Origin of the sequence: Shewanella holmiensis (assembly GCF_025370255.1) — a bacterium.
Classification (GTDB): Bacteria; Pseudomonadota; Gammaproteobacteria; order Enterobacterales; family Shewanellaceae; genus Shewanella; species Shewanella holmiensis.
Window position 1 is genome coordinate 1 of the sequence record NZ_JAMTCD010000013.1, and the last position, 115,343, is coordinate 115,343.

General features: G+C 42.0%; 105 protein-coding genes and 1 other RNA gene. 32 read left to right on the plus strand and 74 right to left on the minus strand.

Features of this window, described 5'->3' with window-relative positions; translation table 11 throughout:
- The first annotated feature begins 168 nt into the window (after positions 1-168).
- The 4 genes from NE535_RS10930 to NE535_RS10945 all read left to right on the plus strand — a co-directional run bounded on the left by NE535_RS10930 (position 169) and on the right by NE535_RS10945 (position 4,036).
- On the plus strand, positions 169-291 hold the full coding sequence (locus NE535_RS10930; RefSeq protein ID WP_261298677.1) for a hypothetical protein: 123 nt from the start codon (positions 169-171) through the stop codon (positions 289-291).
- A gap of 193 nt (positions 292-484) precedes the next feature.
- Positions 485-634, plus strand: a complete 150-nt coding sequence (locus NE535_RS10935; RefSeq protein WP_261298678.1) for a hypothetical protein — start codon at positions 485-487, stop codon at positions 632-634.
- A gap of 518 nt (positions 635-1,152) precedes the next feature.
- Positions 1,153-1,746, plus strand: a complete 594-nt coding sequence (locus NE535_RS10940; protein WP_261298679.1) for a hypothetical protein — start codon at positions 1,153-1,155, stop codon at positions 1,744-1,746.
- Between the two features lie 220 nt (positions 1,747-1,966).
- On the plus strand, positions 1,967-4,036 hold the full coding sequence (locus NE535_RS10945) for a M13 family metallopeptidase (protein WP_261298680.1): 2,070 nt from the start codon (positions 1,967-1,969) through the stop codon (positions 4,034-4,036).
- A 350-nt stretch (positions 4,037-4,386) separates the two neighbouring features.
- On the opposite strand, the gene acuI is transcribed toward NE535_RS10945, so the two are convergent.
- Together acuI and acuR are read right to left on the minus strand one after the other, a co-directional pair.
- Positions 4,387-5,367, minus strand: coding sequence for an acrylyl-CoA reductase (NADPH) (acuI, locus tag NE535_RS10950; protein ID WP_261298681.1), 981 nt, complete (start codon positions 5,365-5,367; stop codon positions 4,387-4,389).
- A 90-nt stretch (positions 5,368-5,457) separates the two neighbouring features.
- On the minus strand, positions 5,458-6,099 hold the full coding sequence (acuR, locus tag NE535_RS10955; protein ID WP_261298682.1) for an acrylate utilization transcriptional regulator AcuR: 642 nt from the start codon (positions 6,097-6,099) through the stop codon (positions 5,458-5,460).
- A gap of 546 nt (positions 6,100-6,645) precedes the next feature.
- Here acuR and NE535_RS10960 point away from each other — a divergent pair.
- Positions 6,646-7,851, plus strand: a complete 1,206-nt coding sequence (locus NE535_RS10960; RefSeq protein ID WP_261298683.1) for an ammonium transporter — start codon at positions 6,646-6,648, stop codon at positions 7,849-7,851.
- A gap of 106 nt (positions 7,852-7,957) precedes the next feature.
- Here NE535_RS10960 and NE535_RS10965 read toward each other — a convergent pair whose 3' ends face one another.
- On the minus strand, positions 7,958-8,617 hold the full coding sequence (locus NE535_RS10965) for a nitroreductase family protein (RefSeq protein WP_261298684.1): 660 nt from the start codon (positions 8,615-8,617) through the stop codon (positions 7,958-7,960).
- A 648-nt stretch (positions 8,618-9,265) separates the two neighbouring features.
- On the opposite strand from NE535_RS10965, the gene NE535_RS10970 reads away from it, so the two are divergent.
- The gene (locus tag NE535_RS10970) at positions 9,266-10,633 is read left to right on the plus strand and encodes an MATE family efflux transporter (RefSeq protein WP_261298685.1); all 1,368 of its coding nucleotides are present in this window, start codon (positions 9,266-9,268) and stop codon (positions 10,631-10,633) included.
- 129 nt (positions 10,634-10,762) lie between these two features.
- Here NE535_RS10970 and NE535_RS10975 read toward each other — a convergent pair whose 3' ends face one another.
- On the minus strand, positions 10,763-12,943 hold the full coding sequence (locus tag NE535_RS10975; RefSeq protein ID WP_261298686.1) for an OsmC domain/YcaO domain-containing protein: 2,181 nt from the start codon (positions 12,941-12,943) through the stop codon (positions 10,763-10,765).
- 259 nt (positions 12,944-13,202) lie between these two features.
- Between NE535_RS10975 and NE535_RS10980 the strand changes: the two genes are divergently transcribed.
- Positions 13,203-13,445: a hypothetical protein gene (locus NE535_RS10980; RefSeq protein ID WP_261298687.1), complete on the plus strand. Its 243-nt coding sequence runs from the start codon at positions 13,203-13,205 to the stop codon at positions 13,443-13,445.
- A gap of 58 nt (positions 13,446-13,503) precedes the next feature.
- Here the strand turns inward: NE535_RS10980 and NE535_RS18745 are convergent, their stop codons facing one another.
- The 4 genes from NE535_RS18745 to NE535_RS10995 all read right to left on the minus strand — a co-directional run bounded on the left by NE535_RS18745 (position 13,504) and on the right by NE535_RS10995 (position 16,705).
- Entirely contained in the window at positions 13,504-13,872 is a 369-nt protein-coding gene (locus tag NE535_RS18745; protein ID WP_371931152.1) for a deoxyribodipyrimidine photo-lyase, read from the minus strand.
- Between the two features lie 180 nt (positions 13,873-14,052).
- Complete coding sequence (rluF, locus tag NE535_RS10985) at positions 14,053-14,991, minus strand: 23S rRNA pseudouridine(2604) synthase RluF (protein WP_261298688.1); 939 nt, start codon at positions 14,989-14,991, stop codon at positions 14,053-14,055.
- Positions 14,992-15,227: 236 nt separating this feature from the next.
- Positions 15,228-15,437 carry a transcription antiterminator/RNA stability regulator CspE gene (gene cspE, locus NE535_RS10990; RefSeq protein WP_226411051.1) on the minus strand — a complete coding sequence of 70 codons (210 nt, stop codon included), beginning with the start codon at positions 15,435-15,437 and terminating at the stop codon, positions 15,228-15,230.
- Positions 15,438-16,207: 770 nt separating this feature from the next.
- Positions 16,208-16,705 carry a VF530 family protein gene (locus tag NE535_RS10995; protein WP_261298689.1) on the minus strand — a complete coding sequence of 166 codons (498 nt, stop codon included), beginning with the start codon at positions 16,703-16,705 and terminating at the stop codon, positions 16,208-16,210.
- A 360-nt stretch (positions 16,706-17,065) separates the two neighbouring features.
- Between NE535_RS10995 and NE535_RS11000 the strand changes: the two genes are divergently transcribed.
- Complete coding sequence (locus tag NE535_RS11000) at positions 17,066-17,926, plus strand: PA4780 family RIO1-like protein kinase (RefSeq protein ID WP_261298690.1); 861 nt, start codon at positions 17,066-17,068, stop codon at positions 17,924-17,926.
- Between the two features lie 187 nt (positions 17,927-18,113).
- On the opposite strand, the gene NE535_RS11005 is transcribed toward NE535_RS11000, so the two are convergent.
- Positions 18,114-18,500: a ribosome recycling factor family protein gene (locus NE535_RS11005; protein ID WP_261298691.1), complete on the minus strand. Its 387-nt coding sequence runs from the start codon at positions 18,498-18,500 to the stop codon at positions 18,114-18,116.
- Between the two features lie 467 nt (positions 18,501-18,967).
- Between NE535_RS11005 and NE535_RS11010 the strand changes: the two genes are divergently transcribed.
- The gene (locus NE535_RS11010) at positions 18,968-19,870 is read left to right on the plus strand and encodes a substrate-binding periplasmic protein (protein WP_261298692.1); all 903 of its coding nucleotides are present in this window, start codon (positions 18,968-18,970) and stop codon (positions 19,868-19,870) included.
- A gap of 28 nt (positions 19,871-19,898) precedes the next feature.
- Here NE535_RS11010 and NE535_RS11015 read toward each other — a convergent pair whose 3' ends face one another.
- Positions 19,899-20,813: a pepsin/retropepsin-like aspartic protease family protein gene (locus NE535_RS11015; protein ID WP_261298693.1), complete on the minus strand. Its 915-nt coding sequence runs from the start codon at positions 20,811-20,813 to the stop codon at positions 19,899-19,901.
- Between the two features lie 1,145 nt (positions 20,814-21,958).
- On the opposite strand from NE535_RS11015, the gene NE535_RS11020 reads away from it, so the two are divergent.
- Positions 21,959-24,922 (plus strand): M9 family metallopeptidase, encoded by a 2,964-nt coding sequence (locus tag NE535_RS11020; protein ID WP_261298694.1) that lies wholly within the window; start codon positions 21,959-21,961, stop codon positions 24,920-24,922.
- A gap of 178 nt (positions 24,923-25,100) precedes the next feature.
- Here the strand turns inward: NE535_RS11020 and NE535_RS11025 are convergent, their stop codons facing one another.
- A complete protein-coding gene (locus NE535_RS11025) occupies positions 25,101-25,625 on the minus strand; it encodes a hypothetical protein (RefSeq protein WP_261298773.1) in 525 nt (174 codons plus the stop codon).
- 238 nt (positions 25,626-25,863) lie between these two features.
- On the opposite strand from NE535_RS11025, the gene NE535_RS11030 reads away from it, so the two are divergent.
- A complete protein-coding gene (locus tag NE535_RS11030; protein WP_261298695.1) occupies positions 25,864-26,472 on the plus strand; it encodes a protein-disulfide isomerase in 609 nt (202 codons plus the stop codon).
- 233 nt (positions 26,473-26,705) lie between these two features.
- On the opposite strand, the gene NE535_RS11035 is transcribed toward NE535_RS11030, so the two are convergent.
- A complete protein-coding gene (locus NE535_RS11035; RefSeq protein WP_188840836.1) occupies positions 26,706-26,954 on the minus strand; it encodes a DUF3297 family protein in 249 nt (82 codons plus the stop codon).
- Between the two features lie 204 nt (positions 26,955-27,158).
- A complete protein-coding gene (locus NE535_RS11040) occupies positions 27,159-27,419 on the minus strand; it encodes a DUF5062 family protein (protein ID WP_188840837.1) in 261 nt (86 codons plus the stop codon).
- Between the two features lie 305 nt (positions 27,420-27,724).
- On the opposite strand from NE535_RS11040, the gene NE535_RS11045 reads away from it, so the two are divergent.
- The gene (locus tag NE535_RS11045; RefSeq protein ID WP_261298696.1) at positions 27,725-29,878 is read left to right on the plus strand and encodes a M3 family metallopeptidase; all 2,154 of its coding nucleotides are present in this window, start codon (positions 27,725-27,727) and stop codon (positions 29,876-29,878) included.
- A gap of 495 nt (positions 29,879-30,373) precedes the next feature.
- Here the strand turns inward: NE535_RS11045 and NE535_RS11050 are convergent, their stop codons facing one another.
- The gene (locus tag NE535_RS11050) at positions 30,374-30,541 is read right to left on the minus strand and encodes a hypothetical protein (protein WP_261298697.1); all 168 of its coding nucleotides are present in this window, start codon (positions 30,539-30,541) and stop codon (positions 30,374-30,376) included.
- 26 nt (positions 30,542-30,567) lie between these two features.
- Here NE535_RS11050 and NE535_RS11055 point away from each other — a divergent pair, with 26 nt between their 5' ends.
- From NE535_RS11055 to NE535_RS11085, 6 genes are all read left to right on the plus strand, one after another.
- The gene (locus tag NE535_RS11055; RefSeq protein ID WP_261298698.1) at positions 30,568-31,641 is read left to right on the plus strand and encodes a DUF2157 domain-containing protein; all 1,074 of its coding nucleotides are present in this window, start codon (positions 30,568-30,570) and stop codon (positions 31,639-31,641) included.
- The gene (locus tag NE535_RS11060; protein ID WP_261298699.1) at positions 31,634-32,812 is read left to right on the plus strand and encodes a DUF4401 domain-containing protein; all 1,179 of its coding nucleotides are present in this window, start codon (positions 31,634-31,636) and stop codon (positions 32,810-32,812) included. Before NE535_RS11055 ends, NE535_RS11060 begins: the two co-directional genes overlap by 8 nt.
- A complete protein-coding gene (locus NE535_RS11065; RefSeq protein ID WP_261298700.1) occupies positions 32,799-33,287 on the plus strand; it encodes a GDYXXLXY domain-containing protein in 489 nt (162 codons plus the stop codon). Before NE535_RS11060 ends, NE535_RS11065 begins: the two co-directional genes overlap by 14 nt.
- 99 nt (positions 33,288-33,386) lie before the next feature.
- A complete protein-coding gene (locus NE535_RS11070; protein WP_261298701.1) occupies positions 33,387-34,070 on the plus strand; it encodes a PilZ domain-containing protein in 684 nt (227 codons plus the stop codon).
- Positions 34,071-34,075: 5 nt separating this feature from the next.
- Positions 34,076-34,873 (plus strand): polysaccharide deacetylase family protein, encoded by a 798-nt coding sequence (locus tag NE535_RS11075; RefSeq protein ID WP_261298702.1) that lies wholly within the window; start codon positions 34,076-34,078, stop codon positions 34,871-34,873.
- 389 nt (positions 34,874-35,262) lie between these two features.
- Entirely contained in the window at positions 35,263-36,456 is a 1,194-nt protein-coding gene (locus NE535_RS11085; RefSeq protein WP_261298703.1) for a serine hydrolase domain-containing protein, read from the plus strand.
- 338 nt (positions 36,457-36,794) lie between these two features.
- Here NE535_RS11085 and NE535_RS11090 read toward each other — a convergent pair whose 3' ends face one another.
- Together NE535_RS11090 and trxC are read right to left on the minus strand one after the other, a co-directional pair.
- Complete coding sequence (locus tag NE535_RS11090; RefSeq protein ID WP_261298704.1) at positions 36,795-37,529, minus strand: Clp protease/crotonase-like domain-containing protein; 735 nt, start codon at positions 37,527-37,529, stop codon at positions 36,795-36,797.
- Positions 37,530-37,861: 332 nt separating this feature from the next.
- A complete protein-coding gene (trxC, locus tag NE535_RS11095) occupies positions 37,862-38,284 on the minus strand; it encodes a thioredoxin TrxC (protein ID WP_261298705.1) in 423 nt (140 codons plus the stop codon).
- Positions 38,285-38,564: 280 nt separating this feature from the next.
- On the opposite strand from trxC, the gene NE535_RS11100 reads away from it, so the two are divergent.
- The gene (locus NE535_RS11100; protein ID WP_261298706.1) at positions 38,565-39,776 is read left to right on the plus strand and encodes a porin; all 1,212 of its coding nucleotides are present in this window, start codon (positions 38,565-38,567) and stop codon (positions 39,774-39,776) included.
- A gap of 265 nt (positions 39,777-40,041) precedes the next feature.
- On the opposite strand, the gene NE535_RS11105 is transcribed toward NE535_RS11100, so the two are convergent.
- Positions 40,042-40,467, minus strand: coding sequence for a CBS domain-containing protein (locus tag NE535_RS11105; RefSeq protein ID WP_261298707.1), 426 nt, complete (start codon positions 40,465-40,467; stop codon positions 40,042-40,044).
- Between the two features lie 329 nt (positions 40,468-40,796).
- Here NE535_RS11105 and NE535_RS11110 point away from each other — a divergent pair, with 329 nt between their 5' ends.
- A complete protein-coding gene (locus tag NE535_RS11110; RefSeq protein WP_261298708.1) occupies positions 40,797-42,104 on the plus strand; it encodes a sensor domain-containing diguanylate cyclase in 1,308 nt (435 codons plus the stop codon).
- A 19-nt stretch (positions 42,105-42,123) separates the two neighbouring features.
- Here the strand turns inward: NE535_RS11110 and NE535_RS11115 are convergent, their stop codons facing one another.
- Positions 42,124-43,536 (minus strand): FUSC family protein, encoded by a 1,413-nt coding sequence (locus NE535_RS11115; RefSeq protein WP_261298709.1) that lies wholly within the window; start codon positions 43,534-43,536, stop codon positions 42,124-42,126.
- A 27-nt stretch (positions 43,537-43,563) separates the two neighbouring features.
- Positions 43,564-43,920: a hypothetical protein gene (locus tag NE535_RS11120; protein ID WP_261298710.1), complete on the minus strand. Its 357-nt coding sequence runs from the start codon at positions 43,918-43,920 to the stop codon at positions 43,564-43,566.
- Between the two features lie 487 nt (positions 43,921-44,407).
- Between NE535_RS11120 and NE535_RS11125 the strand changes: the two genes are divergently transcribed.
- The gene (locus NE535_RS11125) at positions 44,408-44,950 is read left to right on the plus strand and encodes a PH domain-containing protein (RefSeq protein WP_261298711.1); all 543 of its coding nucleotides are present in this window, start codon (positions 44,408-44,410) and stop codon (positions 44,948-44,950) included.
- Between the two features lie 196 nt (positions 44,951-45,146).
- Positions 45,147-45,950, plus strand: coding sequence for a DUF5694 domain-containing protein (locus NE535_RS11130; RefSeq protein WP_261298712.1), 804 nt, complete (start codon positions 45,147-45,149; stop codon positions 45,948-45,950).
- A gap of 567 nt (positions 45,951-46,517) precedes the next feature.
- Here the strand turns inward: NE535_RS11130 and NE535_RS11135 are convergent.
- The 7 genes from NE535_RS11135 to NE535_RS11165 all read right to left on the minus strand — a co-directional run bounded on the left by NE535_RS11135 (position 46,518) and on the right by NE535_RS11165 (position 56,084).
- The gene (locus tag NE535_RS11135) at positions 46,518-47,603 is read right to left on the minus strand and encodes a GGDEF domain-containing protein (RefSeq protein ID WP_261298713.1); all 1,086 of its coding nucleotides are present in this window, start codon (positions 47,601-47,603) and stop codon (positions 46,518-46,520) included.
- Between the two features lie 391 nt (positions 47,604-47,994).
- Positions 47,995-50,883, minus strand: coding sequence for an aminomethyl-transferring glycine dehydrogenase (gene gcvP / locus NE535_RS11140; RefSeq protein WP_261298714.1), 2,889 nt, complete (start codon positions 50,881-50,883; stop codon positions 47,995-47,997).
- Positions 50,884-51,089: 206 nt separating this feature from the next.
- Entirely contained in the window at positions 51,090-51,479 is a 390-nt protein-coding gene (gcvH, locus tag NE535_RS11145) for a glycine cleavage system protein GcvH (RefSeq protein ID WP_188840860.1), read from the minus strand.
- A gap of 88 nt (positions 51,480-51,567) precedes the next feature.
- Complete coding sequence (gene gcvT / locus NE535_RS11150) at positions 51,568-52,662, minus strand: glycine cleavage system aminomethyltransferase GcvT (protein ID WP_261298715.1); 1,095 nt, start codon at positions 52,660-52,662, stop codon at positions 51,568-51,570.
- Positions 52,663-52,893: 231 nt separating this feature from the next.
- On the minus strand, positions 52,894-54,117 hold the full coding sequence (locus NE535_RS11155) for an FAD-dependent oxidoreductase (protein ID WP_261298716.1): 1,224 nt from the start codon (positions 54,115-54,117) through the stop codon (positions 52,894-52,896).
- A gap of 74 nt (positions 54,118-54,191) precedes the next feature.
- A complete protein-coding gene (gene ubiH / locus NE535_RS11160; protein WP_261298717.1) occupies positions 54,192-55,469 on the minus strand; it encodes a 2-octaprenyl-6-methoxyphenyl hydroxylase in 1,278 nt (425 codons plus the stop codon).
- A 39-nt stretch (positions 55,470-55,508) separates the two neighbouring features.
- Positions 55,509-56,084, minus strand: coding sequence for a UPF0149 family protein (locus tag NE535_RS11165; protein WP_261298718.1), 576 nt, complete (start codon positions 56,082-56,084; stop codon positions 55,509-55,511).
- A gap of 218 nt (positions 56,085-56,302) precedes the next feature.
- Between NE535_RS11165 and NE535_RS11170 the strand changes: the two genes are divergently transcribed.
- The 3 genes from NE535_RS11170 (at position 56,303) to NE535_RS11180 (ending at position 57,646) form a co-directional block, all read left to right on the plus strand.
- A complete protein-coding gene (locus tag NE535_RS11170) occupies positions 56,303-56,611 on the plus strand; it encodes a cell division protein ZapA (protein WP_188840865.1) in 309 nt (102 codons plus the stop codon).
- Positions 56,612-56,654: 43 nt separating this feature from the next.
- Positions 56,655-56,837: non-coding RNA, 6S RNA (gene ssrS / locus NE535_RS11175), on the plus strand.
- Positions 56,838-56,845: 8 nt separating this feature from the next.
- Positions 56,846-57,646 (plus strand): 5-formyltetrahydrofolate cyclo-ligase, encoded by an 801-nt coding sequence (locus NE535_RS11180; protein ID WP_261298719.1) that lies wholly within the window; start codon positions 56,846-56,848, stop codon positions 57,644-57,646.
- A 179-nt stretch (positions 57,647-57,825) separates the two neighbouring features.
- Here the strand turns inward: NE535_RS11180 and NE535_RS11185 are convergent, their stop codons facing one another.
- The 6 genes from NE535_RS11185 to gloA2 all read right to left on the minus strand — a co-directional run bounded on the left by NE535_RS11185 (position 57,826) and on the right by gloA2 (position 62,814).
- On the minus strand, positions 57,826-59,121 hold the full coding sequence (locus tag NE535_RS11185; protein WP_261298774.1) for an O-acetylhomoserine aminocarboxypropyltransferase/cysteine synthase family protein: 1,296 nt from the start codon (positions 59,119-59,121) through the stop codon (positions 57,826-57,828).
- Between the two features lie 121 nt (positions 59,122-59,242).
- Positions 59,243-59,968 (minus strand): dihydromonapterin reductase, encoded by a 726-nt coding sequence (gene folM / locus NE535_RS11190; RefSeq protein WP_261298720.1) that lies wholly within the window; start codon positions 59,966-59,968, stop codon positions 59,243-59,245.
- A 210-nt stretch (positions 59,969-60,178) separates the two neighbouring features.
- Positions 60,179-60,478, minus strand: a complete 300-nt coding sequence (locus NE535_RS11195) for an AzlD domain-containing protein (RefSeq protein WP_261298775.1) — start codon at positions 60,476-60,478, stop codon at positions 60,179-60,181.
- The gene (locus NE535_RS11200; RefSeq protein ID WP_425347457.1) at positions 60,478-61,236 is read right to left on the minus strand and encodes an AzlC family ABC transporter permease; all 759 of its coding nucleotides are present in this window, start codon (positions 61,234-61,236) and stop codon (positions 60,478-60,480) included. The genes NE535_RS11195 and NE535_RS11200 overlap by 1 nt, the downstream gene beginning before the upstream one ends.
- Before the next feature lie 186 nt (positions 61,237-61,422).
- Positions 61,423-62,346, minus strand: a complete 924-nt coding sequence (locus tag NE535_RS11205; RefSeq protein ID WP_261298722.1) for an ion transporter — start codon at positions 62,344-62,346, stop codon at positions 61,423-61,425.
- A 78-nt stretch (positions 62,347-62,424) separates the two neighbouring features.
- Positions 62,425-62,814 (minus strand): SMU1112c/YaeR family gloxylase I-like metalloprotein, encoded by a 390-nt coding sequence (gloA2, locus tag NE535_RS11210; RefSeq protein ID WP_261298723.1) that lies wholly within the window; start codon positions 62,812-62,814, stop codon positions 62,425-62,427.
- Positions 62,815-62,993: 179 nt separating this feature from the next.
- Here gloA2 and NE535_RS11215 point away from each other — a divergent pair, with 179 nt between their 5' ends.
- Positions 62,994-63,914: a manganese-dependent inorganic pyrophosphatase gene (locus NE535_RS11215; protein WP_261298724.1), complete on the plus strand. Its 921-nt coding sequence runs from the start codon at positions 62,994-62,996 to the stop codon at positions 63,912-63,914.
- A 227-nt stretch (positions 63,915-64,141) separates the two neighbouring features.
- Here NE535_RS11215 and NE535_RS11220 read toward each other — a convergent pair whose 3' ends face one another.
- The gene (locus NE535_RS11220; protein WP_425347455.1) at positions 64,142-67,207 is read right to left on the minus strand and encodes a transglycosylase domain-containing protein; all 3,066 of its coding nucleotides are present in this window, start codon (positions 67,205-67,207) and stop codon (positions 64,142-64,144) included.
- A gap of 208 nt (positions 67,208-67,415) precedes the next feature.
- On the opposite strand from NE535_RS11220, the gene NE535_RS11225 reads away from it, so the two are divergent.
- Positions 67,416-68,291 carry a DUF72 domain-containing protein gene (locus NE535_RS11225; RefSeq protein WP_261298725.1) on the plus strand — a complete coding sequence of 292 codons (876 nt, stop codon included), beginning with the start codon at positions 67,416-67,418 and terminating at the stop codon, positions 68,289-68,291.
- Positions 68,292-68,492: 201 nt separating this feature from the next.
- On the opposite strand, the gene NE535_RS11230 is transcribed toward NE535_RS11225, so the two are convergent.
- The 9 genes from NE535_RS11230 to NE535_RS11270 all read right to left on the minus strand — a co-directional run bounded on the left by NE535_RS11230 (position 68,493) and on the right by NE535_RS11270 (position 82,228).
- The gene (locus NE535_RS11230; RefSeq protein ID WP_261298726.1) at positions 68,493-71,618 is read right to left on the minus strand and encodes an efflux RND transporter permease subunit; all 3,126 of its coding nucleotides are present in this window, start codon (positions 71,616-71,618) and stop codon (positions 68,493-68,495) included.
- Positions 71,615-72,811, minus strand: coding sequence for an efflux RND transporter periplasmic adaptor subunit (locus tag NE535_RS11235; protein ID WP_261298727.1), 1,197 nt, complete (start codon positions 72,809-72,811; stop codon positions 71,615-71,617). Before NE535_RS11235 ends, NE535_RS11230 begins: the two co-directional genes overlap by 4 nt.
- A gap of 3 nt (positions 72,812-72,814) precedes the next feature.
- Complete coding sequence (locus NE535_RS11240) at positions 72,815-74,197, minus strand: TolC family protein (RefSeq protein ID WP_261298728.1); 1,383 nt, start codon at positions 74,195-74,197, stop codon at positions 72,815-72,817.
- A gap of 336 nt (positions 74,198-74,533) precedes the next feature.
- Positions 74,534-76,144, minus strand: a complete 1,611-nt coding sequence (locus NE535_RS11245) for a bifunctional aspartate transaminase/aspartate 4-decarboxylase (RefSeq protein WP_261298729.1) — start codon at positions 76,142-76,144, stop codon at positions 74,534-74,536.
- A gap of 90 nt (positions 76,145-76,234) precedes the next feature.
- Entirely contained in the window at positions 76,235-77,938 is a 1,704-nt protein-coding gene (aspT, locus tag NE535_RS11250) for an aspartate-alanine antiporter (RefSeq protein WP_261298730.1), read from the minus strand.
- 723 nt (positions 77,939-78,661) lie between these two features.
- Positions 78,662-79,693: a dihydroorotase gene (gene pyrC, locus NE535_RS11255; protein WP_261298731.1), complete on the minus strand. Its 1,032-nt coding sequence runs from the start codon at positions 79,691-79,693 to the stop codon at positions 78,662-78,664.
- A 286-nt stretch (positions 79,694-79,979) separates the two neighbouring features.
- Entirely contained in the window at positions 79,980-80,753 is a 774-nt protein-coding gene (locus NE535_RS11260) for a TIGR04219 family outer membrane beta-barrel protein (RefSeq protein WP_261298732.1), read from the minus strand.
- A 2-nt stretch (positions 80,754-80,755) separates the two neighbouring features.
- Positions 80,756-81,727, minus strand: a complete 972-nt coding sequence (locus tag NE535_RS11265) for a DUF2333 family protein (RefSeq protein ID WP_261298733.1) — start codon at positions 81,725-81,727, stop codon at positions 80,756-80,758.
- A gap of 12 nt (positions 81,728-81,739) precedes the next feature.
- Positions 81,740-82,228 carry a copper chaperone PCu(A)C gene (locus NE535_RS11270; RefSeq protein WP_261298734.1) on the minus strand — a complete coding sequence of 163 codons (489 nt, stop codon included), beginning with the start codon at positions 82,226-82,228 and terminating at the stop codon, positions 81,740-81,742.
- A gap of 35 nt (positions 82,229-82,263) precedes the next feature.
- Between NE535_RS11270 and NE535_RS11275 the strand changes: the two genes are divergently transcribed.
- Complete coding sequence (locus NE535_RS11275) at positions 82,264-83,004, plus strand: enoyl-CoA hydratase-related protein (protein ID WP_261298735.1); 741 nt, start codon at positions 82,264-82,266, stop codon at positions 83,002-83,004.
- Between the two features lie 89 nt (positions 83,005-83,093).
- Here NE535_RS11275 and NE535_RS11280 read toward each other — a convergent pair whose 3' ends face one another.
- From NE535_RS11280 to dusA, 3 genes are all read right to left on the minus strand, one after another.
- Positions 83,094-83,294 (minus strand): PspC domain-containing protein, encoded by a 201-nt coding sequence (locus tag NE535_RS11280; RefSeq protein WP_261298736.1) that lies wholly within the window; start codon positions 83,292-83,294, stop codon positions 83,094-83,096.
- A 173-nt stretch (positions 83,295-83,467) separates the two neighbouring features.
- Positions 83,468-83,776, minus strand: coding sequence for a hypothetical protein (locus NE535_RS11285; protein ID WP_261298737.1), 309 nt, complete (start codon positions 83,774-83,776; stop codon positions 83,468-83,470).
- Between the two features lie 293 nt (positions 83,777-84,069).
- On the minus strand, positions 84,070-85,089 hold the full coding sequence (dusA, locus tag NE535_RS11290; protein ID WP_261298738.1) for a tRNA dihydrouridine(20/20a) synthase DusA: 1,020 nt from the start codon (positions 85,087-85,089) through the stop codon (positions 84,070-84,072).
- A 98-nt stretch (positions 85,090-85,187) separates the two neighbouring features.
- Between dusA and NE535_RS11295 the strand changes: the two genes are divergently transcribed.
- Both NE535_RS11295 and NE535_RS11300 read left to right on the plus strand, forming a co-directional pair.
- Positions 85,188-86,243 carry a site-specific integrase gene (locus NE535_RS11295; RefSeq protein WP_261298739.1) on the plus strand — a complete coding sequence of 352 codons (1,056 nt, stop codon included), beginning with the start codon at positions 85,188-85,190 and terminating at the stop codon, positions 86,241-86,243.
- Positions 86,243-87,379, plus strand: coding sequence for a hypothetical protein (locus NE535_RS11300; RefSeq protein WP_261298740.1), 1,137 nt, complete (start codon positions 86,243-86,245; stop codon positions 87,377-87,379). The genes NE535_RS11295 and NE535_RS11300 overlap by 1 nt, the downstream gene beginning before the upstream one ends.
- Here NE535_RS11300 and NE535_RS11305 read toward each other — a convergent pair.
- The 27 genes from NE535_RS11305 to NE535_RS11430 all read right to left on the minus strand — a co-directional run bounded on the left by NE535_RS11305 (position 87,376) and on the right by NE535_RS11430 (position 111,576).
- Positions 87,376-87,588, minus strand: a complete 213-nt coding sequence (locus tag NE535_RS11305) for a hypothetical protein (protein WP_261298741.1) — start codon at positions 87,586-87,588, stop codon at positions 87,376-87,378. The two genes, NE535_RS11300 and NE535_RS11305, sit on opposite strands and share 4 nt — an antisense overlap.
- 16 nt (positions 87,589-87,604) lie before the next feature.
- Complete coding sequence (locus tag NE535_RS11310) at positions 87,605-89,455, minus strand: hypothetical protein (protein ID WP_261298742.1); 1,851 nt, start codon at positions 89,453-89,455, stop codon at positions 87,605-87,607.
- The gene (locus NE535_RS11315) at positions 89,455-89,757 is read right to left on the minus strand and encodes a hypothetical protein (protein ID WP_261298743.1); all 303 of its coding nucleotides are present in this window, start codon (positions 89,755-89,757) and stop codon (positions 89,455-89,457) included. The genes NE535_RS11310 and NE535_RS11315 overlap by 1 nt, the downstream gene beginning before the upstream one ends.
- Positions 89,754-90,713, minus strand: a complete 960-nt coding sequence (locus NE535_RS11320; protein ID WP_261298744.1) for a hypothetical protein — start codon at positions 90,711-90,713, stop codon at positions 89,754-89,756. The genes NE535_RS11315 and NE535_RS11320 overlap by 4 nt, the downstream gene beginning before the upstream one ends.
- Before the next feature lie 27 nt (positions 90,714-90,740).
- A complete protein-coding gene (locus tag NE535_RS11325; protein WP_261298745.1) occupies positions 90,741-93,200 on the minus strand; it encodes a hypothetical protein in 2,460 nt (819 codons plus the stop codon).
- 21 nt (positions 93,201-93,221) lie between these two features.
- Positions 93,222-93,599: a hypothetical protein gene (locus NE535_RS11330; protein WP_261298746.1), complete on the minus strand. Its 378-nt coding sequence runs from the start codon at positions 93,597-93,599 to the stop codon at positions 93,222-93,224.
- Positions 93,600-93,635: 36 nt separating this feature from the next.
- Entirely contained in the window at positions 93,636-97,109 is a 3,474-nt protein-coding gene (locus NE535_RS11335) for a tape measure protein (RefSeq protein WP_261298747.1), read from the minus strand.
- A 76-nt stretch (positions 97,110-97,185) separates the two neighbouring features.
- The gene (locus tag NE535_RS11340) at positions 97,186-97,905 is read right to left on the minus strand and encodes a phage tail tube protein (RefSeq protein ID WP_261298748.1); all 720 of its coding nucleotides are present in this window, start codon (positions 97,903-97,905) and stop codon (positions 97,186-97,188) included.
- On the minus strand, positions 97,902-98,327 hold the full coding sequence (locus NE535_RS11345; RefSeq protein ID WP_261298749.1) for a hypothetical protein: 426 nt from the start codon (positions 98,325-98,327) through the stop codon (positions 97,902-97,904). The genes NE535_RS11340 and NE535_RS11345 overlap by 4 nt, the downstream gene beginning before the upstream one ends.
- A 23-nt stretch (positions 98,328-98,350) precedes the next feature.
- On the minus strand, positions 98,351-98,902 hold the full coding sequence (locus NE535_RS11350) for a hypothetical protein (protein WP_261298750.1): 552 nt from the start codon (positions 98,900-98,902) through the stop codon (positions 98,351-98,353).
- 11 nt (positions 98,903-98,913) lie between these two features.
- Entirely contained in the window at positions 98,914-99,219 is a 306-nt protein-coding gene (locus tag NE535_RS11355) for a hypothetical protein (protein WP_261298751.1), read from the minus strand.
- Positions 99,212-99,532, minus strand: coding sequence for a DUF2190 family protein (locus NE535_RS11360; RefSeq protein ID WP_261298752.1), 321 nt, complete (start codon positions 99,530-99,532; stop codon positions 99,212-99,214). Before NE535_RS11360 ends, NE535_RS11355 begins: the two co-directional genes overlap by 8 nt.
- Before the next feature lie 91 nt (positions 99,533-99,623).
- A complete protein-coding gene (locus NE535_RS11365; RefSeq protein WP_261298753.1) occupies positions 99,624-101,708 on the minus strand; it encodes a ClpP-like prohead protease/major capsid protein fusion protein in 2,085 nt (694 codons plus the stop codon).
- Entirely contained in the window at positions 101,623-103,188 is a 1,566-nt protein-coding gene (locus NE535_RS11370) for a phage portal protein (RefSeq protein WP_261298754.1), read from the minus strand. Before NE535_RS11370 ends, NE535_RS11365 begins: the two co-directional genes overlap by 86 nt.
- A gap of 8 nt (positions 103,189-103,196) precedes the next feature.
- The gene (locus tag NE535_RS11375) at positions 103,197-103,400 is read right to left on the minus strand and encodes a hypothetical protein (RefSeq protein ID WP_261298755.1); all 204 of its coding nucleotides are present in this window, start codon (positions 103,398-103,400) and stop codon (positions 103,197-103,199) included.
- A complete protein-coding gene (locus tag NE535_RS11380) occupies positions 103,400-105,382 on the minus strand; it encodes a phage terminase large subunit family protein (RefSeq protein WP_261298756.1) in 1,983 nt (660 codons plus the stop codon). Before NE535_RS11380 ends, NE535_RS11375 begins: the two co-directional genes overlap by 1 nt.
- Positions 105,357-105,890: a terminase small subunit gene (locus tag NE535_RS11385; RefSeq protein WP_261298757.1), complete on the minus strand. Its 534-nt coding sequence runs from the start codon at positions 105,888-105,890 to the stop codon at positions 105,357-105,359. The genes NE535_RS11380 and NE535_RS11385 overlap by 26 nt, the downstream gene beginning before the upstream one ends.
- Positions 105,891-105,893: 3 nt before the next feature.
- Positions 105,894-106,178 (minus strand): phage holin family protein, encoded by a 285-nt coding sequence (locus NE535_RS11390; protein WP_261298758.1) that lies wholly within the window; start codon positions 106,176-106,178, stop codon positions 105,894-105,896.
- A complete protein-coding gene (gene lysC, locus NE535_RS18750; protein WP_425347456.1) occupies positions 106,162-106,413 on the minus strand; it encodes an Rz1-like lysis system protein LysC in 252 nt (83 codons plus the stop codon). The genes NE535_RS11390 and lysC overlap by 17 nt, the downstream gene beginning before the upstream one ends.
- Complete coding sequence (locus tag NE535_RS11395) at positions 106,316-106,753, minus strand: hypothetical protein (RefSeq protein WP_261298759.1); 438 nt, start codon at positions 106,751-106,753, stop codon at positions 106,316-106,318. The genes lysC and NE535_RS11395 overlap by 98 nt, the downstream gene beginning before the upstream one ends.
- On the minus strand, positions 106,753-107,220 hold the full coding sequence (locus NE535_RS11400) for a lysozyme (protein WP_261298760.1): 468 nt from the start codon (positions 107,218-107,220) through the stop codon (positions 106,753-106,755). Before NE535_RS11400 ends, NE535_RS11395 begins: the two co-directional genes overlap by 1 nt.
- Before the next feature lie 520 nt (positions 107,221-107,740).
- Positions 107,741-108,658 (minus strand): DUF2971 domain-containing protein, encoded by a 918-nt coding sequence (locus tag NE535_RS11405; RefSeq protein WP_261298761.1) that lies wholly within the window; start codon positions 108,656-108,658, stop codon positions 107,741-107,743.
- A 132-nt stretch (positions 108,659-108,790) separates the two neighbouring features.
- On the minus strand, positions 108,791-109,579 hold the full coding sequence (locus NE535_RS11410) for a hypothetical protein (RefSeq protein WP_261298762.1): 789 nt from the start codon (positions 109,577-109,579) through the stop codon (positions 108,791-108,793).
- A 272-nt stretch (positions 109,580-109,851) separates the two neighbouring features.
- On the minus strand, positions 109,852-110,055 hold the full coding sequence (locus NE535_RS11415) for a hypothetical protein (protein ID WP_261298763.1): 204 nt from the start codon (positions 110,053-110,055) through the stop codon (positions 109,852-109,854).
- 24 nt (positions 110,056-110,079) lie between these two features.
- Positions 110,080-110,445, minus strand: a complete 366-nt coding sequence (locus tag NE535_RS11420) for a hypothetical protein (protein ID WP_261298764.1) — start codon at positions 110,443-110,445, stop codon at positions 110,080-110,082.
- Positions 110,429-110,686: a hypothetical protein gene (locus NE535_RS11425; protein ID WP_261298765.1), complete on the minus strand. Its 258-nt coding sequence runs from the start codon at positions 110,684-110,686 to the stop codon at positions 110,429-110,431. The genes NE535_RS11420 and NE535_RS11425 overlap by 17 nt, the downstream gene beginning before the upstream one ends.
- A 2-nt stretch (positions 110,687-110,688) precedes the next feature.
- The gene (locus NE535_RS11430) at positions 110,689-111,576 is read right to left on the minus strand and encodes an LAPAL motif-containing putative phage structural protein (RefSeq protein ID WP_261298766.1); all 888 of its coding nucleotides are present in this window, start codon (positions 111,574-111,576) and stop codon (positions 110,689-110,691) included.
- A gap of 806 nt (positions 111,577-112,382) precedes the next feature.
- On the opposite strand from NE535_RS11430, the gene NE535_RS11435 reads away from it, so the two are divergent.
- Both NE535_RS11435 and NE535_RS11440 read left to right on the plus strand, forming a co-directional pair.
- A complete protein-coding gene (locus tag NE535_RS11435) occupies positions 112,383-112,967 on the plus strand; it encodes a Rha family transcriptional regulator (protein WP_261298767.1) in 585 nt (194 codons plus the stop codon).
- A 302-nt stretch (positions 112,968-113,269) separates the two neighbouring features.
- Positions 113,270-113,653 carry a hypothetical protein gene (locus NE535_RS11440; RefSeq protein ID WP_261298768.1) on the plus strand — a complete coding sequence of 128 codons (384 nt, stop codon included), beginning with the start codon at positions 113,270-113,272 and terminating at the stop codon, positions 113,651-113,653.
- A 390-nt stretch (positions 113,654-114,043) separates the two neighbouring features.
- Here NE535_RS11440 and NE535_RS11445 read toward each other — a convergent pair whose 3' ends face one another.
- Complete coding sequence (locus tag NE535_RS11445; protein ID WP_261298769.1) at positions 114,044-114,349, minus strand: hypothetical protein; 306 nt, start codon at positions 114,347-114,349, stop codon at positions 114,044-114,046.
- 363 nt (positions 114,350-114,712) lie between these two features.
- Positions 114,713-115,207 (minus strand): hypothetical protein, encoded by a 495-nt coding sequence (locus tag NE535_RS11450; RefSeq protein ID WP_261298770.1) that lies wholly within the window; start codon positions 115,205-115,207, stop codon positions 114,713-114,715.
- Positions 115,208-115,343: the final 136 nt, after the last annotated feature.

Consider the following 115,343-nt stretch of genomic DNA (forward strand, 5'->3'; position numbering starts at 1 on the left):
CTGTTGAAGAGTGATTCGCAACGCGTGGCATTTTTACTATGCGTTGCGTTTAGTGTTTAAGGTGGTATGCGGGAGCTTTGGTATTGCGTTGCTCACACCTTAACAGGATCGTTGAGGCTGTAGAATTACTCATTTGGTCAAATTTTTAGCTGATTTTAGGGGACTCAAATGGATTGCTTAGTGCGAGATAATCGCTTAGAAAGCGATACCGGAGGTCTAGAAAATGGCCAAATTTATAAAAATAGAAATTCTACAGGCTCGTTAGGTTTCCATGGGAAAGTGTGGGAGTAAAATTTGAAATCGTTAATCATTATTCTCACTGGCTTGGTATTTTCTTTTTATTTCAGCGACATAAGATCGGAGAACTCCTTTTATAGCGTTATCTGCCCAATAGGTATTTTTATATTTCTTTTTTCACTCTTAATATGGAATGCACTAAGAAACAACCAGGGCAACGGTGGTAATTCATCGGGTGATTCAGGCGGTGGCTTCAGTTCGTCTAGTGGCGACTGTGGTGGTGACGGTGGCTGTGGTGATTAGCCAGCAAGTCGTGGATGCTCACCTAACTAGTGGTTCAAATCGTTCGCTTCGCTCACTGGGACGGGCTAAAGCCCGCCCCTTAACCAAACGTTAACCCATAGAAATTTTTATCCGAAACTGACGAGTTAGAGTTAAGGCTTTAACTCGGAAATGTCCAAAAGTGAGTTTCAAACTTTGTTGTCACTCTTTCTCTGGATAGCCACGTTGATTGAGTCTAAGTTTCAATCTTTATTGTCACATTTGGCCTATGGTAGCCAATGGAAACGAGCTTCGGAAGTAGAAAAGTTTCAAACTTTAATGTCCTCCGACAAGTTGTATAATAATAGCAAGTAGACATGCCTTCTTTATCAGGCATTCAACATTGGAATATATAATCAATGTATTAATAAAAAACATTACACAACAGCAAGATAACAACCAAGAAACAACTGAGTTACAAGCCAGTGTTCAGCGCACACATTTTTGATTATCATCAACTTTACATTTCCACCCGCTAACCATTTCACGTAGAATTTAGTTTGTACTAACGTGCGCAGCAAAAAGACTGAGTAAGATTAAAACGCTTAACAAAAAAACCTAGCCTGACACTTAAACATTGACCGGTAATAGTGAATGAAGAAACAGCCTGTATATCAACAATCTTATGCTGATGCGGAAGCGGAAACGCTATCCTTAGCAGAGTTACTTGATTCCGTTGAAAAATCAGAATCACCTGCCGATGAGGTGTTAAATAAAACCCAAGAAGCAATCGAAAAAGCCAACGATCGCCTCGATTTTATTGTCTACCTAACCATTAAAGGGATTGATATAACATCCCAAGAAATGATTGCGAAAATTGCTTACAAGTTTGACTGTGATCCACATCAGATCATCGAAGACATGCACACGCTAACTAACAAAAGTACCTGGAAACAACATAAAGTCCGCTTAAAAGATAAGATTAATCAGCAGCTATTGCGTAAGTCAGCCTTAACCGCAGCAAGAAAGAATGATATTTCAAATAAGATGCTACAGTCTTTTTCGTTTGATGCGGAAACGTTACTTAATCTGTCCACGCAATTTGAATGTCGACCAGTTCACATAGTCGATGATATTCGTCATTTCAAAAAATTCTCGACTCAAAAACAATTGTTGATTGAGCAACGCAGTAAAGCCCCCATAATCCGTGCATTTACCCGTTTTGCGCGCTTCAATCTTCAATATTAGCGCGTTGTTTTAATAATATAATCTGCCCATATAATCAACATTCTCATTGCCTATTTATACTCATACTTCCTTTTACCATCTTATTAAGCTCAGATTAATCTATACCCTTTAGGCTGTAATTTAAAATTTGCTAACAATTCATTGTTTGACTTTTAAACTCATTCTTAGAAGATGAGGGTGAATTTTTAGCCCTAAAAAGCCAGTAAGGAAACAGATAACAATGAAAAAATCCTTAATTGCCATCGCATTAGCAAGCACCTTTCTTAGTGCATGTGGCACCTCAGAAATCGCCAAAACCGACAGCCCAGTAGTCAAGACTACTGCTGTTAACAAAGCTGAATTAGGTGAGTTTGGTATTGATTTAACCGCCAGAAATGAAGCCGTTAAGCCAGGTGATGATTTCTTTATGTATGCCAGCGGCACCTGGTATGACAACTTTGAAATGCCCGCGGATAAAACGCGTTATGGTGCATTTACCGCGTTAGCCGAGCGCAGTGAGGTTCAAGTCAAAGCCATCATAGATGACATTACTAGCCGTCAAAATTTAAATGCCGAAGAGCAATTAATTGCTGATTTTTACCATGCTTACATGGACACCGACACCATCAATAAACTTGGTGTAACGGCAATAAAACCTACCTTAGATCAAATTAACGCGATAAAAAATACTGATGATTTAACCAAGGTATTTGGCCAATCTTGGTTAACCAATGCCCAATCACCAATTTATGGTGGCATGTGGTTCAATCGCCTTGATCCAAACCAATATGAATTATCTGTGGGTGCTGGCGGATTAGGCTTACCTGATCGCTCTTACTATTTAGAAGACGATGAACGCTTTATAAATATCCGTAGCGCTTACGTTGACCACATTGCCAAAATGCTTACATTTGCAGGCATCGCTGAGGGTAAGGCCCGCGCTGAAGCCATTTTAGCGCTTGAGACAAAAATTGCTGAAGGTCATTGGCCACGAGAAAAGCGCCGAGATCGCGACTTAACGTTAAATCAGATCAAGCGTGAAGATTTAGCGAAAGCTTATCCTCATTTTAATTGGGATCTTTACTTTGAACAAACCGGTTACAAGGTCCCGCAACTTAACATGTCGCAGCCTGAGCCGATTAAGGCAATGATTGCATTAGTGAATGAGCAACCATTAAATGTATGGCAAGACTATTTAACTTTCCATACATTGACCAATAACGCCGATTTGTTGTCAGAAGACATTTACAACACCAACTTTGACTTTTATGGTAAAACCTTAAACGGTCAAGAAGAGCCACGCCCTCGTTGGAAACGTGCCGTGGATGAAATGTCAGCGACAGAATCATTAGGTTTTGCGATTGGTAAGGTCTATGTTGCCCGTTATTTCCCTGAATCATCAAAAGCACAAATGGCTGATTTAGTTGAAAACTTACGTACTGCATTAGGCCAACGTATTGATGGGTTAACTTGGATGAGCGATGACACCAAAGTCAATGCCCATGCCAAATTGGCCGCTTTCACCCCTAAAATTGGTTATCCAGATGTGTGGCAAGAATTTGATGGCTTAACCCTATCAAGTAAAGATTTAATAGGCAATATTCACAAATTACGCCAATACTTCCATGCCGACAGCGTCGCTCAAGAGCTGCAAAAAACGGATCGTAACCGTTGGGGCATGACACCACAATACGTAAACGCTTACTACAATAGCTCGTTCAATGAAATTGTGTTCCCTGCTGCCATATTACAGCCGCCATTTTTTGATCCCAATGCCGATCCAGCCGTCAACTATGGTGGTATTGGAGCGGTAATTGGCCATGAGATGGGCCATGGATTTGATGATCAAGGTTCAAAGTCTGACGCTAACGGTATTCAACGTAACTGGTGGACCGATACCGATCGCGCCGCATTTGAAGCCAAAGCCGATCAATTAGCGGCGCAATACAGCTTATATGAACCCATCAAGGGTAATTTTGTTAATGGTCGCAACAGCCTTGGCGAAAACATTGGTGACGTAGGCGGTATAGCAATGGCTTACCATGCCTACCAGTTAAGTTTAAACGGCAAGGAAGCACCAATCATTAATGGCCTAACCGGTGACCAGCGCTTCTTCTTAGCATGGGCACAAGTATGGAAAGAAAAACGTACTGAACAAAGTATGTTAAGCCAGCTTAAAGCCGGTACCCATGCTCCTGGTCATTATCGTGCACTTGCGCCTCGTAACCATGATGCTTGGTACAAAGCATTTGACGTAAAACCTGGCGATAAGTTGTATTTACCAGAAGATCAACGCGTACGTATTTGGTAATCCAGTCACTTTACTGAGGATGATTCTCGCGCCGCATTGTTTTACTAATCAATGCGGCGTACTAATCAGATAAGTCCATACAACAGTGACTTACAGCTTTAAAAACTCAAATGCCAGTCAGCTAACTGACTGGCATTTTTGTATCTAGCTAATCTGAACTCTGATCAAGAGATTTGCTAATTTATTCATACAATTAATAAAAAATTATACACCTTGAGCCAGCAATTTTGAGTGATAACAAGGCGAACCTCACGTACCATTAGCAAGCCTATTGCAAGTCAATACAACATAATGAGTGTTGAAAATAGCCGCTAAAAATAGATTGATTAACCAGAGTCCTGGCTCTCTAACTAGCCAACTTTAACAACGATACGTCCGCGAATATTACCGGCCATTAAATCATTAGCCCCTTGAATCACACCATCAAGTGTCATCTCAGTAGCAATATCATCAAACATTTCAGGTTCTATAATGTCAGCAAGACGCTGCCATGCTGTTTCACGATCAGCAATCGGACGCATCACACTGTCAACACCCGCTAATGTGATACCACGTAAAATAAATGGCATGACGGTGGCGGGAAGATCCATTCCTTGTGCCAAACCACAAGCGGCAACCGTACCACCGTATTGAATACTGGCACAAATGTTAGCTAAAGTATGACTGCCAACAGAATCAACTGCCCCTGCCCAACGCTCTTTGGCCAATGGGCGACCAGGCTCTGACAATGAATGACGGTCAATCACTTCTTTAGCCCCCAACTTATGCAGGTAAGCTGTCTCTTCTGCACGTCCCGTTGAAGCAACAACGCTATATCCTAGCTTAGCTAAAATCGCTACGGCAAAACTACCGACACCGCCATTAGCACCCGTCACTAAGATATCGCCTTTCTCTGGTGTCACACCATTTTTTTCTAGTGCCATAACACATAACATGGCAGTGTAACCCGCCGTACCAATCGCCATAGCCTGACGCGGTGAAAATGCTTTTGGTAAAGGGATCAACCAATCACTTTTTAAACGAGCCTTTTGTGCTAATCCGCCACAATGGACTTCGCCTACCCCAAAACCATTTAATAATACTGTATCGCCTATCGCAAACTTGCCCGTATCTGATTGTGAAACAACCCCAACCATATCGATACCTGGCACCATAGGGAATTGTCTAACCACAGGGCCTTTGCCAGTAATAGCTAAACCATCTTTATAATTTAATGTGCTGTAAACAACGTCGACAGTCACATCCCCCTCTGGCAATAAGGATTCATCAATATCTTTTAAAGCTGCACGATAACCTTGTTCATCTTTTTCAATTAAAATGCCACGAAACATAAAACCTCCAATTTAGACCGACCGTCTATTTAAATGTAAAAAATTTTGTTTACTATCACTCAATCAACTAGTTAACAATTACAACTGAATTTATTTATCTTGAGTGAGTAAGCCTGACATAAAAAAATCATAATAATCTTGTAAAGGTTTGACGCTTTGTATCAACTTTGCACGGCTAACCGCACCTTCCCAACCTACCCAAAATAGTTCAGCTAATAGCGTACAGTCGGCATTAGGGTGAATATCCCCTTGGGTTTGAGCCGCTTGTAAACAAATGGCTAACCTTGTCTGCCAACTCAAAAAAATATCTATCAGTTGTTGGCGATAACTGTCGGGTAATAAATCCACCTCTTGGCCTAAATTACCTATCAGACAGCCACGTTTAAATTGATATTGGGTCATACCAACTTTGGCTTTATTCACAAACAAACTTAGTCGGTGAATCTCTGAAACCGACTCATCCGCCAAGCACTTATCAAGTTGATGCATAAAGTAGGCAGCATAGTTTGCGATAACTTCCTGACCAAAGGCTTCTTTACTGGCAAAATAATGATAAAAAGAGCCCTTAGGTACGCCGACCTTTTTTAAAATGAGATCAATCCCCGAACCGGCAAACCCAGTTTCGGTTAACTGTTCAAGCCCGCTGCGAATTAAAGCCGCTTTGGTGTCTTGATTATCTCGACTCGCGTTAGGCGGTCTACCACGACGTGGTTTAGTTGTTATCTCATGCATGGGTCAATATTAGACCGATCGTCTATTTAAAAACAAGTTCGCAATTCAAAAGTGTGAAAAAAAGCACAAATATATTCGTTTCGCCTAAAACGATTGTTCAATGATAAATATGTTGTAAGCCATAAAAGCGATGAACATTGACATAATATCAATCAGAGCAAGCCTGTTAAGCCATCTTAAAAAACCTTAAGGAAAATAGAAATGCTGAAATTGATACTGTCATTAAGCCGATAATGAAAGTTGGTTTGATATGAAGCCTATTAATATTCACTCTGAGAAAAAGAATGATCACTAGGCACCATTACAGTGCACCAACTTACAACATTCGCGCACTAAAATAGTACAACTCCCACTATCGTATCCTATTAAAACCATTCAATTAGCAAGAGTTACGCACCAATATGGTTCATGGGTTTGAAATATTTAATCAATATTTTCATTGTGTTGCACCAATAACTGACATTTTTTTATTTAACACCAATAAACAGGAATGATTTTTGCTTTTTTAAGCCTAAGGCTATTTTTCAAACCATATCAGGACTCTTAATGGATAATAATATTAGTGATGCCATTGGCGTGATCGCTCAAAGTGCAGATACCGTGTTTATCTTATTGGGTGCCATTTTGGTACTCGCCATGCATGCAGGATTTGCATTTTTAGAAGTCGGTACTGTTCGTCACAAAAACCAAGTGAACGCTTTAGTTAAAATTATTACTGATTTTGCATTTTCAGCTGTGGCTTACTTCGTTATTGGATACCAAGTTGCTTATGGCACACACTTTTTTGTCAGTGCAGAAGCATTAGGCGCAAATCACGGATATGAGTTAGTGAAATTTTTCTTCCTGCTAACCTTTGCTGCAGCGATCCCAGCTATTGTATCGGGGGGTATTGCCGAACGTGGTAGCTTCAGACCATTTCTATTTGCTTCTGCCCTCATCGTGGCATTTGTTTATCCGTTTTTTGAAGGGATTATTTGGAATGGTAACTTTGGTTTTCAAGCCTGGCTAGAGCACACTTTTGGTGCACAATTTCATGACTTTGCTGGGTCTGTTGTAGTACATGCTATGGGCGGCTGGCTTGCGCTGGTAGCCATTTTATTGTTGGGGTCAAGGCGTGGGCGTAAACCCGGTATCGCTTTTGCTCCTTCAAATATTCCCTTTCTTGCATTGGGCTCATGGGTACTGATTGTCGGCTGGTTTGGGTTTAACGTCATGTCAGCACAAACATTAGATGGTATCAGCGGCCTTGTTGCGGTTAACAGTTTAATGGCAATGGTTGGCGGCACTATTATTGCTTTGATTGTGGGTAAAAATGATCCTGGCTTTATCCATAACGGCCCTTTAGCCGGGTTAGTCGCTGTGTGTGCTGGCTCTGATTTGATGCACCCTGTAGGTGCGTTTATTGTGGGTGGTGTAGCCGGTGGATTATTTGTAGTGATTTACACCAAATTACAGCGCAGTGCTAAAGTTGATGATGTACTAGGGGTGTGGCCTTTACATGGTTTATGTGGTGTTTGGGGCGGCATTGCGGCGGGTATATTTGGCCAACAGGCAATGGGTGGCCTCGGCGGCGTTAGCATAATGGCACAACTAATAGGCACCCTAGCTGGCATTATAATAGCCGTAATAGGCGGGGTATTGGTTTATGGTATTGTAAATAAAATGAGTAGCTTACGATTAAGCCAGGAAGATGAGTTCCACGGCGCTGATTTAGCGATTCACAAGATTGGTTCAACTAACTCAGATAAATAACTAACATAAGTCATAAGGCTAAATCATTCACGATTAAATCAGACTGCAGATAAACATAAAAACACGGACTAAATAAGCATTTTTAGTCCGTGCTAGATTGTGCTAATTACAATACAGTAAAAATATCTTCTATCGGTAAGCGTGATTTAGGCAGACCATGATTATAATCCTCGCCCTCTTTGTGATATCCAATGGCTAATGCCACCTCAACCACATAACCGTTTAATTCCTGTTTAAACTCTTCAGCAATAAGCTCAGAGTCGACGCCTTCCATCGGCGTTGAATCTATCCCTAAACGCCCTAATGCATGCAGAGTATTGCCTAAGGCAATATAGGTTTGAGCCTTAGTCCATTCACCATTAAAGCCAGCGTCATTAGTATTAGCTTCAGCAAAGGCAAACGCACCATTAAGCATATTGTCATACATCTCTGCCGGCAAATGGCCAGAGGACACTTCAACATCAACCACTTTTCTATAATCGTCTTTGGTATAAGCTGGATTATGTGCAAATAGAATAATATGTGAAGCTTCAGTTGCGTGCGGCTGATTGAATTGATACTTGTTTGCAAAGGTATTATGCAAACGCTGCTTTGCCGCATCACTTTCAATAATAATGAACTTCCAAGGCTGCGAGTTAATTGAAGACGCGGATAAACGCATTGCTTGTTGTAGCACTGCAATATTTTCAGCAGAGATACGTTTATTTGAATCGTATTTTTTCACGGTATAACGACGTTCTAAATCTTGAATAATTGGGTGAGACATGGATGATTTCCTCATAGTGCTATGTCAATGAGGAGAATAATAAAGGATTTAACACTGGTTTATTAGTACCGTTAAATCCAATATTAATGGACAATTTATACCTTAATTAAATGTCCTACGTCGCTTGATAACTTAGTACGAAATCGCATCTAAAGTGGGAATGTGGCTTTACCCATCTCATCGTAAACGGTCAATTAACCCAACATACCAATAAAAATCAGTCTTTGGCATACAAAACGGCGTTGTTGCCTAAAAGCAAAATATAAAATCAACATTGAAAAACCTAACGAGAGAATGCAGGTTTAAGCCAAATGGTTGCAGATAACGTCCAATCCTATTAGTGTTCTATGTGGTTTATGTCATGTTTTTGGGATAATTATATGTTTAGGCAACAGCGCCATACAAAACCCCTGAAAAAAATTAAAATATAATAGCAATTACGTATTCTATCGTAGCGGTTAATAATAGAATAGTCATCGGTTAAGAGATCCCGTTAAACTCTATTTTTTACAGGCTTAAAACAGTATGACCAGCACTGATATGTGTCATAGGTCATACTTTCAGCTAACACATCAATTTGCATATCACTTAAGTGTTTTCAGATAAACACTTTGGTTAACATCATTTTTTATTATTTGAGTCATGTCTATGTCGTCAACAAGTACATCATCACAGCCAGCTCAACAAGATTTAAGCTTGTTAGAGCAGCCTGTTGCAAAACTTTTTTGGCGCTATTCAATACCGACTATAGCGTCAATGTTAATTACCGGTATTTATGTCGCCATCGATGGTATGTTTGTTGGCCACTATTTGGGGGAGACAGGATTAGCAGGGATGATGTTAGCTTACCCTGTCGGTGCCATTTTATATGCTGTAGGGGCCTTAATAGGAATGGGCAGCGCAGCCCTTGTATCAATGAACCTTGGTCAGGGAAATATTATCAAGGCTCGGCATATTTTGAGTAATGCATTCAGTTTATGTTTACTGGCTGGATTATTTTTTGCCGTTTGTGGGAGCCTGTTTGCTGAGGACATCTTGATTGCACTAGGAGCCGAAGGTGAGGTATTACACAGTGCCCATGACTATTTATTCTGGTACTTTGCCCTGAGCCATTTTCCGATTATGTCTTTAGCGTTTACAGCTCTATTACGTAACGATGGTAGACCACATTTTGTCACCTGTGTTCTTATTACTGGTGGCATATTAAATACATTTTTAGATTGGTTATTTATAGTGGTATACCCCTTTGGCCTAGCAGGTGCTGCGATAGCCACCATGTTAAGTCAAGCTGTAACTGGCTTATTGTGCCTTCAGCATTTTTTTGGCCATAAAACGCAATTGAAAATCAATTGGTCGCAAATGCGGCTTCGAGCAGAGCATTGCATCGATATTACTAAGACGGGTTTTCCGAGCTTTTTAATGAATTTGTACTTATCGATAGTACTCACTCTTCACAATACCGCCTTACTCTGGGTAGGCGCACCTTTACATGTTGCGGTTTATGGCGTTATTAGTTATACCGAGGCAATCTTCTATTTGGTTTTTGAAGGGATTGCTTTTGGCACCCAGCCTATCTTTAGCTTTAATGCTGGCGCAGGTCGCTACGACAGGGTCAAAGAGGCTCGCCACATTGCATTTAGTATGACTTTACTGGTAGCCGTTATTGGGCTTATTTTAATTTACACTCGCCCACAGTGGATGGTGTATCTTTTTGCCGGAAATAACCCTGAATTAACCCCTGTGGCGATTGAAGGGTTACGATGGTATTTTTGGGGACTGCCTATGGAAGGATTATTACTTGTTGGAGCGAGTTTTTTCCAAGCTATTGGTGCTACCAAAGAGTCTGCTATTTTAACAGGGTTAAAATTAATATTAATTGCCGCGGTAATTTACCTTTTTGCATGGGCATTCGGTGTTTTCGGTGTATGGATTTCACTCGCGAGTTGCAGCGCGGTACTGACGATATGGATGTTATTTGCCATTAAACGAGTCGACAAATATAGAATGGGAGCTTAGGGAAAATCCTCTTTACACCACCATAAAGTTATAAAAAATTGAATAGGCTAGGTTCATAAAAATGCCAGCGGTAACTTAACAATTATCGCTGGCATTTTTATTTCTTCATGCTTAAATATTTCTTTATGCTTATGACTTTTGCTGACGCGCTTGATGAAGCTTCTTGTAGCTTTCAATCAGCCTTAAGTGGGGTTTAATACCTTCTAAATTAATGCTGGTTTTAGTTAAACCATAAAAGCGGACTTTACCTGTAACAGAGCCAACAACGTTTTCCATTACCTCAGCACCAAACATTCTATTAAAGTTACCGATAAAGTGTTCTAGCGCTAAGTCTTCATCTAAGGTCACTTCAAGCACGGCATTGACTGCTTGATAGAACAAGCGGCGTTGTACAGTATTGTCATTAAACTGCAAAAACTCCTCGACTAATTCCAGGGCATCTTCATGCTCACCTAAAGCTAAATAAATCAGAATTTTAAGCTCTATAATGGTTAATTGCCCCCAAACCGTATTCTCATCAAATACGATGCCAATTAATGTAGGGATATCGGTTTGGTTATCTAGCTGGCTTTCTTCTAATCGATTAACTAATTTACCCAAAGCTTTGGTGCTTAAAGAATGTAAATTAAGAATATCTTCACGGTATAGCAACGCCTTGTTGGTATTATCCCAAATCAGGTCATCGACAGGGTAAACTTCAGAATACTCTGGTACCAAAATTCGGCATGCTGAAGCACCTAAATCGGTAAATTCAGCAATATAAACTTCTTTGCCCATTGCCGATAAAATGCCAAATAACGCCTCAGCTTCTTGTTCATTTGTACCTGAAAAATCCCACTCACAGAAATCATAGTCGTACTTACTGCTAAAGAAGCGCCAAGAAATGACGCCTGTAGAATCAATAAAGTGTTCAACAAAGTTTTCAGGTTCAGTTACAGCCATGCAATTAAACGTTGGCTTAGGCACATCGTTTAAACCTTCAAAGCTTCGACCTTGTAGTAATTCGGTTAGGCTACGCTCTAATGCTACTTCAAAGCTTGGGTGTGCACCAAATGAGGCAAACACTCCGCCTGTTCTTGGGTTCATTAGGGTTACGCACATTACAGGAAATTGCCCGCCCAATGACGCATCTTTCACCACAACCGGAAAGCCTTGTTCTTCAAGTCCTTTAATCCCCGCGAGTATACTAGGGTACTTTTCTAACACCGCCATAGGGACATCTGGAAGGACTATTTCTTGCTCGATGATTTGACGTTTTACCGCTCTCTCGAAGATTTCTGATAAGCATTGAACATGTGCTTCTGGTAAGTTATTGCCTGCGCTCATACCATTACTTAAAAACAAGTTCTCAATTAAGTTTGATGGAAAATACACGGTTTCACCATCGGACTGGCGCGTGTAAGGGATAGCACAAATACCGCGGTCTTTATTACCTGAATTGGTATCAATTAAGTGTGAACCACATAACTCTTCATCTGGGTTATAAATATCTAAACAATACTCATCTAATATGCCTGCTGGTAATGCATCATCGTCTTCAAGAGCAAACCACTTTTCATTTGGATAATGCACAAATTCGCTATTGGCGATTTCAGTACCAAAGAATTGATCGTTATAGAAAAAGTTATTATTAAGACGCTCAATAAACTCCCCCAATGCAGAACACAATGCGCTTTCTTTAGTCGCCCCTTTACCATTGGTGAAACACATAGGTGATGCCGCATCGCGAATGTGTAACGACCACACATTAGGTACAATATTTCGCCAGGATGAGATTTCAATCTTCATTCCCAGGTCAGCTAACATCGCGGTCATATTTTTGATGGTTTGTTCAAGCGGCAGGTCTTTACCTAAAATAAAGGTGCTGCCATCGCCTTCAGGCTGCCCCATTAACATCGCGTTGGCGTCGGCATCTAAATTTGCGACGGTTTCGATTTTAAATTCAGGACCTGTTTGCACCACTTTTTTAACGGTGCAGCGATCAATTGAACGTAAAATACCTTCACGGTCTTTATCAGAGATATCTTCAGGTAACTCTACCTGAATTTGAAATATCTGGTTGTAGCGATCTTCAGGATCAACAATGTTATTTTGCGATAACCGAATGTTTTCCGTTGAAATATCACGGGCTTTACAATACACCTTGATAAAATATGCGGCGCACAATGCTGACGATGCTAAAAAGTAATCAAAAGGACTCGGGGCAGAACCATCGCCTTTATAACGTATAGGTTGGTCGGCAGTCACCGTAAAGTCGTCAAACTTGGCTTCGAGTCTTAAATTGTCGAGAAAATTTACTTTGATTTCCATTGAATACACCTACAGTCATTCACAGCCAAACGGCCACATTATCTAATTAACATGAATTATCGGTGTTTTTGGCCTAATAGTCTTGGGTTTATTGCATAAATGAACCAGCAGGTTCTTTATACGATGAAAAATGAAGTCACTAAATCAGAATAAAATGCTAATTTTAACGGTGCAGACAAGATTAATATGAACGACATTAGAGGAATGAAAAGTTCATTGACCGTTAACACCATTGATTCAGAAGGAAAATGAAAACCATTTGACATTTATTTGGCTAACGCTGTTACTGTTTTGTTTTGACACTTTGGGAACTCCTCTGTCCCAACGTAAAGACGTACTTCTTTATACCTACCATGACATGCAACCCTATGTTATCAACAGCGCAGAACAAATAGGTTTACTCTATGATATTGAACAATTTTTTAATACTCACCAACAAACATATCACTTCAAAGTATCTTATATTAATGGTATAAAAACCATTCTGTTTGATATTGGTTAGGGTGTCTCTTGGCACACGATCAGGACGCATAATATCCCAACTAAAGCGGCAAAAAAATCTAACAGTAATAAAGATTGTTTACGGTTAACAGGCCATAACAGTGCGGTATTAATTTTACCAATGGTATTGATGCTATACCTTTGAATACGTTTAAATATTGCTGTTTCATCATGACTAAATAACAAAGGTGAAGCTTGTGCCCTAACGCTTCAAGCTGATGACTCAAATCTTCTAAAGATTGTAATAAAAAACCCAGCCTATGCTTACCCATTGATGTTTGTTGAAAATAAATGGGTTTAAAGTTGCTCTCGTCAAAAACAAATACAAAAGCGATATTAGAGCTGCTACGTATTAGTGCGCTTAAGGCTAGATTATCTTTTAATCTAAGATCATTAGAAAAACAAAAAAGGGAGCGATATGAAGACACGAGGCTCTCACTGCAAAATGAATATATGAACCATTACGTGCAGATAACAAGAAAAGTTTACCTTATTGAACAAGTAAACCAATTAACCGCTCATTATTCAGAAAAAGTGCCAATAAAAAAGGCGTCAGCATAGCTGTCGCCTTAATCAATTTCAGTGAGATCACACTATATTACTAAATATTAGCGTTTAGGTTTTCTTGCAGAACTTGGTTTACCTTTACCATGTTGCGCCTGGCCTTTAGTTTGCCCTCGTGGAGCGCCTTTAGCCTGGCCTTTATGTTTAGTGCTGCGGTTGTGTTGCATAAAATGTTCAGGACCTTCGATTTTATCCCGAAGAGATTCCACTTTAGGTTTCGGTTTCGGTTTTGGCTTTTGCTTGGTAGCAGACTTTTTATCTTCTGAAGAAGAGTCTTTGATCATTTCAAACAACACATCCAGTTCTTGTTTATCGAGATCGCGCCACTCACCTATTGGTAAACCTTTAAGGCTAACGTTCATGATTTTTTGACGTTCAAGCTTAGTGACCTCAAAGCCAAAATATTCACACATGCGGCGGATCTGACGATTAAGCCCTTGTACTAAAACAATTTTAAACGCATAGGTTGATACTTGCTCTACCTTACACTTTTTTGTCACGACCCCAAGAATAGGCACACCAGCGCCCATACCTTTGATAAAATCATCGGTAATGGGTTTATTTACCGTCACTACATATTCTTTGTCGTGGTTATTGCCCGCACGTAATATTTTATTAACCAAATCACCATTGTTGGTTAAAAAAATCAATCCTTGGGAATCTTTATCTAAACGGCCAATAGGAAAAATACGGGTTGAGTGATTCACAAAATCAACAATATTATCGCGCTCGGTGCCTTCTGTCGTACTGACAATACCCACAGGTTTATTTAAGGCAATAAACACTAAATCTTCAGCATCTCGAGGTTCAATATCGTGACCGTTTACTTTCACCTTGTCGCCAAAATTAACCTGGTCACCAACCTGTGCACGCTTGCCGTTAATAAATACATTGCCCTGTTCAATATAACGGTCTGCATCACGTCGAGAGCAAATGCCACTTTCGCTGATGTATTTATTGAGACGCATAGCTGAATCTGTCACGTTGGTTTCCTATCAATTAAGGTTTTTTGATCAATTAATTATGCAACGACATTGAAAGTCGCGAAAGAGTTTAGCAATTTTTAACTAGGTTGCCTAAGGCTGAATAAGCAAAATAATGGCTATAAAGGCAAATAACAAAGCGAGGTAACTGCACGAGAGTGTTAGGCGAGGAATTACAGGTAAAAAAAAGCGCAAACAGTCGTTAAACTATTTGCGCTATCTTACAAAGTATAAACTTACTCAGCAGTAACGTTAGCTGCTTGAGGGCCTTTTTGGCCTTGTTCTACTTCGAAAGATACTTTTTGGCCTTCAGCTAAAGTTTTGAAACCATCTGAAGTGATTGAACGGAAATGAACGAAAACGTCCGCGCCGCCATTATCAGGAGTGATAAAACCAAAACCTTTATCTTCGTTGAACCATTTTACTAAACCAGTAGTTTTAGACATTTTGTGTCCCTTATATAATAAATTAATAAATCTATCGCGATAATGCGATGCACTGAAGCTTGAATTATTGAATGTGACTATGAAGCTAAGGGAAACACTTTGGATAACAACGATAACGCAGAGATCTAGAGCTTTACTTTTACTTGATATTCATTAATAACTCTGTTTGCCAGAGCAGGCTATAGAATACATCAGTTTTAACTATTGTAAAGATAAATAAAAAAATAATAACAACAGCGATTTAACTCTATGATGCAAAACCAATTTTTCAAACAGGTCAAACACTCACTTAAGCCAATTCTCCCTCCACGCTGCTTATCATCTGTCTGATAATTTTATGAGATTAAGTAACATTAAAGACCACTATAAAATATAAAACCTCTACGGTGATACTTATCATGGTTTTAGCTTGTTCAGTAACGACAAAAAGCAGCAAATGACTTTGCTCACTTCAGCACCTTACTAACAAAGTCACCATGAGTGCCAGTTAACTCTCAATCCGTTTCAGTAATGCCACCAACCCAATATCAGCGAAGCCACCGATAAAAAGACTGGCGTCTCGTTTAATGCCAAACAAGCATAGGCCTTATCTATAAGCTAGAAAATAATCTAGTCGTGGATATAGCTAACTCAATGTTCGAGACTCAAGACGATTCAAACAGTGACTTGGCCGTAAAAGCCAATTACCAATTCTAAACAAAAATGCCACAATATTTGCGGCATTGAGATAACGATCAAATATTTGATTCTGGCTTTAAGCCATCAGCAGCTTAATTTCCCCAAGGATTTTTGGGATCTTGTGAGGGCGCAGGACGCTTGTTGCCAGTACGTTTATTTTGCGCGTAGTTGTCTTGCGCTTTGGGTTTATCTTTACCGAATTTTGGGCGGCTATTACTGCGCTTCATCTCTTGATAGTCCGCCGTTGCTTTATCTCGCATTTCAGCGATTAACTCTACCGTTAGCTCTTGAGGTTTACGAGGCAAAATACCATGGGCAAAACCACGTTCACGCGGCTTTAACTCAAACTGCGCCGCACTTCCTTTAGGCATACGCTTAAAGCGATAAAGATAAAAACTTTCTACCCTTTCTCTGGCCCATTCCGTCTTTTTTAAGAACTTTAGGCACGCTTCCATACTTGGGTTGGTATTAAAGCATTCTAAACGCAATGCAGCGTAGAGGATTTTCCAATCATAAAAGTCGACTAATTCGGCCACCATGGTTTCTAATTTTAAGCCATGTAGCGGGTTATTCTGTTGCAGTTCAATCATAAGAAATTCCAATAACCGATAAATCGGTTGTATTATCATTGTAAATCAGGAAGTTAATTGGCAAGCTTGTGCGCAGCTTTAATCTCGCTTATCAACACTTAACATCAATATAGCCAGCTTAGAGACAACTGCATTAATGTCATTGCACAAATATAAAATCAGATGTCGATATGATAACAAATAATCACCACCTTGGGCTATGACACTCTTCAGCTCATCACCACACAAAAATAATAATCGGCTATTTTTTGCTGATAGTAAGTTGTAATAAAATAGCTAACTTACCCGTTTCATCAAAATTTATTTTCTAGCAAGCATTTGAGCATTCCATCCTGAGCTTAATTGCGGTATAAGGACGCAATGAAAATCCCGAAAAGAATCCAACCTCTGGTTGAAGAAGGCTTAGTAGACGATGTCCTAAGTCAATTAATGAGTGGCAAAGAAGCCAGTGTTTATGTCGTCCGTTGTGGCGAGGACATTCGCTGCGCGAAAGTCTACAAAGATGCTGACAAACGTAGCTTTAAGCAAGCTGTTCAGTATCAAGAAGGCCGTAAAGTTCGCAATAGCCGTCGCGCCAGAGCGATGGAAAAAGGGTCTAAATTCGGTCGAGATCAACAAGAAGAAGCCTGGCAAAATGCCGAGGTAGATGCCCTATATAAATTAGCCGATGCGGGCGTGCGAGTGCCGAAACCTTATGGCTGCTATTCCGGCGTATTGTTAATGGAGTTAGTGACAGATGATGATGGCTTAGTTGCACCTCGGCTAAACGATGTGGAAATGAGCTACGAAGAAGCTATCCGAGATCATGCCAGCATGATTGAATATACCAAATTAATGCTGTGTGCGGGTATCGTACATGGAGACTTATCAGAATTTAATGTGCTGGTAGATAGCAAAGGTCCGGTGATTATTGATTTGCCCCAAGCGGTTGATGCTGCAGCCAATAATAACGCCCAATGGATGTTTTCTCGCGATGTAAACAACATGACAAGTTATTACAGTCAGTTTGCTCCTGAGTTAGCAGGTACTAAATTCGCTAAAGAAATGTGGGCATTATTTGAAGCGGGTGAACTAACACCTACATCAAAGCTAACAGGCGAGTTTGCTGAAAGTGAACATATTGCCGATGTTAATGCGATTCTTGATGAAATCAATGCCGCAAAAGAAGAAGAGCTAGAAAGATTACAGCGAATCAGTGATGCTAACGATGAAGATTACTAGAACATCTTTTCTGGCTTGATTGCACTATTCAGTTGTAACCTGCCGCTTTAAATTAAAACCCATTGATACTTAAAGCTACCAACTAAACATCACAGCCCAAAGCATATCAATTCACAAGTTCAAGGATGATATGCTGCGTTCATCGTCAATAAATACCCAGTATTTTCGATGGTGTTTAGGGGGTGGGTTATACTTCAGCATTAAAACGAGCCACTCTTGCTTCAGCCTCTGTGCAATGGGTCAACTGTATCAACTCTGTCAATGTCATACTGGGATTTTGAGCCATCAAACGTTGTAGTTTCACGGCTAAAGGCTCTAGCTTATCCGCATGTGTTAATAAGCTTGCTTCTATCTTATGAATTAAATATTTAAAAGTCTCTGATTTGTCAGCTTTTAATCGCAACACACAGGATTGAATCATCTTTGCGTCGCCATGCATTAGCCAGTTTCTAGAGCGTCGCACACGCTTAAGCTGGCAATCGTATTGTTGTGCCATCGCTTTTGCTTGCTTCACGTTGTCACCACCAATCCGCTGAACCAGCGAAGGCAATGCGATATCAATAGGTTTATTCATCAATAATTTTTACAACATATTAAAATATAAAAATAACGGCTTAATCACATTATATAATTTACTATCAGAATAGTGAGTTTAAGCGTTACCAACAAAAGTTAATCATTCTACGAATGACAAGTATGATGATATCCCCCCCAAGGCTATCGAAGCACTAAGTTCGATAGCATCGGCAATACCAAACCAATTTAAGCCCAAAGTAACCAATAAATCAGCACAACCCTATATGTAAATACGATTAAAACACTCAATAATTACGTCAGCCAAAAATCATATTGAAGCAGAAAGTTGATGGCGCGGTCTTTCATCCCCCTCAAAAATCGCTAACTGATATTGTCTGGTAAATAGCCAAATACAAGACTAAGATAAATCTAATATACCTATTTCCAGTGAGCTAATGGCACGTTAGTACAAGTGCTGGCAATTTCTCAAAGACAATTCGAGAGTAATAAATGAAAGCTATCACAATGAGGTTATTATTAATTCTTTTAGTCATTTATGGACAATCTGGCAACGCCCATGCGCAAGATGGCAAATTAGTATGTCCAGAACCCATTCAAATAGGCTTTAATGACTGGGCTCCCTACGCTTGGATTGATGAATCGGGTAAAGCTGTTGGCTTAGATGTCGATATGCTTACTCTGGTGGCAAATAATTTCGGCTGTAAGGTACAGTTCATTCAAATGCCCGTTAAGCGTGCCCATCAAATGCTGAAAATCGGCACATTAGACATGATGATGGGAGCAAGTTATATCCCAGAAAGAGAAGAGTACGCCTATTTTTCAGATTCATATCGTGATGAAGAGGTCAGGCTGTTTGTCGAAGCAGGAAATACCTCAAGTATTACAATTGATAAGTGGCAGGACATTTTCACTAAGAAGCTTAAATTATTAGCCCCTTCTTATGGTTGGTATGGTCAGGACTATTTAGCCACTAAAGATGAGTTATCGCAACAAGGTTTATTAATTACTAGCCCTAACGCAACACAATCAGTGCAAATGCTTGCCTATAAAAGAGGGGATGTATTAATCGGTGACTCAGTTGCCTTACCTTATATTGCCAATCAATCCGAAGGGCTCATTCTGTCACCATTAGCACTTGTGGTAGACACTAATCAGATCCACTTTATGATCAGCAAAAAAACCAATAACTCAGCCTTACTTGCTGAAATCAACCGATCAATTTCAACCTTATCAAATCATGGGGCCTTAGCCAGAGTGATGAAAAAGTGGCAACAAATCTCTGTTGCCAAATCCCAAGAGTCACAACAAAAAGCGACTCCGACAGATAGTTCAAGTGGTGTAATGAATATAACTGAACAGGGCTTAATTGCTGCTTTAAATGCATCTAAACGTTATTCTGCTGAATAGGTTAATTTGACCTCATAACTGCGCCAAATTATATCTCTTCTGGTAATCCAACATGCAAATGGCCGGACTTATAATCAATGGTTAAAACAAAATGTTTTAACACATCATAACCAACAAGCCCTTTGATATTTTTTCCTTTGATACGTGAAAAGCTAATCGACTCTTGACCAGATACTGACTCAGTTTGACCATCCGCAGGAACGCTAACTTGAACATTTTCAATGGTAAAAGGTCCAAATTTTACTTCGGGCAAACGAAAGTTATCAACAACACCAATATTATTAGCCCCTGCAATTAGGCTTGATTGTGAACCATAAAGCTCCAACCAGTTTGAATCTGTTGCCAGAGTACGCTTTAAAAATAATCCACCGTTATTGCCTGTATCAAGTATAAGCCAAGCGTCTTTTTGACCATTCAAGTCAACTCTGACTATTGGTTGCCCTGAACCTCGATCAATCTGCATTTGAATGTTCTCAAGCTTAGCTAAATCAACAGACCCTCTTTCAAACAGTCTTAAACGGCTATTGGGGTAATCTATCTGAAAAATAAATTTCTCTAACAATCCCGCACCTAATAGGAGTTGAACCTCATGGTGCCCCAAACGAAGTCCTGCTAGGTTATTTAGCTCTAAGTCAGTATTAAAAAGTTTTGCTTGAACATTATTGAATAATCGACGAGTTTCTGTGCCATAAATACCTTCAACATTGACCTTTCCACCTTTAGGAAATTCAAATCCGTGTCTATTGATGAAACTTAAATTAATCGCATTTAACTGCGCACCACTGTCTAGAATCGCTCGGCCTTCAACCCCTTTAATTGTCACGGGTAAATTGATATGGCCATTAATGATTTCAAAATCAACCCAATTCGTTACCGCAAAGGTATTCAGCGAGAAAAGAAAAAGAGAAAAAATAGAGAGTGCTTTAATGATTTTATTACGCATTATTCATCCTTAATTTACGTAAAATAAGGTTAGTAAAATACACTACCCATCAAAAAAATAAAACAAAGCTAATAGATGTGGCATTTATCCCTTAATTGCACACCAGCATTGAATGTTTCACAAGCTGAATTCGAAGCAGAAAATAAAAAATTAAAATATAACAACTCAATGCCATCTGGTGTGCTCATTGGAAGTAAAAACTTTCCCTCTGCAAACCAAAAACGTATATCGCGAGATTCTGACATAAAAAACTGGGAGCAATATCTGCCCCCACTAAAAAGTCACACTAAATAACGCATTATTTTGGTCCCGCAGGATCAGTGAGCAACCACCATAGCAAAAAATCAAAGAGTTAAAGTAAATCTAAGGCGTCTTGGTGCATTATCATCCTGTAATACTCATTAAAGGTTCAGTGGGCGGTGAAATACCCAAACAAAGTGTAACTGATACTTTAATCAGCATACTTAACAGCACCCAGCCGCCACAAAACGCAAAACGAAATAACTTATTCTTTTTGGTTATATATATTTACACCTAATTGAGTGTGAATATAAATTCAATATAATCGAATTTTATGCAGGATTTAACGGTAGATTTTTTCAAAATTTTATTTTTGACACACCCAATCAAGATTGCAATAAGATAATTTTGCAAAATACTCAGCCTTAACATAATGACTCATCATGTGCACTTCTCACCTCTATTTCGCCACACACGTCTGTAATAAAACTGTAACCAAGTTATTGTTAAATTGAATGTTGATAGTTGTTAACTCATCACTAAAAACCAACTTTGACTCACTATTTTTGCGTCTTACTTTCTGCTTTTATGCTCGAAAGCCCATATCGGCATATTATTAACCTCTGTTTAAATACCACAGTTCCTCACGAGACTGAGCCATTAATTTGACTACTGAATGCACATTCACCTTCAAAAATACTCTCTGCCTGTAAACCACTTTTGTGGTGATTTTTATACTTGATACTAAATATTGTATACATTATAAATTATACCAATCTTTAACAAAAGATTAACAACCCTAAGTATCACAATAGAATTCACGACGATAAAAACATAATAGTCTGAACATCACTTCCTTGAATTAGGTGATTTAACGACATTGTTGTAATTAACTGGAGTTTAAAATGCCAATAAAATCATCACCATTAATCGATGTCAGCCGAAAATTCACTGTTCATGCCGTAGCGCTTGCATGCTCAACCATTCTTTTCCCATTCCATGCACAAGCGACTAACGAGGCACCTCCAACTGTGAAAGAGTCTTCAAACATTGAGGAGTTCTCGACCACCAACAAACCTTCTACAATCAAAGAGACGTCAAAATTAGATCAAGTTAAGGCGACTACCAATCGCTTTGAGAAAGGCGCCAATATCCCTGGCCAACAAAAAAATACCAAAACAGATCCACTTCAGCCCCCTGCGGAGGGCAAGTCATTAAAAAAGATTGATGGGCCAATGGGCGCATTGGCGACTGCTGCAGAAGCAGCACCCAATGTATGTAGCAGTGAAATGGCTAACTTAACAGGCCAAGCATTATTTGATTTTGTCAAACAAGCAGAACTGTCGTGTATCTCAGAATTATATTCAAGAAATGATGCAGTCTCGGTAGCCGTATATCAAACTGCAAATGTAGTGTCGGTTGCGAATCAAGCGAAAAGTATCGCCGCGACCTACGATAGCCGTAATGGCGATGAAATGCGTAATCTTTTCTACTTCTTACGCGGCGCGTTTTATATTGAATTCTATAACGATAACCTAACTTACAGCGACTCTCAGGCAGCTGATGCGGTTTATGGCGCATTGCAGGAATACACTAAAAACCCGCATTTATTTGATTTAAGCCAAAGCTCAGGTGACACCTTAACTGAATTTTTTAGCTCATGGGCAAGTGCGGATCATATTCTTGAAAGTGTGCCAGTTATTACTGATTACTTACAAAGGTTTAATCCCGAATACCTTGCCAGTAATCGCCACCGTGCGGCACTGACTAGCGCATTAACCACACTTTATTACGGTACTTGGGAAGATGAATACAGCCAAAATGCCCTCGCCCATAGTGACTTAATTGATGCTTTACTGAAAATAGCGACCTCAGAGTATATTTATACTTCTGCCTATCAATATGAATCTACCGATGCCTTCCACGAATTTGGACGATTTTATGGCTACCAAAAAACCTGGAACCTGCCTGCCAGCTTCAAAACTCGCCTAAACGATGGCGTGCAACTTTACATGAGTAAATTTGAACGCATGTCAGCTGAATGGGCTGATGGCGCAGGCTACCTTGATTACTATAATCCAGGAGAATGTGAAGCCTTCGGTATTTGCGGCTGGGAAGAAGAACTTGAACGTACTGCATTACCGATTAACTATACCTGTAGCGACACCATCTATATTCGCGCACAAGCACTAACAGATACGGAGTTACAAAGCTCATGTGATCTAATGGGCTTAGAAGAAACACTGTTTCACAATGTGCTGGCAACAGGATATCAGCCCGTAGCGGATGACTTAAATGAACGCCTGGAAGTGAATATTTTTGATAGTTACAATGACTATGTTCAGTATGCTGGGGTGATATTTGGTATAGGCACTAACAATGGTGGTATGTACCTAGAAGGAACACCGTCTCAAGAAGGCAACCAAGCAAGATTTATTGCCCATGAAGCCACATGGACAGAAGACATCCTTGTCTGGAACCTTGAGCATGAGTATGTGCACTACCTTGATGGCCGCTTTAACCTTTATGGCGCATTTAATTACTTCGACATTGATACCGGAAAATCAGTGTGGTGGGCAGAAGGTTTAGCGGAATACATCTCTAAACAAAACCGTAATGATGGTGCAATTAATGTTGGACGCTCACAAGCATTTAGCTTAAATGAGATTTTATCGAACACCTATGACAGCGGCACAGAACGAGTTTACAGCTGGGGCTATCTCGCCGTACGTTTTATGTTTGAAAAACACAGATCAGATGTCGATGCACTGCTAGTACTTGCCCGCAGTGGTGATGCTGCAGGTTGGCTAACCTATATCAATGATACCATTGGCCAACAATACAACACTGAATGGAACACCTGGCTCGCCACTGTATCTAGCAACGATGACACCATAGACACCGGCGTTGTGGCGCCCATTGACTCTGATGGTGACGGCGTAAATGACAATCAGGATGCTTTCCCATTTGATCCGACAGAAACCCGAGATACTGATGGCGATGGCGTAGGTGATAACAGTGATATGTTCCCCGCCGATCCTACTGAAACAATCGACTCAGATGGTGATGGTTTTGGTGATAATGCCGATGTATTTCCAAACGATCCTAGTGAGTGGGCCGATTCTGATGGTGATGGAATAGGTGATAATGCAGATACTGATGGACCAATTGATCCTATTCAGCACTGCGGTAGCCCAACTATTACAGACGGTAATCTAACCAAAGAGCAAGCCGAGTGTGTGAGTGGTCAAAGCATTAACTATTTCTACACTTATGTAGAAGAAGATAATACGCCGCTTTATATATCAACCGCTGGCGGAAGCGGCAATGTCGATATTTACTTTAACCAAAATATTTGGGCAAAAACCTCAGCTTATGATGCAAAAGCAACCACGGCCAATAATGATGAATTACTCAGCGTGATCGCAAACAGAGGTTGGGTATATATCAGTTTAGTGGCAGAACAAGCTTACGAAGGTGTTAGCTTAAATGTCAGCCTAACCAACAATGATACAGGAACCCCGCCTTTAGCCATCGAAGATGCCTGTGCAACGCAAGCACCTTACAGCTATGGCGCGGTAACATTTGGACAAGCTATCTGTATTGCTGATGGTCACTCAAGTTACTACTTCTATGTGCCAGCAGCGACAGAAGAAGTGACAGTAATAAGTGGCAATGGCACCGGAAATGTTAATCTTTACGGTAATAAGCAAACCTGGGCTAATCCAAGTTCATATGATGTTAAATCAGAAAGTTCGACCAATGATGAACGCTTAACCATTACTGCACCAAGTGAAGGCTGGTATTACATCAGCGCCGATGGTGCTCCATCAAGTAACGGAGCAAGCTTAGTCGTTAACATGAAATAGCGATTAAGATGGCATAGTGGTTAAGATGAAATAACGTCTGCCCAATATCACTCGCCTTCATCGCCAACAAATAAAGCCGGCTGTTAACAGCCGGCTTTTACGTTAAAAACCAAATAAAGCATAAATAAATGCTACCACGTAATCACACAAACTGTTGTTTCACCATGACTTTGCAATATTATTTGCTTGATTGTTGAGACTGACACTCTAATAACAATTGCTTAAAGTGTCCGCCTAAATCTTGAGTCGCATATTGCTCACTGGCCAAAGCCATTTGTTGCATACTGGCTATCGCCCCAGTGACCCCAAGTTGCTCAATCAACGATTTGGCATAAGAGGCTGCATCAGCCCCCTGCTGAAGTAAACCTGCCACTTGCTCAAAGCTAATGTCTTGCTCAAGTAACTTTTGTATCGAGCCAATAAGCTCAGCAACCTGCGCAGACTCAGCTAAAGCCCCCTCGACACTGACAAGTTCGCCTAGCGGATCTTCACTCAACTTAGCTGCAACACACGCCGAAACACTGCCGGCCTCAGCGCCTTTAATGACCGCATCAATGCCCTGACTTCTAACGGCTTCAACTGCCAGTTTTAGTTGTTCGTCTTTAGCTAACCAAAGTGCTTCTGCTTGTTGTTTTTCATCTGAGCCTATAAAGCCACAACCTGACAATATAGCGCTAGCCACTAAGCAACTGCTTAATGTCATCGCACGTGTTTTTGATAAAAATATCAGTGACATTATTACTCCTGAAAATCAAACATGATTTATGACGGTCAATACCCTGCCATAATATGTCAATGACATTAACCCAGAATTAATTTCACAGGTGTTTCAACAAGTATCGCCCTCACCCATTCTGCAGTTAATTGCAGATTCAAAGATTGTATAATGTCGGTAAACTAATTAGGATCGGCGCATCTGATCGCTAACAAGAATTAACTTAATGACCACTGAGCTTTATTTTATCTATGACTCACATTGTCCTTGGAGCTACGCCACCACGCCTTTAGTGAATGCGTTGCAAGCAGCCTATCCGCAAATGACAGTGCACTTATTACACAGCGCACATTACATTGGTACAGACAGTGCCGGTGAAGATCAAATGGCTGCAGCGGCAAAAATAAGTGGACTTAAATTTGGCCGTGATCATATCCGTTACGTCAATAGCCCTAAAAACTCCATTAAAACGGCAAATTTAATGGCATGGTTGCAGGCCAAACAGCCTGAAAAACAATTGGTAACCCTTAATGCGATTCAACGCGCTCACTTTATTGAAGGTAATCCACTCGATAATAAACATGACTTCAATGCCATAGTCGAAAACTGCAAGTTATCACCTTCAAATAAAATATTTAAAGATGAACTCAGTATGGAAGCTGAATATGTCCTTGAGAACATTATTGAAATACAACAGGTCATTGGCACAACAGGGTTCCCAGTGCTAGTAATGACAGTAGATGACAATGCCATTTTTATCGATCATTCTTTGTACCTAAACAATCCACAGGCTGTTGTTGTTGCTGTGGAAAAAGAGATCGCTGCAATAAAATAGTCATCAATGTATTAAGTGATAATTAGCAAACTTGGATTCGATTTTGATTAAGTAGCTTGGGAGTAATCATTTATCTCAAATAATTATCTATAACAGGCTAATGCTGACTTAAGCTATATGAAAACCAAAAATAAAGCGCTTCCCATGTTCATGGTAGCGCTTTATTTTTAGTCCTGAGTTCAATATGAACATCAGTATTTAGCACATAAGCGGGTTATGTCGGTGCGTAAATCTTAACGATAAAACGCTTCAACTTTACCTTTCATCGTCATTGTCAGTGGTTGACCACGGCGATCTAACGCTTTGCCAGCTGGGACTTTTACCCAACCTTCACTGATACAATATTCTTCTACATCAAAACGTTCTTTACCGTTTAAGGTAATACCAATTTCATGTTCAAAAATAGCAGCCACATGATGTGGGCTACGTGGATTAACACTTAAGCGATCGGGTAAAGCAGGTTGTGAAGTTGTGTCGTTCATAGTCGTTGTCTATTGTGAATAAAGCGTGCGTCATTGTAGGCAATACAGGTCGTCTGCTCAAGTATCGATGTCATAATAAATACTCACAAAGCGAATAAATACTTATAAAAACCCAAGTCACTTAGAAACTAACTCAAAGCATAAAATTAAGGTGGCTAAATCAAACGCGTCAATCAAGTGATGATAACCATCAAAAAGCCAAAGTTAGTTTAGCAGCTCGTGATCTTTAGGTAATTGTTTACTGATCCACAATATCAGTTTGTGCTTTCTATTGGGTCCGTCGTCTTTATCTTCAGCTAATGGTTGTATTAACTTATCTTGTACTAATAACCGATAAATACATTCAACTTTGTCTTTCGGCGAAATACCTTTACCAAAATCAGCAAAACCACGTTTGTGCGCGTAACCCATGCCAATGTCCATTGCGAGCTTCAGCAGTTTTGTATCGTGTTTACCTGCTTTCATATGACCACCTAGTCGTGCATTTCAATCATCCCTAAACTACGCGAATATCAGTAAATTACCACCATAAAAATGTAGAAGATGACGTAAAAAATAGCTCAGATAGAAGAGAAAGAGGATTTAACCTGCCTTTTTGCTTATGCCTGTTGCTAACAAAGGTTAATCTTAATTTTTCCTCCTAGGCTAAAAGACTATAGCTTGGTATTGTATTCGCGTTGTCACTTTGTTCCATCCAACAACGCAAAATTAACAACACAAGCACATATCGAACAAATACACCGAAAGGGCAAAGACCCAAGGATATTTCAATGCGTAAAACTCTTATCACTACAGCAATCAGTGCCGCACTGATGCTGAGTGCCTGTTCAGAACCATCAACAGACGCCACTATCAATAGCAAAGCAGCAGAGACACCAACAACAATGACTAAAGCACCTGCAAGCGTCGCAAACGTCCTACTGACACCAAGCCCATTGCAATATATGGCACCACAGTTCGACAAGTTGCAAGCCAGTGACTATTTGCCAGCATTTGAGCAAGGCATGTTAGAACATAAAGCTGAAATTGAGGCGATTACCAATAACAGTGAAGCTGCAACCTTTGAAAACACCATTGTGGCTTTAGAAAAAACAGGTGCAATTTTAGACCGCACTCAACGTATCTTCTTCAATCTTTCAGGATTAATTTCAGACGACAACTTCACCAGTGTTGAAGAGCAAATAGTCCCCAAGTTAACTGCACATCAGGACAACATGTATCTTGATGAAAAGCTGTTTGCCCGCATTCAGGCTATTTATAAAAACAAAGCGACATTGACTGGTGAAGATCTGCGTTTAGTTGAAGTGTATTACGATAGCTTTGTGCGTGCAGGTGCTGAGTTATCACCAGCTGATAAAACTAAAATGCGTGAACTCAATGGCCAGCTAGCTAAACTTGAAACCAGCTTTTCACAAAACTTATTAAAGTCATACAAAGATGATGTGATTGTGGTTGAAGATAAAGCGCAACTTGACGGTTTGTCTGATAGCGAAATTGCATCACTTGCCGCAGCAGCTAAAGATGCTGGTAAAACCGGTTACATGATCACCTTAGTCAACACTACAGCTCAACCCTTGTTATCTAGCCTTAAAAACCGAGACTTACGTAAAAAACTGTGGGAAACATCGGCCTATCGCGCAATGGAAACCAATGCACCGCTCAACATTAACATAGCCAAATTACGCGCCCAAAAAGCCAATCTATTAGGCTATCCAACATGGGCGGCTTATGCTCTTGGCGACCAAATGGCTAAAACCCCAGAAGCGGTTTATGGCATTCTTGACGATCTCGCCCCAAAAGCTCTGGTTAAAGCCAAAGTCGAAGCGGCCGATATTCAAGCTGAAATCGTTAAAGAGGGTCAAACATTTGAACTGGCACCTTGGGACTGGGCTTTCTATGCGGAAAAAGTCCGTAAAGCCAAATATGATCTAGACGACAGCCAAGTAAAACCTTATTTCGAAATGAACACAGTATTAAATGATGGTATGTTCTTCGCGATGAATAAACTGTACGGCATTAGCGTAAAACCACGCAATGACTTACCCGTTTGGCATAAAGATGTCAGCGCCTATGAGATTTTCAATCAAGATGGCAGCTCAATTGGTTTGTTCTACCTCGATCTATATGCCCGCCAGGGTAAACAAGGTGGCGCATGGATGGATGAACTTGTTAGCCAATCATTCTTAAAAAATACTCAGCCTGTTGTTTACAATGCGCTAAATATACCTAAGCCAGCTGAAGGCCAGCCAACCCTGATGACATTTGATGAGGTCAGCACCCTATTCCATGAGTTCGGCCACGCTATTCATGGCTTGTATTCACAGGTTAATTACCCAAGTCTAGCGGGTACGTTAACCGCGCGTGACTTTGTGGAGTTTCCATCACAGGCCAATGAAGATTGGAGCATCGACCCTCAGGTGCTCGCGAACTATGCTAAACACTATCAAACGGGTGAACCTATTCCTGCCGAGTTATTGGCTAAAGTATTAAAAGCCCATACCTTTAACCAAGGTTTTGGTACCGTGGAATACCTATCAGCGGCGTTACTAGACATGGAATGGCACTCAATTACTGCCGACACCGAGATTACCGATGTTGCCGCCTTTGAAAAACAAGCCTTAGCAAAACATGGCTTAGATTACACGCCAGTTCCCCCACGTTATAAAACCACTTACTTTAGCCACAGCTTTGGCGGCGGTTATTCTGCGGGTTACTACGCCTACTTGTGGACCGAAGTGTTTGCTGCTGACTCATTCTCTTACATGATGTCGCAGGGTGGATTAACCTTAGAAAACGGTCAAAAATACCGTGACACGGTTTTATCAAAAGGTAACAGCCAGGATTTGATGCAAAGCTATATCGACTTTGCCGGTAAAAAACCGTCAACTGACGCGTTATTAAAGCGCCGCGGTTTAGTGCATTAATCGCTGTTAAGTTTTAGCTTTTATCTATTTATATAAAAATCAATAACCATCAAAAAGGGGACTATATGTCCTCTTTTTATTGTTCTTCGCCACATCCCCATTACCCCACCCAGATGTGAATTAACTTAAAATCATATTAAAGAATAAAGGCGCAAACTCTATCAACTTCCGATTTGCAGGAATGCCAGGTAGCAAGCTGATGTTTATCGTAACGACAGTCAAATCAATTACTTTCTAAGCGCCATCATTCATGGCGTTAACAGCTTAAAGTAAATGCCATGAATAAGAGAAATCGAGGAAACTGGCTTTATTTATGCCATCAAGATATCCGTGTAGTTAATCATTCATTTCTTCCCGCTTAAACAGCAATAATTGTTGATGAATACCATTGCTATCCTGACAATTTTTTTTCATTATGCCGTTGTTCATCAAAGGGAATCGCGTGGCTACATTTGATATATTTTGCACAACAATGATAGCAATACCGCACCATGACTAATGGCAACTCAGTATCGCTTCAGGTTTAAGTCTGCGAAGTTCGCTAAAAGATGTGGCTATCCCACCATCACCAGATAAAATGGAAGTGGTGTAATAGTTAGTCCAATAGCTACCATCAATGGGCCACAAACCGTGATCCGCACATTGTGAAGCAGTCTTAATCATCCTCAGTTTAAATCCAAGGAACAGGAATGATAATTAGAAAACGTTCAGATATTTGGCAATGGTTTACTGAAGGTAAAATCGCTCCCCATAATCTTAATGCAGCCATACTCGTGGCTTACCCTCATCCGACACAACACAATTGGCTGCTACTGATTGCTAATCTGGTATTGTTTCTTGGCATTTTATTGCTTAGTGCAGGGGTGATATTTTTCATGGCATTCAATTGGGATACATTAGCCAACCTGACTAAGTTTGCAATTATTGAAGGTTTATTTATGACCTTTATTGGCGGGTTTTATCTGGCTAATCGGGTAGAAAATGCCTCAAAACCAACTCAATTTGTTGCTCTACATGCAAGCTGGAGCTTACCCAACGCCATGTTATTGGGTGCCAGTATGATGGTTGGCGCTCTGTTAGCATTAGTCGGACAAACCTATCAAACAGGAGCTGATCCCTGGCAATTGTTTGCCCTATGGGCACTATTTATTTTACCTTTTGCGGTTATCGCAGGATTCGACCTATTGTGGCTACTGGTTGTGGCATTAATTAATGTCAGTTTAGGTATTTATTTTGATTCATTTTCACAGCTATTCGGGGTACATCTAGAACACATTCAAGTCATTACTGTTTTTGGTTTAATGAACTTATCTATTCATCTGCTTTTTAGCCTAGCGCGCAGGTTAACATGGGCGGGTCGATCACGTTTCCAATGCCCCATAGTAGAGGCCACCAGCTTATTAGCAAGTGTTGTTAGCTTAAGCTGGCTGATGATTTGGGTGGTTTTCGATTTTAACTCCACCGCCCACTCAGGTTTTTACATCTTGGTGTATTTAACCATAATGGCCACGCTATTTGGCTACTATCGTTATCGTTTACCAGCGCTTTATCCGCTCACTTTAGTCTTAATCAGCCTTTGTGCGACCATTGTGTCGTTATTATCAAAAGGATTATTTGACAGTAATGTTCCTGTTGGGATTTTCCTATTCATCGCCATTATTATTATCGGCCTCACTAGCGGCTGCTTATATTGGTTGAAGCTAATTCAACACGAATTTACCGCCAAAGCCTCCATTAGCCAGGGGGATTTTTGTGATGAATGACCCAATCAACAACCCGATCAAAAAAACAATCAACAACCCAGATAAAAGCCCTATGCACAAAGCACAGGCGCAGTTATGGCAATCACTCGTTAATCAGGGCGTGGTTGACAACAGCACAGCTCCTGCGATTCAGTTATCAAGCCCCTGGTATATAATAGGTGCCCAAATTCTTGGCGGGTGGATTGCGGCATTATTTGTGTTGGCATTTGTAATAGCCTGCATCGCTTCTGTTAACGACATGGAACAGTCGATATTAGCGATGGGTAGTATCATTACACTTAGCTGTTTAACCTATTATCGAGTCGGTGAAAATAACCAAGAGTTTATACTACAAATGGTATTTGCCTTTAGCATATCAGGCCAATTGATGATGCTTTGGGGAATTCACGACACCCTAAAACACATAGATGATGGCCTTATAGCTTTAATGTACGCTGTGCTTTTTGCTGTTCATTGGTGGCTTATTCCACACAAAGCCAATCAATTTATTGCCGCTATCGCTATGGTGCCTTGCTTGCTAGCCATATTGGTAATATACCAACTCAGCCAACTCATTCTGCCACTATTAATTGTTAGTTTAATGCTAGTGTGGTCGCAGCTTTATCGATGGCCACAGAGTTATCAGCGCCTACGGATGTTAGGGTACGCCATTAGCCTTAACTTACTGTTTACCCATTTTGCTTTATCCGATATAGGCCGCTGGATGGATCTTCCCCAAATACTGATGACATTTGACGCCCGCTTTAGTCATTACCTTGCTGTCGCTATGGTACTGTTATCTGCACTGTGGTTAATCAACCAAGTATTTAATCAGTTAAGCACCCAGCCTATTGAGCTAACAAACACAGCACAGCTTAGCCGAGTTAAATTTATCGCCATATTAAGCGCAATATTAATCAGTTTATTATCGATTCCCATGGCGGGGATCAGTACAGCATTATTGATGCTGTTATTAGGTTACTTCTACAATGAATTCAAACTCCTTGCCCTTGCCATCGGCGCATTAGTTAGCTTTATCGGCCTATATTACTACTCGCTGCACATTAACTTATTCGACAAATCATTATGGTTAATGGCCAGTGGTGTGGTGTTATTGCTGATCCGCTTGACGATGGCTTTATCGATTGGCAAAACAATAGCAAACAAGGAGCAACGCCATGACGTTCAGTAAAAGCGCGATTGGGGTGACACTCAGTGCTTTAGCCATATTGGCACTGGTAAACCTCCGCATTTATCAGCAAGAGCAACAACTGGCTAACGGCGACATTGTGGTGTTTGAACTCGCACCTGTCGATCCTCGCTCGCTAATGCAAGGGGACTATATGGCACTAAACTACCAAATCAGCAGCAACATTAGCCAAGCAACAGACCAAGAAAATGATGATGGTTTATTTGTTGTTACCCTAGCACAACATCAACTTGCTCAATTTGATGCGCTTTATCAGGGGCAAGCGTTGCTGCCAAATCAACAGTTAATTCAATATCGAGTGCGAAGCGGCAGAGTGAAACTGGCCAGTAATGCCTTTTTCTTTGAAGAGGGCCGAGCAGAAGAGTTTGCCAAAGCCAAATATGGCGAGTTTAGGGTCAACCCAGCGGGAAAACTACTACTGAGCAACATGCTAGATAAAGATTTTAAACGGATTTAATTGCCGCTCATCTTAATCCACTAAAGTAATACTCATTATCTGCTAGGATTAATACACTGAGCGAAAACGTTAAACGCGTTAGCCCCAAATGGACAAAGTATGGCAACCAAACAAGTCAGCACCAAAAATAATAATCACACAAACGCATTTAAGTTTTTATTGGCGGGTACGCCGGTTAATATTGATATATCCACCCCAACCGGTGAAATCGGACGCTTCAGAACCACCTTTATCGGTTATCTCCCCCAACAATTTATTCTTATCCAATTTCCCGACTCAGCCAAGCTTGGCAAGCACGAACAATACATCATTAAAAATGTCCCCATAACCGTCCGGGGATTAGTTGAAGGCCACGAAGCCTCTGTGATTGCTTTTCAAACCACCTTAAAGCAAACCTTAAGCACCCCGACCAAAATATTGGTATTACATTTCCCTGACACTATGGTAATCCATAATTTACGCTCCACTAAACGAGTGTTAACCGAACTTAATTGCACCATCAGCACCAATGGCAAAGAATATCAGGCCATAATGACAGATGTGTCGTTATCAGGTTGTCACATTAATCTTGCGCAAGGAGGCGTAGATAGCATTATTGAAGACATGTTAGTCAGTGCTAAATTTTGTGACAACGATCAAGAAGAAGCCACCCTCACCCTATCGTGCAAAGTGTGTAACCTTAAGCCATTTAAGCAGGGTGTTGAATTTGGGGTAGAGTTTGCAGCCGAGCAATCTTCCACTATCGAATCTATTATCCGTCTTGCACTCTTGTCGGAAAAGTAATCTTGTTGAAAAAAATACTCTTCAGCATCCATAACCTAAATCAGTGCTTACTGATTACCTTTGCCTCAATGTGTTCAATATTTAGCTATGCCGAGGCTCCTGCTAATCACTTCACCTGGCCCAATGGCAGTAAGCTAGCGGTAAGCCTTTCCTATGATGATGCCTTGAATAGTCAGTTAGATAATGTCATACCTGCATTGGATAAACGTAACCTTAAGGCTTCCTTTTATGTGGTCATTAATTCACCCGTGCTACTACAACGAAAAGCTGAATGGCAAGCCGCAGTTTTGAATGGTCATGAGCTTGGTAACCATAGTGTTAATCACCCTTGTAGCGCTTCATTACCTAACCGAGAGTGGGTGCAACAGGCACACAATCTTGACCGCTACACCGTCAAGCAGATGGTGATGGAGCTCGAACAGGCAAATGCTTTTTTAACCACCCTTGATGGCAAAACTGAACGGACTTATACCGTGCCCTGCGGTGATTTGCTAATTGAAGGCCAACCATACCTTGATAACGTCAGGCACCTTTTTGTTGCCATCAAAGGTCATGGCCTTGACCCTCGTTTTACACCAATCCTATATCCCGCAGGTGAAACGGGTAAACAGCTTATCGAATATATTCAGCAGCAATCCAGTGACACTTTATTAGTGAATATTATTTTTCATGGTGTAGGCGGAGACTACTTATCGGTAACGGCTCAAGCTCATGAAGAGTTAGTGGATTTTTTAGCCTTGAATAGCCATATCTACTATGTCGACAACTATATTAATTTGATGAAGTATGCCGCTCAACATTAACGACCATTTTAGATAACACAATTAACCCCCTTCAATAGTGAACCATACGATGAATGAATTGATTTATCTGAGGTATAACGCTAGGGTCTGTTGATCTTTGCTGGTGGAATTTTGTTCGAGATAAAAACGAATTAAGCGCGGCGAGTGGAGTGAAGCCTAGCAATCTAAGCAAAGTTCACTCAACAAAGCGTAATTCGTTTTTAGCCGAATCCTTCGGACAGCGTTTGTTGGCCATTTTTACTTCGTTATCGGCTTATTATGTAGAATAACTACACAGCCAAGCCTCTGCCTTGTATAATTGGCCAACAATTCGCTGCAAAAACAACCTTGAAAGATCAACAGACCCTAGGTTACTGAACATACATTAATTTATCTATTGGGAAATCTCGATGCCTACTTGGTTAAAGTACATCAAAGTTGCGCTAATTAGCATTGTGATCGTTTTCGCCCTACTCATTGCATTTAATTGGCAGACCGTTAACCGTTTATACAGCGTCATCACCCTGTTTGATAAAGCATTAATCGTCAACAACTTTTCCCAGATGAAAACGGTATTTTTTAATAAAACAATTGAACAACAAGGCACGCCTTATGTGTTTAAAAGCAACTTGCATCCCTTACCTGCATCATTTATTTACAAAAACCAATCGACCAATACCCAAGCCTTTTTAACCCGCCGAGCCACCACTGCATTGTTAGTGTTAAAAGACGACCAAATTAGCTACGAACAATACTTTTTAGGCACCCATAGCGATGACAAACGCATCTCCTGGTCAATGGCAAAATCATTTGTATCGATATTATTTGGTATGCAGGTAGATGCGGGCAAAATTGATATCGAGCAACCTGTCGATTTTTACCTGCCAGAACTGGCTAATTCGGGTTATGCCAAGGTAAAAGTAAAACAGGTTTTGCAAATGTCCTCAGGCGTAAAGTGGAATGAAGATTACCAAGACTTTTATTCTGATATCAATAAAATGGGCCGCGTTTTAGCGATTGGCGGTTCGTTAGATCAGATGACCAGCGAGCTTGTTAATGAATCAACACCAGGCAAAACCTTCCACTATGTCAGTATGGACACCCATGTGATAGGCATGATAGTCAGGCGCGTATCAGGTCAGTCGCTAGTCGAATTGTTACAAAACACCCTGTGGAGCCAGCTTGGCATGGAAGACGATGCCTATTGGTTAACTGATTCTCAAGGCGTGGCTTTTGCTTTAGGTGGCTTGAATATGACCACCCGCGACTATGCCCGCTTTGGCCGTTTATTATTAAACAATGGCTTGTACAATGGACAACAAATTGTGTCTGCTGATTGGATAAAAGCCGCCACCACAGCCCAAGCCGACTACCTGCAACCGCAGGCTGATAAACTGGGTTATGGCTATCAAATATGGCTTCCCCCCGAAGCTGAAGCTGGAGAGTTTTTTTGTGTTGGGGTGTATGGGCAATATATTTACATCAATCAAAAACACAATATCGTGATAGTCAAAAATAGCGCTGATTTAGGCTTTCAAGATGCGTTAATATCTAAACACGAAACCATTGCTTTTTTTCGTGAAATCGTAGCTTCGTTGAAATAGTGCATTAGTTCAGTTAGCTTAGCCCGTCCGATACGTTGAGTTCTTGAGAATGGTCAATTATTGCAATAACGGTAATAAATGCAGGTTATGTGACGGTCTTTGGCGTTGCTAATATCAGGGCTAATCGATACTTCGGGTTACCTTTAGCGATAAAAGCATCTTTCTCAAGGCAAGTTGATAGGGCTAGCTAGCATTAAGTGAATAATGCCAAGCTATCAAAGTCGAAATCTACTCAGAAATACAAAGACGATAAATGTAAGCTTACAAACGATATTAACAACCGAAAGTAAATTATTAAATGAGGTCTGGATATACCCTCACTTAATTTATAACTAAGCTCAGTTATTCAGCAACCTTTTATCATGTTGGATGAGCAACATGTCTAATACATCAGGTGATAAGTTAAAAATTTGCACCATATAATCACCAGAGCTTGAAGTTGTTGCTTGCTCACCTTCAAAAGTAATATTTAATCCCAACTGCTTTAAGGTTTGCTGATCGTAACTAAATAATGGAGCATCTCTTTTATCCACAAGCTCAGGCATCATACCTAACACAGTCACAGTCTGATTAACCTTGATCAGCTTAAAGAAATCCTCCTCAGCTTTACGCCAGTGAGTTATATACTCAGCTTGTTGTGCACTTAACTTAACTTCAGATCGTTGCTTTTCTGATAACATTAAAGATTGATAAAATGGTTGCAAGGCACCTCCGTGCCAACCTAGTAATCCACCGCTTTTAACGATGACATCATCACTTGCTGTCACGACGTAGTTTGCACAAGATGATGCACATACTTTATCAACCACAACTTTCAATTTGTACTGATAGACAAGCCCACCAAATCGAATGCCAGCAAAAACATCTCCGCCACCACTATTGATGATCAATGAATCTATTCTTGTGGGAGCATTGGCAATCAGCTTTTCAAATAAAGTAACATTTTCAGGGTTAATCTCGCCGCTATAACGAATACTAGAAGGCGATAAGGGATCAATAACCACACTAAAAGGTTGAGGCTGAACTGCACAACCAGATAAAGTTAACAGTAACGTGACAAGTAGGTAACGCATTCATATTCCATCATGATGATTAGTACGAGATAAATTATCATAAACACTTAATTTTACAATACAAATTAATTTACTCTGTAAAAATAAATGACTCGGAACGGTTGGGTTTTATAGATGTTTTACTGTAGTTTGTTGCAAAAAATTCACTTATTTAAATACAAGACATCTAATGCTTAAGCTGAATTTTTACCGTGAACAATACAGTTAAATTAAAACAAGTTTGACAATCAAAATTCAGCGGTACTTAGCTCATTGATAAAAAGCGCGATTCATTACCATCCTTTTATTCACTCAAAACTGGCCTATCTGATTAAAGCCTTTCCATATGAAGCCTAGCGCAACGATTCAAGCCATTGGTTAAATGATGAGGCAGGCATTGCACCCGATTGCTGTGCTATCACTTTACCTTGCTTAAATACCATTAAGGTTGGAATAGAGCGAATATTAAATTGAGCCGCTATTGCTTGTTGCTCTTCAGTATTGAGTTTACCGAAGCGAAATGTGGGTTCCCACTTTTGAGCAGCCTGAGAAAAGACTGGGGCAAAACTTTTACAAGGTCCACACCAACTCGCCCAAAAATCCACAACCAAAGGCAGTTCTGATTTATTGGCATGATAGCTAAAATTAGCGGAGGTAAGATCAATTGGCTCGCCAATAAAAAGGCGCTGCTTACACTTACCACAAGTGGGTTGTTGCTCAAGGCGCTCTTGAGGCACGCGATTTAACGTATCGCAATGGGGGCAAGCTAATATCATTTTTACTCCATTTTACTTGTCATCATAAAGCTATTAAAACAAAAAACCGATGTTAACCCAATGTAATATTTGTTCATTGTCTGTTTGAATCGTATGTTTTTAGCATTTAACTCTGTACATCATCGGTTAAATAGTTAGAAAATTTGATGTTAATCAGCTGTTATAGTGTCTTTTATCTTTGAGGGATTGATAATCTTTTGCTAATCTCGTACGTAACTCAAGTAAGCATAAAACAATGAGATACAGCTTACAGACTCAAACTAAAAGGTTAAAACCCCCAATGAAAAAGACACTCATAGCCACAACACTTTCAGCACTTTTTATTGCGCCAACAGTATCGGCAATTGAAATTTACAAGGATGATAAAAACGCAGTAGAAATTGGCGGTTTTGTTGATGCCCGTATCATTAATACTCAGGGCGAAACTGAAGTTGTTAATGGTGCGTCACGTATTAACTTCGGTTTTAATCGTGAGCTTACTGATGGCTGGAAAGCGTTTACTAAATTAGAGTGGGGCGTTAACCCTGTTGGTAACAGCGATATTGTTTATAACAACCGCTTTGAATCAGTACAAGATGAGTTCTTTTATAACCGTTTAGGTTATGTTGGGCTTGAACATGATAGCTATGGCTCATTAACCATAGGTAAACAATGGGGTGCTTGGTACGATGTGGTTTATAACACCAACTACGGCTTTGTGTGGGATGGTAATGCCGCGGGTGTATACACTTATAACAAAGATGATGGTGCAGTAAATGGTGTCGGTCGCGGCGACAAAACCGTTCAATACCGCAACAGCTTTGGCGACGTCAGCTTCGCTCTTCAAACTCAGCTTAAAAACAGCAGCTTCTATACTTGTGATACAACCGAAGAAATAAGCCAATCTGACTGTGAGCAAGAGTTCATTGGCGGTGCAAAAGAAGCGCAACAAGTTGAATTTAATTACACCTATGGCGGCTCAGTAACCTATAACGCCACAGACAAATTAACCTTTACCGCGGGTGTAAACCGAGGTGAGTTTGATGTGACCTTTGGTAATGGTGAGCAAACAACGGCTATCGACTTAATTTACGGTGCTGGTATTACCTGGGGCAACTGGGACAATAATGGCCTATATGCTGCCGCTAACGTCAATAAACAAGAAAACCATGACACAGATAACCTAGGCCGCTTAATCAAAGATGCCTATGGTGTTGAAACATTATTCTCATACAAGTTTGACAACGGTTTACGTCCATTTGTGTCATACAACATTTTAGATGCGGGTGATGATTATGTTATTCAACCAAACTTTAATTCTGACCCTAACGACGTATTCAAGCGCCAGTTTGTGGTAGTTGGCTTACACTATGTATGGGATACCAACACAGTATTGTATGTAGAAGGCCGTAAAGACTTCAGCGACTTTACCAGTGCAGACAAAGCACAAGAAGCAAGAATGTCAATGTCAGAAGAAGACGGTATAGCAATTGGTGTTCGTTACACTTTGTAATCGATAAGCTAATAAAAATAAAAAGCCCGAAGTTTTTTACTTCGGGCTTTTTTGTGGACTCCTGATTTGCTAAAACATTATTTCTGATTAATAGAAAATGATGTTTAGCACAACGTAAAACACCCTATCTGTATCAGATCTGGTGACTAATGCGCTTAGCCCCTTTTTATACCCAACAAAAAAGCGACCCTATTAGTCGCTTAATCATGTATTCCATTAAGTTTTCGCCACAGCATATTCGCTGCAGCGTTAAATCATTTGATTGTTATTTTTGCGTTAATAACAACCGCTGACACAACTTCACAAAATCTGATGAGGTCACAATGCCAAGCACTTTGTTTTGCGCATCAATCACAGGTAAACAACCTAGCTTGTTATCAATAAAATATTGCACCACCACAGTAAGCGGCTCATCTAGCGCTAGTTTTTGCGCTTGGGTTTCCATTACATCAGCAATTGGTGTGTAGCGTTCTTTACGGTCTAGCGCCCCTTGGCCATACTTATTCAGCATAGTTAGCACACTGGCGATCATCTTTTTGTGGGTCAGCATGCCAATAAATTCGCCGGTGTTTTCTGAAATCACCGGTAAATGACGCACATTGCGACTTTGCATCAATTGATGGGCATCTTTCAAGCTGGCCTCATCGCTAATACAGACAGGATTTGGGGTCATAATATCGCTGACTTTCATGGTATTACTCCTTATACCGGATGATGCTTAAAGATTAATCCAAGTCTGCATAAATAGCGAGGTCCCCTTACTGCATATCAACAATAACCGTAAAGAGACGTTCGCTGAAGGCCTCATCTTTAGAAGGTTTTAACAAAGCATAAGCCTTGAAATATACTAATCAGTGTTTGGTTGTGTTTAATCGATAGAGTCAATACAATTGCACCAATAAAGAGAACGCTAATGACGGCACCCCAACTTAAGGTGCTATTTGCTAAGTGGTTGCAATCTAATCTTACTCAACGAGTTTGCTAGCATTTCAATGTAGCGTACCCCTTAGAAGGATGACTATGGCAATCCCATCGCACAGCAGTAGAAATCACGTAAATAAGTTAGTCGAACTTCCACAAAGTGGCATGTTAAGGCTGGATAAATACTTTGCCATCAGCACCATTGATGCTGAACTTGAAACGTTATTTCAGTCGTTTTTACCCACATTATCCTCCCAGCAACACGACAATTATCTCAGCGGTAAACAATGGCTTGATATCATCACCACCTTAGCCCCCGCAACACAAGGCACCCCATGGTTACGTGCTAGCCAAACCCAAGCAGACCAAATGTCGCAGCTGACGCTAGCAAACCAGCAAATGAGTATCGACTTATCATTACGTTACTCCCCAGTGTTTGATCTGGATAACAACTTGCTTGAAATACTGATTGTTATCCTGGTATCTAGATCGAAACAACAGATTGAAAAAGATCTGCAAAATGAAAAAGCCTTCTACCGCGCCGTTGTTGAAGACATGCCCGCGCTAATATATCGCTACACTACAGAGGGCATAGTCACCCTAGCGAATGCGGCTGTATGTAATTATTTTGGTGCTAAAGCAGAAGACATCATAGGAATGAGTATTTATGATGTGATGGATGCTGAAAACATTGAAAGAGCCAAAATTCATCTTGCAGGTATTACCCCAGACAATCCTATTTCAACCCACGAACACAGTGGTACTGACAGTCTTGGCAACAGAAAATGGTTTCAATGGACAGACAGATTGATACTTTCCGATGACGGTCAACCCATAGGGTATCAAGGGATTGGGCTTGACATAAGTGAACGAAAACAACATGAAGAAGAACTAATAGCATTAGCAACCACTGATGTGCTAACAGGCTTATTGAATCGACGTCAGTGTCTTCTGCTGAGTAAAGAAGCCTTACTCAGCTGCCAACAACAAAATCAGCCCCTGTCATTACTCATCATAGACATAGATTTATTCAAAAACATCAATGACAGATTAGGTCACCTAGCTGGAGACCATGTTTTACAAACCTTTGCCACCTTATGCCGCAACACATTTAAAGATGGGACTATCATTGGCCGTTTTGGTGGCGAAGAGTTTATCATCAGCTTACCGCACATCCCGCTAGAAGAGGCCCGCCTAATGGCAGACAATTTGCGTAAAAAAGCTGCCGCTATGACAATAGAATTTGAAAAAAGCCAATTCAACATCACCATTAGTATTGGCATAGCCGCAAGTTATAGCAGCGTGCCTTGCTCACACCTCGATTTACTTGCAAGGGCAGATAAAGTCCTCTACCAAGCTAAAGGAGCGGGTAGAAATCAAGTTATATGCTGGGAAAACAACGAATAGCCCCAACACCCACTCATGATTAATTGCCAAGTTGTGCGATTTTATTACTGAATAATCGAGTATAAAATTGTACCAATACCAAGCTCAACATGATGTAAATCAGCATGATTAAAGATGTTTCAATGTCAAACGTTGGGGTGCTATGTAAGGCGCCCATGGTCATCATCATCATTAAATTCCCCCCAATTAGTCGGTGGATAACAAACTGTGGTTTTGATGCCACCCGCCAAATAATGAAAGTGTTAATAAAGTAAAATAAGGCTAATTGCCAAACCTCCGTCATCAAAGGCATGATCAATACGTACTGGGCAATAAACAATATCCCAAAACCTAAATAACCCAACATCCAGTGTTTAAGGACGCGATCGGGCATAGTCGCTAACAACCCCGCATATATAGCGGCATTGAGTGGGAAAAGGTAACTGTCTGGAATGGGAAGATAAATCCACATAAATATCGCCGTCACAAAAATACTTAACGCCTTCAATGCTTTTAACGCATCAAGACGATAATTTCTAGGGCGCATAAACTCAGGTTTAGCGTCTGACGGCAAATTATCATAAGCCTGCAATATATATTCAGTGCTAATGGTGGCCGGTTGGGTATCGTTTTCTGCATCTTTTAAAAAATTCACGGCTTTATTTAACCGCCGTTGCTGGATCATCAACGGTGTTGAGCTGGAAATATTTTGCAGTATAAATGACAGATAGTATTGGGCAACAGACATGGCTTTAACACGTATTTTCCACTGCCTATGCTGGTTTTGTAATTGATAACTGCCCTTTAAAGGCACGTTAAGATACTCATTTAACTTCTTGATACTATTGCGATGGTCTGACTTTTTAATCGCCTTTTTAAGCAAGCCCTCATCTGGCTCAGTCGCTAAAAAATGCCCTAAGTCATCAAGGCTGGTAATTAACTTTTGTTGAGTTTGGCTAAACAGTAAGAAAAAAATCTCTTCGGTATCCCACGGCCATAACACACGAAAAACCAACGTGTAAGCCACCACCCCCAATAGGGTTTCTTGTAAACGCAACAATAAAGTATTAAAAGTGATTTGGCTATCAAACCCACCAATACTGGCAACCACAACGCAAGAGATAAAAACAGTCAGATAGATATCGCCGTATTCTTCATCGCTAGTCATAAACACACACACAACTAACACAGCACACAGCGAGGCCAAAAACAGAAAACGTTCTTGAGATAAAAAACTAATTAGCAGTAATCCAATAACAATGCCAACACTGGTACCAATAAGTCGATGCTGACCTTTTTTGATGGCATGCCCAAGTGACTCACTCATGGCGATAACAATCACCGCCATGCCAGACCAATAAGGCTTGTCCCATTGCAACCAAAGCGCACAACACACAGAAAGAGACACAGCAAGTGCCACCTTAACAGCTGATTTATTTGGCGTTAGATCCAATTAAACACCTCAAAGAAATAAGTAGGCTTACATTTCATCGGTTACAATACAAAGGCCTTTCACCGCGTCTTTACCATAAACCTGAACCGTTGCAGCCAGCTGATGGTCAGCCAATGGGTAATGTTCATAAGATAAATACGTTGGCGTATCACTAATATCGACGCCATCGACACCATCAATGCGATAGATATTGCTTAAAATTGGCGATTTATAACCACCATCAATTTTAACAATAGGTTGGTTAGTGCGTAGAATATCAATATTATTCATAACGATATCTTCACCACCTGCCACAGTACAGGTTAAATCGCTTGCATTCGCAGTACCCGTTAATGCTAGCAGGCTTAAAGATGTCGCAAGTAAGATTGTTTTTGCTTTGCTCATTGGGTATTACCTCAAAAAATGAAATCAGAGAGTGAACTCACACGCACGAACCTCGTAAATTCACAGATTAACAGTATAGTAACGCCACTTTAACCAAAGCCATTATCATCTTTGATGGATGAGCCCCTACGAATCGCATCCAAAGCAAGATGAATAACCACATTCGCTAGAATACGCGCCAGTAGCTGGGCTTATAGCAAGTCAATTCCACGCAGCTAGCATTAAAAATAGCCGCTAAAGATAAATTGATTAACCAAAGGGCAATTTACTTAGGCTAACGACAAATGACACGCGTTGATACAAGTCATTATTATGCAATGACATTTTGGCCTATTTGTCACAAAAAGGGTAAAAAATAAGTGGGGGCAGAGTCTGAGGGATCCCCACTTTTCCAAAAAACTTACTTCAGTGAAGTTACTGTTTTGTTAACAACAAAAACAGTGTATTTTCTTAAGATAATAACACTGGGCAGCCACTTGGAAAGAAAATGCAAGATAACACCATTCATGAAGCGGAATTTGAGGCCAATTTAAGCTTGTATTGGTTGCTCTCTGGGGCGGCTTATTTCACCCTCAGTATTATTGGTATCCCATTATTATTACTCTGGTTTCCTTTCGGCTTATGGGGAACGCGCCGCTATATCAGCAATATGAGCGCAGGTCTCACCAGCAAAAAACTGATCGTGCGTAGGGGAATCTTAACCCGCACCGAAAATACCGTTCCCTTAGATAAGATCACCGATATCGCCTTAATCCAAGGCCCGATTATGCGGCTCATGGGATTACATAAACTCACCGTCGAAACCGCAGGACAATCGGGAGCGGGAGCCTTAATCAGCCTAGTAGGCATAGTCGATGCACCAGGTTTTAGAGCACAGATTTTGGAGCAGAAGGAACGCTTGGATAATATCCCCACACAACCTGAGGCACTCCCCATCACAAACGATAATGCGCTACTCGGCCAGCTTGTCGAAATAACCGCAAGTTTAAAGCGTATCGAAGGCTTACTCGCCTCCAAACACGGTTATTAACCATCAATGCCTCGACTCAAACGCAGAATGTTTGCATTAAGATCAAACTGATAAATTAAACCGATAAGGAAGTACGCATCACGCTATGGACAATTCTCAAGTGAAACCACTCTCCATCAATTGGACTGCACAGTTCGCCCTTGGCATAGTTTTCGCTAATTGATGTTTAATTTCAAAAACTCATAAGGTTATTTCGATGAAAAAAATATCCGCTTTAGTCTGTCTAGCAACCACACTGTTAATAGGAGCTCAAACTGTTCGTGCTGAAGAGCCAGCGCAAATTATGTTACTGGGTACTTTTCACTTTACTAACCCTGGTTTGGACACGGTAAAAACGTCTGTGCTGGATGTTACCTCTGCTGACAGTCAGCAGTATTTACAAACCTTCAGCCAAAAACTGGCGAAGGATTTTACCCCAACAGATGTTTTGCTGGAGTGTCCTATAAGCTTTCAGGGTAAGCTTGATGAGCAATATCAACAGTATTTAAAAGGCGAATTTACACTGCCAGTGAATGAGAGTTATCAACTCGGATTCAGGGTGGCTAAAGCCGCAGGCGGTAGCGCCGTGCGCTGCTTCGACGAGCAGGAAATACATTGGAATGCCGAGCAGCTGTTTGAACAAATGCCAACAAAGGCACCGGCCATTCAAGCGGCTTTTGATACCTTGATTGCGGAGGTTACTGCCCAAAGTAACGAAATGCATCAGACATTGAGCCTGGCAGGCGTGTTGCGTGCGATGAATTCAGAACAACAATATCGGCTGAATCAATCCATTTACTTACTCAGCAATGAAGTGGGTGCTGGCGATAACTTTGTTGGCGCAGATGCTTCGGCAAGTTGGTGGCACAGAAACTTTCGCATGTATGCCAACATTCAACTAGCGGCCAGCCCGAGCAAGCGAGTTTTGGTGATTGCTGGACAAGGCCATATTGCTGTTATCAAAGATTTTCTGGCCAATGACACTCAGCGCAAAGCGGTGTTTGTTGACAGTTTTTTCTAATATTCACCTATTTTGCTCAACCAAGTTGCTGTGTTTTTGACCTGGTTGGGCAATGCTGCGGTTCTTGGTTTGAGTGTTTCCCTAACAGAATAACGGGTGGCAGTGAGACTTCAGCAGCCTCAAAGACTTATGTTTATCAGCCGCTTAACTGCCCTTTTAGCTGTATCCTTGGTGCTACGTAGTGATGTAGTACCAAGGTTCTCGTTTAGCATTTGAACGAAACTACTTACTTCGTCTAGACCCAATTTCTCCACTCATTTACCCACCACTTATCCCACGATTAATCAATCACAAGTTCTTTGGCTTTCACGTTTACTTTTACGTGCCTCTCCAAGGGCGAGCTTAACAAATAAATCACGCCTGCAATCAATGAAACGCTCGCCACAATAGTCAATAATTCTTGCATCGGTAAAGTACTAATTTATCCTGCTACCCCTGGTATTAAGTTACCCAGCGATGCGCCCATAAACCAAATACCCTTCTGAATGATGCCATTTGGCGGTGAACTCAAGTTTATTCTCAGCATCAACTTCAACTTTTGCCTCAACCGTAACTTAAGTCTTATTCTTAAAGAGATACCTTTTGGCGGCTCACTTGGTTTCTACCTGCTTTTTTAGCTTGGTATAAACAGCGATCGGCTAAGGTTAAAAGCTTGGTTTTATTAACTAGATGACGCTGATTGGCACTAACACTTACCACCCCAGCTGATGCTGACAGGTACCCGGTTGCTGAATCGCTATGCTCAATCTCGAGCCGCTTAAGCTGCATGGGGAGATCTTCAAGCCAGTGCTGATTTTGATTTGAACTAACAGAAACCAAAATAAATTCTTCGCCACCAAAGCGCACCACCATATCGGCACCTTGGATTGAAAGTAACTGGGCAAAGCTGACCAAGGCTTTATCGCCCATTAAATGCCCGTAGCGATCATTATATTTTTTAAAGTGATCAACGTCGATCATAGCCAATGAAAGGTACTGCCCCTGTTTTAAATTATGTAACAGAGTCGAGAATTGCTTTTCGAAATTATAGCGATTATGAATTCCTGTCAACTCATCAGTTTGCGCCTTTTGTGCTTGAATTAACTCGTATTTATATTGTTTTCTCAGCAGCACATCCGTTTGATATTGCATCGCGGTCATGATGGCAACTGTCATCACATAGAAGTTTATACTCCAAATGATATCCACCTCGGTGTTGAATTGGATTATAAGCAGAGCGACACCCAGCAACAGCCAAATAATGAACTTTTGCCCTAAGTGAAGTATGGGAATGGCTGTAATAAAAATGGCTGACAGCATAGGGCCGCCTTCATGAAGCTCTTGATGATTAATAGCATAGCTATAAAAGAATAAACCATTGATGAGGGTAAACAGTACCGCAAAAAATAACATTATCGAATCAAGGTAACAGGCGGCTGATTTTTTAATACTGAAAATCATTACCATTGCAATTATGAGGCTGATGATACGGGTTAAGATATCGGTGAAAGTATAATTAGCGGCTGCAAATGAAGAAAGGGTAAAAAATAGCAACACCGTAATTAAGATGTAACTCATCATTACTGCATTTGTGCGTGAGCGTTGATTTAAAGATTGTTGAAATGATAGTTCTGCCTCTTTATCTAACACCCACTTAGCAGGTAACCATTTCATTATTGAATTCCTTCGATTAATACTGCAAGAAACGACTAAAACCTTCAGTTAGCATTATAGTATTAGTTAATTTTTAGTCAGTCTATAATTATTGGCAACCACAACTCCACTAATATTCACACCTAGTCACCTTTCTGATTATAGCTATAAAAACAATTACTTATACCAATTAACTTGTTCAATATCAACTTAACAAAAACAAAAAAACGACCAGAAGGTCGCTTTTTAAATGCTTTTACACAGAATACTTCAATGAAGCCCACTACCACCATAATTGCGTCGCTGGCGATGATAAGACAATGAAGTTTGAGGTTTTCGCCGCGGAGTTGACTGGTGTCAATGAGCAGCGAAAACCTTAAACTGAAGCCGTATTATCAAGCCTAAGCAGCAATTATTCGTAATCAGATAATGGTGCGCAACTACACATCAAATTACGATCCCCATAAACATCATCAATACGGTTAACCGTTGGCCAGAACTTGTTGGCCTTAACTGATGCGGTTGGGAACACGGCCACTTCACGGCTGTATGGGCGTGAGTCAAACTCAGGGTCCATAATGTCGGCCATGGTGTGTGGTGCATTGTGTAATGGGTTGTTGTCTGCTGGCCACTCGCCTGATTCCACTTTAGCAATCTCAGCGCGAATAGAAACCATAGCTTCGATGAAGCGGTCTAGCTCTACTTTCGACTCTGATTCTGTTGGCTCAATCATTAGCGTGCCCGCTACTGGGAAGCTCATGGTTGGGGCGTGGAAGCCGTAGTCGTTTAGACGCTTAGCGATGTCCATTTCAGTCACGCCTGATGCTTCTTTTAGCGGGCGTAAATCTAAAATACATTCGTGGGCGACGCGGTCATTACGGCCAGTAAATAATACTGGGTAGTGTGCTGATAGCTTTTTCATCACGTAGTTAGCATTTAACAGCGCTGTTTGCGTAGATTGAGTTACGCCTTTAGTGCCTAACAACTTAATGTACATCCAGCTGATAGGTAAAATGCTGGCGCTGCCGTATGGCGCGGCAGAAACTGCGCCGTTGTTGTCGCTTTCACGACCAGGCTTAACCACAACGTGACCCGCTACAAATGGCGCTAGGTGTGCTTTAACACCAATTGGGCCCATACCTGGACCACCACCGCCGTGCGGGATAGCAAAGGTTTTGTGTAAGTTTAAGTGCGATACGTCTGCGCCGATAAAGCCAGGAGAAGTTAACCCAACCTGTGCGTTCATGTTGGCACCGTCTAGGTACACTTGACCACCGTATTGGTGAACAATTTCACATACTTCGCGGATGGATTCTTCATACACACCGTGGGTAGATGGGTACGTGATCATGATGCACGATAAGCTGTCTGCAAGCTCGCTTGCTTTAGCGCGTAGATCTTCTAAATCAACGTTACCTTCTTTATCACAGGCGGTTACTACCACTTTCATACCTGCAAGCTGTGCAGATGCTGGGTTAGTACCGTGTGCCGATTGTGGAATTAAACAGATATCACGGTGCGCGTCACCGCGAGACTCGTGGTACTTTTTGATGGCTAATAAACCAGCGTATTCACCTTGTGCACCAGAGTTAGGCTGGATACAAACTGCATCGTAACCTGTGATGTTAACTAGGTAGTCTGATAATTCAGTAATTAACTGAGTGTAGCCTTGCGCTTGGTCTAACGGGCAGAATGGGTGCATGTTAGCAAATTCTGGCCAGCTAACTGGCAGCATTTCTACTGCAGCGTTTAGCTTCATCGTACATGAACCCAATGAAATCATTGAGTGGTTTAATGCTAAATCTTTGTTTTCTAAACGCTTGATATAACGCATCATTTCAGTTTCGCTTTGGTAGCGATTGAATGTTGGATGGGTTAATACTGCGTCTTGACGGATAAGAGCCGCTGGAATGGATGAGCTCGCATTAGCAATCACTTGTGCATCTAACGCGCCAACGTCTAAACCATGGCCTGCGCCTAAAATCACATCAAATAATGCCGCAACATCGGCACGTACTGTGGTTTCATCTAAGCTGACACCAAATACGCCGTCGGCGTCGATACGTAAGTTAATACCTGCAGCAAGTGCACGGGTATTGATAGCTGCTACGTCTGCGCCTGCAACACTGATGGTATCAAACCAAGTGCTGTTTACTAGGTTTAAGCCTTTAGCCTGTAAGCCTGTTGCTAAGATATCTGTAAAACGATTAATGCGTGATGCAATCGTTTTTAAGCCTTGTGGGCCGTGGAATACTGCGTAGAACGATGCCATGTTGGCAAGTAAAATTTGCGCAGTACAGATGTTTGAGTTGGCTTTTTCACGGCGAATATGTTGCTCGCGCGTTTGCATGGCCATACGCAGTGCTTGGTTACCACGGGTGTCTTTTGACACACCAATGATACGACCTGGCATTGAACGCTTGTGCTCATCACGGGCAACGAAAAATGCAGCGTGTGGTCCACCGTATCCCATTGGTACGCCAAAACGTTGTGCACTACCAAATACCACGTCTGCGCCCATAGCGCCTGGTGATTTAAGTAACACTAACGACATGATGTCAGCAGCTACAGTAATAATCGCTTTGCTTTCACGTAAGGTAGCAAATAGCTCGGTGTAATCGGTAATTTGACCGTGACGGTTTGTGTATTGGAACAAGGCACCAAATAGCTCGTAGTTAACGGCTTCATGCGCTGGGCCTACAACAACTTCAAAACCAAAACATTCAGCACGGGTTTTAACCACATCTAATGTTTGTGGGAACACATCGTCGGCAACGAAGAAAGTGTTGGCTTTTTTCGCTTTAGATACACGCTTGGCGAGTGCCATGGCTTCTGCCGCTGCAGTGGCTTCATCTAATAATGATGCTGATGCTAAATCAAGACCGGTTAAGTCCATCGACATTTGTTGGAAGTTAAGAATAGCTTCTAAACGACCTTGGGCGATTTCTGGCTGATAAGGCGTGTACGCTGTATACCAACCTGGATTTTCAAACACATTACGCAAAATAACATTGGGTACTTGTACGCCGTAATAACCCATACCGATATAGTTTTTGAACACTTTATTTTTATCGGCAATGTTACGGATGTAGCTGATACCTTCAGCTTCACCACATGAATCACCAATGGTTAATTCTTGCGGTAAACGAATTTTACCCGGCACAGTTTGCGCGGTTAAATCTTCTAACGATTCAGCACCAACAAAGTTCAACATTTCTTGCTGTTGAGCGGCATTAGGGCCAATGTGACGCGTTAAAAATAATTCGTGCTGTTCTAATTGTGTAAGCGTTTGCTTGGTCATGATTAACCTTGTTCCAAATTTGCCAGTAGTGGGCTGTAGGGCACAGTTACTGGGTATGTGTGAAATAGTGGTACGTGTGAGTGGGTGTTATACGTCGATATCTTCCAAAAAGTGTTTTTTTGTTGATATTTTTATCTAATGACGTGTTACAGCGCGCCACACAAAACAAAGAAGCTCCCGAGGGAGCTTCTCAGTGCCGACAAGATTTACTCTTCGTCGATAACTTCTTGATAGCCTTCAGCATCTAATAGACCGTCTGCTTCAGATGCATCAGATGGCATAACGCGGAAGAACCAACCGTCGCCAAATGCATCGCTGTTAACTAACTCTGGCGAGTCTTCTAAGGCTTCGTTGATGGCAATCACTTCACCAGAAATTGGCGCATAGATGTCAGATGCAGCTTTAACAGATTCAGCCACAGCACAATCTTCACCCGCTGTAACCGTGTCACCCACTTCTGGTAATTCTACGAATACCATGTCACCTAATAACTCTTGAGCGTGCTCAGTAATACCTACTGTGTAGCTACCGTCAGTTTCAAGACGGATCCACTCGTGTGAAGAAGCATATTTCAAATCTGCTGGAATGTTGCTCATTGTCGTTGTCCTTTAATCTGGTTCTGTAATCTGTTGTAAAAAATTGTCCAGCTAGCCAGACATGATCCATGCCTGGCAAACTGCTTAATTAGAATGCTTGTTTGCCGTTACGTACAAAGCTTGGGGCAATCACTTTTACCGCAACGCGTTTTTTACGCATTTCAACTTCGGCAACCGCACCAATACCATTTGGTACACGCGCCATGGCAATAGAATAGCCTAAAGTTGGCGAGAAAGTCCCGCTGGTGATCGCACCTTGATGCTCTACACCGTTTTCGTCGGTGAAAAACACTGGCATATCATGGCGTAAAACGCCTTTTTCTTCCATAACCAAGCCAACTAATTTGTCGGTACCCGCAGCTTTTAATTGGGTTAATGCGGCGCGGCCAATAAAGTCACGATCGCTTGGCTCCCAAGCTACGGTCCAACCCATGTTAGCAGCAAGTGGGTTAATGCTTTCGTCCATGTCTAAACCGTAAAGGTTCATGCCGGCTTCTAAACGTAATGTGTCACGAGCGCCTAAACCACATGGACGCACTTCTACATCTAATAGCGCTTGCCATAGAGCTTCTGCTTCGGTTTCTGGCACGATAATTTCGTAGCCAGCTTCACCGGTATATCCTGTGGTAGCAATAAATAGGCTGCCAGATTGCACCCCAAAGAATGGCTTCATGCCTTCAATTGCAGCATTTTGCTCGGCATTAAATACTTTAGCCGCTTTTACTTTAGCGTTAGGGCCTTGCACGGCGATCATTGCTAGCTCTGGGCGTTCAGTGATGGTGACATCAAAGGCGGCAGCTTGCTTGTTGATCCATTCTAAGTCTTTTTCACGGGTCGCTGAGTTAACCACAACACGATAGTGGGTGTCAGTTAAGTAATAGGTAATAAGGTCGTCGATAATGCCAGCGTTTTCGTCTAGCATGCCGCCGTATAAGGCTTTACCTGGTACGGTAAGTTTGGCGACATCGTTAGCTAAAAGCTTACGTAAGAATGCACACGCATCAGTGCCAGTCACATCGACCACTGTCATGTGTGACACGTCAAACATACCCGCGTCTTGACGAACAGCGTGATGCTCTTCGATTTGCGAACCATAGTTAATTGGCATTTCCCAACCGTGGAAATCCACCATCTTGGCGTTCGATTCTAAATGCTTGTTGAAGAGTACCGTTTTGCTAGCCATTCTTATCCCTTATTGTGGGTAGTGCCATGTTAAAAACACAGCCTAGGTATTTGCTAAAATTCGGCCAAAATTATACTCGGCAGAGTTGGATTGTATACAAAAAAATTTTCTAATCCGACCGAGTTATCATTAGTTTAGCTAATGCGACATATGTAATAAATTTACAACCCTTTTAGATAAAAATCATCTATAGGGCTAGATCACCTGATATATAAGCGATTTTAAAGATTCTCAAGATGAAATTGATTCACGACACAGTTTAGGTAATGTCATCTTGTTGCCCATGGCTTGTCTGACGAACACTGTTTTCAGACCAGCAACATTATCAACCAGTGATAATCCGATGTCGCGGATGGCTTTTTTCAATGGATTGCGTCCAGCAAACAGGCGCTTGAAGGCTTCCATCGTGGCGATCATTTCCATCGCTTCGGCTTTTCGCCAGCGCTCTAAAGCACGTAAATGACGATAATCACCAATATCTTTGCCTTGCTCATGCAGTTCTGTCACTGTTTGAATAATGCTGGCGGCATCTAAAAAGCCTAAGTTAACCCCTTGTCCTGCCAATGGGTGTATCGTGTGGGCCGCATCTCCGGCTAGCACTAAACGATGGCGGGCAAAATGACGCGCATAACGCATACGTAACGGAAAGGCATGGCGCTCACTGACCACTTCACACACACCTAAACGACTGTCTAAAGCCGCGGTTAACGCATGACCAAACGTGACATCATCTAACGCTAACAATTGCTCGGCATGTTGAGGTGACGTTGACCAAACAATTGAACACAGATTGTCTTCATAAAGTGGCAGCATGGCCAGTGGTCCGTCGGGTAAAAAGGCCTGACGAGCGGTGGCATCGTGGGCGAGTTCGGTGCGCACTGTGGCAACAATGGCATGGTGGCCGTAATCCCAAAAAGTTAATGGAATTTGGCATTGTTGGCGTACCCATGAATTAGCACCATCGGCACCGACAACTAACGCGGCTGACATATTGTCACCATTCTCAAGGGTTAACCATGCTTCGCGTTCACCAAATGCCACACGTTGCAATTTTTGTTGTTCGATATGGGTGATATTGCTGAGCTCGCTGACTCGTTTGGCAAGTGCAAAGCTAATGGCATCGTTTTCAATGATCGCCCCAAGATGGTTTTCGCTGATGGCGTGGGCATCAAATTCAATTTTACCTATGCCGTCTTTGTCCCATACCATCATTTTTTGATACGGGCTGACGCGGCTGTGGTCAAGGTATTGCCATGCACCAAGGTTAATGAGCAGTTGTTGGCTGGCTTTATTAATGGCGCTAACGCGCAATTTAGGCTCACCGCTAGGGGCTTGTGTGCTACTAGCATCAATGACCACCACCTTTAAATTGGCTTCGGCTAAGCCAATGGCGGTCGCTAATCCCACCATTCCGCCGCCGACAATGGCAACATCGAAAGTTTGGCTGGTATACATAGCAGTGTCCTTTTAAAGCATCAGTGAAAAAGTAAATCGGTGTGCAGTGTTAGTACATTAGATATTCAATCAATTTAACGCCAGCCCATGGCAATTTGTGCCACAGGCCGTTTTAGCGGCGGCAACCATGACAGTAACCTTAACCCCAATGAACGCCCTGCCACCAGTGGCCAATGTTGATTTGAAAAGCCGCGCACTAAAAATTCGATATTACGCAAAGTACTGTGACGATCGTCCTGACGCGCGGCCAAATATTGATGGACAATCTCGCTGGAGCCAACATCAAAAGGAACTAGGTTACCCTGGGCGTTATCGTCAACCTGTTTAAGTGCGGTTTCAATCACCTGGATCAGCCCAACAACATCGCGTAAGCCTAAATTAAACCCTTGTCCAGCAATGGGGTGCAAAGTTTGCGCGGCATTACCGACAAACACACAACGGTGGAATATAGGTCGCGCCATTGTGGTTAAGGTTAACGGGTAAGTCACGCGCTTGCCTACCTGGGTAAAGCGCCCTGCCCGATTGCCAAAAGCCTGTTGTAATTGCTGTAAAAAGTCAGCTTCATCGGCCTGTGCCAATTGCGCAGCCTGTTGAGGTGAAACCGCCCACACCAGAGATAACCTGGCATGGCCTGATGCGCGCAGCGTTTGGCCTTTTACCGCAGGCTGATTGCTCATGGGTAACAAGGCTAATGGGCCGGTTTCAGTGAATCTTTCATATGCCCAGTGTTGATGCGGTTTGTCGGTTTCAACATTGGCGACAACAGCACTTTGCTGAAAATCAATTTGTTCGGCCTCTTGCTTTAACTGTTGGCGCACCACTGAATTAGCACCGTCTGCCGCCACCAGCAATTTAGCACTAAGGGTAATACCATTATCTAAAGTTAAATAATGGCCGTGCGCGTCGCTGGTAAGTTGGCTAAGTTTAGCGGGGCAGAATAAGGTGATATCTGCTTGTTTAAGCTGTTCAAATAGCACCTGTCCCACTTGCGCGAGTTCAACCACCTGACCGAGTGCCGATAGGCCCAATGGCTTGGCGTTCAGTTCGGTCATACCAAAATGGCCGCGATCTGAAATATGAATATCTTGAATTGCTGTGCCTAAATGGCTTAGCGCAGGCCAAATGCCTAAGCGATTGAGTTCAAAAATAGAGCCGTGGGCTATAGCAATCGATCGGGCATCAAACCCAGGGTGACTGTCGTCGGCTTGCTGCGCTTCAATCAGGGCGATAGATAGTGGTTGTGCTCGGCCTTGATTGAGCTTGGCAAGCCCTAACGCTAGGGTTGCGCCAGCCATGGCGCCGCCAATAATGACAATATCAAAGGGTTGCAATGCTGCTGATGCTGAATTCATATCTCAACTCAATCGCTTATGAATTATATGGCTAAATGATTAGTGAACGGTTTGAGTGGTTTCGGTATTGTCCATTTCCGGCTCTGGACCAAACTCGGAATAACATAAAATAGCGGCCATCCGCACAAACTCTTGTAACTCAATATAAGCTGCTTCTGACTCTTCATCGTCGCCTACATCAAATTCTACCTGAGCAATTTCAGCAAGATCTTTAATCACTTCTTTTACGTCGTCTGATGCCTGATTCAATTTAGGCTGAATAATGGCAATACCCGTTAAAAAGCTTTGGGTCCATAATGATAGCGCTTCTACGCGATGCGATAGCGACACTTCTTCTTCAGGCAACAATAATGTGAAGCCGAATTCAAAATCAACCAAACGGGTGACGGTATCTTGGTAAAGCTCGGTGATCAGTTGGAGTAAGTTGCTTTCTAGTGCCTTACCATCATTCATTAAATCTATTAATGGGCCAACCCAAGTTTGGTTATCCTGTTCAACACCACCACAGATTAAGCCGACCAATGCACCGTGAACTTCTACTGGGTGCTGGCCAATTTCGGCGGCGTCGAGGGCTTTTTTAAGGTTGTCGATACATAATGAAGGTGGGATTGCCATGGTACTTTCCTAAAGGGCGATAACTTTCCCAATGCTAGCAGAGTTCGCTATTAGCGCCAAATACTTGCAGCCACGATGTGAGATAAAAGCCAGATTTGCTCAGACATACAGCAAATAGATAAAAAGGCGCCTGCTTGCCTTGCGCTTTTAAATCCACACCTATATAGTTCGGCTTTAACAATATATGCTTTTTTTATAAAGGATCTTGCCGCGACGTTATGAGTACCAGCGCTGTTGAAATAACCCTTTTAGGGCGCACCTACTCCATCGCATGTCCAAAAGGACGTGAGGATAATCTACGCTCAGTGGCCAGAGAGGTTGAGGCACAGCTCACCAATCTTAAAACACGTACCAATAGTTTAAGCCGCGAAGAATTAGCCATTATGGCCGCGTTAAATATTGGTAATGAATTGTTTGAAGAAAAGCAGAAAAATAAACACTATATGGCGCAAATGGACGAGCGTATTTCTTTGTTACAATCTACGCTTGAAAATTCGTTGATTGAACGAAGTCGCAAGGACGACTAGAATCAGTTTTAGATATTTGCGTTAAGCAACTATCAACCTGTTTTGCTCCCTGGGATATGCGTGTGTTGGTAATGTCCCTGTGCCGATATTTACAAACCCAGGGTGAATGCTTTCATTGACATTGTGCATGCTCGGCTCGTATCGAGAAGCCTTAGGATATGAACATTTACCCGCCTTGAACCTACGGTTCAAGGGCTTACACCAGCCACGGTATTCTGGGGAGCATCCTAATTTATGACCATCACTCGCTACATGAACACTGCTGAAACACCAGTAGAGTTAACACCGGCTAAAACCACCTATTTCTCGTCTATAAACAAACACTTAGACAGTGCTAATCAGGCATTATCTGCAGTGGATGCTGATAATCAGCATGTGAATATTGACAACCTAGCCCATCAAGACTCGGGTTTTGAATTAAGCAATCAAGAGCGCTATGCCCTATTTGACAGCCAGGGAATGGGCCGCGATTTTATTCGCCGTCATATTCGTGAAGAACGTAAAAGCTTTACCTCGGCTGAGCAACATCAATTAGCATTAATTGCTAGCCGTCATATGTTGGCAGAAATTCAGCAACAAAATGCCCAACATGTGGCTTTGTATTTCAGCCACGATGGTGAATTGGCCACTGAAAAATTGATTGAAGCCTTATGGCATATTGGGGTGAAAACCTATTTGCCAATTATTCATCCTTTTTGTCCTGGTCACTTATTGTTTTGTCACTACCACAGTGAGTCGGTATTAGTAAGAAACAAGTTTGGTATTTCAGAGCCGAAGCTGAATGTACAAGACGTGATCCCTACACCTAAACTAGACATGATCGTTACCCCATTAGTGGCATTTGACGGTGCCTGTAACCGTATGGGCATGGGCGGCGGTTATTACGATAGAACCTTGAAACACAGCGTAGACAACAAACCTTTTGCGGTTGGATTTGCCCACGACTGCCAACAGGTGAGCCATTTGCCTGTTGAGTGTTGGGATGTGCCATTGCCATTAGTGATCACGCCAACTAGACGCTTAGCCCGTAACTAAATGCGCAAGCTAAGCACTAAAGTGCTAAGGCTTGGGTAGCGTAAACATAAAAATCCCCAGTACATTTGCTGTATTGGGGATTCTTATTTTATAGCTTAGTAAAACTCACTCAATAATAGCAAAGTGATTAACCTCAACTCGGGTTTAGAGATGGGCTCAATAGCCTCAACTCTGATTACTTAGCTTATTAACGCTTTTTCCAGTGCTTGACTGACATCGGCAATAATATCGTCAATATGCTCAATGCCCACTGAAATTCTAATTAAGTCTTCCGACACTCCCGCTTTTGCCAGTTCGGCCGCATCGAGTTGTCTGTGGGTAGTACTGGCAGGATGACAGGCTAATGATTTGGCATCACCAATGTTGACTAAACGTAACACCATTTGTAGCGCATCAATAAACTTACCGCCCGCCACTTTACCTGCCTGCGCATCTGCCGCTTTAATGCCAAAACTGATAATACCTGAAGCTTTACCACCCGTGATTTTTTGGCAACGTTCGAACTGTGGACTATTAGGTAATGCTGCATAGTTAACCCAACTCACTTGTGGGTGTGAGTCAAGGTACTCTGCCAACGCCAAAGCATTACTGCAGTGGCGTTCCATGCGTAAGCTAAGGGTTTCTAAGCCTTGCAGTAATAAAAAGGCACTTTGAGGCGATAACGCTGCACCGGTGTTGCGCAGTGGTACTACGCGACAACGACCAATAAAGGCCGCTGGACCAAATGCTTCGGTATAAACCACGCCGTGATAAGACGGATCTGGCTGGTTAAGTAGGGCAAAACGCGCTTTATTAGCAACCCAATCAAATTTACCGGAATCAATAATCACCCCACCAATAGTGGTGCCATGGCCGCCGATATATTTGGTTAATGAATGAATAACAATATCGGCGCCGTGATCAAATGCGCGGCACAACACCGGAGTGGCCACAGTATTATCGACCACTAGCGGCACCCCATGTTTATGGGCAATATCGGCTAAACGCTGTAAATCGACCACGTTACCCGCAGGGTTACCAATCGACTCACAAAATAAGGCTTTGGTTTTATCGTCTATTAGGGCTTCAAGGCCAGCATAATCATCATAAGCGGCCATGCGTACTTCCACGCCTTGGCGTGGCAATGTGTGGGCAAATAAATTATAGGTGCCACCATATAATTGACTGGTGCTTACGATGTTATCACCCACCTGAGTTAAGGCTTGAATCGCATAAGTAATTGCCGCCATACCTGAAGCTACGGCTAATGCCGCAATACCGCCTTCAATGGCGGCAAGACGCTGCTCTAATACATCTGTTGTGGGATTCATTATGCGGGTGTAAATATTACCAGCCACTTTTAAGTCGAATAGATCAGCACCATGTTGGGTGTCATCAAAGGTATAAGAGGTGGTTTGGTAAATGGGCACGGCTGCTGCCTTGGTCGTTGCTTCAGATTTATAGCCGTGGTGCAGCGCGAGCGATTCGAGTTTCAAATTTGCCGTTGACATAATACCTTCCTTTGATGATAAGCAGTGTGAATATTGCACTGATATCCACACTAGCAAATAGCCATCTAGAAGTCTAAATATTTTATTTGTTAATTGCTCTCTAGCATTACATTAACTGCCGCCCACCATCAACCGCATAGCTACGGCCAGTGACATAGTGGCTTGATTGCAGGTACTCCACTAGGGCGATAATTTCCTGATTTCCGGCTTCTTTTGGCAATATGGCTTTAGCTAACGCGTTAACTTTATAAGCATCATCATCGTGTTCGTTAAATAAAATCATCGCGGGCGCAATAGAGTTAACTTTAACGTGTGGTGCGAGTTTGGTGGCAAAAGATAAGGTTAAATTGTGAAGTGCAGCTTTACTGGCAGCATAGGCTATGTGTTTTTTGCTTCCCTTTTCGGCTACATAGTCAGTGATATGAATAATATTACTGGCACCTATCGCATCGTTATTTAGTTTAGCGCTGTTTATTAATAAGTCGGCCAATGCCAGGTTTATTTCATAGGGTGCGTTCACATGGACCTGCATCATGCGATTAATGGTTTCACCAGGGCTTAATGAGTTGTTGTCGGGTAACCAATCTGAAGCGTTATGAATAATGCAATCTAAACGCGCGGCACCGTTAACCTGCTCAATTAAATTGGCAATTGAGGTACTCTCGGTTAAATCACATTGGATCAGCGTTGCGCCTAATTTACGTAACTGCTCTATGCTGTCGTAGTGACTACGATAAGTACCAATAACGTTATCCCCACGGGCTAAAAAGTACTTTGCGAGTGCATAGCCTATGCGTTTACCTACGCCTGTAATCAATACCGTCTTATTCATATACTTCTCTTATTCATCAGGATAGATTTGTTATTTTTCATTACCTTAGCATATCGACAAAGTCGCATACTAGGGACTGTTGTTAATAACCCACACTACCGTAAACTTAATACACTTCGATGACAGTACATTACGCTGGCAAGCTTGATTAGGTTTAAAATTTTATGCTCAAATTAGCATTAATCCAACGTTTGGCTGATCAACGCTAACTTACAGCATAAAAAACAGTCCCATGCTGATCACTATCGTTAACAGGGTATTTTTAGTAAACCACGCCAGTAATGTGGCAACCAGAGCGCAGATGAGATAAGGATTAGAAAGCGATAAATCCAGTTGGTTATTTGGGGCAAACACTATCGGCGCAAAAATAGCGGTTAACACTGCGGGGGCGGAATAACTTAAAAACGTCAGTGTTTTTTGGCTTAATCTAATCGGTACTCTCGGCTCAAGTAACGCATGACGACTGGCAAATACGATGATTGCCATCAATATTATGGTTAACCAAATCATCATTTTGTCTCCTCAATTGACACGGGCTTATCTGGTTTATCTGATCCAGCCGAATCATGCACTGACTCTGCGGTAATACTGGCGTAACCGTACCCCGCAAACATCCCCGTAAGCGTGGCAATTAATAATCCTGATTGTATTTCTAACACTGCGCACACCACTGCCAGTACTAACGATACCAACACACAAATCAATACCGAAGGCTTAGTGACGCTTGGCACTACAATGGCAATAAAAGTGGCAGCAATGGCGAAGTCGAGCCCTAATTCACCCAAATTATCAATATTTTGCCCTGCAACAATGCCAATAAAGGTGGCAATATTCCAACCTAAATAAAAGGTTAATCCACCACCTAACGCAAACCAGCGATCAAACTTGTGCTGCTGCCCCTGATTCGCAATGGCAAATAGCTCATCGGTTAATAAAAAACCCAAAGATAAACGCCATTTTAATGGTAATGGGCTAATGCGGTGACGCATTGCCATGGCATATAGCACATGGCGTGAAGTAATTAACAAGGTTGTGATAAGAATACTGCCCAAGCCCACACCGGCTTTTATCATCCCAAGGGCAACTAACTGGGCGCTGCCTGCAAAAATAATGGCTGACATTGCCTGACTTTGTAAGCCAGTTAAACCTGTTTCAAGGGCGAGCGAACCCGCTAAGATACCCCAAGGGATAACCGCGATAGTTAACGGCATGACCGCCAGTGCACCAAGCCAATATGACTTAGCGCGGCTATGGTTTTGAGCTTTAATATTATTTGCAGATAATGGCAATGGCATTCCTTGTAAAAATGAAGAATCGATTAACCGTAAGATTGAATCAAATTGAGTTGAATGAGGTAAAGCTAACTTAACCTAACTGAATTAGATAAAAAAAGCCCCTGATAAAATATCAAGGGCGAGGTGTTGTGAGCGGATTTGAGAATATTTAACCTGACGTTAAGGCTGGCGTTGTGTGTTTTGTTGCTGAAGTAATAAAGCCGTCAGTTGATCAATTTTTGCATGCAGCTGTTTTATTTCTGCCGCTGTTGCGGGCCTATTTTCATTATCAGCAACTCGCTCACTTGTTTGTTCCAATCCATTAGGCGCTGTTATGCTGCCAACATTTTCAGTGGTCAATATGCCCTGCTGCTCAATGGCGAGTTGCAACTTGGCTTCACTCATTAAACGACTTTCTTCACTCATCACATCTAATACCGTGCCCACCATCATGTTTAAAAAGGTAAAGGTCGTCAAGAAGATAAAGCTTAAATAAAACATCCAGCTGAGTGGGTATACGGCCATGGTTTCGTACATAATCGATGTCCATGATTCGAAGGTAGAAATACGAAACAAGGTCAACATGGCAATAGACACATCTCCCCATAAAAATGCATTAATATGCCCGAATAACATGCTACCCACTGCGCCATAAATATAAAAAATCACAAACATCAGTAACACTATGTAGCCCATGCGTGGGATAGCTTTAAATAAGGCATTAATCAGCATTCGCAGTTCTGGCACCATAGACACTAAACGCAACACGCGGAAGATTCTCAATAATCGTGCTAATAATACGGTTGAACCTCCTAATGGAATTAAGCTGCCAATCACAATCACAGTGTCAAAAATATTCCAACCCTTAGAGAAAAAGCTTTTAGGTCCGTCGCTAGCTAGGTAGCGAATAATTAACTCGAACAGAAAAAATACCGTAATACCGATATCTAGCACCAGTAAGCTTTTTTCTAGCCATGGCGGTAAATGATAGGTGTGAGCACCAATCGATAATGCCGACACCACAATGACAAAAATCACAAAGCCCTGGAAGGCCTTACTTTGATCAATGATTTTAAGTTTATTTTGTATGGCGGTAACAGACATAAAAATCAGCGCTCCTGCAAACATAAGTACAACGGATAAAATGTTGCAGGAGACTACAGAGCTAGGCTTAATTTTGCCTTAAAAGTGGTGAGAATAAAGTTCTAAAGGTAAACCGTCAGGGTCATTAAAAAACGTGAAGCGTTTTTCTGTGTATTCATCAACCCTAATTGGCTCTACATCGATATTGTGTGACACCAAATACGCGACAACCTGCTCAATATCATCAACCTTAAATGCTAAGTGGCGTAACCCTTGTGCCTCCGGATAACTGGGGCGAACTGGCGCATGGTTAAACGAGAAAAGCTCAATTTGGCTGCCATCGGGTAAGGCTAAATCCAACTTATACGAGTCCCTTTCAGCGCGATAGTTTTCAGCTAAAATAGGCAAACCAAGTATGTGATGGTAGAAGTGCTTCGAGCGGGCGTAATCGCCACAAATAATCGCCACATGATGAATACCCAGTAACATAAAAATTCCATTGCAAAGCATGTGAATGCTGATGTTATAGCACACCTAAGCTCAACGCGAGGTTGGAATGACGGCTTATGTGAGGTTTTTAACTCGCCATAATAGCTTTTTTTCGTATAAGGATTGGTCAAGCATTTAAATCTTGCTAAAATCGGCGCAAATTTAGAGGAGTCTTAACAATGTCAATGTATGTAGTGGGTCATAAAATCCCTGATTCAGATTCAATTTGTGGTGCAATCGCGTTAGCTTATTTAAAAAATCAAATTGGCGAACCTGCAATTGCTGCACGTTTAGGTGAGTTATCACCTGAGACGGCATTTATTCTAGACCGTTTTGGCTTTGACGCTCCTGAGTATAAAACCAGTTACGCTGGCGAAAATGTCTATATTGTTGACCATTCTGAGATCACCCAAGCGCCAGACGATATAGCTCAAGCCACTATCGTAGGTATTGTTGATCATCATAAGCTAGGCGATTTAACCACATCTACACCGTTAGAGTGTTGGATCCGTCCAGTGGGCTGTAGTAACACTGTGATTAAGATGATGTATGATTTCTATCAAGTAGAAATTCCAGCAAACATTGCTGGCATCATGATGTGTGCCATTTTAAGCGATACCGTTATTTTCAAATCACCCACCTGCACTACTGCTGATATTCGTTGCGTTGAAGCACTAGCTGAAATCGCCGGCATTGAAGACTTTAAAGAATTAGGCATGGACATGTTTAAAGTGAAGTCTGCTGTTGAAGGTACACCTGTACGTGATCTTGTGATGCGTGATTTTAAAGACTTCAACATGAACGGTAATCTAGTGGGTATTGGCCAATTAGAAGTAATCGACTTAGCTGTATTTGATGCTATTAAAGCTGATTTAGCAGCAGATATTGCGGCACTTAAACAAGAAGGCAATCGTCACAGTGTGTTATTGCTACTGACTGATATTATGAAAGAAGGCAGTGAAATGCTGGTTATTTCTGACAGTGCCGACTTAACTGAGCGTGCTTATGGCAAAGCGACGGTAGATGGTAAAGTGTGGTTAGATGGTGTGTTAAGCCGTAAAAAGCAAGTTGTGCCATCACTTCAGGAAGCATTTGCTTAAGCCTGCAACCATAGGTGTTAATCCGTTAAGTTGAGTAGACTAACGGAGATAAAAAAAGTCAGCTATTATTAGCTGACTTTTTTATTGGCTTGTTTCTAGTAACAGACTGTCAATTTTAGCACGTGTCGCGACAGTGGTTTTTTCTTGTTTTAGATAACGCGTGGCTCGGTTGAATAAATTGCGGCTAAACAATCTAAGCCACAATTCATCAACAATCAGTATAATGCTTACTCAGGTTCATCGGCTAAACATAAAGGTTGAGTAGCGAACAATTGCGGTGTCAGTATTGGCAACATGCCCTTAAGCACTTGCAAAGGTAATGCTGAGGTAAAACTGAAATCATCTGCTTTGGATCCCGGTACGAAGGCGGTTAAGGTACCAAAGTAGTTATCACCTAAGTAAAACACGAAGGTTGCGGTGCGGTTCATCGCGGTAGATGACACTTTGCGGCCATTGCGTATTTCAGTCGCAATACGGTTATCACCTGTGCCCGTTTTACCTCCTAAGCGTACAATATGACCCTCAGCATTGATAATGCTGTCTTTTAAGCGTCTTGCAGTGCCCTTTTCAACCACATTGGCGAGAGCATTTTTTAACGCCATTGCCACTTCAGGGCGCAAGGCTTGAATCGGCTGTTTAATGTCATTAGCAAACTTCACTTCATACGGAGTGTCTTGGGCAAAGTGCAATTTTTCAATGCGCATGGTTGGGGCTCGCACACCATCGTTTTGAATAATACCCATTAACTCGGCAAGTGCCGCCGGGCGATCGCCAGAGCTGCCTAATGCAGAACCGAGTGAAGGCACGATAAAATCAAATGGATACCCCATTCGTTGCCAGCGCTGATGGATACTTAAAAATGCTTCTACCTCTAACATCACTTTAATCCGTTGATCACGGGCATTTTGATGACGAGTGCGGAATAACCAGCGATAAACTTCAAGCAGTGTTGCCTGACTGTCTTCTAACACCTGGGTTAACTTGGCATCAGGGTAATCATTTAAATAGCTTAAAACCCATAATTCTAATGGATGCACCCGCGCAATAAAGCCCTGATCGGCCAAATTGAATTTATCTTGGCCATATTTATTGTATAGGCTATTGATCTGCTTATCTGTTTGCGGTTTTTCAGGCATTCTTTCGCGCAAAAACTGCTTTAAATCCTCGGTACTTTTATAGGGTTGTAAGTATCGATAAGTAGCCGATAAGCGATGTTCAGACGCTTGCACACCATTAAAGAAAGTCTCTAATCTGGCCTGTGGGGCTAAATTTTGATATTTGCGATAAAAACGGCGGACAAAAGTGCTGCCTTCACGTTTGGCAAAGGCTTTTAAGTATTCTTCACGGCGCGGATCTTTATCATTTCGCAGTAACTGCGCCATACTACCTTCGCTGTTATAACTGCTACTGTAGTTAACTATGTCTTGCATCAGGCGCACAAACGGCAAGTTTACTGAGTCTTGTAAGGCTTCATATAACGTAGGGTTGCGAGTATTTTCTTTCTTTTGAAAGTTGTTAAACGCATGCAAACCACCTCCGGTAAAGAAACGCTCATCAACCGATGCCGAGTACTTTCGTTGTAATGCAGCATCTAACATACGGGTTAAGTTTCTGTCACGGGTTTCAATGAGATAATCGACCACCCAACGAGTAATTTTGTCTTTAGGTTCTACATCTATACGGTATAAATCGGCCACAGTTTTATCTGCAAAACGCTGTTGCAGCTCAGCCACAATATCAAGGTAAGTAGCTAACACCCTTAACTTGGCGGTTGACCCTAATTCAAGCTTACTGCCTTCATTAATATCAAAAGGTTGGTCGGTGCTGTCGGTTTGCACCCTCACCCGATTCACACCGCGATCTTTTTCAAATAACGTAAAGCTATACAACACGTTAGGCAGTTGATCTGGGGTAAGTAATCGCTCACCTAACAATCCAACTTTCTGGGCATTCTCCTGAGTGCCTAGGCCACGTAAGTAATCACCCACTTGCTGCTGTAAATCACCATGGAAAGTTGATTGCACGGTTAAATCTAGGCGGTCTAAATCAAATAAGTTGCTTGATAACATGCCTGCGGTTCTTATCCGCACTGCATTCACCCCTTTGTTATTCGGCTTGTCTGGCACACCTTTACGGCGGTCAAACTTGAGCTTTTGTTGCATCGCCGAGTTCATCAATTGCGGGTCGATTAGTGCATAACTCACCAGTAAACGTAGGTGGCTATCAACCAGTTTTTCTAAATCATCGTGCCCCTGTAATAGGTAGTAAGAGGGGCGACGCTGGGCAATCATTAATGCCACAATTTGCCTAAAAACCTGGCCACGTTCATCAGCGGTTTTAGGATTATGCGGCGACATTAATAACTGATTTGCTCGATTAAAATCGGTTTTAAACCAAGCCCATAAACCATCACCAATACCATGAACTTCGCCAAAGCCTGGCGCTGAAGATAACGGCACTGTGTTTAAGTAGTCTTGAACAATCCGCTGCCTTGCTGCCAAGGTGTTCTCACCTTGCTGATACACGCGCACCATCGCCGAGCCAATTTGCAGTAACTTGTCTTCAATACTGGAGGTTAAACCAAACTCAGAATGACGGAATTTTTCAATCTGGGTCGCCAATGTACTGCCACCCGCTTTTGACATATTAACGCCAACTTTTTCGGCAATTTGCTTAATGCTGGCAACCACAAATCGTGGCCAGTCGATCACGGGGTTGTGGTTAGGCTCAGGATTCCATAGCTCACGGTTTTCAATAAATAATAAGGTATTAGTGACTTCGCTGGGGATAAGATCACTATCTTGATACGCTCTGCTTGGATACAGTGCATCAAATACATTCTCATCACGACAGTCTTTAATGATTAAACCTGATTGGGCTTTTTCATGGTATGGCGGGAAAAAGCCATAGCGGGTGTAGTCCATCAACATGGGCGAAAAGCTGGCTTGCTGTTCAATAATGAAGCCATTTTTAACCAATTTATCTATATACTGGGGTAACTTAGTGTAGCCATGACGAATATCAAATGGCCCATACTGCGGATAAATCACTTTATCGCTAGCAAAAGGCACCACCTGATAAGTCAACTGTGTACCGTAATGGTTAACTAATTTAGATTGATAGTGAGAGGTTTTAACTTCAAAGGAAACAAAAACACCCACCGCCACTAATAAGCTAATGAAAAGAAAGATAAACAGCAGTTTACCTCTACGGCTAGATTTGGCTTTTTGCTTTTGTTGAGAAGATTGAGGCCGATAATTATCAAACTTCATATCTAGATTTGGATCTGACACAATCACTCCATTGAAAACCAAAACTCTGACAACATGCCAGCAATGCACCCGCAATTTGAATATAACACAAAATTGCCACTGCATTTTATCAGATAGCGATAGTGTTGAGATAGATGGGTAATCACTAAGAAGTGTCTTTTTATCGGTTTATGGCCCCAAAAGACCATAAATGTCCATTTTACTAAGATAAGTTAATAGGTAACAGCCAATGAAGTGTGAACCTTTGCTAAGATTAGGCTTAGCCATGTGGTCTCAAACACAGTGGAAACAAAGCCTTTACGGCGATGCGCCCATCTCAGCGCGGTTAGCCCAATATTCACAAATATTTAATACCGTGGAGGGCAATACTACATTTTATGCTTTACCTAAACTTGCTACAGCAATGACTTGGCGTGATGCTGTGCCAGATACATTTAAGTTCACCTTTAAATTACCCAAACAAATCACCCATGATTTACAACTGCAAAATGCCCAAGCAGATTTAAGCCATTTTTTTAATGTCATGGCGCCATTAATTGAAAAAACCGCCATTTGGAAAATTCAGCTACCAGCAACGTTTGGCCCAAATGCACTTCCCACTTTAGCGACGTTTTTACAACAACTACCAGCCAATATGCAGTTTGGTGTGGAAGTACGTCATCGGGCATTTTTTAGCAAAGGCGAAGCGGAAAAAGCACTCAATCGTTTACTGTTCGAACATCAATGTAATCGCATTATTATGGATAGCCGTCCACTATTTGCCGCCGTTCCTAACAACCCTGTGTTAATTGATGCTCAACAAAAAAAGCCTAAGGTACCTGTGCATCCCATTGCCACAGCAAATCAGCCTGTGGTGCGTTTTATTGGCCAATTAGATGAAGATGTTAATAGTGCATTTTTTCAAAAATGGTGTAATAAACTGGCCCTGTGGATTACTGAAGGTAAACAGCCTTATGTCTTTATCCATACCCCTGATAATGTGTACGCCCCAGAATTAGCCGCACGCTTAAATGACATGCTAATAGACACCTTAAGCGATTTACCCACAATCAATTTAATCGACCCAGCGCCCAATCAGGCTGATCAGTTAGACTTGTTATTCTAAACCCACTCAAACCTATATTAGGTTAGCGCCTGAAAAAACTTCGGACACTTAACGCTTTAGTTAAGCAATCCATTGCGATTTATCATTAATGAGCGACTTCTAAGTTTAATCATGCGAAGCCCAAATTAAATGGATAAAAAAGCCAGTTGGGGATACCTACTGGCTTAATAAAACATTTAATCTATTTGATAACTCGGCTAGTTAACTAAAGCTATCAGTATATTGTTGATCAAAAAGGGCTTGGTTGACTTTATTACCTTTTAGACGTTCAACCACCAAATAGTTAACAGGCACTAATATCAAGGTGATAAAAGTGGCAAAGATAATCCCAAAGCCCAATGATATCGCCATGGGGATTAAAAACTGTGCTTGGGTCGATTGTTCTAAAAGCAGCGGCATTAGCCCCATAAAGGTGGTTAAACTGGTCAGCATTACAGGCCTAAATCGTTTGGCTCCTGCGGTTAACACGGCTTGCACTAAATCCATGCCCTCTGCGCGTTTTTTATTAATAAAATCTACCAGCACCAGTGAGTCGTTAACCACAACCCCAACTAAAGCCAGCATTCCCAATATACTGAATATGGTTAAAGGTGAGCCCATAAACCAGTGGCCTATGACGGCACCAATTAAACCAAATGGGATCACACTCATCACTATAAGTGGCTGAATGTAAGATTTAAAAGGTATCGCCAATAGGCTGTAGATCATAAATAAAACAAATACCAAGCCCCATTGTAACGAGCCAAAACTATCACTTTGCTCGCGAGCTTCTCCTTCTAGCGAATGTCTAACACCTGGATATTGCACCATTAAATTATCAAGGTAATCCTTCAGATCCGCTTGCAGTACCGTCATATTGGTATTTTCTTTATCGACGTCTGCAGTCACATTTAACACTCGATATCGATCAATACGCCGAATACTTGATGGGCTTTTTCCTGAAGTCATTGTCGCCACATGGCCTAGCGGCACCTGCATTCCCTGACTCGTAGTGATCAACACCTTTTTAAGGTCGTCCAATGACTGGCGTTCGTTAAGCGGTAAACGCACCATAACTCGAACATCATCACGTCCACGCTGGATCCTCTGCACCTCTGAACCAAAATAATAGCTTCTTACTTGGCTGGAAACCTCTTGACGAGTTAACCCTAGCGCTTTTCCCTGTTCCGTTAGTTCGATTAACAGCTCTTCTTTACCATTAGACAGGCTATCTGAAATATCAAACACCGTCGGATAGGTTTTTAAGTGCTCTTTCACTTTATCTGCAACTTCACTAAGCGTATCCAGAGAGTTAGCATTGAGTTGTATGTCGATAGGATCAGAACTACGTCCAATTTCAGCACGGTAAGTGACAGATTCTGCCCCAGGAATTTCGCCAACACTGCGACGCCATTCGCTCAATAATTGCCGAGAGGTAATGTCTGACTTTCTTTTCTCTGCTGGTGTTATTTCAAACCGCACTTCACCCGCATTGGATATACCGCCGCGGCCACCTGTGGTGGCCAAAATATTAATGATGACACTTTCACCCGTGTCCTCATCGGTATACTTTTCTTGTAAAAATTCAGCTTTGGCAGCAATGCTAATGATATGAGCATTGATCACTTCAAAGGGGGTGCCTGCTGGCATGGTCAAGTCTAGTCGCACTGTTTCACTAGGGATGCGCGGGAAGAAAGTAAACTTAGTCCATCCGGTTGCTAATAAAGCCGCGATGATGAATAACACACTGATAAACAAACTCAAGGTTGCGGCTTTATGCTTTAATGCGATACGTAAAATGGGTTGATAAAACTGAATAATCGCCCGCTCGAAACCATCAGCAAATTGTTGTTGTAGTTGTTCTAGTTTGTTGTAGTTTTCCTTCTCATGACGCAATTTAATATTTTTAAGATGAGCGGGAAGTACGAACTTAGATTCAATGAGTGAAAACAATAATACGGGGATCACCACGATAGCAATTTGCCCAAATATCGCACCGCGTGTGCCTTCAATAAACAGCATAGGTAAGAATGCCGTTACCGTTGTGAGAATGCCAAAGGTCACCGGCGCGGCAACCTCTTGTGTGCCTAATATCGCTGCTTGCTCACCATTTTCAGCCGTTTTAAGGTGAGTGTAGATATTCTCGCCAGTGACAATCGCATCATCGACCACAATCCCCAACACTAAGATAAATCCAAAAAGACTGATTACATTGAGCGATACACCAAAAAAGGGCATAAAGATAAAAGCGCCCATAAAGGATACCGGAATACCAATAAACACCCAAAATGCGATTGACGGCCGTAAAAATAGCGTCAATAGCAAGAGTACTAATATTCCGCCCTGCAGTGCACTGCTAGTTAAGGTTGCAATGCGGTTCTTTACAATTTCAGAATCATCATCCCAATAACTTAATCCATAGCCTTCAGGTAGTGTTGCCTGACGCGAATCAATGTAGTTTTTGACCTTATCGGCAACATCGATCGCGCTTTGCTGGCCAATACGATAAACATCAATAAAAGCGGCTTGCTGGCCGTTAAAGCGAGTTCTGACAGGTGTTTCTTCAAAGCCATCAACCACATTGGCTATATCTCCTAGCCGAATAATGGTGCCATCAGCTGCTGTTTTGATGGCAATATTAGCAAATTCATCCTTGTAGTATGCTTGGCCTTTGGAGCGCAATAAAATATCACCACCTTGGGTTTTTAAATTACCCGCAGAAATATCAGTACTTGAAGCATTAATGGCACGGGAGACTTCTGCTAAGGTTAAATTGTATTGGCGCAATTTGTTTTGTGATAAATCTAGCGAGACCTCATAGTCACGCACACCACTTAAATCTAACTGTGTTACCCCATCAAGGCGAAGCAGCTCATCACGTACAACTTCGGCAAATTGTCTGGTCTCTTTTTCACTATATTTTCCTGTAACCGTTACGGCTATGACTTCACGCTTACGCTGGGCTAGGGCAACAACGGGTTTTTCAGCATCAACAGGAAAGGTGTTAATGGCATCAACACGACTTTTTATGTCTGCCAACATTTCACGAGGGTCGTAACCGCTTTCAACCTCAATAAACACTTGAGATGATGATTCTGAAGAATTAGAAGTGATTTTTTTAATCCCTTCAAGATCTTGCACCGCCTCTTCAACACGAATCGTAACCCCTTTTTCAACATCTTCAGGCGTAGCGCCACGAAGCGATATTCCTACCGACACCATTTCAGACTCAACCGTGGGAAAGACTTCAAGTGGAATACGCGTTGAAAGGGAGCCTAAACCTAATACCAACAGCAGCAACATTAATAGGTTGGCTGCGACATGGTTTTTAGTAAACCAAGCAATCATCTTAGTGGCTCCTGGTTAGTGGTTGCTTTTGCAGGTGAATCACCGGGTTTTGTCTTTGCTAATATCGTCACAGGTGTACCTGAACTCACTAACCCTAGAGTGGTAATAACCAGCTCATCACCACGGTTTAAACCGGTCTTAATGACTGCATCTTGGCTATTTTGCCAGAGAGTGGTGACCTCTTTACGTAATAACTTGCCATCGTTAACCACGTAAACATAGGTGCCTTGATATATCGCTTTCGTAGGAATAACTAACACTTGATCTAATTTTTTACCGGCTATATTTGCGGTCAGATATTGGCCTATTTTTAACGGAATAGGTTGATTACTTTGATAATTAAAAGGTTCGTCAATTTGCGCAACCACATAAAGTTGTTGTGAACTGCTATCTATGGCACCTTCGGTGCGAATTAACTGTCCTTTCCAATTCTGGATCCCGATTAAGTCTGATTCAAAGGTGACAGTAGCCACTTCAGACTTACCTTGCTCAGGCAGTTCCACTAGCGATAAATCACTATTGTTTATAGGTAAACGAATTTCGACATAGTCGGTGGCATAGATAATTGCCAATTGCCCATTGGTTGTCACGACTCGACCAATATCAACATGCTTTTCTAAAATACGTCCCGAAAAAGGTGCTACGATTTTAGTTCGCTCTAATGCTAAGTTGGCTTTATCAAGTTTCGCTTGGTTAGATAGCATAGCAGCTCTTGCTGCCGCTAATTGCGGTTCACGTAACACAAGTGAAGTGGGTTCTCGGCCGTTGCTAAGACGTTGCCAATCAGCCAAAGCTTGATTAGTTCGCGCCTGCTCTTCTAGTAATTGTTGTCTAGCCAGTAGTAATCCCGCTTCAGCAATTTTAACTTCCGCTTGATAGTCTCTGTCATCAAGCTGAACTAACACCTCACCTTTTTCGAAAAAGCCACCTTCACGAAAATTAGGGCTAATGGAGAGGATTTGCCCAGAAGCCTGAGTCACTAACGAGCTTTGCGTTCGTGGCTTTACCACCCCGAAACTGCCCACCTGAACTTGATAATCTTGGGGGTTAAGCACTTGAGTCTCAACCGTCATGGCCGCAACAGCCATTGGTTTTCCACGCTTTGAGGTGGGTGGATTTGCAGTGATAAGTGCAATGATCACAATAGCCAAGACAATAATACCGACTGGGATAAGGTATTTCTTATTCATCATATTTTATTCTTCTTCTGTAACACTGGCATCAAGATCGCCACCCAACGCAAGGTGTAAGCCGATTCGGTTGGCAATAATTTGGTTTTTTAAGCTAATGACGGAGCTTTGAGCCACAAATGCACGATTCTGAGCATCCAATACCGTGGTGTAACTGACCAATCCACTTTGGTATTGCTCAAACGATAAGGTTTCAGCTTGAAGCGCATTATCTTGGGCTTTTAACGTAGCACGATATTGTTGCTGCAGACTGGCATCGAGATCGAGGTTATTTTCAACCACTTCAAAAGCACTAAATAGTGTACTTAAGTACTGCTGTTCTTGTTGTTTGAGGATCAGTTTTTGTTGTTCAGTTTGTGACTTTAACCGGCCAGCATTAAAAATGGGTGCCGTAATTCCAGCAAACACCGACCAAGAGCTATAATCCCCATTTAATAGGTTACCAATGTCACTGCTAACACTGCTGATATCGCCTCCCAACCGTAATGATGGGTAGCGTTGTTTTTGTGTATAAGCGACCAAAGCATCTTGTGCCAACAGCTGATACCAAGCCGCTTGTAGTTGAGGTTTACGTTTAACTAACTCACTGGGCACGCCAATTTTAATCCCCTGAGGCAATAAAGGCAGTGCGGCATCAATCACTAACGCCCCTGCTGGATAACCACCTAACAAACGTTCTAAAGTTCTTATGTCTTTATTAAGTTGGCTGCGCTGTGACAAAAGATTTGAATTTTCACTGTGGAATTCATTTTGAGTTAAATATACATCAAGCGCGGTATTTAGCCCTTGTAGATAGCCCGATTCTATAATCTCAAAATTCAGTTGAGCGTTCTCAGTTCGGCGTTCAAAAAGCTTAACTAACTCTTGCGATGCTACCACTTTGTAGTAGGCGATAATCACATCGGCAACCAATGAATCTCTTGCTTGTTGATAGTTAGCCTGCGCGGTCAATAAATTTAATTTTGATGCTCTGGCACTATCAGATAACTTGCCCCAGATGTCTAATTCATAGCTGAGATCTAAACTCAGATTGTTGATGGTTGACTGAGTGTCATTATCACCACTTCTACGACTATTGGCGGCAAGGCTTAACTCGGGCCAAAAGTTTGAGTCACTGATATTGCGCTGTTGCTTTTTGACTTCAACGTCTAACGCAAGCTGGATCAATTGCTGGTTGCGATTTAGCCCAATACTGATCAGCTCAAACAACTGCTCTGTTGCAATTGGCGTAACCCAAGTTTGATTGTCTTTAAGTGACTTAGCATCGGTATGCCAAGACAGAGGAAGTTGTGGCTTAACCAAAGGGTCATCCACATATGAAGCGCTACTGCAAGCCATTAAGAAAACTAAGGCAGTTGTAACAGCCAGAAGGTTAAAATGTCTGTTCATTAACGGTAAATCCATTTTTATTTTTATTAATGACTTAATGGAGTGAAATTGTTACGTATTTGATTCTAAATAGATCACTATTTAATTAATACCGCTATGATCTAACTTTGCATAGTTTTACATAAGTCCTGCCCAGTGTGTCGATTTTTAGCGTTAATGGTGGGAGTTGATTATTGGGGTAGAGGGTTGCACTACAGCACCGAACCGTATTAACGTTTTGACGCTTGTACACTGGGTATTGTTTGTCAGCTTTTTTACAGACAAAAAAACGCCAACATGATGTTGGCGTTTTTTGTTTAGTGGATGAACGGCTTCACTCGCTAAGGCTTAATTCGACTAGCGAGCTTGATACTCTGCATAATAAGCATCAAGCACGGCTCTTGTTTCACGACCAATTAGCTCATAATCATGGTGAGTTAAGTTGGCTAGTGATACCCGTACTGAAGAGTGAACAACATCAAACCCTTTACCAGGAAGTAAAATCACCCCGGTTTTGTGTGCTAACACAAAGAGGAAGTCTTTACCTTTGTTGTTGTCTTTAAACCATTGTACAAACTCTTCACCGTAAAGTTTGCCACCTAATGTGTCTAACTCGAGTAAGGTATAGTAATCAACACGGTCTTCGTTTTCTTCAATTTCAACGCCCATGTTTTTATACAAGGTTGTGTAACGTTCACGAATAATACGTTTACAGGCCGCTTTGTAGTTATCTTCTAAATCCATTAAACAACTTAATGAAAATAATGCCATTTGCACTTGTTGTGGTAATGCTAAACCTGCTGTGTGGTTTAGGGCTACAGCACGGCTATCGGCAACGATACGGTCAATAAACTTAATGTCTCTTGGTTCTGGCGTTAGCGTTTTATAACGGTTATCTAACTGTAATTGATGTGCTTCTGGTAACGCGCGCATTGCATCATCAAATACGTTTTCATAATGAATACCAATAGTACCTAAACGCCAACCTGTTGCACCAAAGTATTTTGAGAATGAATACACACATAAGGTGTTGTATGGCAGTTTGGCAAATAGCGAAATAAAGTTGTCTGCAAATGTGCCATAAACATCATCTGTGATGATGAACAAGTCTTTGCGCTGTGTGTTAACAAAGTCGGTTAAACGGTCTAGCGTATCGTTTGAAAATTTAACCGATGCAGGGTTTGCAGGGTTAACCACACACAATAGTTTGATCCCGGTATCTGCTAATTTTTCAATTTCAGATTGGGGTAACTGCCATGTTTTTTCATCTAAGCGTAATTCAACAATTTCTAGCTCATATTCAACAAGCTCTGGAATTTCCAAATAAGGCGTAAAGATTGGCGTCACTAACGCCACTTTGTCACCTTTTTTAAGTAAACCATTGTTAAACATTGATGCAAATGTATAAGCCATTGATGCTGTACCACCTTCAGTAGCGAACAGGTCAAAGTCTGTTGTCATTGGCATTGGGCCATACATTTCTTCACCTATGTACTGCTTAACCACTTTTTCAATGTTGGTTAACATACGTGAAGGAACTGGGTAGTTACAGGCTAAAAACGCGTTTACAAATTCGTGTAAAAAAGCTTGCTTATCGATGCCTAAACGGTCATTAGCATAGCTAATTGCTTTTTGTAAAAACTTAACGCCATCTCTGTTTAGGTTTTCTTTTGCAAAAGTGTCAAAACGTTCTACAACGCCAACACCATCAGGAATACCACCAAAACCTTCGTTTAAGTATGAGTAGCTGCGCTCTGACTCTTCGATAGCAAAATCGCCTAAACGTAAGAATGCTTTACGCGGTAAGGTCGCTAAGAAGTTTGGGTTACCACGACCCGCATCTAATAAAATACGATCTGGAACGGCTTTAGCCACTTCAATCAATTTATCTTTTAACTCAAATGGGCTTAAGTTAGCGAATTTAGTGAAATCGATTGTTGGTAACGCTTGGGTGTTTGATGTAGTCATAATATTTTACCTATTTATCAATTTAAAAGGGTGAATTTGGGGTGATAGTCGATAAGAGGAGACGTCACTCTCATCGACTATCTAGGGTAATTATTGGGTTGAAATAATGCCGACAATGATTGGACCCCAAAGGGTGAGTAATACATTGGCGATGGCGTAAGTGACCGTGAAAGCAAATACTGGTGTCGCATTACCTGCTTTTTCAAGTAGGGCTGCAAAGCCTGGGTTAGCACTACGGCCTCCCGCAACACAAGCGAGCGCTTCAATCGGGTTTTTAATCTTGAGTACATAGTACGAAATCAAGAACGAAACAATTTGTGGAATAATGGTTACCGCGACACCTAGGAACAATAAGGTTAAACCGTTTTCTTTAACCATATCGATTGCCTGAGGTCCTGCTTGTAGTCCCACCACCCCGACGAATACGGCTAAACCAAAATCACGTAAGAAGTTAGAAGCCCCTAATGGCAGTGTTGCCATATTAGGTTTACGGCTACGTAACCAACCGACGAACAGACCTGAAACCAAACAACCTGCACCTGAACCAATCGTGACTGGAATACCGGCTATTTCAAAGTTAATCAGACCAATCAATAAGCCACCTACCATACCTAAACCAAACAGTACGTAGTCAGTTGAAAATAATGAAACTAAACGCTTACCAATGCTTTTTTCGATACGGTTAATATCTTTTGCAGAGCCCGTAACTTGAATAATGTCATTTTTATGGACGATAAAGTCGGCTGAAATATTTTGCGAGTTACCACCACGGATCACGTCGGTAACATACACACCACGTAAGGTATCCACGTTAGTTTCAGCTTTAATCTGTGCAAGTGTTTTACCAATTAATTGCTTGTCATTAGCAACAAGTTGACGATTTTCTTCAATTAATACGGTGCCACGTGGTAATGCCACTTCATGCTTGGCTGACTCTATGTGTCCAGCGATAGCTTGGCGAAGACCGGTTACCACTAAGATGTCACCCGCTTTTATCACCACTGATTTATCAATTTCAATGTTTTGACCATCACGTGAAATCATTTCGATAGCGGTATCAAGCAGATCACCGTTTACAGTTTGAATATCTTGACCAATTAATTGACTGTCTGTTGGAATTTTATAAGCACGTGACACAAGATCTGTCATCGCATTAAATTCACCTGGCGCCAGCTCAGGCTTACCGCCAGACATTTTTTCAGCTAGCTTTAGTGCTTCTTCACGGATATCCCACTTCATGAATGATGGAATTAACCATGACACCATTAAAATTGGGCCTAACGAACCAAAGATGTATGTTACGGCATAACCTACTGCAACATTGGTTTGCATCAAGCTTTTAGCTTCTTCGGTCATGCCACCTAATTGAGATATCGCATCACCAGCAGTACCAATAATGGCTGATTGAGTTAAGCCACCCGCCGCAAGACCGGCGGCGGTTCCGCTGTCTAAATCGAATAACTTGGCTGCAACTAGTACAGTAATTAAGCCTGTAACTGTCATCACCACTGCTGAAAGCAGAATATTAATCGTTTTAAAGTTTAATGCCCCGAAGAACTGTGGGCCGCCTTGATAACCTACGGCGTAGATAAATAAAGCGAAAAATATGGTTTTGACACCAGGGTCTATTTGCACACCAAATTGACCGATCAACACACCCATCAATAAGGTTCCGGCAATACCACCAAGGACAAAACGCCCTATGGTTATTTTACCGACTAGGTACCCCAGTGCGAGTGTAATAAACAGTGCAATGTAGGGCGAAATAGCAAAAAGATTGCTGATAGTACTCATAATCAATGCTGCCTTCATTGTTAACTAAATTAGGGACGATGTTTTAAAGGAACATCGCTGGTTTATAGATACAGGTGAGAAACCACATCAAGCTACCAGAACACTGTGACGCTGGTATTACCCAAATGTCTCTCTTTGCCTTGGAAGCGATAATATCGTCGGAGGAATGTTTAAATGAATCGCATTTGATGGACTGAACCATTCAAACACATCAAACAAAAAACAACAAAAAGATAAGTCACTGAAAAATAATCAGTTTTAACATTATTAAATTGAGACTTAAGTGATAAAAAAGTAAAAAACTTTAAAAAACAATCAAAATAATGATTATGTAAAAAATGGTGCCATTAAACTCAGAAAATATACTGATGTTTTATCACCAATATGAAACTGACGGCTTAGGTAAAAGGTGGGGAAGCATCAGAAAATACCGCTTCAAATTCATCAAAAAGGTTGAGGTCGACAGCGCAGCATTAGCGACTTAAATCGTGATTTTCGCTAATTGCACGAATAAAATGTGAATAATAAACAAAAAAACCAGCAATGATGCTGGTTTTTCATATAACGTTGAAACATTAACGATTGATAAAGTGGTTTGATAACAGCTATTTCAAAATAGTTATTTCAACGCTGCGGTTTCGCGACAGTATTCAACAATGCTATCTCAAGGCTCACTTAAAAACCGCTAACCCAAAACTGGAGAGCTATTGTTATGATACCGATTTACTTCACTTTCCAATTAACTTGTTGGCCTGCAAAAAATGGCACAATTGGGTTACCGTTAGGTAAAATGATTTCTTCTGGTACTGTCCAGGTTTCTTTCACTAAGGTGACGGTTCCTGTGTTACGTGGTAACCCATAAAAATCTGCACCATGTAAGCTAGCAAAACCTTCTAACTTATCTAACGCACCTAAGTTATCAAACACTTGCGCATATAGCTCTAATGCACTCCAGGCGCTGTAACACCCTGCGCAACCACAAGCTGATTCTTTACGGTGTTTTTCATGCGGCGCTGAGTCTGTACCTAAGAAAAACTTACTTGAACCCGTTGCCACTGCGGCTTGTAATGCCTGCTGATGAATATTACGTTTTAAAACCGGTAAGCAGAAGTTGTGCGGACGAACGCCACCAACTAACAAATCGTTACGGTTTAATAATAAATGTTGAGGCGTAATCGTTGCGGCTACATTGGTTGACGCAGCGGCAACAAATTCAGCTGCCTCTTTGGTGGTGATGTGTTCGAACACCACTTTAAGCTGAGGCAAGGTTTCGACAATACGTGCTAGATAACGATCAATAAACAACTTTTCACGATCAAAAATATCAATGTGCGATTCGGTAACTTCACCATGAACCAACAACAACATGCCCTGTTCAGCCATCACTTCAAAAATGGGAAACAGTGCATCCAATGCTTTAACCGCTGCATCGGAGTTAGTGGTTGCGCCCGCAGGATATAACTTAGCAGCCACAACACCGACGGCTTTGGCATCAATAATGTCTTGTGCTGTGGTGTTGTTGGTTAAAAATAAGGTCATAAGTGGCTGAAAACTGCTTCCCTGAGGACGCGCGGTCAGAATACGCTCACGGTAATCTACCGCCATTTGAGCGGTAGTAACGGGTGGCACAAGGTTTGGCATCACTATCGCGCGTTGAAATAGTCGCGCTGTTGCTGGCACAGTTTCTTGCAGCATATCGCCATCACGAAAATGTAAATGCCAGTCATCAGGGGTTGTGATCGTAATTTGCGTCATAATGAGTCCTAATTAGTGCCGCTCATTTCAGGTTTAACCATCAAAGTGGGCTAGATAAATGAGCGAGGAAGATGTGTGCCAAATTTGCCGTTATTGTGCCTGAAAACAACTTGGCTTAATAGGTGTGTAATTTGAACGCTGACTTTGCTATGGCAAATAAATACTCATTTGCCGATACCATAATCCCGCTTTATTCACGGTTTGCATTCAACATACTGCTGCGCGGATTTGCAGCTAACAAAAAGGGCACCTGTGATAAGTGCCCTTTGAAAATCAATTTACAACATTAAAATATCAATTCAACACCGGCAAAAGCACCCTTGAACTGCATATCTTGGGTTGTATCAGAGAAACCATTGACATCAAAGTTGAAGTCTCGGTATCCGACACGAACTAGCGTATCTAATGCAACACCATCAAACTGCCAACCAAGACCTGCACTGTAATCATGTACGCCGCTCTCATCTAAACCTAGCATCACGTCAGCAAAAGCAAAAAGCCCTAAGCCCGGCACGCCCACTTGCGCACTACCGTATGCCATCACGACACCACTGTCGATGTCGCGTTGAGTAGCTGTACCGGTTAACCCACTACCTGTAAAACCGTCAACACGAAGTGAACCATGCATTTGCTTATAAGCCGCACCTAAATCTAGCGCAACTAAATCATTGTCTAAAATCTCGTAATACAATACAAAGTCCGTATTACTTAGGTCGTTATAAACAGTTGAAGCACCTGTAAAGTTAACCTGATTGTAGTAAAAGTCACTGCTATCTTTTGAACCTGAAGCTTCTAAACGATTTTCACGGATCTTCAAGTTCGGTACAAGTGGAATTGGATGCTCAATAGCCAACCACACACTGCCCTGTGTTTTAGAACCATAGTCATAATTTTGAGCAGGACCTGTGGCATTACCTGCATTACTGTCAGCATTAAAAGTACCCGATGCATCTGTGTTCCAAATATCACCACCGACTTTAAAACCCATAACAGTTGCAGCTTGCGCTGAAGAAACACTTAACAGCCCAAATAAGGCTGTTGCTACAAGAGTTTTGTTCATTTTTATCCCTGTGAAAGTAAATTAGTTAAATCAATTACTGCTGCGTTTGCACGCGAAATATAATTAGCCATGACAAGTGAATGATTGGCGACCAAGCCAAAGCCATCACCATTCAATACCATAGGGCTCCACACTGTTTCCTGAGTGGCTTCTAGCTCTCGAATAATCTGTCTTAAGCTAACTTCAGCATTTTTCTTTTCTAACACATCAGCAAAATCAACTTCTACTGCGCGCATAAAGTTTAGTAAAGCCCATGCTGAACCACGGCTTTCATGAAATATATCATCAATTTTCCACCAGCTGGTTTTTATCTCATCGCTCATGGCGGAAGGGGTAGATTGACGAGCAGATGTATCACCAGCTAAATCGGTGTTTAATCGGTCTTGCCCTACACTGGCAGATAAGCGTTGCGAAATACTCCCTAGGCGTTTTTGCACTTCTTTTAACCATTCATTTAGGTTATCCGCTCGGGCATAAAACTGTGCTGATGGGTTACCAGTATCGCTAATTCTTGCTTGGTAAAGCTTGACTAACTTTATCGCATCAGCGTACTCGCTTTCAGCACTTGGCACCAACCAACTGGTGTGTTCAATATTAAGCTTTGAATGTGCCGCAGATAAATCTTTATCAGCCGCGGACTGCGACTGCGAACGACTGAACTCTTTACGCAAGGCCAACGCTAAGTCACGTGTTTGCTCTAGCGCACCGAATTCGAACGCGGGCATATTGTCCATCATCACTGAAGGCGGCATCATATCATTTGATAACCAGCCACCCGGTTTATCCAATAAGGTTTCCATGGTGACTATCAATGATTGCGTTGTCGCATAACCGACAATCAATTTGCCCTGCTCATTTTGCAATGCTTCTGGTTCAATTGGACCGGGCTCAATACTCCACCACACACTAACAGCGTAGCCAATTAAGCCTGCAACAGCGGCGACAGAAAATACTTTATTCCTTGTAAACTGCATCAATACGATTCCTTAATGATGGTGATGATGTTCGCTATGATCTTGATGCGATGAGTCAGCATTTTTCAATACAGGCAATTCAACCTGTAATTGCTGGTCATTATCAAATATCAATGTTAATACAACCTTATCGTTTTCAGACAATGGCTTATTTAGCCCTAAGATCATAATGTGATCTCCCGAGGGTTTTAACGCTAAAGCACCATGGGAAGTGATTGGAAAACGTTCTACCTGGCGCATTTTTACCATGCCATTTTCATCAACTATAGTGTGTAACTGTGCTTCTTTTGCTGCCGGCGTTTTCACGGCAATTAAATTTACCGCGTCGTCACCATGGTTTTCTAAAGTTAAGTATGCCGCAGTATTTGGCACTGATGCCGGCATTGCACGCACATGACCGTCGACTAAAATGACATTGGCACTGGCTGTTAACGATACTGATGTTAGCACTAAAAAACTAAACAAGTGTTTGAATATTATTTTCAATGTCTTAAACTCCATTTAATCCCTGCTCGTGTTCACAAAGGAAACAACGAATGAGTCTTATAAAAATGCGTGATGAACAAGGTGTTCGTATCATCAGCTTTAATCGTCCAGACAAGCGTAATGCTTTTAATCTAGAGATGTATCAACAACTCACAGAATACCTTATCGAGGGCGATAGCAACAACGAGATTCGTGCCTTTATGCTACATGGTGAAGGAAATTGCTTCACCGCTGGTAATGATATCGCAGATTTTTTACAAAGTGGCGACTTAAATGAAGATCACCCAACGGTTAAGTTTCTATTCTGTCTTGTTGATTTAAAAAAGCCATTAGTTGCAGCCGTATCTGGTGCTGCTGTGGGTATTGGCACGACCTTATTACTACACTGCGATCTAGTGTATGCCGATAATAGTGCTAAGTTTCAAATGCCTTTTGTCAATCTGGCATTAGTGCCTGAAGCGGCGTCGAGCTTATTGTTACCGTTAATCGTAGGCCAACAAAAAGCGGCTGAACTCATTTTATTAGGTGATGCATTTAATGCTGCAACGGCCTGTGAATTAAATATTATCAATCAGGTTGTGGAATCCGACTTGATTGAATTTGCACTCACTAAAGCTAAAAGATTAGCTAGCCAACCACCAGAATCACTGCAAGCATCTCGTCAATTGCTGCGCTACAACCAACAACAAGTTAAACAACAAATGCAGCTTGAACTAGTGCATTTTGGACAGCGTTTAAAAAGTGATGAATCGAAAAAGCTGTTCCAAGCGTTTCTAAATAAATCATCTTAACCATTTGTACAACAACGCTATTCGCAGTAGCTTGTATTACTGCCTGTCACTGCTCATTCATTCAAGGGATTGTTTGAATGAAAGAGCACTTAATAATGGGTAGATTTTTTATCCAGTAAAACAGATAACACCAAATACGCAATAAGGGTGACAACGGGATTAGCCAATAAAATCAGCGCACTGATGACTCGAACCCACATCACCGACCAGCCAAATTGTTTCGCGAAATAATGACATACACCAGAAACAATTTTAGGCTTGTCGATGAGTTTCTCTACTAGTTTTTCCATTGTATTCCTTAATCTCTTATTCAAAAATTAAACATTATCAGTTGAGTTACTGGGCATGATGCGCAGTTTTGTGAGCAAGTTGGCGATGACGGCGCAACATACAAAGCTCATTAGTGGTAGCAATAAGATTGCTAATAATGGCGTCACCATTCCAAGAGGATCAACAAACATCATTACTTTTGGCTCGCAGTGGTAACTGATTGCTCTGCATCATCACTGGCTAACAGTTTTTCTTGGCTATCGGTATTAACATCAAAAATTTGTTCGGCAATTTGAGTTCTCAACGACAATACAAACTCTTGTTTAGCTGATACAAATAAATCCTGGCTGGCTTGTGAAATGTTTTGCTCTAGTACGTTTAGGGTATCTTGCACCATTGCGTCATTTGCTTGTGCTGCAAAGCTGCTTGCTGACATCATTACGGCGACAACGGCTGCACCTGCAATACGATTTAAACGAATTTTAGAATTTGAATTAAACATGATGGCTTCCTTTTCTGTTTAGTTTGCAATGAAAACTTTTTCATTGCGGGACAATATAGGTATTACAAACCTTGTGCCAACTTTTAAATAAACAGCTAAGACCATGATTAATATATTAAATAAAATATAGCCATTCAAAAAGTCACTTTTTAAACAATTACTAAAAAGAATAAAAAACGAACAGTTAGTAAAGTTCACTACCAAAGTTAGTCAATTAGACCAACATAAATTTTCAACAAAAAAAGCGCTCAAAGGAGCGCTTAATTCAGAGTTAATGATGCCTAAGAAGCCTGTTAGGTAGGTGCGTTCTCATTCATCAATGCAATAGCACCTCGAACAACTTCAATTCCAGCACCTGTTTTGTGCGCGTTTTCGCTTAAATAACGGCGCCAGCTTCTTGAACCCGGTAGCCCCTGAAATAATCCTATCATGTGGCGAGTCACATGATTCAAGCGCCCACCTTGTTGAATATGCCGCTCAATATAAGGCAGCATTAATTCAATCACTTCTTCACGGCTTAATTGAGGTTTGTCACTGTGACAAAGTAACTGATCAACTTGGCTTAAAATATAAGGGTTGTGATAAGCCTCGCGACCAACCATCACCCCATCAACATGCTGCAGGTGTTCTTTTGCCTGCTCAAGACTGGTCACGCCGCCGTTGATGCTGATATTTAAATGAGGATAATCCCGTTTTAATTGATACACGCGATCATAATCTAATGGCGGGATCTCACGATTTTCTTTCGGGCTAAGTCCCTGTAACCAGGCTTTACGGGCATGAATTGTAAAATCAGTACAGCCTTTATCGCTCACCACATCAACAAAACGGGTTAAAAACTCATAACTGTCTTGCTCATCAATCCCAATGCGCGTTTTCACCGTTATGGGAATATCTGCCACCTGCTTCATCGCATCAACACTTTCTGCCACTAATTCAGGCTCACCCATTAAGCATGCACCAAAACGACCATTTTGAACTCGATCAGAAGGGCAACCCACATTAATATTGACTTCATCGTAACCACGATCGGCTGCCAACTTAGCACAATGAGCCAAATCTTTAGGATTCGAACCACCTAATTGCAATGCCAGCGGATGCTCTTCTTCGTTGTAGGCTAAATAGTCCCCGCTACCATAAATAATAGCCCCCGTTGTCACCATCTCGGTATACAACAAGGTATTAGCAGACATAAGACGTGCGAAATAACGATAGTGGCGATCGGTCCAATCAAGCATAGGCGCTATGCTGAACGTCCTATCTAGCGTAACCCTTGGTGTATATGGCTTTGAATCAGTATTCTGTAAATTCATACTTCTCACATTTTGAGTTATTTTAATACATTTTTGCACATTTTAAAGTGGTCAGGTATCCTGTGAGGTATCCAAATAAATAGGACTGGGTACCCCAAATGGCTTTTTATGTAATAGACCCGAGAACTCGTGCTGATGGCACTATTCGATACAAGTGCTCTGTCAGAGTGAAAAAAAAAGGCAAGATAGTTTACAGTGATCACCGTACTTTTACAAAGCAAGCGCAAGCGGAAGCCTGGGGGAAAAAAGAAACCTTTAATCTCGAGTCGAATGGTATACCTGATCCTTTAAAATCAGTTTTATTGCATGAGCTGATTGGTAAGTATATTGAAGACCCCAACGTGCATATTGGGCGAACCAAACTTTATGTGCTGAATATGTTGGCAGATAGCGATATCGGTAAAATGAACGCGTTCGATATTAAGTCGCATCATATTGTTGAACACTGTAAAAATAGAATCAACTCAGGGACTGGGCCGTCTACAGTGTCGCACGATGTTAGCTATTTGAAGTGGTGCTTAAAAATGGCGAAGGCGAGCTATGGTTACGCGCTGTCAGAGTTGCCGATAATTGAAGCGTATGATTTGCTGCACAGCCAAAACTTAATTGGCAAATCAGCAAGACGTTCTAGGCGTCCAACTGAAAACGAAATAGATAAGCTAAAGGTGGGTTTGCAGGAACGGTCAAACCAGAGGATGGCGCACATTCCATATGTAGATCTATTAGACTTCTCTATTTTAAGCTGTATGCGGATTGGTGAGGTTTGCCGAATTACGTGGGATGATGTTGATGAACAGCAAAAAGCGGTAACCGTTAGAAATCGTAAAGACCCGCGAAAAAAAGCAGGTAATCACATGCTAGTGCCGTTATTGGGTGGGGCGTGGGAAATACTACAAAAGCAAACACGCAATGATGCGCGGGTATTCCCGTTTAATGAAAGGTCTGTTACTGCAGGGTTTCAGCGGGTTAGAAATGAATTGGGTATTGAGGATTTACGCTACCATGATTTACGGCGTGAAGGGGCTAGCCGGTTATTTGAGAAGGGTTACACCATCGATGAAGTGGCACAAGTAACAGGCCACCGCAATATTAATACTCTTTGGCAGGTATACACTGAGTTATACCCCAAGCGTTTGCATGATAAGGATGTTTAATGAACGTATCGGACAGTAGTGATAACTTGGGTAAATGGTTAACCGCATTAGCAGCTTTGTGCCTTATTGGGGTTATAGCTGCATTTCTTATCATAGCAACCTACGGGTATCAGATGGGGTGCTTTGCATTCATCGGATTTAATCCAAACAATTTGACTTGTAAAATATCCACACAGAACGATGACTGGAGCACTTTTAGCTCTTTGCTGTCTGGCTCATTCTCGATGATAGCAGGCCTTGGTACTTTGGGAGTGTTATTAATCAGCATGAAACAATTCAAAGTGCAACAATCCCAAATTAAACATCAAAATCAACGACAGGTAATCATAGATAAAAAAAATGAAAAAACGGAAATAATGCAATTAGACTTTATTAATAAACAGAAAGATTTATTATCCCTTCAAATAGAAAAAATTTACATTAATGAGTTTTTGGATACTTTAGATTCAATAGAGAAAATTTGCGTTGACTATAAGTTTTCCGACAAACTTAATACTTTCGAAAGCTTTTTAAAAGATGATAAAAAAAAGGATATCTTAACTGGAGAGCTATTTGAAATAATCAATTCATTTAACATGAAAGAAGAGTATGACATAAAAACTATTCATTACTTTTATAAAGCTTTAAGAGAGACATTAAACATAGAATATATTTCAAAAGCAAAACTTGGCGATGTCTCCGTTTTTCGGTGCCCTATAGGGTTTAACATTCATACTGTCGAGGTATCTATAAATAAATTGAACTCATTGATATACCAAATATCACGACGATTTAAATTTAGACTAGATATTCCAAACATTAATGTACCAAAAAGCCTAAAACTACACGAAATCATTAGCATAATTGATAAAAATAAACACTACCAACATATAAGAATAGAAAGTAATCTTAATGGTTATATTCATCTGGTTTTATTTATTTTCGAGATGACTAACTCATCATTAGGTCCACCATATAGAAATTTACTTTCTATTGAGCATCAAATGTATGGCATAGATGATTTTTACAATAATACATTCACTTTAGAATTCATTAAAAAAGCAAGAATACATATTGATACTTATTGTAGTAATCCTGATTTACTTTCTAGATTAAATTCCCATTTGAATAATTTTGCGAGTGAGTACAACAACTAAACTTCTATCTCTACAAACACCAAATCAGGTGCTGTCCCTAGCACCCTGCCGTCTTGAACATAGATATGATCGCCGATACTGCCAGAGCCGATTACCCGCTGGGTGTGGCCACTGGCAGTGGTGGCGGTAACCGTTCCATCGGTATTTGCCACGTTAATCGTCATAATTAAACGCGGGGCGCTTAGGCTTTGTTGCAGCTGCTTTAACATTGACTAACCTCATTACCTAGGCAACGTGACGAACAACCGTAATTGATTGCTCAATATCGATATCACCTGTGTTACTAACCGATGCGCTAATGGAGACGGAATCACAAGTGCCTTTGAACACCTCAACCCCTTCACGCACTCCCACTAACATACCAGGTGTTAATGGTGGTAAATCGGCCATGATCGGCAAGCTCATATTGATATTCAACTTATTGCCCGTGTCGGCCAGTGCATTGGTGCCTGCTGTTCTTGCGGCTTGGTTATCAACAATCAACTGCGCACTAATGTCATCCGTAGCGATATTACCCGCAGAGCCAGCGCGTTTAACTTTGGCGCTAATGCCCTGCTGCTCGCCCCGAAGCCAAACCACATTACATTCGGTACCAATTTCTTTTGATTCGCTGTAACTGGTGATCACCGCATCATGTAAAGTGATATCGGGCGTTGCGCCGTCCATCATCCATGGTGAAGTGGGCCAACGTGGTACCACAGTTAATAGTTGATTTTCATCATCACACACTAACATGCAGCCCAATTGCGAAACCGCTTCTTGCACTTGTTCAATGGGGGATTTATTACCTACGCTGAATGCACCGGCTGGCACGTTAAAATCAACAATGCCATTTAATGCCACGGTCCAATCGGTAAACTGCAATATGTTTGATAGTAGTCCAGCAAAACTTAATGATGTGGCATTGGTATAGCTTGTTGGCAACACATAAGGCGAAGCCAGTTCAGCACTGCGGCTGCGACCTGTACCTGTGTAGGTTTGGCTACCAAACACTTTGCTGCAACTTAGCTGCTCGATGTAGGCAAAAAACTCATAGCCATTAATGCCGATTTTAAGCAGTTGGTTTTCAGCCCGAGTCGCATCAATCCGGCTTGAAAAGTCCACATTCACGCTGCTGGCCCATTGGCCACGGCTGCGGCTGATACTGATATTGCTAATAACAATCGGTACGTTGTCAGACACACGTACACACGTAATGGTTGGCTGCATTAAATAATACCTGCGCAATTGCGGTTCAATGGGGATGTTAAAATCAAGGTCGGGTAAATCTGGGAACGGGTTAAGCAATCCACCACCTGGATACCACTCGCATACTTCAGGAGAGGCAGTAAACCGAATAGTGATGGGGGTTGTATTGGCGCTGAATGGGTCACTAAATCGGATTTTTATGGGTGATTTCGGTGGTCGATACTTGCTTGAGCAAACCCATCTTGCCGCGGGTATGCCCCACTTCACAGCACATTGGTTATCGCGCACATCACCATGGTATTGCAGCGCAACATTGGTGTGATGTTTAACACCATCCCACCAATTAACTGAGGTATTAAGTATTTCAGCATCAAGTGCTAACCAGCTTAAGACCTGCGTTTGTTGATGTTCATCAGGCGTTAACCAGGTGATGCCAGTAACCGCTATATGGTCTGCTGGAGTGGTCCAATTTAATGACAAATCAGACCGTGTTTCACCACTAATAAACCAACCCATTGCGGCAATAATGGTATGCGAGTACCAAGATTGCCAGTCGCTTGAGATTAACCGCCCATCACTAAACAATATCGACCAATCAGTTGATTGTTGAACTTCAAAGTTAGTAGCAGATTCAGCAAGGACTAATTCAGATTGTGGCTCTAATGGTGGAATCCACACTAAACCACACTCAATACCAATGGTATTATCCACTGGTACAGGTGGATCGATAGGAGTGTAACCAAAACGAATAACAATGGGTGATACTCTATCAACCCAAGGTTTATCAAATCTCAGCGTTACACCTGTGAATGGTTCATCGTCAACAAATCGAATGGTGATTGGTGATAACTGCTCAAACCAAGGTTTATTAAACGTTAATTCAATCATTATTGACTAATATCCACAGTATTAGCATCAACTAATTCTGCCTGAATACCATCTATAAATTTACAATTGTAAGTCATATTATCGTCAACAATACCAACAATTATGTTATTTAATGTTGTGTAATTTTTTGAAACTATTGTTTTACTGATACCTGATTGCGGTCTTAGTGTATTATTTAATATCGAACCAGATATACGATCCATTATTATAATTCTTTCAGCATCTAGATCCATATCGACACTTATTAACCCTAAATATCGTGGCTCAAGATTTATTACTTTTGTTAGCATTGATTTAATCATGAGTACCATTCCGAAATATTTAACCAAACGCCATTATAATAACCTCGTAATAGCATGTAATCGTGACCATTCCAATTTTTGATAGTTGGCCAAGTATGATCGCCGTAACCACAAAAACCTATTGATACCAATCCCGGTATAACACCCCTAAACCAAGGGTTTTTACCACTAATAGAACAAGATATATTATCTATATCTGTAGATGATGGGGATGTTGTTCTAATAATAACAGGTGCTAAAATAGGGGTTATACCTTGTGTCTCAAGCGTGTAGTTAGACCCAGTAACAGAGCTAGTATAAGTACCAGTATCTACAGAATGAGGGTTTTCTTTTTCATTACCATCCACACCATATATCTTATTACATGAGGTAGTACCTAGTATAGCTAATGAATGACCGTAATTGATATTAGTCATATCACCACCAAAGTTTGGTGCAGCAATTGTAAATTTACAACTATCATTTATATAATTACTATCTAAATCACCTACAAAATACACAATTTCATATTGTGATGAATTTAAGAAATTCAAATCATGAGTTGTAAATCTTTGTATAAAATAAAATCCTGTTGATGTGCCGATAAGAGTCCATTTTTTATTGGTTGTACTATTCCAATGACGGAATCTATAACCAGCTTTATTGAAATTATCTAAAGCTGACATACCCATAGCAGATTTCAATGATAAATTTGAGTTGGTTGCGTCAAGACCGTTATCACTCCAATACTGAACATAACCACCACTACCATCAACTGTTGAGTTTCTAAAAGCTATCTTAAATGTACCACTGTCCTCAAAAGCAACCGACCAACCCAATGGTGCTTTACTACCGTAACCCTCAACCAGACATTTTTTTAATATGTTGATAATCTCACTAGGTAATGGTTTTGTGGTGCTACTCAACTGTGGCGCGCCAACATCATTTGAACTATATACTGTTACTGGTAATCCCATTTTTACTCTCTCCTAAAAGAAGCCTTGTTAAGACTCGTTACCACGGAATGACAAAACTGCCCTATCCGTTGTTATTTGACTGTGGCCAGATTGCACGGTGCGCAGCATCATGATTGGGTTTGCACTGGCGTAAGTTTTAAAACGCACTGCCTCACCAACGTTCCAGCCGCCACCAAAGGCTTGGTTACGAATGATGAAATAAGGGGCCTGTGTCAGTGGATTAATCGGCGCAAAATCATTAACGGTATCGCCCGTTGCAACTTGGCCGATACGTCTGCCCACACAGCGATAAGCTGTAGATGAGGTAAAAATTAATACCCAATCTTCGTTAATGGCGGTGTTGTTCACCACCTCAATCGGATAATCAACCACATTCATGCTTGCTGTGGCTGGGGCGCCGTCTAAATCCCAATTGTTATTCCAACTGGTCATGTCGCGAACGGCACTAACCCTAGCTTGCATATCACCTAGGTTTTGAATACTCGATACCACTGAGCCAACCGGAAACGTCTGGCTAAGCGCTGCAGCTAACACCAACTTATTTAACTGCACATCGGTTACCAGTGCCGTTTCACCAATCGAGTCGGTTAATAAAAATGGCGCGGAAAAACCACTAAACTCACTATTAATCGTGACCACACCCGTTGCTTTTTCAACACTGAAATGGGCATTGTTTAACGTCCACAAACTGGCACCCGTTGCATCGGTAATGTCCACAAAACGGGCATTAGCGCGCACATTGTAGGTTTGCGCGATTGCAGGGTTTGCCACCACTTGAGTTTGCGTATGTTGAATACTAATGGTGTTCCATGCAGTGAATGACTCCACCAAACCACCGTTTTTAATCCGCAATGGGTTTAGGCCATAAAGCTCAGGCGGTGGTGACAAAGTAACGGTTTCAGAGATGTCATAACGCAGCGAGGTTAAATCCACATCAACCCCAAAGGTAATAGACACAAACTTACCGGCTATGGAGCCGCTAATATTGGCACCCGTGATCACACCGTTTTCATCCCCCGATGCCGACAACAAGGTTTGACCGTCAGATGAGTTCACTATCAAGTAAAACGTTTCAGGAATAGGATCTGCCACTAACAAGTTAAAATTAACCGCATTATCTTCAGCCAATCCGGGTTCAATTAAACACACATAATCAACGCTAAATTCCCCCTTGGCATCGGGGTAATGCGTCACCACACCAGTGTTATAATCTAACTCGGCAAATATACGCCCCTCGGCATAAAACACCCCGTTTTGCTCGCTTAACACTAAGTTGCCATAACCTGTATCTAAAAAGGTGATGGTCATTGATGTGGTACCAATGGCAATTTTATTACCTGAGGGGAACGCATCATTACTGTCGTACATTGAGTATTTATCAGCAGACACATAACTTAACGTCACATTTGGATCGAAAACATACCCACCAGTATTAGAACCGCCCCAATTTCTAGGTGTGCCTGTTGCGGTAACGGTATTGCCGGTAACAGACACAGACCAACTCATGCTGGTGCCAGATGCAATCGGCTTTAACTTTAATATCTGGTTTACGTAGTCGTTATTAAGTAAATCAGGCACCTCAAACGAATACGTGTATTGACCACTCACCCCAGGGGTTTGTAAGTTTTTCATAATCACCGAGGTGGGAGTGTCATTACCGCCACTGGCATTAATGCTGTTGCCCGTACTCACCGCAACTGACCGCACTCTAGGTAGCAGCTCGGTTTCAGTGGCGCTCACATCAAGGGTGTTAGCAGTGTTTTCAGCGGTTAACGCACTCACGCCATGGTATTTAATGCCGTCGTTGTCACTCACATAACGCAGTTTAGTACAGCCATTTTCACCATTAATCATGACATCGTAATTAGGCGTGTCATAAGGAATAGGCGGTTTAAACGACACCTGCCCACCTTGGCCACCTGTTACCGTTTTTTGCACTTCACAAAAGTGTTCAAACCGCGGCCAGTTGGCATTTTCATTACCCTGATACTCAACCGAAATCACAATCACCTGCCCTTGTTGCAAGGTGACGTTTTCATAATATTCTTTACCGTTAAACATGTAAGTTGATTGCAAATACGACCGTGGAAAACTGTCTTGCCCAGCCAACAAACCAATTAAACGATTACGAATTAACTGCCCCGCTTTAACCGATGATTCTAAAATCTCGACCATATCAGTCATGCGGTCAGCATCACCTAACGCCGCTGATTCAGCAATCAACATACTCACTAAAGGGTCAGCGGGCTTTTGACTAATAAACACATGGCCATCAAGCAAAATGCTGGTGTCTGCCGTATCTAAAGCCGGATAACATTTAACAATATCCACCGCAGATTGCGCGTGGTCGATATCAGAAATAGCCCTAAATAATTCATTTAATTGCCCAGACTGCACTTCGCTTTTAGTGCGCTGGCCACCTGCATCATCACTTGAACCAAGCAACTCAGGTTTAAATATTTTTAAGTCATTACGGGTAATGGTCATGTGCCACCTGTGTTAATCATGCTAAAGCGTTAAAAATCGTAAAACCACATTGGTGAGTAACGGGTATTCGCCAAACTCATCATCCAAATCATCACCGGTGATCACGTTAGCTTGGGTGTTATCCCACACCACATTAATGTTGCTGCCATCATGATTAATGGTAAATTCGGTGAGAGTGCTAGCGGCGTGGGCTTGCAGCGCATTAAAATCTAGGCGATGCATCCAACCATCTTTAGTACCCAGCTCTAATGCAATACCGGATGGAATAACGGTTTGCTGAATATGCGGCGCACCGTTAAGTGCCCGTTTCATATTTGCCGCCACGCGTTGGGTGTTATTGCGGTTAAGCCAATGCAATGGCTCTTCCAAATCAATGCCGTCAATAATGGTGCTAAACATAGGACCTCTTTATGTCGTGTTACTGCAAACAAACAGCTAACCACCCACCGACTGCAGGCGCTTAATTTCAGCCACCAATTCATTCACAATGCTGCGCTTAGTTTGCGCATCAAAAGTGCGGTTACCCACTTGCAGCTGCAACACAACCTTGTCACCGCTGCTTGGGGCAACAGTGCTTGGGGTTGGCTGGGCTTGGGTAATCGTTGTTTGAGCGGTGTTTTTAGCGGTGGTTTGTTGCTTTAAATTTTGCGCATCCGAAGTGGCGCGTTGTTTATCAGATTCTTGCTGGGCCTTAATCTCAGCAGTACGAAATGCATAAACCTTGTTTAAGGTTTTTTCCGCTTCACGTAACTGATTAATTAATGCCTGATCACCGGTTCGCTCAGCTTTCGCCAATTGCGCTTTAATCTCGGTCAGTTCTTGCTGATAACGGCGTTTTTCAATTTCGTCTTGACGGCCAAGGTAGCCGTCTAATTCATCTTGCAAGGTATCAAGGGTTGATTGCGCACTATCACGCAACGAATCCATACTGGCTTTAGCTGAATCAATGGCTGATTTCAGCACACCTAAATCTTGATCATTCATCAAGTTCATTGACTTAGCCGCACGCTCAGCGCTTCTAATTAAGCCAACATTACCGCTTTCAGCGGCATTCAACGCATCCACCATTTTTAGCAGTTCGATGCGCTGGCCATAATAGGCAGCTTGCGCCTGCTTTCCGGCTATTTCAGCTTTACGGGCAAATGTACTAATGCCGGTAAAGTCGATGCTAATGGCTAACTGATTTTGTAAATCATTAATCTCATCGGTTAACCGTCGATACGTTCCAATCGTTTTATCTAGCTCACTACTCGAGTCAGTTAACAGCGTTTGACCGTAAAGAATCGCTTTGAAGTAAGCCACCGCGCCTTTACTAAGCTCGGCCACTTCTTCGGTAACATTGCGTAAAAAGTCTGAAAAAAACTCAGCTACGCCAGCAAGTGATGATCCAGCTTGTTCCGCGCTTTTCACCACCACACCCATGGTGTTTTTCATGGTGGTACCAATGCCTTTGTTGGCATTGGACACTCTTACTTCACTTTTTTCAGCATCATTGCCAACGTTAGTTTGAACATCCTTTAAACGCTGATACTGGACAATCAAGGCATCAATGTTTTCGCTTAGGCCTAAATTAGCGGCTTGCTGGCGAATACTGGCATCAACTTGTTGATCACCGGCAGCAGCAGCTTTAATGGCTGCCTCGGCATATTTTAAAAATGCCTGATTAAGCTCGTTGGTTGAGGCAACACCATCAGCAGCACCTTGTTTTACCGCGTCATAAGTGGCTTTGGCGGCGGCAGCTTGCTCACGTAAAACCGAAATGGTAGTGATCCCAGCTTTAGACATCGCCAGTTCAAAGGCTTTCGTTTTTGCCGTTTGCTCATCGGTTGCATCGGCTTGGTTTTGTTGAGCATCAGCCACTTTATTAGCTGCATCAGCTTGCACTTTGGCGCTTTTAGTCGCGGCATCACCCGCAGCCTTGTAAGCGGTAGAAGCAGAACGCTCAACCTCGCCGGTTATTTGTTTCCATGCAGCCGAAATATCTTTGCTGTCTTGTTCAATTTGCTGCTTATACCCATCAGCAATAGCTTTGATGGTGCCCGATATTTTGCGCGCAGACTCCGCTAACTCATCACCACCAAGGGCATCAATCATAAATGCGTAAGCATCTATAACACCGGCAAACGCAGTGCTTGCCACTAGTGCAATTGATGACAAACCAGCAGTGATACCGTTCCACACTAAGCGCAGCGAACCACTAATTACATTTAATGCCCGAACAAACGCACCGATGTTTTCCAACGTGGCAGTAATACTGGCCCCACCATCGCGGATCATGGTGGTGAAAAAATCACTAATATCTTGCGCGGCCTGTTTGATTTGGCCGTTTTTATTGAGTTCATCAAACTTGGCGTTTAACGATTGAATAAAATCAACCGCCACCTGATAAGCGCCCGAATCAGCAATAATGGTTTTAAACTCGGTCCACTTGTTAGACATCAAGTTAACCTGGCCACTCAGTCTATCTAAGCTTTTAGACGCTTGGCCATTAGCCTGTTTGCCCATTTCAGTAAACAATGCAGTAATGGTTTCGCGGCTTAGTTGGCCAGCCTCACTCATTTTTTGCAGCTGAACCGCATTCTTACCAGTGACTTTTTCAAGCAAATCCCAAACAGGCACACCGCGTTCAACTAACTGCAGTATTTCTTCCCCCTGCAGTTTTTGCTTACCCCACGCTTGGCCAACCGCTAAAATGATCCCCTCTAATTTCTCTTGACTACCACCTAAACGGGCGTTGTAATCCACCATGGCCTGCAAACTGCCATTCATCGGGTCGATACCGAATGTTTTTAACGACGCAAAGGCTTGTTTAGCCGAATCTAAACGGGTACCGGTATTATTAGCAAAGTCTTTAATCCATGCGGTTGCCTGTTCACCGCCAGCAATACTGCCCATCATGGCAGTCATTTGCACGCCAAAGGCTTTAGCCTCATCCCCAGCAGTCAAAATCGACTTTAAACTTTCCCAAAGCCGATCAACACCAAGATAAGCGCCAGCCATAGCAACCAATGAGGCTGTGGCACTTTTAACGCTGCCACCAAAATCACCGGCTTGCTTTTGTGACTCATTTAATAACTTATTGTGGCGTTCAAGCCGAGTGTTGACCCCCTTTAACGCCACTTCACCAGCAGCTTGTTGCTGCTTTAAATCAGCACTGGCATCGGCCAGTTTATCCATGCTGATGCCAGCTTTATTTAAGCTGGCAGTGTTTTTGTCTAACTCAGATTTATTTTTATTAAGGCTGCGCTCAAGCTGATTCAGCTCAGCTCTTGCAGCCTTCACCTTTAAGGTGTAATCGGCTTTTTGGCGACTGGCGGCATCCGTTGCCGTACTAGATTCAAGCAATTTACGGCGCTGAATATCTAACGCGCTAGCCAGCTCATTCGCGGTATTTTTAGCACCGGTTTGGGCCGTGGTTAATTGCTGTAAATCAGTTTTGGCTTTGCTAAGCGCCGCAGCTTGTTCTTTGCTGGCTACAGCACCTTGCTGTTGCTCATTACTGAGTTTTTCAACTTCAACACGGGCTTGTTGCAGCTCAGTTTCGTATTTAACCAATGCCGCTTGGGCTTGGTGATATTCTTGCTCAAGCTGATTAGTGGTGCCTTCAGCCTGTTTTTGCGCCGCTTCAAGTTGCTTTAACTCTTTGGCAGCCTCTTTTTGCTGTAGCACTAACTTATCAAGGGCGACCGCATTATCTTTATAGGCCTTTTCACCTTTGCTGATTGCAGCGGTTAAGCCATCAATCGAATTAGCCGCAGCCTGTAAATCTTCTAACTCTTTTAAACGGGCATTAAGAATTTCGCTTTCTGCTGCTAATTCAGCTAAAGCCTTTTCAGACTTTTTAGCTTCACTTGAAAATAAGTCTTTGCCCTGAATAATCAGGTTAATCACTTGGTCTTTAAAGCTCATACATCACCAAATTAGCAATAGAAAACAAAAAAGCCCGCAGCGATTAACTGCGGGCTTGTTTGAAAATTGATACGTTTTACGCGGCACTACGCACAAAGAACTTCGACTTACCAGTAGCAACAATGCTGCTATCGGCCAGTACACCGCCCTCAATGTCGAACGAACCAAAGTCATCACCAATTAAGTCTAACCCTGATGTTGGGCTTGGCTTCCAGCGATAAAACTTAAGCACGTTGGGTTTACCTGTTGCATCGTTAACACCGTCAATCACCACTTTCACTTCTTGGCCAGATTCAACCAAGGCTTGCAGGGCGTTACCGGCTTTACTGGTGTAACTGACTTTTAAAGCTTGGCCTGCTGTAATCGCACCCGAGCTTAATGCACGAATACCGCCAGCGCTCACCACATAGTCAATATCAACATCATAGGTTGGCGTACCTGAGTCATGGGTAACCACTGGGGCAACAGTGGTATCAATCATTTTTGCGGTGTCTGCTAGGCCATCTAACACAGCAACAATAGCTTCATTAGTAACGGCACCAGCGGTTAACACATCGATTTTACCGCGCAGCGCTAACGCTAAGTTGGCATTGCTAAAGTCGTTTAAAGTCATCGATAACTTAACTGATTTCACTTTAGTAATTTCAGCAGCATTACCACCACCGCCACGATAGTTTGGCTGGGTTTTACTTTCTTGCTCGATGTCGATTTTAACGCCCGAGGCGTTACCCACATCGCGGCCATTGACATACACAATGCCTGAGCCGATGTAACTTTCGGTTACGGTTTCGCTCATAATCTTTCTCCAAATTGAACGGTATGAACTAGGGTTAAGGTAATGACCGCTAGCGCATGTTTTTCATGGCTTTCGGGCATAATGTATTTACAAGGTTCGGCCTCTTTAAAGCTGATACACATCGGCAACCATGCAGGTTTTTCGGTGTTGCGCTCCGCTTCAAAAAAGGCACTGCGGATATCGCGTACCAGGTTAATTAAGTCAGTGGTGGGGCTTGTGGTTTTGGTCACGTTAATCCCCGCAACCACTTGCAATGTCAGATCATCACGGTATTTATCTATGCCATTTTTAGCGGCAAAAGCATCAATATGAGGCTGCAAAAAGATAAACGTTTGCTCTTTTGCGACCCCTTGGGCATAAAAACCTTCACGCACAATGGCACCGTCAACCAGCTGTAAGCGGTTTAAGATGGTTTGGATCATGGGAACCTCTTAACAGAAATAAACTACTTAGCGTATTGGCCGTATTTTTTACGCAGATGGGCGATAATGGGCGGCTCTAAATCGTCACGCATAAAGCCAAAACTGCTTGCCACTGAAGGGCCATATAACGCTTTTTGTCCTTTAAGTTCACGCCAGGTGTTGTCCCCCTTTTTACGGCTAAACATCAACTGATTGCCATTGCGGCCAATAACCGTAAACGCACCACTAAACCACACGGGTTGATTGCGAATAACGTTAATGCTGTATCCACCGGCTACCCTTGCAGCACGCTTCCCCACCTTAAAACGAGGACTAGCAAAGCGGGTTAAGCTACTGGCGCGCATTCTGGCACTAATAGAGGCTGTAAGGGTTTTAGGATTAATACTGACACTGAAATGCTGCTCAACATACGACTTAGATTTAAAGCCATATTTGTTGAATATTTCAGTAGTGGCTAACGCATTACCAAACTTGGCAGCATCATCAATCGCTTTAGCAATAGCAGGCGCTTGGGCTGCACGCATCCGCTTTAACTCGGCTGTTACAGCATCAAACCCAGTTGTTACTATTGCCATTACGGTTATTCCTAATAACTCACATACACAAAACTGACACTGATATCATCAGAGCCATAATGCTGCGTCAGTCGGTATTGATTACCGTTCAGCTCAAACAGATCATCACATTGCACCTTGCCCTCACTGAGTAGAAACTCGGCAAGGCTTACCGGCTCTAGCACGTATTCGTTACTGCGGTCTTTTTCGGTTGGCGGCAGGTTTACACTTCGGCTAAAGGCGGGTTCGCCATCGCTAGGGATAAACTGGCACGGTTGCGCCAGTTTAGTGAACGCACGGGCAAGCTTGGCGCTTATGCGTTCGTTAATGCTAGGCATTAATTTTTACCCAAATGGTGTCACTTGGGTTACCTGCCGCAGCCCATGCTTTACCCGCTAAGGTATTGCCAGAGGCAACGCTAGTGATCATGCCATCAGACTTGATATACACCTGCGCGCCTTGGCCGATATCATCAGCAGTCACTTTAGGCAGTTCAAACACGCCTTCTGCAACGCCAACACCCACTGCGCCAGTTAATACCGCACCCAGCGACACCACAACCACTTTGCCTAATAACACAGGCGCACCACTGGCAACATCAGCCGTAGCAGTAAAGTCGATGGTATTACCATCTTCTACATAATTTTTCATGGAATGATTCCTATGATTTAACACAGATAAATAAAAAGGCCGTTACCTAAATGGCAGCGGCCTAATGTTATTAACTTGATGATTAGCGAATTTACACACCCGTTGATTTAACCAACCCACGGTGATCAAGCGGTGATACACCCGCATCAATACGCACTTTGGTTGCCACACCATCAACAGTAAAGCCTTGTTGCTGCTCAATGTATGGTGTGTCGATACCGTCAAGGTAAGCCACTTCAATAGTGTCTTCCCCCTGCGCAGCGGTTAAGTACCACTCTTTATCGCTTTTTGCTTTAAGGCGGGGTTCTGACAACACCTCAACAAAGTCACGAATGGGGTTAGCAATACCTGAGTTGGCATCAGTGCCTTTAACCGATGTTGACTGAATAATTTGCAACACCGCACGCTTAAGGTTTGGTGGTACTAATGCAAACGCAGGCATGATATTTAACGGTGACTCGCCAATCATTTGCGATTCCATTAATTCAGCCGCAAGGCTAAACGCTTCAACGCTTGGTGCACCTGAAGCAAGGTTGCCATGATCAGCATGGAACAAGGCTTTGCCATCGTTCATTTTGGTGTTTTTGGTTAACACGGCCCAGAACAAATCACCAATGGTGCGCTTGGCTGCTTTACCCATTTTCATCGGTACACCCATTAACATGTCCATGTCATCATTGATAACCGTTTGGCGTGTTAACGTGAAAATACCGCCGTAAGTTGCCAAGGCAATTTTCTCAGCATGATCACCAATGGTGACATACTTGTATTCAGCACCGTCTTTGACTTCTGGCAAGCTTTTAAACTCACCCATGCCGATACGATGCGCCACTTTAAAGTCACTTAACTGACCTTTTTTGGCGATACGTTCAAAGGTTTCAGCCGCTTCGGCCCAACCTTTTAGCACTGACTTATTCGCCACATCTAACATGATGTTGCCAAAATCAGATGAAGTATGAGTAAAGGCTAACCCCACCATTTGCATGACATTCATACCCGCACAACCAATGCCGCGATCTGCTAATGATGCACGGGCAAGCTCACGTAAATTGTAACTGCCATAAGCATTATCTTTATGGGCGGCTTCATGGCCTGCACGCGCCATTAACTGCGCACGAATCGAATCACCCACAATGTTACCGTTGCTAGCATGAATGATCACACTTTTAGGCTGCACAGCGCATGGCGTAATACCTTCACCCAACTTAGCCAAAATCATGTCTTTGGCTTTTTCTGCGTCAACATCATCATTGGCAATACAGCTATTTTTAAGCTCGGTTAATTGCGGAAAATGCGCAAAGGCACTGTTAATACCGTCAATCCGCGCTTTGTTCATTGCCTTAGCCGCCGCTTGAATATCCGCTGCAGAAGGTGCCGCGGGTGCGGGTACCGAAGCGGCTGGAATGGTAGCCGATGGCGCAGGGGTGTTAGTGGCTGCTGGCGCAGGCGTATTAGTTGCACCAGGTACATTACCCTGTGGTGCAAACAGGTTTTTTAGAGCTTCAGGCATATTAGTAAAGTCCTTGAGTCTTTTTGAGTTAAGCGAAGCCGCCATTTGCAGCGGTTCAGTGAGGGTGTTGGCGAAACCTTTTTCAACCGCTTCGCGGCCAGTTAGCCATGTTTCAGCCGCCAAAAGCGTGTGTAACTCATCTTCTGGCAAACCTGTTTTTTGTTGATACGCGCCAACTAAATTGCCTTCTACTTTGTCGAGTAAGTCAGCGTATTTGCGCATGTCATTAGCATCACCTAAGGTGCCGCCCCATGGCTTATGCACCATCATCATGGCGTTTTCGGGCATAATCACTTCATCAAAGGCCATGGCAATCACACTGGCCATTGATGCGGCAAGCCCGTCAATATGGCAAACCTTGTGCGCGGGATGGCCTTTAATCATGTTGTAAATCGCCATGCCTTCAAACACATCACCACCCGGTGAATGAATGCGCGCGGTTAAGGTGCCGATTTTGCCTAATGCTTGTAAGTCATTGGCGAACTGACGAGCACTAATGCCCCAGCCGCCAATTTCGTCATAAATCATTAGCTCGGCATTACCGTTTTGCGCCTTTAAGCTGTACCAGCTTTTATCAGGCTTATTGGTCGGTGTCAGGGTCAGGCTTGCTTGTGGTGCCAGCACCATTGCGGCGGCCAGCGCCAGATGAACCTTGGTCTTTTTCACTTGGGGAATCTCCGTTTTGTGGTACTGGGTCGTTACCCGTAACCATGTCGTTGTCGCGGTTAAACTTCAGCTCACGTTGACGCTGGCGTTTAACTTCGCTTGGATTACGGCCACGGGCCCTTGCCCAGTCAGCCTCGGTAGCGGCATTACCGGCTATCATCATTTCCCAACCTTGGGACTCTTTACGGGGGTCAATCCATGGCATGGTCGGGCCGTAATAAACGGCATCAAACAAGGTGCGCATGTCTAAGTCTGGCGGTAGCACTAATCGGTCTTGCTTGTTCATTAACTCCATTTGCAACCAGTTTCTAAACGCAGGTCGCGCCCAACCGGCACAAAACCATTGCTGCATAATGCGGTTTGATTCGTCTTGCTCAACCAGCTCTTGGCGCTGGCTTGAGTAACTGCCTTGATAATCACGGGCAATGCTCGAGTAACTTCCTCGGGTGCCCGCAGCGCAGGCTTTTAACTGACCATTACGAAAATCAACCAAATGCACATTGGGGCGGTTTGACTCAATCATGCCCACATCTTCACCGGGTGCGAGGTCGTCAAACGTCATACCTGGTGCAATGTTAATTTCGCGGTTTTGGCTTTCGCCTTGGGAGGGCGTAAACATAGTGGCGTCACCGCGTTTAATGTAAAACGCTAACGCTGCAGCAATACGGGCAGCAACACGTTCAGATTCTTCATAGTCTTTAATGTCGCCAAGACGGGTTAAAATGCCATGAAAAATACTAATACCGCGCAGCTGGTGCAGGCGCTTAAACAAGCCAAGGTGCAGCATATTACTGGCGGGTACGGCTTTAGTTTTAAAGCGAAAACCGATTTGGTCAGCGGGGTGATCAAGCAACACATGGTATTTCACCACCTGCCCCCAACCGTTCACCTCTAACCCTTGGCGAACGCGCGTTGATACATCGTTAAGTTCAAACGGAATATAATCAGGCTCTAACGCCTCAATACTGTATTGGGTGCCTTGTGGGTTTGGGTGACCAAACTTAGCGGTTTTACCGCGCACTTGCTGGCCAAACACCTCACCATCACGCAATGCGGTACGTAACACTAAGCGTTCAAGCTCGGGGCGAGTAAAGCGCCCTGTTACGTCAGGCTTTAATGACCAGCTAGCAAATCGGCGTTGTATTTCATTGGCTAAATCATCCAGTATTTCACCGCTGATACTGCGGGGCTGTGGCTCAACCACAATGCCTTGGGCACCAATTACCCGCTCTTCCATGCGGTCTAAAATGCCAATACTCAGGTCGTGGTTTTCATCTAACCAACGCGCTTGTTCACGCAAGCTTTTACCTGCGGCAAATACCGCTTGGTTGGCGCCGCGTCCTTCTTTATTGGCTTTATGGGTTCGGCTTGGGCTGGCAGCTTCGTAACCTTTAAGGTTGCGATAACTCATGGCTGCTGCTTGTCGTTTTAACGCCCAGCCAGGGGATAAATACGATAGTGCATCGTTAATAATGCTCATATTGATTCCTAGTTAAATCGGGCGAGTGTGGTACCCCGTGGACGGGTAAACATGCTTAGGGTGCGCTGCCATTCAATGCGACCTTTGCGAATTTGTTCTAGGTCTTCGCTGGTCATCAGCTTGCCGTTAACGCTAACGGTTTTACCCGCCAACACCTCCTTTTCGGCCTCGATATACAGCGCGACCATTTCTGTCGCTTGTTGCTTTGACATTACAGCCAGCCTCCTGATTTAGCCGAGCCGCCATTAAGCCAGTTATTAGCTGGGGCTTGTTTCGGTTTTTTAGGTTGTGGGGATTCATCAACTGATGATGGGGTTTCATCTTTATTTGTTACCACTTTACTGAGCGAGTCGAGATTAATGCCAAAGCGATCAATAGCGATATACAGCGCAGCCAAGGCATACACAAAGCAGTCGAGCGCTTCGTTACGCCTGCCGCCTGCTTCCCAGCGGTACACAATGCGACCGTCGCGACGAGTAGGCATTTTGCGTTCAGACGTTAACTGTTGCAGTTCGGTGTCATCACAAATGCTGTCGTTAAGCGGTAAATGAATTGCGCCAGCTGTGCGTGTATCAACACTGGGTTGAGTGCGCATCATGGCCATAATCAACTCTTTGGCGTTGTCGGTACCCACCTCGGTTAAGTACACGCCTTTGTTACTTCGTTTTCGGGGGAAATTAGCAATCGGCTTGCCGTACATATTGGCACCCCTAATCGGTACCACACGAAACAACCCTAGCTTTTTACTCATGGAGTAAACCGTGTCAGTGTAGTGACCGCCCGAATCCCAACAGCTGGTGCCAATGCTCAACACAATACCGTCATTACGGGTGTAGCTTTGATTTAACCGCAGGGCCACTTTATCCAGCAGCACTTGGCTTGCTGGGTCACCATATAAAATAAACCTATCGATTAAGGCACATTCTTTACCTGCACCCCAGCCCCAAACACGGCCTTCGTAACGGTCGTCTTGGGTATCTACCCCAGCGGTTAAATACACAACCCAATCGGGCATATTGCCGTTGGGGTACATTTCACGCCTGCGGGCTAAGTCTTCCCATTCAATCCGTTCGCCGTTGTCGTTGTCCCACGGCTGGCCCAGTTTGGTATTAACAAAGGTTTGCAGCTTTTCTTTATCGCCTTTGGCTTTGTAAAACTCGGTAACTAATTTGGCCCAGCTGTTAAGCGTGTTATAGGCCGACCAGATATAAATTGAGATATTTTCAGGGGTTAAAAAGTCGTTGCCGTCTTTATCAAAAAATGAAATAAAGTCGGTTGTTCTCACTCCGGTTTTGTCGCATATCCATACCGCGCGGGGGTGCTCTTCCATATCGTGCAGTTGATTGTTTTCAATGCAGCAACCGCAGTGTTCGCACACGTAATACGCAGTGTTAGGGTCGTTGCCTTGCCATTTAATACCAAAGGGTTCAGTTTTACCGCCCCACTTTAAATGCTGTAGTTCATCACAATGTGGGCATGGTAGGTTAAATCTAAATTGGTACTGGCTTTCGCTACAGGCCTTTTCAATTTGGCAACTGCCTAATACTTTAGGGGTTGAACCCCGTATCGATTTAGGAAACATCGACAACTCAACACGGGTGTCACCTAACGAGGTGGCGTTACCTTCGTGTTCGATTGACTCATCAAAACCGGCTAACTCATCGTAAATCACATCATCGGTGGATATTTCACGGTAATTAGCAGCCGCGGTACCACCACGCACCATTAAGGTTTTACCGTTGCTGAAAATTTTATCTTCTAAGGTACTGTCTTTATGCTTGCGGCCAATCCACGGTGCTAGGGCTTTCCAAATCGGCATGTCACGTATGGCGGTTTCAACGTGCTTTTTCATAAACGTTTTGGCAGCACCGTCACGGGGCTGGTAGATCAACACATTACGTTTTTTGTGTTCTATCTTGTAACCCGCATTGGCCATCAGCATTTTGGTGTAACCCACACGCGCTGATTTCATAATATTCAGCGTGGTGATTTGGTCGTTACCCATGGCATTCAATATGCCAATTTGAAACGGTAGGCTTTCCCATTTACCTTCGGTGTATGACGATTCAGACGACATATAAAAATGACTGTCGGCATATTCACTACAGGTTAAAACAGGGGGGCGATAAAACGATTTAAGCCCAGCAGACACAGCAGCTTTCAGATTGTTAATCTGTGCTGCCGATATACTCATCTAATAAATCCTCAATGCCGTTGGCCAGCTGCGCGGCGGTGTTTTGGCTTTTAATCACTTCTGCACGAATCGCATCAACTGTGCGTTCAGGCATGTCGGGGAATTTACGTTTTACCCGAATGTGTATTTGGTCCAGCACTGGCGATATTTGCGCGGCTATGCGGCTAAGCACAAACGAGCAAAACGCCACCTCAACCACTTCTTTACGGTCTTTTTCGTTTTTAAGCTCTTGGCCATCGGCTTGCGCTTTGGTTAAGCGGTAACGCTCAAACTCAATATTGGGTTTGTCGTCTTCATCTTCTACTGGCCTGCTAATGTGCTTTTTACGCTCATTAGCCACCCGATTACCAACAACATCAGCCATGGTGTACAAACACTCGCGGCCTTTTTTGCTGTGTATTGGCACATCCCACTTGTCGAACGCTTGGGTACTAATGCCCAAGCTTTTACACAGGTCCGTTTTATTCAGTAGCACGGGCTCGGTTTCAGGTGTGGGAATACGTGCCATTAGCTAGTCCTTGTGAATATCGTCTAACACATGGCTACATCGTTCTTGTTCAATATGCTGCAATTGTTTGGCGAGTAATTGTGCTTGCAACGTTTGTATGTGTTTTTCACCCTGTCTCTTACGGGCCTGATAAAACCAGTTAATAAACGCGGTAAACACAGCACACAAAACGCCGACTAACACCCCAATATCCATATCGTTCACATAACTGCCAGCAGCGGTAAAAAACGAAGCAAGGTAAGACAATAACGATGTGAGTTTTGCACTAAGGTCAGTCGTTATGCTCATATTGCTGCCGCCATTGTTGTAGGCGCTGCATGTTTGCATTACACATTGCTAGCGCGTTGGTTTGAGTAAGGGAATGATTCAGTAAATCGAGATTTGAGAACCCAATAAAACGTGGGTTATCACAAAGCTCAAGCCAATCAGGGGGCGGTAACACATAAACCGTTTTGGTTTGAGTCACCACTTTGACAATCGGCGGGCTTGAGCAGCTGCAAAGCATCAGCAGGCAACAAAGCATTAGCCCAATCTTTTGTCGGTTCATCGGTTGAGTCCTTAATCAGATTGGCTTTAGTTATTTTGCTTTCATGGGTGGCTTGTAAATCAACAACCTGTTTTCTATGCCTGGCATTCAGTTCGGTCATCACGCGGTAATCACGTTCAAGCGTGTTAATGCGTTCGGCTTGGTTGTCGTTACTGCTTAATAGCGCATCAACACTCACTTGCGATTGCAGTAAGTCATGGCTTAATGTTTTATTAGCGGCGTTAAGTGAGTTAATACCCAGCGCGGTAATGCCCAACAAAGCCGACATGATCAGCACAATGCATAACAGCACAGTGGTTTTAAAATCATTAAACATTACAAGTCCCTCAAACAATAACGCCGCTCATTTGAGCGGCGTTTAACTAAACCAGGTAACTTTTTCTTTTTGGCGTAAACCCACCTTAGCAACTCGTTACATGCGCCAACGCGATCACCTGCCCACAACTTTTTACGCAGCGTAGAAGCCCCAAAAGCCTCGGCCCCAATGTTGTAAATAAAACTCAGGTAAGCAATGTGTTCACCCTCGCTTAATGGCGGGGTGAGTTTCACCAATTCGCGGTCAAAGGTGTTAAGGCTGGTTGCCAGCATGTCTAGACACTGCTGGTGAGTGAACACCATGCCAAGTTTAATGTTGTGGCCAGTTTGGCCAAAGCAGGCCGTTTCAATGCCGGCAGGGTCAACATAGGTGCGTAATACTTCACCTTCACCCGTAGCAACTAACACACCGCCAGTCAGTAACACGCCAGATAACCCCAGCGCCAAAAGCCTAGTTTTAATATTCATGCAGCACCTGGTAAATATGAGCAAAAAAAAGGGCTCCAATACAGAAGCCCAACGGCGATGATGTAACTAGAGTATGCAAAGATGAACAAAGAGGAGCAAAAAGGAACTAGAGAGGAAGCAAAGCCAGTTACGCAGTGGTATCAAGCTTATATAAACTATAGCGGTTTTTAGGGGTGAAAATACGCCATATATGGCGTGTTTTACGTCACATATGGCGTTGGTCGAATTGAATTTGTGTGATATGTAAAACCGATAACTTCTAGGTTTGGTTTAGAAGTTATCGGTTAAGTGATTTGCTGCAAATAGAAATGGTGCGCTAGCTATCGGCAAACTTGTTGATGGACAAAAAAGGTTAGCCACTAGGCTTCAACACGCTGAATCACATTATGCGAACTACAGTGAATAAGATAAATGCCTGCATTAATTGACAAAAAATTATTGGCTAAAATTAGCGGCAGAGGAGCAAAAGCCAACTGTTTTTTGTCATTTAAAACAATTTGTTAGTTTTTGTTTAGAAAAACTATTTTCCTATTTTACCCATAGATTTCATGTAACTGTCCAGTAAGCCCATAGAATTTAACATCCTAAATGGGTTGCTTCTGACAGCGTCATCCTCATGGGCTTCGGTGATGCTACACCAAGGACATAAATCGCTCTCTGCTACTAGTGGCTCTGAGCAACTATCGCAAGTATTGGGTGCAATTAAAATATCGCTATCAGAGAATATGAAAACATCCTTAGATTCATTTTTCATATATGGTTTCGGGTGGCTTTTACCAATGACTAACTCATACCAAGTCAATTCATTTTCTTCAGCTATTTCTTGAGCTAAACCAATATTTTCCTTAGGGTATTTTGAACCAATAATAATGCCCGTTACCAAATCACAGGGAATGTATAAAATATCGTTTCCAGCTACTTTCTCAGTTACTCTTTTTATATCAACAAACCGACATTCTTGTTCGTATTTCCAGTCATCGTATTTAGCAAAATATGATTCAACAAAAATATATTCTTGTAAGGCATAAGAGTGACGTGGTTTTTTTAAAACAGCGGCTCTTTGGAGGATAGGCTGAAGGTGCTCACTTGGCGCATCCCTGTAAGTAACATCCCAAATTGGGTTACCTTTAAAGTGTTCTTGCAACCTCTCTAAATCAAATTCTAATACGAATCCTGTATGGTTATTTGCATAATGCGCCCACATAGGGGAAACAATCGGGGACTTAGAAAAGCATGTGGTAGGACTTTGTGGAATATCAGAAATAATATCATTATAAAAAGCAAGTAGATCCGCAGGAGTGTTCAAATCCATACCAAGGAAAAGCTCAAAAGGATCATTATAATCCTGTGGTAAAGAGCATTTTACACCGCAAAATCCTTCTTTTTGGAAGACTAGTTCGATTACATCATTTGAAAAGTATTTATATATTTTTGACATTTAAATCGATCATCCATGTACGAAAAAAATCACAGTTAAACGCCCATAAAAATGGCTACATTGAGTCGCCATTTTTTGTTCGTAGCCAATAATCGTGGGGCAATGTTTTGTTTTATCCGTTTAAGCAACCTGTTAGATGAATGTGTAAATGCCAGCGGCAATACCAACGACACCGGCAATTAATGTGAATATCCAATTATTGGAAATAAACTCACCAAGTGCTTTTAAAGAGCCGCCGTTTAACTCCCACCAAGTAGATTTAGTTATTAAGCTACCATCAAGCGTACGCCCTAGAAAGTTACAGAAAACATCTACTTTACGTAATGTTGATTGATGAAGTTTTACAAAATCTTTATTTTCAAAAGCTGTGGCTTCACCTGCGCCATCAAGTAAATCTTTAGCTGTTATGAAGTTCATCTCCATTAACTTAACAATACGAGGATGGGGCGCATAACCATTGGTATAAAGTGCTACTAGCACCCTTGAAAGATCAACTTTTTTTGAATCATCCAAAATATATGGTTCACCACCGAGAATCTTAAACCTATGTTCAAGAGCCGGAAATCCGTAATTAATGTCACGCATATTCCAATGAATCCAGTAATGCGAAGAATGCTGCTTCATGTAGTCATAAAACTCTTGAAGCATTTCTTTCTCAAGCATATCGTAATTCTGCTGAATTTCAGCAAATTCAACATGCTTTAACTCAGCAATTTTATGTATAGAAAATGATGTCGTTTGCCCGCTCTCATAATTCCTAACAGCAATAGACGTCACTCTTGGTGTTTGTCCTTCTGGGCGATCATAAAAACTTTCACATGAGTAGTGAATAACTAGAACATGTTCTTCTTTTGAAGATAACTCGTTAATTTTTTTACGCGCTTTATATCGTCTTTCTAGCTTTTTTATTTCAGATGCCACTAGCCTATCCTTGAATTCATCTAACGAGGCTGAAGAATAACTCTATCAGCCAAATTCGATTAAAAACCGAGTTATTTAAATCAATCCCAAACGCTTTCAGTAATTAGGTTTTGCATTTGGAAACCATAAAAATGGCTGCTTTTCTTAAAGAAGATAAATTATACAACCTCAACACCTACCTCAACGTACAAGTGTTATTGGCATATTTTGGGTCGCAAAAGGTAACAGCGGGTATTTGCACGTTGAGGTGTTAGGAGAGCAAAATTGATAAACTATCGTAGATCCGTAACACCAGCTGCAATTAGCTCTTGTGCTTGCTCTTCAGATAAAACAGCTCGAGCTGGACCACAAACAAAGCACGGCCCCGTCGGATGCTGGCGAATTGATATTACGGATGGATCTCTGAACTCAACTGCAAAGGTAACTGAGTCTAAAATAACTAGATTCTCTTGAACGATAATTTCTTTTACTGACATCACATATTTCCTTATATAAATTAACTACTTGGGAGTAATACTTAGCTGGTAGACCTCATGAATAGCATTTGTATTATCATTCAGCTTTCCTTGCCACTCTGCTTTTTGTTGCTCATTTAAATACTTACCTTTCAACGACTTAACTATATGCTTTTTCTGTAGATTAAGCGATGTCAACATTTGCTTCTGCACATCTGTTAAGTGATTCTGCTTTTTTACAAAGTCACTGATGAAGTAAGTTATAACCCCTGATAATACGGGCGCAAAAGCTAATGCTATAGGTCTTACCCATGCAAGTTCAGCTGAATAAGGTAGATTTTCAGCAATTGCAATGATGACAAGGCTAATTCCACTTGCAGTTGTTAAATCAGCATTAGAGTTTTTGTTCAAATCTATTTCTCTTTATCTCTAACAGATCTTTTACTAGCTGCTCGGTATTATCCAAATGAATTGTATATTGGCTTGGTAATCCGTCTTTAATGATAGTTACTTCAACTTCAGTCTTCTGTAGCAATTTTTCAGTTAGTTTCTTCGATAAAATAAAGAAAACATCATAAATCATCGGCAGCGCTAGAATCGCTCCGATGGTTCCTGAAACAATGAATAAAGATGAGCTATCAAAAAGACTCATGACTATATGATTTTCCTAGATTTGTCAGCTCTGTGACGTATAACTTTCTCTATAGAGAAAGAAGTTGAAGGACTTGCACCTGTTTTAAATTTAGTTGTTTCGCGTAATTTTACCTTAAAAAAATCGCCTTTAATAAAGTTTTCTTCTCTTGAGCTAATTCTTTTCAAAAAGCTGCTATCATTCATTTTTACAGCTGTATCAGACTCTTCATTTGGAAGTAAGACTCGCCAGCCACTTTTTGAGTCAAAATTGACTTGTGTGAAGCTAATTTCAATGTCTTTGTCTTTACTATTTTCTTCAATTACAGTTTGTTTAGTCTGTTTTTTGAAGTGAATAAGCTCATCTGATTCAATAGTTTGAATGACTTCTTCATTACTATTTAAAAACTTAACTTTAGCACCCTGTTTTTCTGTTACGTCATTAAATAAGAGTGCTTCAAATTTGTTACGAAAGATTGGGCTAGTGACTAGCTTTTGAACGGCATGTGTACAGACAATTTTTTCGCCATCTTCCATCTCAATAGTAGCAGTACCATCGTCATTACTAATAACAACTTTGACTTTCTTACTTTTCATTGCATTTATAACACCCATGACGGAACCAGCAAATGCAGTTGCTGAGACAGCTGTAACGCCAATAATTGGTAGAATATCAATAGCATTAGCAGCTAGCTGTTGTATGCTAAATTCGACACCAAAAGAGCCCGGCTTATTAGCTTTTACACTGACTTTTATCGAAGAATCCTCCCCGTTGATCACTTTATCTGCATCTTGCAATGAATCATTAAGGCTTAGCAAACTTTGCCCCAAAGTAGCAGCATCAATTTCATGATCCTTAGTATCTTCGGAGTCATAAATTAAACTAAATATCTGTGAAGTGTTTTTGTCCATGAGATTTCCAAAAATTTGATTATTAACGTCTTTATTAATATTAAAAGCGCATTTATTTAATTACCGGGGGCTGAGTAAACTTTTCACTTTGTGCTTGTGTGGTTCAAATGATCTGTGATTTTACAAGCTAATGATTGGCTTCTTCTTCCCTGAAAGGCGTTCTCCGATTGATTTAGGAGTGTGGCCTGCGTTTATTTTTTATTTGTTACAGATTACGCTATTTGTTCTTAAAAGTGCAATGACTTGATTCATACAAATGTGATTTAAATCATTTAAAACTAGCGAATTACATTTTGTTTCGTTGATTGTGTATCAGTAAATAGTTTATTCCAATAGGCAATATTAGTTGGTTTATATATGTATTTTTTGCACGTAAAATTTGTTATGCAATAACATCTAACATCACCACCTAAAGTAAAGACACTAAAATAGCCGTGTGAACAAAGATACTCGATGACACAACATTAGCTTTATAAAATGGCTGATGGGTTATCGATTACTCAGTTAACTGATAACTCCCTTAAGCGATAACAAATTGACAAATGCACCTGAGTGGGGCGATACTGTTTAGGCATTGGCAAAATCCAATGCCGGGATTGAGACCCCGCTATAACACAGGCGCAATTGTCGCCAGCCTAGTGCTGGTTTTTTATTGCGAGATTCGGCGCACCTCTACTATGGTGGGCTGGATGGGGCAACCTTCGGGTTGGCCGTTCCTGTGACGGTAGTCTCAACCCCATTCAGCTCATCACCAATTAATTGAGACTACTTGGTGATGATTACTCTCGAACACAGGAGTGTCACCCATGAACCTACAACAATCTAAAAACTACCCTGCGCAATTGGTCTTTATTAACGGCCAACAAACCATTACCAACTCACTGGTTGTCGCTGATTATTTCGGCAAACGTCATAGTCATGTTTTACGTAAGATTGATGAAATACTTGCAGATGCCCCAAGTGAATTTACGTCAGCCCACTTTTGGGCTAACGTGCAAAATCAACAGGTTGGCACCAGTCAGCGTGATTTAAAGTGTTACCACCTGACCAAAGACGGTTTTATGTTTTTAGTCATGGGCTTTACCGGTGCCAAAGCTGCCGAACTTAAGATCAACTTCATTAATGCCTTTAACGAAGCCCAAAAGCGACTTAGCCGCACGACACACCCGTTTGAGCGTCAGCGCATGATGTTTACATGGGAAGGCGGCAAAATAGTGAGCTCGCAACCGATAAATGATGACCAGTTTGTCACCAGCCGCGATAAATTAGTGCAGTACATGCGCGAACCCCGCTTTTTATCGCTTGAGCAATTGCTAGAAATCAGTGAAGCCGCAAACCAACAAATTGCGACACTAGCAAGATTGGCAGAGAAACAAGCCCGCTTACGCTAAAAACACCACTAAACGCCCATAAAAATGGCTACATCAAGTAGCCATTTTTGTTTGTAGGTAACCAAGGGGGTTGATTATGTTTTGATACCAACGCCGCATTTAGCTGACTAAAATAGTTGGTTATAATGTGTAGCGAGGCGGAGCCTAACTAACTGTTTTTTTGTTTCGTTTAAAGTGCTTACTATGTGTTTCACCACTAATTCACTATTGAATAAAATTTCTATTCATTGTTGAATAATATTTCTATTCACTGTAGGCTTACCTTCTTAATTAAACAGAAACTAACATGAATAAGGTAAGCTATGGGAATTCTAAATGATGATGTACCAACAACTTCTATCCAAGTAGAGTCTAGAGCGGAAGCTAAATTTAGCCGTTCAACAATAGCTCACATCGAAACTAGTAAAGAGCAACTAGTAAATACTCGCAAGTCCATGCTAGATGATATGTCTAAAGGACAATTTACAACACCTCAAGATGCTTTAGACGCAATTATGGAATTACAAAGCATCCAAGGCAACCTCGACAAGCTATCTGACAAAATCAAAAATAATACAACTTCTAGCTTTTCTCCAAGTGACGTAGCGACAATGCGAGAAATGAAGAGCAATGGCACTACAGAAGCTAAGATTGCTGAACTATTTGATACAAACCAAACTAAAGTTAACCGACTGCTTAACAAATAACGTTTTAGTATTTATGCATTGCGATGTTTGCATGGCACAAACCGCTTGTTGGACTTGGCCGATGCCGAGTCCAGGATAATGGCTACGCTTTATGCTAAAGAAATTTGCTTTTTTGATGCGAGCTCTAGGCTGCAAAGCAATGTTGAATTGATTATGAGGCTTGATTTGTATGTGTTCAATTGCAATTCCCTTGTCATTGTGGTGTTCCATCACATCTTTTTTAAGTCTAGCTGATTCAATGAGGTTAATACACTCGATTGAGCCAGCATTTGGCGCTTAGCAGCGGCTTAGTTCAATGCCGCTATAAGCGGACTAAAATTATTGGCTAACATCTTGAACGGAGTGAAAACAGCCGACTGTTTTGTCCAACTTAAAAACCATGTTAGAGCGTTACGTATCCAAGAAACTTTTATGGACATATTCACCATCTTTATCTTTTACAAAATTGAGCCTTTCCATGCTCTCTTCAAATGATTCTTTTTTAAATTCGCCATGTTCCTTCCAGTAGTCATACTGCCACTCATCAATTTCATCTAATACAAAACCATTCGGAAGCCGACTTAGATTAAAAAGTTTACGCAATGCATATTTAGCACGGTCATTCGTTTTTTCGGGGATAACACCATCACGCAGACCATAGCCCAAATTAAGCTTGTAATAATAAAATTGGTAACCTTGATAATATAATGCAGCCAAGTCCATCTCCTTTTGCTGGTAATACAGAGCGCTAACGTTTTAGTATTTGTGCGTTTCCCTGCTTACATGACACAAACCATTTGTAGGACTTGGCTGCTGCCGAGTCCAGGTTAATGGGTACGCTTTATGCTAAAGAAATTTGCTTTTTTTGATGCAGGCTCTGAACTGCGAAGCAATGTTGAATTGGTTATGAGGCTTGATTTGTATGTGTTCAATTGCAATTCCCTTGTCATTGTGGTGTTCCATCACATCTTTTAAGTCTAGCTGATTCAATGAGTTTAATAAACTCAATTGAATCAGCATTTAGTTCCGCGCAGCAGGTCAGCAAGAGTAACTTGCTAGGCCACTTATTTAAAAGAGCAATTACAAAGTCTCTAGAACGACACCTTGAAACTTATCGATAGTTCCATCTTCTAATATACCTTCGAACTCCCAACCAAAAGCCTCGTCTCCAAGATTTTCTTTTGGCACTATTGCCCATTGAATATATCGATAGTATTTCCCCTGCTGTGCCACTTGAGATCTAAGATTGAATGAAGCGAGACGACGACCTGTATTTTCATTTACTAAATCTATAAGTCCTGCGTCCCCGAAGTCTCCTCTTACTTTGTCCTGTAAGTATGAAGTGCGTTTCTGGCCTGATTTGATATCTGTGCCTCCAACTACCACACCGGTCCATTCTTTAAAACCATTTGGAGGTGGCAAATTTAATTTCTGCCTAACCTCATACACCCAAACCCCAACTCTCCAATGCTGCGTTTTATTCTCAAATGAGACCCATAGTGTGCGCTTCTCTTCTAGCAAGCTCGAATAGTGAGCAGCCAAATCTAATTCCGTTAGTGATTTATGATTACTCATATCTTCATTCTCCTTTGTTTTTAGACTATTTCGGACTAAATACATAATAAGCTTAAAAACTTATTGAACGGCTCGCCGGATAAAACGACTATTTAGTTTATTGATTAATAACATCCTACATTTCCTACTATACCTC

Bases quoted from the DNA above. Each gene is read 5' to 3' on its own strand.
- NE535_RS11110 (WP_261298708.1), top strand. From the start codon at position 40,797: ATGGCAATCCCATCGCACAGCAGTAGAAATCACGTAAATAAGTTAGTC.
- gcvT (WP_261298715.1), bottom strand. From the start codon at position 52,662: ATGGCTAGCAAAACGGTACTCTTCAACAAGCATTTAGAATCGAACGCC.
- NE535_RS11305 (WP_261298741.1), bottom strand. From the start codon at position 87,588: ATGTTAAAGCAGCTGCAACAAAGCCTAAGCGCCCCGCGTTTAATTATG.
- NE535_RS11280 (WP_261298736.1), bottom strand. From the start codon at position 83,294: ATGGAAAAACTAGTAGAGAAACTCATCGACAAGCCTAAAATTGTTTCT.
- NE535_RS11090 (WP_261298704.1), bottom strand. From the start codon at position 37,529: ATGCGTTACCTACTTGTCACGTTACTGTTAACTTTATCTGGTTGTGCA.
- NE535_RS11285 (WP_261298737.1), bottom strand. From the start codon at position 83,776: ATGTTTAATTCAAATTCTAAAATTCGTTTAAATCGTATTGCAGGTGCA.
- NE535_RS11260 (WP_261298732.1), bottom strand. From the start codon at position 80,753: ATGAACAAAACTCTTGTAGCAACAGCCTTATTTGGGCTGTTAAGTGTT.
- NE535_RS11125 (WP_261298711.1), top strand. From the start codon at position 44,408: ATGCAAGATAACACCATTCATGAAGCGGAATTTGAGGCCAATTTAAGC.
- NE535_RS11400 (WP_261298760.1), bottom strand. From the start codon at position 107,220: ATGAATATTAAAACTAGGCTTTTGGCGCTGGGGTTATCTGGCGTGTTA.
- NE535_RS11005 (WP_261298691.1), bottom strand. From the start codon at position 18,500: ATGAATAAACCTATTGATATCGCATTGCCTTCGCTGGTTCAGCGGATT.
- NE535_RS11310 (WP_261298742.1), bottom strand. From the start codon at position 89,455: ATGATTGAATTAACGTTTAATAAACCTTGGTTTGAGCAGTTATCACCA.
- NE535_RS11020 (WP_261298694.1), top strand. From the start codon at position 21,959: ATGCCAATAAAATCATCACCATTAATCGATGTCAGCCGAAAATTCACT.
- gcvP (WP_261298714.1), bottom strand. From the start codon at position 50,883: ATGACCAAGCAAACGCTTACACAATTAGAACAGCACGAATTATTTTTA.
- NE535_RS11215 (WP_261298724.1), top strand. From the start codon at position 62,994: ATGTCAATGTATGTAGTGGGTCATAAAATCCCTGATTCAGATTCAATT.
- NE535_RS11345 (WP_261298749.1), bottom strand. From the start codon at position 98,327: ATGATCCAAACCATCTTAAACCGCTTACAGCTGGTTGACGGTGCCATT.
- NE535_RS11100 (WP_261298706.1), top strand. From the start codon at position 38,565: ATGAAAAAGACACTCATAGCCACAACACTTTCAGCACTTTTTATTGCG.
- NE535_RS11440 (WP_261298768.1), top strand. From the start codon at position 113,270: ATGGGAATTCTAAATGATGATGTACCAACAACTTCTATCCAAGTAGAG.
- folM (WP_261298720.1), bottom strand. From the start codon at position 59,968: ATGAATAAGACGGTATTGATTACAGGCGTAGGTAAACGCATAGGCTAT.
- NE535_RS10945 (WP_261298680.1), top strand. From the start codon at position 1,967: ATGAAAAAATCCTTAATTGCCATCGCATTAGCAAGCACCTTTCTTAGT.
- NE535_RS11375 (WP_261298755.1), bottom strand. From the start codon at position 103,400: ATGTCAAAGCAACAAGCGACAGAAATGGTCGCGCTGTATATCGAGGCC.
- NE535_RS11245 (WP_261298729.1), bottom strand. From the start codon at position 76,144: ATGACTACATCAAACACCCAAGCGTTACCAACAATCGATTTCACTAAA.
- NE535_RS10995 (WP_261298689.1), bottom strand. From the start codon at position 16,705: ATGATTGAACTGCAACAGAATAACCCGCTACATGGCTTAAAATTAGAA.
- NE535_RS11035 (WP_188840836.1), bottom strand. From the start codon at position 26,954: ATGAACGACACAACTTCACAACCTGCTTTACCCGATCGCTTAAGTGTT.
- NE535_RS11425 (WP_261298765.1), bottom strand. From the start codon at position 110,686: ATGAGTCTTTTTGATAGCTCATCTTTATTCATTGTTTCAGGAACCATC.
- NE535_RS11155 (WP_261298716.1), bottom strand. From the start codon at position 54,117: ATGTATACCAGCCAAACTTTCGATGTTGCCATTGTCGGCGGCGGAATG.
- NE535_RS11325 (WP_261298745.1), bottom strand. From the start codon at position 93,200: ATGACCATTACCCGTAATGACTTAAAAATATTTAAACCTGAGTTGCTT.
- NE535_RS10970 (WP_261298685.1), top strand. From the start codon at position 9,266: ATGTCGTCAACAAGTACATCATCACAGCCAGCTCAACAAGATTTAAGC.
- NE535_RS11430 (WP_261298766.1), bottom strand. From the start codon at position 111,576: ATGGACAAAAACACTTCACAGATATTTAGTTTAATTTATGACTCCGAA.
- NE535_RS11050 (WP_261298697.1), bottom strand. From the start codon at position 30,541: ATGATTAAGACTGCTTCACAATGTGCGGATCACGGTTTGTGGCCCATT.
- NE535_RS11450 (WP_261298770.1), bottom strand. From the start codon at position 115,207: ATGAGTAATCATAAATCACTAACGGAATTAGATTTGGCTGCTCACTAT.
- NE535_RS11355 (WP_261298751.1), bottom strand. From the start codon at position 99,219: ATGCCTAGCATTAACGAACGCATAAGCGCCAAGCTTGCCCGTGCGTTC.
- NE535_RS10975 (WP_261298686.1), bottom strand. From the start codon at position 12,943: ATGGAAATCAAAGTAAATTTTCTCGACAATTTAAGACTCGAAGCCAAG.
- NE535_RS11105 (WP_261298707.1), bottom strand. From the start codon at position 40,467: ATGAAAGTCAGCGATATTATGACCCCAAATCCTGTCTGTATTAGCGAT.
- NE535_RS11130 (WP_261298712.1), top strand. From the start codon at position 45,147: ATGAAAAAAATATCCGCTTTAGTCTGTCTAGCAACCACACTGTTAATA.
- NE535_RS11330 (WP_261298746.1), bottom strand. From the start codon at position 93,599: ATGTTTAGCACCATTATTGACGGCATTGATTTGGAAGAGCCATTGCAT.
- NE535_RS11320 (WP_261298744.1), bottom strand. From the start codon at position 90,713: ATGGGATTACCAGTAACAGTATATAGTTCAAATGATGTTGGCGCGCCA.
- NE535_RS11335 (WP_261298747.1), bottom strand. From the start codon at position 97,109: ATGAGCTTTAAAGACCAAGTGATTAACCTGATTATTCAGGGCAAAGAC.
- NE535_RS11055 (WP_261298698.1), top strand. From the start codon at position 30,568: ATGATAATTAGAAAACGTTCAGATATTTGGCAATGGTTTACTGAAGGT.
- NE535_RS11350 (WP_261298750.1), bottom strand. From the start codon at position 98,902: ATGGCAATAGTAACAACTGGGTTTGATGCTGTAACAGCCGAGTTAAAG.
- NE535_RS11060 (WP_261298699.1), top strand. From the start codon at position 31,634: ATGAATGACCCAATCAACAACCCGATCAAAAAAACAATCAACAACCCA.
- gcvH (WP_188840860.1), bottom strand. From the start codon at position 51,479: ATGAGCAACATTCCAGCAGATTTGAAATATGCTTCTTCACACGAGTGG.
- NE535_RS11045 (WP_261298696.1), top strand. From the start codon at position 27,725: ATGCGTAAAACTCTTATCACTACAGCAATCAGTGCCGCACTGATGCTG.
- NE535_RS11235 (WP_261298727.1), bottom strand. From the start codon at position 72,811: ATGATGAATAAGAAATACCTTATCCCAGTCGGTATTATTGTCTTGGCT.
- NE535_RS11085 (WP_261298703.1), top strand. From the start codon at position 35,263: ATGCCTACTTGGTTAAAGTACATCAAAGTTGCGCTAATTAGCATTGTG.
- NE535_RS11230 (WP_261298726.1), bottom strand. From the start codon at position 71,618: ATGATTGCTTGGTTTACTAAAAACCATGTCGCAGCCAACCTATTAATG.
- NE535_RS11315 (WP_261298743.1), bottom strand. From the start codon at position 89,757: ATGATTAAATCAATGCTAACAAAAGTAATAAATCTTGAGCCACGATAT.
- NE535_RS11180 (WP_261298719.1), top strand. From the start codon at position 56,846: ATGACCATCACTCGCTACATGAACACTGCTGAAACACCAGTAGAGTTA.
- NE535_RS11270 (WP_261298734.1), bottom strand. From the start codon at position 82,228: ATGGAGTTTAAGACATTGAAAATAATATTCAAACACTTGTTTAGTTTT.
- NE535_RS10960 (WP_261298683.1), top strand. From the start codon at position 6,646: ATGGATAATAATATTAGTGATGCCATTGGCGTGATCGCTCAAAGTGCA.
- NE535_RS11165 (WP_261298718.1), bottom strand. From the start codon at position 56,084: ATGGCAATCCCACCTTCATTATGTATCGACAACCTTAAAAAAGCCCTC.
- NE535_RS11240 (WP_261298728.1), bottom strand. From the start codon at position 74,197: ATGAACAGACATTTTAACCTTCTGGCTGTTACAACTGCCTTAGTTTTC.
- NE535_RS11340 (WP_261298748.1), bottom strand. From the start codon at position 97,905: ATGAGCGAAACCGTAACCGAAAGTTACATCGGCTCAGGCATTGTGTAT.
- NE535_RS11395 (WP_261298759.1), bottom strand. From the start codon at position 106,753: ATGTTTAATGATTTTAAAACCACTGTGCTGTTATGCATTGTGCTGATC.
- NE535_RS11275 (WP_261298735.1), top strand. From the start codon at position 82,264: ATGAGTCTTATAAAAATGCGTGATGAACAAGGTGTTCGTATCATCAGC.
- NE535_RS11010 (WP_261298692.1), top strand. From the start codon at position 18,968: ATGAGGTTATTATTAATTCTTTTAGTCATTTATGGACAATCTGGCAAC.
- NE535_RS11265 (WP_261298733.1), bottom strand. From the start codon at position 81,727: ATGCAGTTTACAAGGAATAAAGTATTTTCTGTCGCCGCTGTTGCAGGC.
- NE535_RS11380 (WP_261298756.1), bottom strand. From the start codon at position 105,382: ATGAGTATATCGGCAGCACAGATTAACAATCTGAAAGCTGCTGTGTCT.
- NE535_RS11070 (WP_261298701.1), top strand. From the start codon at position 33,387: ATGGCAACCAAACAAGTCAGCACCAAAAATAATAATCACACAAACGCA.
- NE535_RS11170 (WP_188840865.1), top strand. From the start codon at position 56,303: ATGAGTACCAGCGCTGTTGAAATAACCCTTTTAGGGCGCACCTACTCC.
- NE535_RS10940 (WP_261298679.1), top strand. From the start codon at position 1,153: ATGAAGAAACAGCCTGTATATCAACAATCTTATGCTGATGCGGAAGCG.
- gloA2 (WP_261298723.1), bottom strand. From the start codon at position 62,814: ATGTTACTGGGTATTCATCATGTGGCGATTATTTGTGGCGATTACGCC.
- NE535_RS11405 (WP_261298761.1), bottom strand. From the start codon at position 108,658: ATGTCAAAAATATATAAATACTTTTCAAATGATGTAATCGAACTAGTC.
- NE535_RS11225 (WP_261298725.1), top strand. From the start codon at position 67,416: ATGAAGTGTGAACCTTTGCTAAGATTAGGCTTAGCCATGTGGTCTCAA.
- NE535_RS11205 (WP_261298722.1), bottom strand. From the start codon at position 62,346: ATGTCTGTTACCGCCATACAAAATAAACTTAAAATCATTGATCAAAGT.
- NE535_RS11015 (WP_261298693.1), bottom strand. From the start codon at position 20,813: ATGCGTAATAAAATCATTAAAGCACTCTCTATTTTTTCTCTTTTTCTT.
- NE535_RS11300 (WP_261298740.1), top strand. From the start codon at position 86,243: ATGAACGTATCGGACAGTAGTGATAACTTGGGTAAATGGTTAACCGCA.
- ubiH (WP_261298717.1), bottom strand. From the start codon at position 55,469: ATGAATTCAGCATCAGCAGCATTGCAACCCTTTGATATTGTCATTATT.
- NE535_RS11435 (WP_261298767.1), top strand. From the start codon at position 112,383: ATGAACCTACAACAATCTAAAAACTACCCTGCGCAATTGGTCTTTATT.
- NE535_RS11195 (WP_261298775.1), bottom strand. From the start codon at position 60,478: ATGATTTGGTTAACCATAATATTGATGGCAATCATCGTATTTGCCAGT.
- pyrC (WP_261298731.1), bottom strand. From the start codon at position 79,693: ATGACGCAAATTACGATCACAACCCCTGATGACTGGCATTTACATTTT.
- NE535_RS11135 (WP_261298713.1), bottom strand. From the start codon at position 47,603: ATGAAATGGTTACCTGCTAAGTGGGTGTTAGATAAAGAGGCAGAACTA.
- NE535_RS10965 (WP_261298684.1), bottom strand. From the start codon at position 8,617: ATGTCTCACCCAATTATTCAAGATTTAGAACGTCGTTATACCGTGAAA.
- NE535_RS11120 (WP_261298710.1), bottom strand. From the start codon at position 43,920: ATGAGCAAAGCAAAAACAATCTTACTTGCGACATCTTTAAGCCTGCTA.
- NE535_RS11385 (WP_261298757.1), bottom strand. From the start codon at position 105,890: ATGGCACGTATTCCCACACCTGAAACCGAGCCCGTGCTACTGAATAAA.
- cspE (WP_226411051.1), bottom strand. From the start codon at position 15,437: ATGTCTAAAACTACTGGTTTAGTAAAATGGTTCAACGAAGATAAAGGT.
- aspT (WP_261298730.1), bottom strand. From the start codon at position 77,938: ATGAGTACTATCAGCAATCTTTTTGCTATTTCGCCCTACATTGCACTG.
- lysC (WP_425347456.1), bottom strand. From the start codon at position 106,413: ATGCTTTGTTGCCTGCTGATGCTTTGCAGCTGCTCAAGCCCGCCGATT.
- NE535_RS11415 (WP_261298763.1), bottom strand. From the start codon at position 110,055: ATGTCAGTAAAAGAAATTATCGTTCAAGAGAATCTAGTTATTTTAGAC.
- NE535_RS11065 (WP_261298700.1), top strand. From the start codon at position 32,799: ATGACGTTCAGTAAAAGCGCGATTGGGGTGACACTCAGTGCTTTAGCC.
- NE535_RS11360 (WP_261298752.1), bottom strand. From the start codon at position 99,532: ATGAAAAATTATGTAGAAGATGGTAATACCATCGACTTTACTGCTACG.
- NE535_RS11025 (WP_261298773.1), bottom strand. From the start codon at position 25,625: ATGACATTAAGCAGTTGCTTAGTGGCTAGCGCTATATTGTCAGGTTGT.
- NE535_RS11000 (WP_261298690.1), top strand. From the start codon at position 17,066: ATGAAAATCCCGAAAAGAATCCAACCTCTGGTTGAAGAAGGCTTAGTA.
- NE535_RS11030 (WP_261298695.1), top strand. From the start codon at position 25,864: ATGACCACTGAGCTTTATTTTATCTATGACTCACATTGTCCTTGGAGC.
- NE535_RS10930 (WP_261298677.1), top strand. From the start codon at position 169: ATGGATTGCTTAGTGCGAGATAATCGCTTAGAAAGCGATACCGGAGGT.
- acuI (WP_261298681.1), bottom strand. From the start codon at position 5,367: ATGTTTCGTGGCATTTTAATTGAAAAAGATGAACAAGGTTATCGTGCA.
- acuR (WP_261298682.1), bottom strand. From the start codon at position 6,099: ATGCATGAGATAACAACTAAACCACGTCGTGGTAGACCGCCTAACGCG.
- NE535_RS11370 (WP_261298754.1), bottom strand. From the start codon at position 103,188: ATGAGCATTATTAACGATGCACTATCGTATTTATCCCCTGGCTGGGCG.
- NE535_RS11390 (WP_261298758.1), bottom strand. From the start codon at position 106,178: ATGAGCATAACGACTGACCTTAGTGCAAAACTCACATCGTTATTGTCT.
- dusA (WP_261298738.1), bottom strand. From the start codon at position 85,089: ATGAATTTACAGAATACTGATTCAAAGCCATATACACCAAGGGTTACG.
- trxC (WP_261298705.1), bottom strand. From the start codon at position 38,284: ATGATATTAGCTTGCCCCCATTGCGATACGTTAAATCGCGTGCCTCAA.
- NE535_RS11040 (WP_188840837.1), bottom strand. From the start codon at position 27,419: ATGAAAGCAGGTAAACACGATACAAAACTGCTGAAGCTCGCAATGGAC.
- NE535_RS11295 (WP_261298739.1), top strand. From the start codon at position 85,188: ATGGCTTTTTATGTAATAGACCCGAGAACTCGTGCTGATGGCACTATT.